Genomic DNA, 115,343 nt, shown 5'->3' with positions numbered 1-115,343 from the left:
CCGTATTGATACTGCTGTCTTTTGTTGCCTCAGCCCATAGTGTGACTCACCTTGATGATGGGGCGAAGACGCACTGTACGCTCTGCTTCCATCAACATCAGCTAAATAAAATTCTGTTCACAGCTCCGCAGACGTTAAATTTAGCGATACAGCGATTTGATGTTTGTGAGTTTGTCTTACCCGTTACCTTCTTCAAACACGTCAGTGTTTACCTAAGCCGTGCGCCGCCTGTTCTCCATTAAATCAACTTTAATATTTTAACTTATTGTATTTCTTGATGACTTAACTTAGTCATCGAGTGCTAGTTGTATTTTGGAGATATCATGACTGTTTTTAACAACCGAATTTCTTTGGTGGCCTTGGCGTGCGCATTTGCTTCGCCGACGTTATTTGCCGCTGACTCAAGTTTAACCAATCCAGCGATCAGTGCGGTGCTGAATGGCTATTATCAAACGGCTGAACGCCCATTGGCAGAAACCGCCGAAGGATTTGGTTTAGGTGAAACTGAGTTGGCGATGAGTGCCAATATTGACGACATGTTCTACGGCAAAGTGACCGCCGTCGTTGAGATGCATGATGGTGAAACCGAGCTTAATCTTGAAGAAGCCTTTATCCAAACCATGGCAATGCCTGCGGGTTTTTCCATCCGTGGCGGACGTTTCCTGTCGGATATCGGTTATCTAAATAACCAGCATTTACATACCGATTCATTCACCGACCGCCCGATTGCTTACCGTGCATTTTTCGGCGGCCACTACTTCGATGATGGCGTGCGCTTAAACTTTGTTGCTCCAACTGATTTGTATTGGACCATTGGCGCTGAAGCGTTCAAGGGCGAGAGCATGCGCGCCGCCGATGAACATGGCGAACGTGAGTTTAAAAATGTCGGTGTGTACACCTTATATTCAAAAATCGGTGGCGATATAGGGGATAACAGTTCATGGCAGGCGGGATTGAGTTACTTACGTAACGAAAACGGTCAAGTCACAGCCCATGAAGAAGGCGATGAGCACGAAGACGAAACTGCCGAGGAAGGCCATGACCACAGCCATGCGGCATCTTACACAGGTAAAAACACCTATGGTGCTGATTTTGTGTATAAATGGGCGCCAAATGGTAACTATAAATACCAAAACCTGACCCTGAGCGGCGAGTATTATCGTGTGACTGACTTTGTGCCGAGCGACCTTCATCCCGAGGATGCGCCGAGCAAGGATTATCATCAAGGTTGGTATCTGAGCAGCGTATATCAATTCACGCCTAGCTGGTCTGCGGGTGTGCGTTACGGCGAGGTGGATACCCAAGAGCTCCATGGCGATCATTTCCATGGACAGAAGTTAAAGGAATCTGAGGTGAGTCTGGCGTGGCATTCGAGCCATTTCTCGACGGTACGTTTCCAGTACACCAATCAGAAGGGAACTAACTTCGATGGAATCGAAGACGACAATGTTTTCACTGTTCAATACATTATGTCTCTGGGGGCTCACGGTGCGCATCAATTCTAATTTTGTTAAAGCGGCCGCAGCGGCCCTGTCTTTCGCCTGTTCAGGCTTTGCCCATGCAGAGCTGAATGTGTTTGCCTGTGAACCCGAATATGCCGCATTGGCAAAAGAGTTGGCTCCAAACGCCAGCATTTATTCGGCAACCACGGCCTTACAGGATCCGCATCAAGTGCAGGCGCGTCCGAGTTTGATCGCCAAAATGCGCCAAGCGGATCTGGTGGTCTGTGCGGGCGCCGATTTAGAAATCGGTTGGCTGCCAATGCTGCAAATGAAGTCGGCTAACGCTAAGGTTCGCTCTACCGATCAGGGGTTGTTTTTCGCCGCCGATCAAATCGATACCTTAGATAAGTTAGCGAGTGTGGACCGCAGCATGGGTGATGTGCATGCTCAGGGAAATCCGCATATTCACTTCGATCCGACTCGTTTGCTAAGCGTCGCGAATGCGCTCAGCGCTAAGATGAGTCAACTCGACCCGAGCGAGGCGGCGAATTACCAAAAGGCATTAGCGGATTTTAGCACTCGTTGGCAGGCGGCGATCCCTCGTTGGGAAGAACAAGCCAAACCGTTAAAAGGCAAAAAGGTCATCGCCTATCACACCAGCTTTAGATATCTGTTCAACTGGTTGGGGATTGAACAAGCTGCTGATCTTGAGCCTAAACCCGGTCTGGCGCCGACTAGCGGCCATTTAGCGAGTTTGCTGAGCCGTGCTGAGCAGGGCGATATTCTGGCTGTAGTTGTGGCGTCCTATCAGGATGAGCGTGGTGCTAAGTGGTTGGGTGAAAAGGCTAATCTACCTGTGCTTATGTTGCCAATGTCGGTAGGTGGCAACGATGCGAGTCAAGATCTCTTCAGCCTCTACGACAGCGCGATAGCCCTCTTAAACGGGGTGAAATAAGCCTATGTTGGATCTGGAACTGATGTCGATCCTGCTGCCAGCGCTGGCGGCGGGGATCTTAGTGCTCTCAACGCATATTGTACTTGGCAAACAAGTGCTTAAGCGTGGGATCATCTTTATCGATTTAGCCATTGCGCAAGTCGCCGCGTTGGGGGCGATTGTGGCGCACATGGACCACAGGTTAGAAGAGATGCCATTTTCTAATGCGTGGATGCCGGCCTTATTCGCCCTTGCGGGGGCGGGGTTTATCGCTTGGTTATCTAAGCGAATGGCGGGTGAGTTAGAAGCCATGATCGGTTGTTTTTATGTGCTATCGGCCGTGGCCGCTATGCTATTGCTGGCGAACGATCCCCATGGTGCAGAGCTGCTAAAACAATTGATGTCGGGCCAGATCCTTTGGGTGAGTTGGTCGCAATTAGTGTTACCGACAGTGGTTTATGCTGGGGTGTTGGCGTTGATTTTTTGGCGGCCACAAATATTAAATGGTGCCGGATTCTATCTCCTGTTTGCCCTAGTTATTACGTTGTCGGTTGAGCTGGTGGGCGTCTATTTAGTATTTAGTACCTTGATTTTACCTGCACTTGCTCTGAATAAATACCAAGGTAAAAACGGCTTGTTTTACGCCTATCTGGTCGGCCTTATGGGTTACTTACTTGGTCTGGTATTATCGGCAACCATGGATTTACCGAGTGGGGCGGCGATTGTCGCAACCTTGGCAGTCAGTGCACTGGTATTTCGTGTAGGCTTAAGCAAAATGGCTACAGTGAGTCAGATCTAACGCTAGGTTTTATGCTGAGTGTTAGGCGTTGATATTGATTTAAAAGCCCATCGATACGCTTATTGCGTGAGTAACGATGGGCTTTTGTTTGATTGTTAGCAACTCAGCTAACAGATGTAAACATTATATTGAGTCCCTAGGGCTGGGTGGCTATACTGTCGCCACTTTCACCCTTGGAGTATGTCGTGCTATTAATTGTCAGATCTGTGTTGTTGGCGGTGTCATTGTTACTTGCATTTATTTTTGGTGGTTTGGTTTGCCTATTACGACCTCGTCACCGTGACAATGTACATATGTTCGCCAAGATCTTTTCATCCGCAGCGCCGATTTTAGGGCTTAAAGTCATAGTACGTCGGCCTAAGGAAGTGCAGGATGGCCCCTATATATTTCTTGGAAATCATCAAAATAACTTCGATTTATTCACACATACTAAAGCGGTACCTAAAGGCACTGTGAGCTTAGGGAAAAAGAGCTTAGTGTGGATCCCCTTGTTTGGCCAGATCTATTGGCTTTCAGGTAATATTCTGATCGATAGAAAAAATCGCAATAGTGCTTTTGATACCATGGCGAAAACGGCGGAAAAAATTAAGCAGAATCGTCTTTCCGTGTGGATTTTCCCTGAGGGTACGCGCTCACGGGGGCGCGGACTGTTGCCCTTCAAAGCGGGAGCTTTCCACACTGCGATTGCGGCTGGTGTGCCAGTCGTACCCGTGTTGACGTCATGCCAAAGTCATATTGATTTGAACCGTTGGGATAATGGTGTGGTGATTATTGAGATGATGGCGCCAATCCCGACTGAAGGTTTGGATAAAGCTGACGCGAAAGCCTTTTCGGCACAGGTGCACGAGATTATGTCGGCAAAATTTAACGAGATAAATCGCGAAGCGGCAACATTAATGGGTAAAACTATCCCGGCTGATGACGTATAATAACGCCAATTTGAGCCAGTTTTATCTTAACGGAGACAAGTCCATGTCTATTGAAAGTCAGTTAAAAGCCCAATTCGCCGAGAATCGTGACATAGTGCAAGCCTTGCTCGACGATGGCTCAGAGCCAGATGCTGAATACACCATTGAGCACCATTTTTCATCGAGCAATTTTGAGCGCTTAGAAAAGGCTGCGGTTGATGCATTCAAACTTGGATTTGAAGTCAATGATGCTGAAGAAATGGAATTGGAAGATGGTTCGGTGATTTTCTGTTTTGACGCTGTTGCTTATCACAAGTTAGAAATTCCATTATTAGACAAAGCGACTGAACAGTTATTGCAACTCGCAGCCAAGCAAAAAGTGGATTATGACGGTTGGGGTACTTACTTTGTTGGCGATGAAGAAGATGAAGACGAAGAAGATGACGAACAGGACGATGGTTTTCCACATTAATACGTTGTCATAATTCTTATAAAGTAAAAGCCCATCAATGATGGGCTTTTACTTTATTAAGCCTAATTAAGTGGAAATTGCTGCTGCATGTAGGACGCTACAATTTCGGCCTTTCTGTTTGGCCTCGTAAAGCGCTTTGTCTGAGCAGGAAATCCAACTTGAACTGCTCGTAATATGTTTGCCTATTTCACATACGCCAAGGCTGACAGTCACTTTAATCTTCAGCCCCTCATACACTACGGTGGATTCAGCGATCTTTTCCCTCAAACGCTCGGTAAAGTTGAGGGCATCGGTGCCACTGGTATTGGGCATGACTACCGCAAACTCTTCGCCGCCATAGCGACCGACACAGTCGGTTTCCCGCAATGAATGACTCAGAAGATGGGCGATATGTTGAATAACCTTGTCACCTGCAAGGTGGCCGTAGGTGTCATTGATATTTTTGAAATGATCAATATCAATCATCACCAAGCTTGCTACACCGGAATAACGGGCATAGAGATCGTACTCGTGTTCCAAGCATAGTTGCCAATGGCGGCGATTATGCAGTTGCGTTAATCCATCGGTTTGACTAAGACGCTCTAACTGTTCGTTGGCGGCCTTGATCTGCAACTTATTCACGGCGATATCGGTGACATCATAAATAATCACACTGATATGGGTAATTTTGCCTGTTAATGAAGCGAGAGGCAGCAAAGTTACGTTCTGGTACATAAAATCGGCGCGCCCAGTAATTGGACGATAGTTTTTAAACTGAAACACGTAAGGTCTTTGTTCCCAACTAATAAATGCTCGATTTTTGAGCATAAAAACCGATTCCATTTTTTGCTTTAGCCAAGTAGCTGGCAAATCTGGGAAGCGGCTAAACAGGTTTTGACCTTTAATAGAATTGGGTGAAACGCCACTATGGTTTTCCATAAAGCCGTTCCACAGTTGGATATTATAATCGCGATCTAATACCACGAGACCCACTTCTATGGTTTGTACCATATCGATTAGCCAATGGAGTTCGTTCATTGCGCTTTGATCGTTTGACATAAGGTAAAGTCCAACTGATTAATCGAGTAAATAACCGAGTTTGTAGCTCAGTGTCGGAATAGAGTCTTCGGTAAAGAGCAACAGTAAGTCGCATTGAATATTATGATTTTCAATACGATAGTTGATTTCCATCGCTAATGTTCTGTGCCATTTTTCCGAATTATCATGGATAAGATCATTCACTGTACAGTGACGGCCCAACACCACAGGATGGGCTTGGCTGAATTTCATATCGAGTTGTTCTGAGATCCCATTCAGGAATGCACCAATCAATACGTTCCCCGTGTCGATCAGTACTTCAATCTCGGTATTCTTATCCTCAGGATTTGCAACCCCCATGAGCTTGGCCATATCTTTAAAGCTTGAATCATGGAATAACAACAGTGCTTCACCCGCAACGCCTGCACCAATAAATCCTTGGCAAAGTGCTGAAACAGTTGAGCTTTCTTCTGTTGCTTTCAGAGCCATGGTCAGTTCGCTGACTTCGAGCACGTTCACATTGGGGATAGGTAATAGGACAAATACGTCGAGTAATTTGGCGAGCAAATCGGCTGCACGGCCCATGGCAACGTTAGCGATCTCTTGGCAGGCATCACGCATATCGACTTTGATCATCGGCGTGTCTTCCACCTGATCTTTCTGCGTTAGGGTAAGAATGCCGTACTCTTGGAGGATATTACTGATGGCATCAGCACTGACGGGTTTTTGGATAAAGTCCAATGCACCTAGAGCTTTAACACGTTCATGAGCTTTGATTTGTATATCACCCGAGACCACAATGATAAGGGCGGGGAGATCGTTTTGTTGAACGGTTTGTAGTACTTCATAACCATCCATTACGGGCATATTGAGATCGAGGAAGACCACTTCGCCTTTACCTGCGCGAATGGCATCTAACCCTTCGGCACCATTGGTCGCGTAGGTAATCTCGACATCCCACTCTTTGGGAAGGGTGCGAGCCATTTGTTTACGCGCCATAGCGGAATCGTCACAGATGAGTACAGAGATTGTCATGCTGACTACAGATCCTTATTTGCCCATTTATTGAAGATAACACTAATTCTTCATGTTTGAGTGACGAATTATGTGCTTCGGGCAAGTTTGATTTACATCATCTATATATAACTTATAGATTTAATTAGCTAATTTTATTTATCTTGCCATTAAATTCTAAAGGCATAGTGCGATTAAAATTGTGGTTAGCTAAGTTAACTTCGTTATTTATCGCAAAAAATACCTCGATTTTGCGACCATCTATATGCTTAATCCATCAACAGATGTCTACAGTATCGATCCTCTATCTGCACAGGTATACATGCTGTAGGTAAGCGGAGTTGCTAGAGATGCATTTTGTTCAAATTAGACGCTGGCATGGGCTGAACAGCATCGTAAATTTATTCTAACAGCTTCATAAATCAGAATTTGTTAGGTTTTAGATTGCAGCCTAACATAATCGCACACTAATACTTAACGGTGACTGACAATATTTTGACTAAAGTCAAAATTCGGCCTTATGTTACATGTTTTGGTTAATCATGCCAAACATGTTAACATTTGGTCTGGACTGACCAGTAGCAGGATATTTCATGGGTGAGCGTTGTGTGCAAGTTACGGTTGAGAATGGCATCGCAAATGTTGTGCTTAATCGTCCAGAAAAGTTCAATGCAATTAATTATTTGATGTTTAGCGAACTCGATAAAACCATCAAAAGGATTAAATCAGATCCGCGTATTCGGCTAGTAATTTTATCTGGCGCTGGAGGTCATTTTAGTTCTGGCTTGGATGTCAAAAGCGTGATGTCGGCGCCGATGCAAGCAGTTAAATTGCTGTTTAAAGGGTTGCCAGGCAATGCCAACCTAGCCCAAAGAGTATCCCTTGGCTGGCAGCGTTTACCTGTACCCGTTATCGCGGTATTGGAAGGCTGCTGTTATGGTGGAGGAATGCAAATCGCTTTAGGTGCGGATTTTAGGATAGCAAGCCCTGACAGTAAGTTATCCATTATGGAGGCCAAATGGGGGCTGGTGCCCGATATGGCAGGCCTAGTGGCATTGCGGCAAATTATGCCAAAGGATCAAGCGATGTTACTCAGTCTCACGGCAAAAGTGCTCTCTGGCGAAGAGGCTAACACCTTAGGTTTAGTGACTCAGTTAAGTGATAACCCAATGTTAAGCGCGCAACAATTGGCGGAAGAACTCCTCAATACCTCCCCCGATGCGGCTGCGGCAATTAAGCTGAGTATTAACCGCAGCTGGACTGCTTCGGTCCGTGCGTTGCTATGCCGCGAGTCATGGAGTCAAGTGAGATTACTGCTTGGCAAAAATCGTACTATCGCTGCGGTTCGTCAGTTAAAAGATCCCACTAAACCCTACAAGGATCGCCAGTCTGGCTGGTAACTTGGTTGATGCCATTAGCGAGAAAGCCATGTTAAAGACTTCCTCAATGCTGAGGCTGCGTTGCTGTGTCGAGCTTTATTTTGTTCTAGCAAGCCGTGCTCGTAAAATCAGGGGGATTAAAATTTCAATAGGCGCCGCTCATTCGGGCGGCGAATCCTCTAATGGCCGATAAACAATTCTGCCAAGCGCTTTCATTATCCAGATTCAATGCCAGCGTTGTCTGCCGATAATTGGGTGCCTCTAAGGTCACTGCCAGCGTTTTACGTTGTTCAGCCGTTTCTAATGAGGCGGGGTGACCATCGGGTGATTGAATGTCGAGTATCGGCATCGTGAGTTTAGCGAGCTTCTCGGCTATGGCTTGGTTGCGCGTTTCGTCTGCACTGTAGGGATTGATGACAATCAATACATCGGGATCGGCAATTTTCTTTTGGCTTAATAGGCTTATCAATAATCCAGCACTTTGATCGGCGGTGATCAGTACTCGTTTGCCAGGATAATCGCTACCAACGCTGTCGAGCTGTGACATGCTTTTAACGAGAAAGTCTTCTTGCTCAAGGAGATGCTTATTACTGTCTTCAGGCTTTACCTTTTGACTTGGTTTATTGGAAGGCGTGGTTAATTGCGCTGACCCCGCAGTCGCGACTTCAGTTGCTGGGGTGGCAAAATTGGGCGCTGGTGGTTCTGTTGGCGGCGTGAGGCTTAAGCTCGCCCAGCCGGCAGCATTGATATTACGTCGGACAAAGGCCATTAATCCGGGCGCATCGGCGGTGCCATTAGTGGCGGGTAAAATAATGGCTGCACCGAGTTTTTTTCGGCCTTCCCACGAGCGGACTAAGAGTTCAAGTGGTTGGTCATCAATGGTGATTTGTTTGATCTCATTGGCGGGTAAATAGCTGCTCGCTCTTTTAACGGGCGTCGGTTTGTTAGGATTAGACTGAGCTACTTCGGCGCTAGGCTCGGGAGTTTGGCTACTGGGATCGGCGGCGAGTAAGCTCGCACTGGCGAGAGCTAAGGTGAGGCTCAATACCGAGGGAATGATACGCGCCATAGAATTGATAACCACCTGTGTAGTCTTATAAATTCAATTAGCTAGAGTATAACCTTAAGCAGCGTAGCAGAAGCAATTTTTGCTTAAGGTCGTGACGGCGACCGCGCACTGCGGCGCCTAGACAGACTTATGCGAAAAAAATGTTTATACAACAGAGAAAATAAAAACGCCCAGCGATTGGCTGGGCGTTTGTGTTTTAGCTTAAGCGAGCCGGATAAGGCTCGGTTTAATGCCAATCAAGATTAAACATGGCTAACTAGCACCATACGAATCGCATCAAGCTGCAACTGACTCGCATCGAGGTAAGTGGTCAGCTCCCGTATTTGGTTGCGTAGGTATTCTAATTCTTCCTCACGGATATTGGGGTTGACCGCTTTGAGGGACTCTAAACGTTCGAGTTCGCCTGTAAGCTGGCTGGTCATCTTCTCGCGCGCTTGAGCCACTAATTCATTGACGGCCACTTGGGCATACTCTTCGCCTTTAGCAAATAACGGATGCAGAATTGGCTGTGAGGCCGTGACTAACTTGCTACCAATATGACGGTTTACCGCGCTTAACTGTTTGTCAAAACTGGTGTAATCGACCTTGGCTGACAGATCGTTGCCATTTTTATCCAGCAGAATACGGATTGGCGTAGGCGGTAGATAACGATAGAGCTGGCTCGATTTAGGCGCCGAGGCATCTGCCATATAAATCAGTTCTAAAAACAGGGTGCCCGCAGGCAATGCCTTGTTTTTTAATATCGCAACACTTGTGGTACCGGTATCCGAGCTAGTGATCAAGTCGAGGCCGGTTTGCACCAGTGGATGCTCTTGGGTGATCAAGGCAATATCATCACGGGAGAGTGCGGTATCACGGTCGAAGGTGACGGTAACGCCATCCTCATGCAGGCCGGGATAAGTCGGGAACATCATATGCTCGCTTGGACGCAGGATGATCGAGTTTTCGCCTTTATCTTCCTGGTCGACACCGATAATGTCCCACAAGCGGATCACCGAACCAATCAGCTTAGTATCTTGATCGCTTTGGGCTAAACGCTCGACAATCGCTTTGGCTTTATCGCCGCCATGGGAGTTGATTTCCAGCAGTTTATCACGGCCTTGCTCCATGGCGTGTTTCAGTTCTTTGTAACGGCTTTGGGTGTGGTTGAGCAGATTGGTTAGCTCATCTTCATCACCGCCGACAAGGACATTTAACAGATCTTCGGCAAATTCACTGAAAAGTATATGGCCGCCAGGGCAGGTAAGCTCGAAGGCATTTAGACCTTGGTGATACCATTGGAGTAAACGCTCCTGTGCCGTATCTTGCAGATAAGGCAAGTGAATTTGGATATCGTTCTTTTGACCAATACGGTCCAAACGGCCGATACGCTGCTCCAATAAATCTGGGTTTAATGGCAGATCGAACAACACTAAGTGGCTGGCAAACTGGAAGTTACGACCTTCAGAACCAATTTCTGAACAGATTAACGCCTGAGCGCCGCCGTCTTCTTGGGCAAAGTAAGCACCCGCTTTATCGCGCTCGATGATCGACATGCCTTCGTGGAATACGGTCGCTTGAATGCCTTCACGGGTACGCAGGGCTTCTTCTAAGCTCAGGGCGGTATCGGCGCCACTGGCGATAATCAGCACTTTCTTGCTGCGGTGCGACTTTAAAAACTCGATTAACCAATCCACGCGAGGATCGAATTTCCACCAACTGGCGCTGTTGTCTTCAAATTCTTGATAGAGTTTTTCAGGGCTTAAGGCTTGTGCCGCTTTCGCTTCTAAGGTTTTACGACCGCCCATCATCTCATTCACGCGTGCAGCGGTAAGATACTGCTCAGGCATCGCATGGGGATAGGCGTTGAAAATACGTTTCGGAAAACCTTTTACCGAGGCGCGGCTGTTGCGGTAAAGCACGCGGCCAGTGCCGTGGCGATCAAGCAGTTCTTGCAGTAATTCGCTGCGCGCCGCTTGTTGCAATTCGCTGTCGATGCCTTCGGCTTGAATTAACCGAATGCTCGGCGCTATGTCTTTTTCGCTGAGTAATTCGGTTAAGCTGTTGATAGCGGTATCGGATAATTTGCTTTCGCCCGCTAAAGCTTCGGCGGCGATGGCGACATCTTTGTAGCTGTTTTCTTCAGCAAGGAAGGCGTCGTAGTCATAGAAACGATCTGGGTCGAGTAGGCGCAAGCGCGCAAAATGGCTCTCGTGACCGAGTTGATCCGGTGTTGCGGTCAGTAATAATACGCCCGGTACGACTTCGCTTAAGGCTTCAACCACTTGGTAGGCGCGGCTTGGGGCGTCTTCGGTCCACTCTAAATGGTGCGCTTCATCAACCACTAACAGATCCCAATCGGCATCGAGTGCTTGGTCGAGACGTTTCTTTTTGCGCAGTAATTCGAGTGAACAAATCACTAACTGTTCGGTATAGAAAGGGTTGTCATGGTCGGCAAAGGCTTCAACGCAACGGTCTTCATCAAACACGGAGAAGCGCAAGTTAAAGCGGCGCAGCATTTCCACTAACCACTGATGGCGCAGGGTATCCGGCACAATAATCAATACTCGTTCGGCACGGCCTGTCAGCAGTTGTTGGTGGATAATTAGCCCTGCTTCGATGGTTTTACCCAAACCCACTTCGTCGGCCAGCAACACCCGCGGCGCATAACGGCGACCCACTTCATGGGCAATCCACATTTGATGGGGGATAAGACCAACGCGTGGCCCTTGTAAGCCGAGTAAATCAGAGGTCGCCAGTTGATTGCGCAGTAACTGGCATTGGTAACGAATGCCGAAACGATCGAGGCGGTCAATCTGACCCGCAAACAGGCGATCCTGCGGTTTGTTAAAACGAATGTTGTGGTTTAACAGGGTCTCACGCAGGCTGGTTTTCTCACCTGTTTCGCTGTGGATTCCGTGGTAGACGACGAGACCGTCTTTTTCGGTGAGTTCTTCGACCGAGAGACTCCAGCCTTCATGGCTTTCAACCGTATCGCCAGGGTTGTATATGACGCGGGTCAGCGGGGCTTCGTTACGCGAGAACATACGGTTCTCACCAGTCGCAGGGAATAACACTGTGACCATGCGGCCTTCAACTTGTACGACTGTTCCTAAACCAAGCTCTGACTCGGTATCACTTATCCAACGTTGTCCTAAGGCAAACGGCATCTTAAATTCTCATCTCTGGGCGGACTCTAACAAAGGGCGCGTATGTTATATCAATACTAGGGATATTTGAATCGCCCTCTCAACCGTTAGAGACTAATTCTCCACACAGCAGATTACAAATTGAACAGTGAAGAAAATTCTCTGTTGCAGCTCGAGGTTTTGTCATGCTTCTGTCATATCGAGGGACCTACACTGCTTTCGAGTCTCTGATGATTTGGTTGGCATTCATTGAGAATGGTGCCAATATTAGTGTAAGCCGCTAGCTATCTTTATTCGGTAGAGGCTTGAACTTAAAGATCATTCTTAACCTAACGCCAATCAGCAAAGGAGCCATATCCACTCACTGGGAACGAGATATAACATAAAAACAATCGAGCACTCTGGAGGCGCCATGGAACAAGACGACAGAAAGTTGTTTGTACTGGATACCAATGTGTTACTACATGAACCTTTGGCGATCTATTCGTTTAAAGAGCACGATGTAGTCATTCCGATGACTGTGCTAGAAGAGCTAGACCAGATTAAAGATCGAAAGAGTGATGTGAGTCGCGATGCGAGAGTTGCCATTCGGGCATTGGAAGATACCCTCGGCGGCGATACAACACCGGAACAAATTATTAATGGCGTCCCTTTGCCAAGTCGAGAAGGGCATGCCGATGCAATAGGCTCACTTTCTATTTTCCCTGACCATCTTGTCGATTTTACCTTAGGTGCCCTGCCGGGGGATGGCAACGATAACCGCATTATCAATACCGCACTACATCTACAAAATCTTCACCATCCACGCACTGTGGTACTCGTCACTAAAGATATCAATATGCGTCTTAAGGCCAAGGGCGCGGGTATTCAATTGGTTGAGGATTATCGAACCGACCAGCTGATCGACGATATTCGTTTCCTCAGCAAGGGCTTTTATCAGTTCGAAGGTAATTTTTGGGAGCATTTAAACAAAGTGTCCACCGAGCGCCACGGTCGGCATACGATTCATGAAGTCCCACTGAAAGATTTAGACAACGAACCCTTTTACATTAACCAGTATCTGATTGACACCGAATCTGATTTTTGTGGGCGCGTCACCGAGCGTAGCGATACTCATCTGCATATTTTGGATTTGGGCCGCGAGCGCTTAAAAAACCTCGAGGCGTGGGGCGTTAAACCTAAGAATGTTTACCAAGGCATGGCGCTGCAAGCCTTGCTCGATCCCGATATCGATCTGGTGATCTTAACGGGGCCAGCGGGTTGCGGTAAAACCTTACTGGCAATGGCGGCTGCGCTTGAGTTGGTAGTGGAGCGTAATCGCTACGATAAGGTGATTGTGACTCGTAATACGCCAGAAATTGCCGAATCGATAGGTTTTTTACCCGGCACCGAAGAAGAAAAGATGATGCCATGGCTCGCGGCCATTACCGATACCTTAGAAGTGCTGCATAAGAATGATGTCAATCCGACCGGCAGTTTGAACTACATCATGGAGAAGGCGAATATCCAATTTAAGTCGATCAACTTTATGCGCGGCCGCTCGATCCAAAACTCCATTGTGCTTTTGGATGAATGTCAAAACCTGACGGCGTCGCAGATCAAAACCATGATCACTCGGATGGGGGAAGGCACAAAATTGATTTGTTGCGGTAACTTAGCGCAGATCGATTCCAATTATCTCACCGCAGTGACCTCGGGTTTAACCTACATTGTTGAGCGTTTTAAAGACTTTGAAGGCAGTGCAAACTTGTACCTGAATGGCGTGGTGCGTTCACGCTTAGCTGAATACGCTGAAGAACATCTCTAACCATTAACTAAATTGTTACAAAAGGTCTCACTTGTGGGGCCTTTATTTTTAGCCATTTCTATGATTTTTCAGTTAGCTAACCATAGACTTTGCTAGTCTGAGAGCGGCAATTATTTGATGTGACTCGGGGTTTCTTCCTGCTAATATAAGGACCCATAAATGAACTCCGTAACTTTTGCCACCGATGGCTAAATCAAGTGCTGCAATCAAGGGTAGTGGATGAAATCGAGTGAGCCGGATCTCCAGCTAAAATCGCCGATCCAAAAGAATTATAACCGTGCCGTTTTTTATACTTATATCGGTGTAATTGTCCTGTCGTTGCTGACGGCGTGGATGTTTTTCGATCGCCAGAAAAGCCAGCAGATGGATCAGCGTGAAGAGCAGGTTGAACGCCATGTATTGCAAATTGACTTACTACTGGAGTCGAGCATTCGTGCGGTGAAGAGCTTGCGGGATGTGGCAGTGGATCATCTACGTTTAGGTGAGTTAGTGCGTAAGGATCGCTTACCGCAGTACGGCAAATTTAACGAAAGTGGTCAGTATTTTACCTTAGAGCCTAATTACGCCAAAGGTGGCAAGCCATTCACTAATATGGGGCGGATCACGGGCGCGGGTTCCCTCGATGGTCGCAGTGATAAGTTCTACCAAGAGCTGGAAATGCTGTTCGAGTTATCGCTGTCTTTCCCTGTGGCCAAAGAAGCCGCACCCAAAGCCTCGGCAATTTATTATCTATCGCGCCAGCGGATGATGTCCTACTTCCCTTGGACCAATGATGATCAACGTTTTAGAGACGAGTTGCTCAATAAAAAACAATTCCAATACGCGACGCCAGCGATGAACCCGCAACGCAGCGTGTTTTGGAGTGAGGCCTACGTCGACTCCACAGGTAAAGGCTTATTGACCACCTTAGGTGTGCCCGTTTACCTCGACGATGAGTTTATGGGCTCGATAAACCTCGATATGACCTTAGCCTCATTGGCGCGGCAAATTCGGGTGTACTTCAAAATGCCGGGGACGGTCATCCTGCTCGATCAGCAGAATAATATTTTATCCCACAGTGATTTTGATGGCTCTGATATCAATCGGGTGTATCACATAAGCCAGCGCATTCCTTCTGAGCTGCATTCGTTGCCTGAGTCTGAATTATTCGACGCCCACGAAGGCATTATTCGTAACGGTTACTATATCCACTCGGTTGCGCTGCATAATGCGCCTTGGCGCTTGTTGTATCTGCAAAATGAAGACGATCTGTTCCAAGATTCGGTCGAAAAACTGCAACTGACCTTTATCCTTGTGGTCATCGCTCTGTCGGTGCTGGTGACCATAGTACACTGGCAAACGCGCCGCTCTTTTGTGAGCCCTGCATCGCGGCTGTTATCCCACTTAGAGGGCTGCTCCCAAGAACCGCGTAAACCGCCGGAAAAAATCACCCCTGGTTGGGAGCCTTGGTTCCTATTGGTCAGCCGCATTTTTGAGGAAAACAAGCAATACACTCACCATCTGGCCGAGCAAAATAAACGACTCGATAAACTGGTCGCGCGTCGTACTGAGCGGTTAAAAGATGCTACCGAGCGCCTCGAACGTGAATATGCGCTATTGCGGTCCTTACTCGACTCTATCCCAGAAGCCATTGTCTTTAAAGATAAAGAGGGCAATTACCTCGGCTGTAACAAGGCCGCCGAGCGGATGTTGGGTTACACCGAAAGCGAGATGATCGGTCTGTCGTCGGAGGATTTAACCTCGCCAGAGATGGGCATTCGTATTCGTGCCGAGGATGAGCAGATCCTAAAAGATCGCACGCCGCTGCGTTATCAAGAGAAGGTCGAGTTAGCGGGCAAACCTGTGTTGCTCGACACCCTGAAACTGCCTTTCTATAACCGTCGTGGTGAGCTGCAAGGCTTAATTGCCGTGTGGCGCGATGTCACGCGTGAGTACGAGTCCGCCGAACAGTTACGTCTGTCGGAAGAGCGTTACCACTTAGCGATGGATGCGGTAGAGGACGGTCTATGGGACTGGTATTTGGATTCGGAGCATATTATTTGCAACCCATCCTATTATTCGATGCTGGGGTATAAACCCAATGAATTCCCTGCGTTATTGTCGGCGATTGATCAACTGACGCATCCCGACGATAGAATTCGCGTCGAAGAATATCGTAATCAGTATCTGCAAAACCCGGTCGATGCTTATGAAATCGAGTTTCGGATTTTAGGTAAAAATGGCAGTTATCACTGGGTGCTTTCCCGTGGACGGGTAGTGGAATTTACCGCCGATGGTCAGCCTAAGCGTATGGTCGGTACCCATAAGGACATCACGCGCCATAAGAGTAACGAAGTGGCGCTGTTGGAGGCGAAGCAGGACGCGGAATTGGCCAACCTGTACAAGAGTGAATTTTTGGCGAATATGAGCCATGAAATCCGCACGCCAATGAACGCTATTATCGGTATGTTGCAGTTGGCGCAGCGCACCTCGCTGACGGCGCAGCAGAAGGATTACCTCGAAAAAGCCGGTTTCTCGGCGCAGTCGTTACTGCGGATTATTAACGATATTCTCGACTTCTCTAAGATTGAGGCGGGTAAGTTAGAGTTGGAGCGGGTGCCGTTTCCGCTGGATAAAGTGCTCGATCATGCCCTCGATCTCAACGCGCTTAAGGCGCAGGAACAAGGCGTTGAATTATTGCTGTATGCGCCAGTGACGGCAGGGCTCATTCTTAAGGGCGATCCACTGCGTCTAGGCCAAGTGCTGATCAATTTGTTGTCTAACGCGGTGAAGTTTACCCAATCCGGCGAGATTGAACTGGGATGTGAAGATGTCGGCGAGCGCGATCACCGGATTACCTTAAAATTCTGGGTGCGGGATACCGGTATTGGGATCAGTAAAGATCAGCAGGAAAAGTTATTCGATGCCTTTGCCCAAGCCGATGGTTCGACGACCCGTAAATACGGCGGCACAGGCTTAGGTTTATCGATCAGTAAGCATTTGGTCTCCATGATGGGTGGCAAGATGCAAGTACAGAGTGAGTTAGGCGTCGGCAGTACCTTTAGTTTTACCATCAGCTTTGAGATTGCTGAAGAGGCCAAGGTTGAGCCCTTAGTTGTGCCTGAAAAACTCAATAATTTACGCACACTTGTGGTGGATGATAACCCAACGGCGCTGCAAATTTACTCAGCGTTGATGCGCGATTTCCACTTTGAGGTGGATACTGCCGCGAGCGGCGCCGAGGCGCTGTATAAGTTGTCGCGAGATCCTATCGATTTATTGTTGCTCGACTGGATGATGCCAGAAATGGATGGCAGTGATGTGATTAGCGCCATCGATACCATGGTGGCCGAAGGTCGGATCGCGAAACGGCCAATCATTATTATGATGACGGCCTATGCGGCTGAACCTTTGCAACTTGAAGTCGATAGTGCCAATGTGTTTGCTGTGTTGCAAAAGCCCTTTAAGGCCTCGAGCCTGTTCGATGAGATTATTGCCGCCTTTGCCGACGAGCCAAGGCTCAATGTCGCACAGCCTATTGCTGAAGTGGCTGTCGAAGAAGGTGAGCACACAGGTTTAGTGCTCTTGGTTGAAGATAACTTTATCAACCAACAGGTTGCGACAGAGCTGTTAAAGAGTGCGGGTTACGAAGTCGTCGTTGCAGGAAATGGCCAAATTGCGTTGGATATTATCGACTCGCGCCCCTTCGATGCGGTATTAATGGATATTCAAATGCCAGTAATGGATGGTTTAACGGCGGCGCGGGCACTGCGTGAACGTTACAGCGCTGATGCCTTACCGATTATCGCCATGACAGCCCATGCGATGTCTGGTGATCGGGAAAAGAGTCTCGCCGCAGGGATGAATGCCCATATTACTAAGCCTATCGTGCTATCCGAATTATTTGAAACCTTAACCCATTGGATTAAGCACAAACATAATCACCATTAATTGTTCGCCCGGGGCCAGTGATGGCCCCGCGTGGTTAGTTTCATAGCGTGACCACGTAGACAGCCAGTTCAGGAGGAAAGATGAAACCCCATAGCCTAGCCCTCGCCATCCTGCTCTTAGGTTTGCCAGCCCTTAGCGTTGCCGCTACTCTGCCGAGCACTAAAATTGTTAAACAAAGCCAAGTAGCCAAGGGATTTCTCAATTTTTACTATGAACCGAGCGAAGGGGAGTTATACCTTGAGGTGAGTCGCCTCAATCAGCCCTTTCTCTTGGTGACTAGCTTACCTGAAGGGGTTGGCTCTAACGATATCGGCTTAGATCGTGGCCAGTTAGGTCAAACCCGCATGGTGCAGTTTGAACGTCAAGGTCCCTACATCCAGCTTAAGCAACTGAACACCCAGTATCGCGCCAATACCCAAGATGCCGCCGAAAAACGAGCAGTAGAGGAAGCCTTTGCCGATTCGGTATTGTGGCAGGGAAAATTGCTCGAAGGTAAGCCGGATATGGTGGCGATCAGTGAGCTAGTGCTTAATGATCTGCACGGTGTCTCACATGTGCTGCAACAGACGGGACAGGGCAATTATCATCTCGATTTAACCCGCTCGGCGATTTTGCCCGCAGGAGTTAAATCCTTTGAAAACAATAGCGATGTAGATGTGCAATTGACCTTTAAGGGCGATGTTGCTGGCGAGCAAGTCGCTAAGGTCACGCCCGATGGCACCTTTATGTCAGTACGGATGCGTTATTCTTTTGTTGAATTGCCAGGCGAAGGCTATCAAGTTCGCGCCTATCATCCGATGAGCGGCTATCTATCCGATGAGTACCGTGACTATGCGACGGATTTTTCTGAGCCTCTGGTGCAGCGGTTTATTTTGCGCCACCGCCTGCAGAAGGTGAACCCAGGCCCAGCGCCGAGCCAAGTGGTAAAGCCCATCACCTATTACCTCGACCCTGGCGTGCCTGAGCCTATTCGCTCGGCACTGCTCGATGGCGCACGCTGGTGGGAAACGGCCTTCACCCAAGCGGGATTTATCAACGGTTTTAAAGTTGAATTATTGCCGCCCGATGCCGATCCGCAGGATATCCGTTACAACATGATCCAGTGGGTCCACCGTGCGACGCGGGGCTGGTCTTATGGTGCAGCGCTCACCGATCCGCGTACTGGCGAAATCATCAAAGGCCAAGTGACCTTAGGGAGCTTGCGGGTACGCCAAGATTATTTGATTGCCAAAGGATTAACCGCAGGGTGGCAGGATAGAGCGGCGGCAGAGAAGGCCGCTAATGAGCTGGCTTTAGCGCGTATTCGGCAACTTGCTGCCCATGAGGTCGGTCATACCTTAGGGTTAGATCATAACTTTGCCGCCTCAACCAATCAGGATGCCTCTGTGATGGATTACCCCCATCCCAAGCTCCAGCTGAAAGGCAATGATATTGATATTTCAGCACCTTATGGCGTTGGTGTCGGGCCGTGGGATAACTTTGCCATCGCCTACGGTTATAGCGATGAAGGCGATGTGACTGCCCAGTTGACGCTGCAGAATCAGTTGTTGGCCGAGGTCGCGCGTAAGGGACTGCGTTACATCGGTGAAGCCGACTCACGCCAAAAGGATGCCAGTCACGCCTATGCAAGTTTGTGGGACAGTGGTGATGATCCAATCGCTCAACTATTGGAGCTAAATCGCATTCGTGCCAAGGCGATTGAAGGTTTCAGTCGAGCGGCCTTATTGCCTGGCGAGCCGCTTGGTGAATTGGTCGATGCTTTTGTACCTATCTATTTACTCAATCGTTACCAAATCGAGGCTGTCGCAAAATTTATTGGCGGCACCGACTATCACTATTTGTCTATCGGTGAGGGCGGTCGCTGGAGCTATATTGCACCGCCATTACAATTGTCGGGTCTCGATGCGTTGTTAAGCACCTTAGATGCAGCCAGTCTAACGGTCCCACAAACATTGTTAGACACTTTAGTCCCTAAAGCGGGTAATTATCAGCCAACGCGGGAGTCGTTTGAATCGGGGCTTGGGGTGGCGAGCGATCCCCTTGGCATGGCAGAAGTGTCTGCTCGCCACACTGTAAGCTTACTGCTCATGCCAAAACGCTTAAATCGTGTGAGCCAAGCGGCGATGGCCGATAATGAGCAACTCTCGGTTGAGACCCTACTGAATAAGTTGTTTGCCGCCACGTTATATCAGGAAGATAAGCTTGGCTTAGTTGAAGGTGTGTGGATGCGCGTTAATGCGGTGGTGATCGATGAACTCTTGTCGACCTACCATGATCCGCAAACTGCGCCAGAGGTTAAGGCTGCGCTCTTTGAACGTGCTCAATTTGTGATAAAGCAGCTCAAAGCCAAAGCTAACCGAGCCAATGCTAAAGTGGCTGCCCACTATAACGGTTTGGAGCAGGGCCTTAGTGCGGGGCTCTTGGATGCTAATAAAAAGCTTATCCCTAAGCCCTTAACTTTACCGCCAGGCTCGCCTATCTAGTCTTGGTTTGGCTATCAGCATAATAGGCGCTAGCGAATAGAATCGTTAAGCGCCTATTTCTTTTGGATTTTTAGGATAAAAATACTCGGGCTTACGTTCAATATGGGTAAAGCGACGGGTATTTTTATAGGGCAGTTTCATAAAGCCGGAAACGCCATGACCTTGAATTTTACCGACATAATGCAAAATGCGGTCGAGGCTGGCGCGAAACGCCGCCTGTTTACGCGGGTTGAGCAACTTTAAGTAGCTGTGGATCTTTAAGTGGTTCGGTAGGGCTTCAAAAATAATGCAACCCGTATGGTGGATTTGGTTGATGCGTGCCAATTCCTCCATAATTTCGTTCGGTAGTTCAAGGTTTTCATCCGGATCCTTACCATCTTCAAAGTAAGAATGCAGCCGCGATTTATCCTCGAGGGTTGGCACATCGCCCACTTCAAAGGGCAGTTGTAAATCGGCACTGGCGACAAAAGGTTCGTGAATGTTTTCACGCTCGATATGCAGCGTATCCCTGGCGTTAAAAAAGCAGGCCTTAAAGACGCCGATCCGTTTAATTCCCCGTGCGAGGGTCACCATATTATTAACGGCGATGATGAGCGCGCTTTTTTGTTTGGCATCGTAAATGGCAAGATTAGAATCAATAAACACGCCGGTTTCTTGCCAATGAATCGCTAGTCCGCCCACGATCGGATATTGGCCTAGACGACCCACGGCGGCGATAAAGCCTTTTTCGGTGTCGCCCATGCCAGCTAAGAAGTTGCGATAGTATTTTTCGAGTTGAATATCGTCCATCTTGGCGATGGGATCGTAAGCATTATGTTCTTTTAAGAATGATTTACGCGAACTGTAACTGACGGTTTCGACATCTTTTTCACGGGATTGGACCCAGACGGGGATGTCCCCCATCAGCTCAGCTTTTGGCAATTCAGGTAAGTGCAATCTATGGCTGTGGCGCATGCTTTTGAGAAAATAATCTCCCGCTAGATTGCGCTGCACGGCATCACTACTGAGCATGCCTTCCAAGGTGCGTGCTAATTCCATCGGTAAGCCAATGCTGGTGGGCGGGATAACCTGCGCACCGAACCGACTGGCTTGTCCTGAGGCTAAAGCATATAACGTTGCTGCGACGCCTTGCTCGTCAAAGCGTGGGCTGGAGAGTGCGCCGTTTAGCTGTTCTTCGCCAATAAAATACACATCTCCCATGCGGGCATTAGTGTGTTGCTGATCGCTCGACATCAGTGTCATCACATTGTCTTCGACGGCCTTGTTATGTTCATCCCGTTGCGCAAACACGGCGGAGCCCCAGTCGATTAAGGATAAGTGTTGGCTTTCAATATCATAGACAAGGTTTGAAGGCTTAATATCGCCATGTACTAAGGGTTTGCCAGTGCGCAGATAGTAGAGAATATCGGCGAGTTGGCGGGCGATACTCATTACCATTGCGGGAGGCAGAGCGCCTAAGCGGCGGCAAAGTTGCTCCAAATCTTCACCTTTAGCCCGCTCCATCACTAAAATCCCTTGTTTGCCGACCCGCTCAAATTTGATCGTCCCCGGAATGTTGGGGTGTTTGAGCAAGGACAGCATAAAGGCTTCTTCCTCTAAGCGGTCTTGAATATGCTGCGGCAGATTAATTCTTGAGAATTTAAATACATGGGCTTCGTCGGCCTGATTAATTCCCGCAAACACAAAGCCATAAGCCCCCTTACCGATAAACTCAATGTCTCGATAACCCAACTTACTTAACTGTTGTTTACATAAACGGATCCATGCCTTGTGCTTGCGGGCATCGTTAGCCTTGAGCAAATAAATCGATTGCTCTTCGGAAATGTAAAAATGTTGTAGTTGGGGTGTTTGCAATGCGAGGCTCCTTGTTTGGGTTATTTAAACAGCAAGCGGGTATGTTAAGCAAATAGGAGCGGAGATTTATTTTAAGAGGATAAAATGCGCACTGTTTGCGGCTCACCTATCCCATCATTTCGTCGCTGACTTTGATTTATATCAAGTTAAATCGTATAGAGTCTAGGTAATCTTAAGCACATTGGATTGGGATATATTTTTGTTAAATTTCCCGTGGACAAAGTGGATTTAAGGAGGGCATATGCCCGCCCCAGATAAGGCTTTATTGATCGAGTTATTAGAGTTTCCGCGTAAGCGAATTTTACAGTCAATGGAAGTGACTCATTGTCCACATGCGGTATTTTTTAATGATAGCGATGAGCAGTGTCTAACATGCCACCAAGGCATGGAGTGTATCTGGATGAACCAGAATGATGAGCTGGTGGCCGTCGAACAAAAATCCATCTCCGAGCTTAAGCAACAATTGCTTATTGCCGTCGACTTTATTGATTCTTCACTCAGCCCACACCATCTTTCCCGTCGCCAATGCCAATGTGATAACTGTGCTTGGTTACGCCGGGTGCAAGAAGCATTGTCTTAATCATTAACTATTTCCATCGCTATGATTAACTTGCCGTATTTGAGATTTTGCATCCACTCGTAAATGCCATTAGAGTAAGGATAACTTTAGCCTTTTGAGATATACCTATGGAACCTGGTTTTTGGCACGAGAAGTGGCAGCAACAACAGATTGGTTTTCATCAACAAGACGTTAATCCTTTCCTCGTCACGTATTGGCATCAATTGGCGCTTCCCGCCGATGCCAAGGTTTTTGTTCCCCTGTGTGGTAAGTCTTTGGATATGTGTTTTTTAGCCGAGCAGGGGCATCAAGTGATTGGTTGTGAGTTGAATGAACTCGCTGTGCAACAGTTTTTTAGCGATAACCAATTGCCAATGCAGCAAAGTGCAGAAGGCGAACATCAGCATTACCAAACCGAACAGATAAGTTTGTATCAAGGCGATATCTTCACCTTACATCAGTCTATTACGGCGCAAGTGAGTGGTTTTTATGATCGCGCGGCCTTGATTGCCTGGCCTGAGAGTATGCGGGCGCAATATGCCAAGCAATTAGCGCAGTTATTGCCTTCGGGCAGTGTTGGTTTATTGGTGACCTTAGACTACCCGCAGGACGCTTTAAGTGGGCCACCTTTTGCGGTGTCGCCAACTTGGGTAGAAACACATTTAAGTGACGATTTTGAAATCCAGCTCTTGGATTGTCAGGACGTGCTTGCGGACAACCCGAGGTTTGTTAAGAAAGAAGTCCCTTGGTTGAATGAAGCTGCGTATTTATTAAAACGCCGATAAACAGAGTGCATCCCATTGAGCGACAAGCATTTGTGCTGTTGACTGAGTGGGATGTCCCATTAAGGGGATGTGCGGCAATATCTGTTTTTAAGCTTGATATTGTGCAATATCTCAAAACGATGTGGATGTTAGCGATTAGGAATAGCAGTGAGCACAAAAATGATGTTTTGCTTAAAGGGGTTGAAGATTCTAAGTTAAGCGACTTCGTAGTAATTAGGTTCGATTTCGAGTTGGTTTTGGATGATTTGTACGGCCATTCTTGCGCATTTGCCGCATTGATCGGCAACGCCTAAACGCTTTTTAACGTCAGCAAGACTTGTATCGCCTTGGCTTACTGCGTTTTTGATCTGAGTATCTGTGATGGCGTGACAAAGACAAACGTACATTTTTGGAACTCCAACATAAGTTGGGCTAATTCTAAATGAAAACGCTTATCAAATGCAATATTGTTGGTGGTCTTGTTTTCTCAATTTTCTATTTTGTTACCTTTAGCACATTTTTTGAGCTAATCTCAAAGAGCGTGAATCAAGGCTGAGTGTTTAGATCAAAATGGATGATTGAATTGGTATCAGGGAAGGATAGCTCATGGATGACTGAATAATAAATTCATAATAGATCCAAGGGTTATCATGAGAAAAAATTTGCCTGTAACACAACGTGAATATGACTATCCAGCGGATTGGATTTTACTGTCAACCACAGACACTCAGAGTCATATAACCTACGCCAATCAATCCTTTTGCACTGTAGCGGGATATACCCTCAATGAGATGTTGGGGCAACCCCACAATATGGTGCGTCACCCCGATATGCCCCCTCAAGCGTTTGAAGACCTCTGGAAAACCATTCGTAAAGGTGAGCCTTGGAAAGGCATTGTTAAAAACCGCTGCGCCAATGGTGACCATTATTGGGTTGATGCTTATGTATCTCCCATTGTTATTAATGGCCAGGTGGCGGAGTTTCAGTCGGTACGGACTAAACCCAGCCGCGAACAGATCAACAGAGCAGAGGCGGCCTACGCCGAGTTAAATAAAAGCGGCCATGTTAACGCGTTAAAACGAATCTTGGATATGCCAACTAAGTTGGCGCTTTTAGTGTTTGCGGCTTTGTTGCCCATGCTGTATTTGGCGCTGCAAGTGGGAGTGGTGGGATTTATGGCGCTAGCCATCAGTGCCTTAGTGCTGTTTATTGGCGGTAATTTGATTTTAGGTCGGTATCGGACTTTGGTCGCTAAGGCGAAGAAAATCTACGATAACCCTTTAATGGCATATATCTACACTGGACAATCCGATGATGTTGGCGCGATAGAGCTTGCACTGCAAATGCAAAACTCTGAGTTAAAATCTGTGCTAGGTCGTGCCCGTGATTCCTGCGATAAGGTGACTCAAGAAGCCAAAGTATCAGCGGCAAAAGGCGAAGAAATTCAAAATACAAGCCAGTCACAGCTTTCTGAGATCGAGCAAGTAGCAACTGCAATGCAGCAAATGACAGCGACCCTTGGTGATATGTCTTCTAACTGTGCCGATGCGGCGAGCGCTTCACAGATGGCATCAGAGCAAACAATCAACGGCGATAAAACTGTGCTGAGTACGATTCAATCTATTCAGGCCATGGCGCAACAGTTGCACGAAACCTCGAAAGTTATCAGCGAATTAGAAGGGCATAGTAAAGATATTGGTAGGGTGCTGGATGTCATTCAAAGCATTGCAGAGCAAACAAACCTATTGGCATTAAATGCCGCCATTGAAGCTGCGCGGGCAGGGGAGCAAGGACGTGGTTTTGCGGTTGTTGCCGATGAGGTGCGGGCGTTAGCGAAACGTACCCATGATGCAACAAAGGAAATCCACAGTATGATTAATCTGTTGCAGCAGGGGACAAATAAAGCTGTGCAAAGTATGCATGAAGGGGTTGAAGCTGCCTCCGAATGTATTACCACAGCGGATTTAGCGGGTGCGGCGCTGCGTACCATACGTGAGGCCATAGTGACCATTACCGATATGAATCACCATATTGCTAGTGCGGTGGAAGAGCAATCGAGTGTGGCAAATGAGATGAACCGAAGCGTGGTTAATGTGTCACAGTTTACCCATTCCAGCCACCAACTCGGCTGTGAAATGGTTGACCTCAATGATGAAGTGATTAGCGAAATGGATTCCCATACCGTGTTGGTTGGGCAGTTTTTAAAACGCAGTTTTAAAGTTTAGTCCCGTCGCTATCCAAGCGTTTGTATCAAAAGGCAATCAATCTTTGATTGCCTTTTCTTTTCTGCCATAGGGATTGAGCCTCGATTAATAGCCCTGAGTAAAATTGACCTGATTTTGCAGAGGCTCTGCTGCTATATAGCGGCGATAGTTATCGCTAAAAATACCGACGATTTGCTCAGGTTGACTCGGCGCTGAGATATGGGGCGTGATAATGACGTTTGCCCTCTCCCAAATCGGATGCGTTGCAGGGAGTGGCTCCTGCATGAACACATCGAGAATGGCTTGCTGCGCAGGTTGGGCAATCAGCTGGGCATTGAGGGCATCGAGATCGAGTACATCACCGCGGCCAACATTTACCAAAATAGCATCGGCTTTGAGCTTAGCAATCATTGACTCATTCAGAAGCTGGCGCGTTTCTGGTGTACTTGGCAGTAAGTTAGTGACCACATCGCTGTGGCTTAAGCATTGTGCGAGCTGTGAGAGCGGCAAAATTACATCAAAGCCTTCGACCTCACGGCCGCTGCGGTTTATCCCAGTAACATGCATGCCGAACTGTTTAGCCGTCTTGGCAACATGCTGGGCGATGGAACCTGTGCCTAAGAGTAATAATCGCATCCCTTGTAAACTGGTGCGCGTAGCACTTTGTACTTGCCAAATTTTTTGCCGCTGTTGCGCTTGGTAGAAATGGTGTCCTCGCACGTGGGCGAGCAGATAACCGAATAGATATTCGCTCATTAAGGGGCCGAAAATCCCTTTGATGTTGGTGAGTTGATAATCCTTTCTTGCCCTTGGCCCCATCAGGGCATCAATGCCCGCAAAACTGGATTGCAACCATTTTAGCTCTTTGGCATGGGGCACTAGCGGTGCGGCAAGCTTAGGTTCGGCAAGCCAGATATCGGCCTGTGCAATATTCGCAGGATTATCATCAAGCAACTCAAGGTCGGGCAACTGCTGCGCCTCAATGAGCTGGCGATATTGTTCATTCGCCTTAGTGAGTAAGAGTAACTTGTGCCCCATGTCGTCTCCCTTTATGCTTGGTTGTCTTTATTTTTCAATATGCTGCTGTCTTGTTTTAATTTTTGCAGCGCTATTTAGGTTGAGTCTTATGTTTGATCAGTTAGTCGCCATTATTGGCCATTTAGGAAATATGTTGCGTCCTTGGTCCTTCGATATCGCCACGGCCATGGTGGTGTGTTTGATTTTAGTGTTTTCAGCCGATATGAATCGCATCATCAGACGGCATTTAGTTGGTCACTCTTTTATCCTGCGAACCTTGGTTTTTATCATTGTGAATGCCTTTGGTTATGGCCTATTGATCGTTAAAGCTACGCCTTGGGTGGCAAGGCAAATCGTTGCCATGCCATCCCATTGGATGTTTTTGCTGATCGTCGCCATGTTTATTTTTATCGGCTATTGGGCACAGCGAAATAGCCAAGCTTAAGGCGTTAAGTCCGTGAAATGCGGTTATTCGAAATAACCGCGATAGTCTGTATTGGTCGGGTGTGCTAGCGCCTGCATCGCACGATCGGGGTAATTGCTGAAGATGCCATCGACACCAAGTTGCTTAAGTGCATGAATATCATCGCTGTGATCGACGGTGTAAACATAAATCTTAGCACCTCTTTGGTGGGCGTCATCCACTAGAGCTTGGCTGATAAAACTCACATCTAAATGCAAAGAATATGCGTTTAGCTCGCTTACGACCGCTGCGCCATCGAGGGGAATACTGGCGAGCAAGGGCGCCACTAATGCCTGTGGCAGAGCCTGTTTAACTTGCTGTAAATAAGGATGATTAAAGGAGGAAATCAGTAATTGCTCGGTACTGAACCCTAGCTCGGTGATGGCTTTTGGATAAAGTTCGAGGAGTGGCGTTACTGTATTTACGCCTTTAAGTTCAATGTTTACTGTGGCGCGACCTGCGACCAGTTCGAGCACTTGCCAAAGTGTGGGAATGGGTTCGCCTTTAACTGTGACTTGCTCTAGGTAGTCCCTACTTACTAAATGGATAATGCCTTGGCCTGAGCTTTTATTGTCGAGCCTGCGGTCATGAAATACGACTAACTCACCTTCGACATTGTGCACATCCAACTCAATGGCTTTGGTGCCTAATTCAATCGCTTTGGCCATGGCGGCTAAGGTATTTTCCGCCACATAACCGCTGGCACCACGGTGAGCAAAAATAAGCATGTGATTTTTCCTATTAACTGCGGATTATGCCGACCTGATCGCGAGTTTGGCCATTTTTAATATGGATTTCCATTTGCGGATAGGCGAGTTCCAAGTTGTTTTCTTTAAGCTTACGGGTAATACGTTTGTGCAGATCGTGGCGTAGTGGCCAGCGTGCCGACATATCTTTTGCATAGGCTCGTACTTCATAGTCTTGAGTATGTTTACCAAAGCCAGCAAACCACACTTCTGGCTCTGGATTCGGCAACGCATCTTCGCATTCCTGAACAGCTTGATAAAGCGTGGCTTCCACTTTTGCTGGATCCGAATCGCGGGCAACCGACACATAAACAATGACACGGGTAATAGGATCCGACAGCGACCAGTTAATCAATTGCTCGGTAATAAAAGCCTTGTTAGGAATGATAATTTCCTTTCTGTCCCAATCGATAATGGTGGTGGCACGGATCTGGATTTTACTCACAGTCCCGGTGAGATCGCGGATTGTCACCGTATCGCCAATACGCACTGGCTTTTCGAACAGAATAATCAGGCCCGAGATAAAGTTGGCAAAAATCTCCTGCAAACCAAAACCTAGACCCAGTGACAAGGCGGCAATCAACCATTGCAGTTTTGACCATTCCATCCCGAGATTCGAAAAACCAATCAACAGGCCTAAAAACACCACTAAGTAACGACTTACTGTGGTGATGGCAAAGCCAGTACCGGGTGTTAAATCGAGCCGCTGTAGGATCATCAGCTCAAGCAAACCGGGTAAATTGGTCGCAATCATCAGCGAGAAGCCAACGATGATTAAGCCGAATAACAGCGATTTCATGGTGATGGGGAGCTGCTGCTCGACACCATTGACGCTGGTATTGGTGGTCCAGAGGGTGATGCCATCCAAGAAGGAAAACAGCGCCGTATGGGTTTGCGTCCACAGGCCAATCAAGCTGGCTAAAAACGCCAGTAGCAATAAGGAACGCACCAATCCAAGGGACTGACTCGAAATGGTTTCGAGGTCGACTACGGGTTCTTCGTAGGTATCTAAGCCATCATTGGAGCTATGGTGTGTTTCGCCCTTTTCCCGTTGGGCTAAACGCTCAGCCCGTTTCGCTTTCGCGCGGTCGAAGGCAATGCGGCGGCGCTCAATCAACATCCAACGTTTAATTAATTGATAGAGCAGTAAAAAGCTTAATCCCAATATGATCGATAGCTGTAATTGCAACAGCATTTGGAATGCGGTGAAGTAGTAGCCCCTAAAGGCGAGCCCAGCGCTCAGCAGGGGAACAGCGATCAACAATGCCCAGAGCAATTTTTGGATCAGCCGTTTGTTCTTCCCCTCTTTTTGAGCAACGCTATTTTGCCGGCTTAATAGCAAAATATCCTTGTATAACAAGAATAACACCACACAAAAACAGATAAATGCGCCGCGGCCAATGCTGTTGCGGATAAGCGAGGCATCGAGTATTTCGGTAAAGCCCATAATGCCAAGCAAGGGACTGGCGACAAATACAAAGTGTTTGAGCCTGAGCTGGCCTGCCTGAATCAGTTTTGAGGGGCGTTTGAAGTGGCCTACCAATACGCCTTTATCTAGAGCAAGAATAAAAATCAATCGATACAATAGGTAAACCAATCCTATTGCTAAAATCCCCATGCCGACCGCTTGCACAAAGTTACGGTCTGATTGATAGAAAATCCATCCTGCTGCCACTATGGGTAGCGGTTTGATGAGGGCATAACCTAGGCTAAGGACTAAGGATTTGAAGGTATAAATAAATTTATCCTGAGTCACATTACCTACATAGGTTGCATAGTTGCCGAGTAATCGATTGAATTTAGGTTTTATTAAATCTTGAACCACTAAACAGAGCACTAGCAGAATGATCCACCATGACCAATAGTCGTTTTGCTCCTGCCAAGCTTTGCTCAGTTGTCCCCATTGTGCCTGTTGGATTAGCCATAGGGCGCTACGTTGAATATCGGTGAGCCAGAGCTTGTTAATGCTCGCGGCATTAGGTACCCAAAATAGATGTTCGTTTAGGGTGTTTTTTAGCGTCAGGTGCTGTTGGCTAAGCTGCTGATAATTCACTTTAAGCTTGCCTAGTTCACTCAAATACTGGTCATAACTCTGCATTAGCTGAGTCAGCAATGCTTGTTGTGAGCGCAGCAGCTTAATCTGCCCCTCATTATAGAGATTGGCTTGTTCGAGTTCTTGTTCGTTGAGCGCCTGCTGTTGCTCTAGGTGATATCTGTCGAGACGCGCATCGGCGATAAGAGTTTGTAGTTTTTCATGGTTTGGCGGCTTAGGCAGCGATTGCAACATCTGCAAAAAGCGTTCGCCAAAGGCGGAGTTCATTTTGACCCAAGTAATTTGCTCTTGGATATTAGCAAGTTGCTTGGCTTGAGATTGATATTGGAGCTCAGCCTGTTCTTGCTGCTCTACCACGTTATTGATTTGCAAGGTTAAGGTTTGCAGTTTTTGGCCGTAGATCTGATTGGTATCGGCGATATTGCGTGTAATCGGATCGATGACTTTAGTGGTATCAACTAAATTCTTGGCCAGCGTGGCATCGGTTTGTTGTTGGCGCTGCTTGTTGATCGCCTTATTGATAGTTTCGATAAAGGCTTCTTGCTGGCTCAATTGCTGGCGAACTAACTGTAACTGTAGCTGGGTAAGTTCGATACGCTTTTGGCTACTGGCAAGCTCGGCCTCATGGGTGGCAAGGCTCTGTTCGAAGAAAATCCGCTGTATTTGTTGTAATTCACCCGCTGGCGTATCGATAGGCGCCAATTCCGTTTTTTTATTTTGCAGCACATTTTGTCTTGCATTGGCAATGACGGAAGGCAGTAGATTATGGCGCTGTAGTAGTTCGTTGACTTGATTGCCGAGAGCCGCCTCGCTCTCTTTTAACTCAGATAGGCGCAAATAAGCCATCGAGGCTTGCTGGTTAAGATCTGTTCCTTTATCCAGCTTTAATGGCTTAGTGGCCTCTTTTAAGCCCTGATCGATGACCTTTTTATTTTTTTCAAAATCCAGCTGCGCCTGCTGAAAACTGCTCGCATTGGCCGCCAGTCTGTCAATGTTGTTTTTAAGCTCAACAATTTGATCGTCAATGCTAATATTTTGTTGCTGATTTTGGTTGTTTAGGCCAAGACGCTTGTCCAATTGCAAGGGCGAATTAGCATGGAGAGAAAAAGACAAAAAAGCAATAACGAACAATAAAATACGTGGCATATAGGCAAAAGCAATTAGAGGCGAAAGACGCACTCATCTTAGCCAACTTGGGCCAAGATTGGTATGTTTCAAATGTTCTTTTTTCGCCGTTGTGACTGGTGGGATTGATGGGTTTCAAAGATGGCGGTGGCGACTATGATGGTTCCGCCTATCAAAGTATTTACATTCAGTGCTTCACCTAAAATCAGCAAAGCCAACATGGCCCCATAAAAGGGTTGAAGGCAGGAGACTAGCCCTACTGTTTTAGCACTTAATTGGCGCAATGCCGAGGTGAACAGCGCATGGGGCGCGGCAGTAAACACGACCCCGAGCAGCACAATCAAACCCCAGGTCTCGAGGGAGATAGTCTGTAACTCAGTTTGATGCCAAGGCATAAGAAACACCGCCGCCACTAAGGTTTGATAAAACATGGCGTGGGGGCCACTATACTGGGAAAAATAGCGTTTTTGCAGTAGGTTACGGGCGGTAAATAACATTGCCGACAGAATACCGATTGCAATTCCTAGAGTCGTGTCGTTGCCAAGATTGGCTTCGGGGATCAGCAGTACAACACCTATCAGCACGAAAATGCCGCTGATAATATCCATCAGCTTGATTTTATTGCCCGTTAATAATGGCTCGGCAATCACCGTCATCACTGGATAGGTGAAGAAGGCGATCATGCCGATGGCGACCGATGAGAGTTGCATCGCGGCAAAGTAGGTGACCCAGTGTAAGCTGACTATCACTCCTAAGCCGATAGCAACCAGATAATCCTGTTTGCTGGCAAGGCTTAAGTATTTACCGCGGAATTTGATGAGCAATGCCAACACTAACGCCGCGACTACACATCTTAGGAAGGTAATATCGAGTGCGCTTAAGGGGATTAACTTTGAAAACAACGCTGTGCCGCCAAACATCAGCACAGCTAAGTGTAATTCGATTAATCCCGAAGGTTTACTGGTCTGGCTCAATTGGGTCGCCGTAGTTAGTCGGCTGACGCCTGATTTTTCAGATTAGCAAAGGCTTGACCCATACGCGTCACGGCTTCTGGCTCAACGCCTTCGGCGAAGGTATCGATAGCATCTTTGGCAAACAGCATGACGACGGTACTGCCAAGCTTGAAGCGACCCATTTCTTCGCCTTTCTCTAAGGTAATCGCGTCAGGGCCTACCGTTGGATATTCCCAAGTGAATACTTGCTTACCGGTTGGCGGCGTAATAGTGCCTGCCCAAACGGTTTCGATGCTCGCCACAATAGTTGCACCTACTAATACCATAGCCAGTGGGCCAAGCTCGGTTTCAAAAATTGCCACTACACGTTCGTTGCGAGCAAATAGGCCCGGCACATGGCGCGCCGTCAGCGGGTTAACGGAAAACAGCTCACCTGGCACATAGGTCATCTTCGACAGCGTGCCTTTAATCGGCATATGGATGCGGTGATAATCCTTAGGAGCCAGATAAATTGTCGCAAAATCACCACCTTCGAAGCGTTTGGCATCTTCGGCTTGGTCGCCAAGCAAAGTGAGTGAAGAATAGTGATGGCCTTTAGCTTGGAAAATACGCCCATCCTTGATGGGACCAAGTTGGCTGACGGCGCCATCAACGGGGTGCACCATGATGTTGGCCGCAGTATTAATTGGGCGAATACCAGGCTTAAGTGCACGGGTAAAAAAGTCGTTGAAGCTTTTATAAGCCTCAGGTTCGCTCTGAGCCGCTTCGCTCATATCGATTTTATATTGCTTGATAAACCATTTAATCGCGGCAGTCGTTAATGCGCCAGCTTCGGAAGCGGCAAGTTTACCGACTAAGCGAGATAACAGGTGCTTTGGCAGCATGTACTGCAGCGCAATTTTAACTTTATCCAATTTGTGTTCCTTTCCTTTATGTTGCTCAACTTAGGTTGAGACTTGTTTTGCGTTAATTCTATTCGTTGTGATGGCTTTGTTGTACTCGTTATTCATCGCTTTGGGCGCGAAATTGCCGAGCGTGACGCTGCTCATCAAGGCTTGCGATAATACGATGGTAGTTATTAAAGCGATCTTCACTAATCTTACCCGCTTCGACTGCGGCTTTTAAGGCGCAGCCTGGGTCATCGCCGTGTTTACAATCGCGGAATTTACAGCCACCTAAAAAGTCACGAAATTCGATAAAGCACCAACCGACACGTTGGGCGGGTAAGTGCCAGAGGGCAAATTCGCGCACGCCGGGGGAGTCGATTAAATCACCACCACTCGGTAAATGTAGCAACTTAGCTGTGGTCGTGGTGTGTTGTCCAAGCCCAGAGTTGTCGGAGACATCGCCTACCAGTAGCTCGGCTTCGGGCAGTAAGGCGTTGACCAGAGAGGATTTACCCACACCAGACTGGCCAGCAAATACGCTCACTTTATCTTTCAGCAGGGCTTTAATGGTATCTAAGCCTTCGCCTAACTTACTGCTGACCTTATATACTGGATATCCAATGGCTTCGTAGCGCTTTAAGGCAGCTTCGATGGCGGGTGCTTCTTCCGGCGTTAACAGATCAATTTTGTTCAAAATGATGATCGGCGGAATATCCGTGTCTTCGGCTGCCACTAAATAGCGGTCAATAATCTGGGTGGTAAAGCTAGGTAATACGGAAGACACAATCAAAATTTGGTCGATATTCGAGGCGATAATTTTCACGCCATCGTATAAATCGGGGCGCGAGAGGGAAGAGCGTCTTGGATGCACTGCTTCCACAATGCCAGCTATACCACTATTTGCTTGGCTTTCAATAGCTAAGCGTACAATCACTTTATCGCCAGTCACTAAACTGCTAATGGTGCGGCGAATGTTGCAGCGCACAATCAGGCCATCTTCGGTTTCAATATCGGCATGTTGACCAAAGCGGGAGATCACGGTTCCGCTCTGTTCTGGGCCGAGTGAGCTATCCTGTAACTCAGGCGCATTTTTATCACCATTGTCACGATTGAGGCGTTTCTCGTGATTGGCGCGCATACGGCGTAATTGGCCTTGGCTTAGGGGTTTCTTTTTACTCACTGGTTTGTCTTCGTCAATTAGGTGATATTTTGTGTTTGAAAAAAGCAGTATGATACACGCTCTTGAATAAAAAAGCCTGAATTTAGGCTAACTGACATGATAAGGCGCAATTATGGCGGCAGACGCAAATAATCTCATTTGGATCGATCTCGAAATGACTGGGTTAGAACCCGATGTCGATAGGGTCATTGAAATTGCTACCTTAGTAACAGACCAAGAACTCAATATTATCGGTCAGGGGCCAGTGATTGCTATTCATCAATCGGATGAAGTACTGGCGGCCATGGATGATTGGAACCAAAAACATCACGGTGAATCGGGCCTCATCGATAGAGTGCGTGCCAGCCAAGTGAACGAAGCGCAGGCTGTTGCACAAACCATCGCATTTTTAGAGCAATACGTGCCTAAGGGTGTCTCGCCTATGTGTGGTAACAGCGTGGGTCAGGACCGTCGCTTCTTAAATCGTTATATGCGTGAATTGGAGGACTACTTCCATTATCGCAATCTAGACGTAAGCACGGTTAAGGAGCTAGTGAAGCGTTGGAGCCCTGAAACTATGGCAGGTTTCAAAAAGCAAAACACTCATCAAGCGCTGCAAGATATCCAAGAGTCGATCGCTGAATTACAGTATTACCGCAGCAAAGTATTTAAAATTTGACCGATCAGCAGATAAATCTGCAAGAAGGGGTTGCAGCCGCATAAATTTTTCATATAATGCGGCCTCAACTTTTTGATGCGGGCATGATTGTCTCGTCAAATAAGTAAAGGCGACATTAGCTCAGTTGATAAAGGTTAGGAGACGATACCTTTGTGAATGTTGAAGGCAAATGTGGCAGCGATACAAAATGCGACATTAGCTCAGTTGGTAGAGCGATACCTTGCCAAGGTATAGGTCATCGGTTCGAACCCGATATGTCGCTCCAAATTACAAATTTAGTGATTTACCAAGTCATTAAATGCAGGATATGCGACATTAGCTCAGTTGGTAGAGCGATACCTTGCCAAGGTATAGGTCATCGGTTCGAACCCGATATGTCGCTCCAAATACAAATTTAGTGATTCACCAAGTCATTAAATACAAAATTATGCGACATTAGCTCAGTTGATAAAGGTTGATAGACGATACCTTTGTCGATGTTGAAGGCGAATGTGAAGCACTAATTATGCGACATTAGCTCAGTTGGTAGAGCGATACCTTGCCAAGGTATAGGTCATCGGTTCGAACCCGATATGTCGCTCCAATTTCAGACGGTTACAGTCTTAAAATGTAAATGCGACATTAGCTCAGTTGGTAGAGCGATACCTTGCCAAGGTATAGGTCATCGGTTCGAACCCGATATGTCGCTCCAATTTTCTAAATCTCCCCATAATCAAGTACTCAATTAGCATTAGCTCAGTTGTGCTTTTGATATTGCGATACCTTTCTTTTTCAAGGTATAGGTCATCGGTTCGAACCTGATATGTCGTTCCAATTTTTCTCGTTAGTCTCCCCATAAAATCTTCATCATTTCAAACTAAGTTATCGCAACTGACATAGCGCTATTTTACTTTTCTGTACACTTAACATGTCTGTTCCGTTGTTGATTATTCCAAGCATTTTTGAGCACGTTCATCGCTGCAATTTATTAACCTTTGTTTTCGTGGTTATTTTTAATACTAATGTGGTTAAGTGTTGCAGGATTTACCTGCCCTGCGGCTGTTGTCGATGATGTTTTCTATTTTGTAAAAAACCTCAGATCTGGTTAAGCCAGCACTAAATTAGAGCTATCTAACAGTTCAAGCTCCTGAGCTGTTAGATTTAACGATGGCTTTTCTTCTTTTAAACAATATGCAATCAATCCACCAAGTAGATTGAGCATGAACCCATGCTCGCTGCGGTGTCTTGAGTGTTCAATATAGGAAATGTTCTTCAATTGGTCATTCACTGTTTCAATGATGAATCGCTTTTTTAAGATTGCTCTATCCCATAGAGAAATAAACTTTTTCTTCATGTTCTTACGAACTGTGGTGATTAACTCAACGCCCTTTTCCAAAAGCTCACCTGTTAGGGCTTGGCTAATATAGCCTTTATCACCATAAAGCTTACCAAAAAGAGACTCAGCCATTTCACTGACAGGTTGCCTGTCATCGACATTACCTTTCGTCAGTTTTAACGCTACAATTTCACCCAAGTGATTGATAATAAGATGCAGTTTAAATCCAAACGACCAGCCCATAGTTCCCTTTCCATGTTCGGCAATGCCTTCAAAAACCTTATTTCGCTTCGCTCGAATAATATGACAGACTTCAATTTTAGTGGAGTCGACAAACTGAATTCCCGTTGGCTTTCCAAGCTTTGAAGTCAGATAGCTACACATAGGGACAACGACGCTAGGCATTAATGCAAGGAAACGAGTGTAGCTCAACAACTCTGGAAAATAGGGTTTTAGCTGGCGACAAACATAGTGCAGATAATAATTTTTGAAATCTCGGTAATGTGATTGATGGAAATGAATGATAATGGTCATCACTTCTGCGGGAGAAAGGCGACAAGGTCTATTACGCTTCATTTCACCATTATCAAGCAATAAGCGTTGCCAATGTGGGATAAATAACTGACAGAAATCATCGACATCACAGTAAGTTTCAACTAGTTTGTTCATGCTCGTTCCTTTTTCTAATCACTCTTGGTCGAATGATCGGATCAGGGAACGAGCATTTAGTTCCTTTTGGGAGCTAAATTCTTATCCGAAGCTCAGGTTAAAAAATAAAACAGCAAGGTTAATGCGTGATCTGCACCTTGTTTCTTCAAGATTTCCTAAATTAGATGGCGTTGCGAAAGTTAAATTATGACCTTGTTCAAATATTCGTAACGCTTTTACTTACATAATGAATCCAGACAAAGTTAATAGCGCCAAGTAGTTGGCTTAACACTGGAGTGCATTATATGCGTATTCAACAATTACGTGATTTACTTGAGTATGTGGCGAACTGCCGCTTAGATATGGCGCAACTCTATGGCCGACTGAACAATCATGCTGACTCCGCTCGAGTAAAGATGATGCTGGAGTATTTTGAATCTCATCAAAAGCATGTCGCTGAAAAATTGCGTGATTATATGGATGAGGCGCCAGCGAGGGTTCTCGATACTTGGTATAAAGACTTTGTGTTTGAAGATTTTACTAAGCGTTGCCAAGATACCATGTTACCCGCCAATATGAACGAAGATGATGTGTTGAATTTACATCTCGACTTGGAAAATCGTCTGATTGGCTTATTGGAAAAAACCGTCAACTCAACCACTGCTGAAGATGCGCGTGCGGCATTAGAAGGCTTAATTCGAGTTGAGAAAACTCAACAGCAACGATTAGTTCACAGCACTATCCGGATGGACGATATTTAACCTATCGATACCTCATCTGTGTTCGTGTAAACACCGAAAGCCAGCTAAATGCTGGCTTTGTTGTTTTTGGATGATAAGTGTTGTCCATATTCACTGCTTTTTGCATGGCATCTGATTTACGTCATAACTTTTCTCGAAGCTTTTTGCTACTTTCTTGATCTCATTAGTTGATTTGACCATTAACTGTTTAGTGTTCATCCATAGCGATGGTCGATTAGATGAGTCACCCTTTTGTTATTTTGTCGCGCAGGAGATCCTCTATGGCACAAGATTTATCGAGTTTACCCACAGCGCTTTATACGCAAGAGCAGGTGCGAGCGGCGGAACTGCTCGCAGTTTCAGAAGGGGAAGCTACGTTGTATCAATTAGTTGAACGTGCTGGATGCGCAGCGTTTAACTATTTAACAGAGCAGATAGCATGCCAGCCTAAGCTTGGGGCTATGCCATTATTGGTACTCGCAGGTAATGGTAATAACGGTGCCGATGCCCTCGTTTGTGCTCGTCTAGCTCTAGAGGCAGGACATAAGGTTCACGTTTTTTTACTAAAGACCAAGGGTACGCCAGAATTTGAACAAGCGCTTTCTGCTTACCTTAATCAAGGTGGGATAGTCGATTCTCCTAATATTGATGCGATCTTACAGGCGTCAATCCTTATCGACGGATTGCTGGGGACTGGCGTTCAGGGCGCGGTGCGAGAACAGGTTGCTGCGCTTATCCATGCCATTAATCAGAGTAATGCTTGGGTGCTTAGTTTGGATCTCCCCTCGGGGATCTTGGCCGATACCGGTGTTGTCGCTCAAGTCGCAGTGATGGCGGATGCGACTTTATGCTTTGGCGGTTTAAAACAAGGCCTACTCACCAGTAAGGCAAGACATCACTGCGGTCATCTTGCTTTTGCCGATCTGGGATTAACTCCCTTTTTTAATGGTGAAAGCGCGACTCGAGTGGGTGGTGAAATCCTAAAAAGCTATTTTGCCGCCAGAGCAAGGGATAGCCACAAAGGTCAATCGGGTAAAGTGACCCTGATTGGTGGTGACTTTGGCATGGCTGGGGCGATTCGGCTTGCCAGTGAAGCTTGTTTGCGTGCGGGGGCTGGATTAGTCACAGTGATCAGTCGGCCTGAGCACCAACTTACGGTAAATGTATCTCGACCTGAGTTAATGTTTTGGGGTTGTGAGCTAGTCGATATGGAGGTGTATCTGCGCCTTGGTTGGGCACAGGTGGTTGTGCTTGGCCCGGGGTTAGGTAAACACGATTGGGGTTATAACTTGTTTAAAGCCGCGGGGTTAAGCGATAAACCCTGTGTACTCGATGCCGACGCCCTGAATCTGCTCAGTCAAGAACCGCGCAGGCAAACTAACTGGGTACTCACGCCCCATCCGGGAGAGGCCGCACGACTGTTGGGATGCAGTGTCGCTGATATTGAGCATGATCGATTCGCAGCCGTGCGTGCTTTGCAGCAAAAATACGGTGGAGTAGTCCTGCTTAAAGGGGCTGGAACCATTATTTTTGATGGAAAACAGATGGTCGTGGCGCCAGTTGGTAATCCTGGTCTTGCGAGTGGTGGGTGCGGTGATGTGTTATCTGGTATTATAGGCGCCCTTATGGCTCAAGGTATGGATAACATGCAGGCGACAGTCGTTGGCGTTGTCGTTCATGGTTGTGCGGCGGACCTTGCTGCGGTTCAAGGTGAACGGGGCATGTTAGCCAGCGATTTGATGCCTTTTATTCGCCAATTAGTAAATAGTGATTTACTCTAGGCGCTGTAAAATTTAAGCGCGGGTGGACTGCCGCGCTTAAATTGCCTCCTTAATCGATAACGGCAGTGATATAAGCGGACATGACAGAGACAGAGTTAACCTTTCAATTACATAATGAAGACGAGACTATTGCGGTTGGGCAAAAATTGGCTCGCCATATTCAAGCGCCTTTGACTCTGTATTTAACGGGGGATTTGGGGGCGGGTAAAACCACTCTGAGCCGCGGTTTGATTCAAGGATTAGGACATAAAGGTGCAGTCAAAAGCCCAACTTACACTTTAGTTGAACCTTATGAGCTCGACGGTGTCGAAGTTTATCATTTTGATTTGTATCGTTTAAACGATCCCGAAGAGTTAGAGTTTATGGGGATCCGTGATTACTTTACCCAGAGCAGCCTCTGTATCGTAGAATGGCCTGACAAAGGTGAAGGGTTGTTACCCGATGCTGATATCCACCTACATTTAAAATATTTTAACCAAGGACGTGAAATCCATATTCGAGCCTTAACCGAATCAGGTAAAACGCTATTAGCCGCGATAAAATAAAAAACAAAGATGACTAAAAATAAGTATTACTTTCAAAGAATTATTCTTTTTTTATGCGCGTTTTTTGCTGTTGCAGCCCACGCGGCCAACCAGCTCGAAGGTGTGCGTATTTGGGCCGCACCCGAGTCGACACGAATTGTGTTCGATTTGAGTGAGGTGCCCAATTACAGTTATTTTTCCCTCGATGGTCCTCATCGTTTAGTGGTCGATCTAAAAAAGGCATCAACTAAACTGAGCCTGAAAAATATCGATAACAACAGTAAGTTAGTCAAAGGCATACGAGTCAGCAAATCTCCGACGAAAGGCGATTTACGTCTGGTTATTGATTTGGTTAAACCCTTAAATGCGAACTTATTTTCGTTACCCGTGACGGCCCCTTATGGTAATCGGCTTGTGGTTGACCTAGAGGATAAAACTGTGACGGCTTCGCCGTCAGTCACGAGTTCAACTTCAGTTAAAAAATCCGTTAATCAAAGTGTGCCATCTTCCCGCGATATTGTTATCGCGATTGATGCTGGGCATGGTGGTGATGATCCCGGCTCGATTGGACCATCCGGTCTCTATGAGAAAAAAGTCGTGTTCGAAATTGCAAAACGGTTATCGAGCAAAATTAACGACACACCTGGAATGCGTGCAGTGATGATCCGCACTGGTGATTACTTTGTGAATTTGAATAAACGCTCTGAACTTGCTCGTAACAGTAAGGCAGATTTGCTGATCTCTATTCATGCGGATGCTTTTACATCACCCAATCCACGAGGTGCATCTGTGTGGGTATTGTCGATGCGCCGTGCAAACAGTGAAATTGGTCGTTGGTTAGAACAAAAAGAGAAACACTCAGAGTTGCTGGGAGGCGCAGGGGAAATTATTCAAAATACTGATAATGAACAGTATCTTGCTATGACCTTACTCGACATGTCTATGAACAGCTCTATGGCCATTGGTCACTCGGTTGCTGGGGATATTTTAAAAGATTTAGGTGCAGTGACGGAGCTGCATAAGAATCGTCCTGAATCAGCCAGTTTTGCAGTGTTAAAGTCTCCTGATATTCCGTCAATCTTGGTGGAAACGGGCTTTATCTCGAATCCGAAAGAAGAGCGTTTGCTGAGCAGCAACCGTCATCAAGAGAGTATTGCCACTGCGATTTACAAGGGCGTTAATCGTTATTTCCAAAACAACCCACCGGCTGATACCTTATTGGCCAAGCGCAATCATGGAAGTTCAACGGCGCCATCAAGTACTCAATCTGCGGGAAATATTAAGCATAAGGTGAGTCGGGGGGAGTCGCTTTCTGCTATTGCCCAGCGCTATAAAGTCCCGATGGCTAGCATTATACGTGCTAATGGCATGAAGACTGATGTGGTACAGCTTGGGCAGACACTCGTGATTCCTGAGAGCTAAATAGGATGAAGTCTATGGGGATCCAGATCCTTCCACCGCAATTGGCGAACCAAATCGCCGCTGGCGAAGTTGTCGAAAGACCTGCCTCAGTGGTGAAAGAACTCGTTGAGAACAGCTTAGATGCTGGCGCAACCCGTATCGATATCGAAATCGATAAGGGCGGCAGTAAGCTGATTAAGATCCGTGACAATGGTTCGGGGATCCCAAAGGATGAATTAGCCTTGGCGTTGTCGCGCCATGCCACCTCGAAACTGCATTCCCTTGACGATCTTGAAGCTATCCTCAGCTTTGGCTTTCGCGGTGAGGCTTTAGCAAGTATCAGCTCCGTCTCCCGTTTAACCTTAACGTCGCGCACTGCTGAGCAAACCGAAGCGTGGCGAGCTTACGCTGAAGGCGTCGATATGGCTGTTAAAGTCATGCCTGCGGCGCATCCGGTGGGTTCAACCATTGAAGTCGTTGATCTATTTTTTAATACTCCGGCGCGTCGACGCTTTTTAAAAAGTGACAAAACCGAATTTACTCATATTGATGAATGGTTAAAGCGAATTGCTTTGGTGCGGGGGGATATCCATTTTACCCTGATACACAATGGTAAAACCGTGCGCAACTATCGCCCTGCGATGAATGAGTCACAATATTTACAACGACTGACCCAGGTTGCGGGCCGGCCGTTTGCCGAACAAGCACTTCGAATCGAATGTCAACACGATGATTTACGTTTAAGTGGTTATCTGCAATCGCCTTGGTCAACCGTGCAGACCGATACTCATTACTTTTATGTGAATGGCCGTCTAGTGCGCGATCGTTTAGTCAATCATGCGGTACGTCAAGCATTTGCACAAAAGGCCGAAGTAGAACAACCCGGCTATGTGCTGATGCTGGATATCGATCCTCATCAGGTGGATGTGAACGTGCATCCAGCAAAACATGAAGTGCGATTCCATCAAAGCCGTTATGTGCATGATTATATTTTGCAGGCACTGCAATCGGCCTTAGAAGAAGCGGGAGAGCTTAGTTTTGAACATCCTGTCGAGCTTGGTTCGCCCCAAGTGGAGGATGATGTTTCAGAACCCAAGTCTGAACATACTGCCTTCGAGCTGCAATCTCCGAAAGCTAACTTAGCTTGGACTAATACTCCTCAACCTGAAAATTATCTAGGGAGTCAAGTCGATACGGCTATTGGTGAGTCTCGTGCTCGAGATATTGCCACCGTACGGGCGGGGACTATGGTACAGAGCAATGCCTATGGAAGCATGGCGGTACCTAGGGAGTCACGCAGTAGTTCGGCTGGAGAAAGCCGTGCAAGAGCTGAGCTGCCTTCTAAGACAGCGATTGCCAGTTATGGTGCATTACTGGAGACCCCATCTTACAGCGTACAGGACAAGGCTTATCAAGCTGTTTTACCTATGCCATCGATACTCGATGGACAATTTTGGGTATTTAGTGATGGGCCAAAATTAAGTTTATTACGTATTGAGTCTGCAGCATTAGCAGTCCGTAGCCATGAGATTGAAATAAAACTGGCGACAGGGTTGATTGGGCAGCCTTTATTGATGCCAGTATCGGTCGCCGCTGATCCTGATTGGGCAGCGTTACTCGAAGAGCATGCAACACTTATCCGTCAACTTGGTTTAGAGCTAACAATTCGTTACCAGCAGTTGATTATTAAAAAAGTGCCCCCATATCTGAGGGACTGTCAGTTAGCGAAGATCATTCCTGAGTGGTTACAATCGCTACGTTTTGAAGCGCCAGCACCCAATGCATTAGCGTTATGGCTGGCAGAGCAGAGCCTAACTGGATTTATCTCGGCACCCGATATTTGGGCCGCTTATTGCCAGTTAACGGAAGATAAAAGACAGCAAATTGCCAGTAAAGCAGTATCCTTACCTTGGCAATCGTGGCTAGAAGAGCAAGCAATTGAATAAAGAATTACAGCCTAAAGTGGTTTTTTTGATGGGGCCAACGGCGTCAGGAAAAACGGCTTTAGCTCTTGAATTAGCCGAAAAGCATAATTGCGAAATTATCTCGGTTGATTCAGCATTAATCTATCGCGGCATGGATATCGGCAGTGCTAAGCCCTCTGCCGAGGAATTAGCGCGAGGTCCGCATCGTTTGATTGATATTCGCGATCCGAGTGAAAGTTATTCGGCTGCCGATTTTAGAGCCGATGCGCTGCGCGAGATTGAACAGATTATCAGCATGGGCAAGACCCCTTTATTAGTGGGCGGAACCATGATGTATTTTAAGGCTCTATTAGAGGGATTATCGCCGCTACCCAGTGCTGATGAGGCTATTCGCGCCGATATTCAAGCCGAGGCGGATACAAACGGATGGGAAGCGCTGCACGAGCAATTGAGGGAGATAGATCCCGTCTCTGCAGAAAGAATTCATCCTAATGATCCACAAAGGCTTTCAAGAGCGTTAGAAGTCTATAGAATAAGCGGTAAGAGTTTGACTGAGTTAACAATGACCAAGTCGACTCCTTTACCCTATGATGTGGTGCAATTTGCCATTGCACCGCGAGAGCGTAAAGTGTTGCATGCGTTAATCGGGCAGCGTTTTCGCATAATGTTAGAGCAAGGCTTTATTGATGAAGTCGTCCAGCTTAAAGCGAGAGGTGACTTGCATTTAGATTTACCCTCAATGCGTTGCGTGGGATATCGACAATGTTGGCAATATCTCGATGGTGAATTTGACTATGATACTATGGTCGAAAAAGCCGTTGCCGCTACTAGGCAATTAGCTAAGCGTCAATTAACATGGTTGCGTAGTTGGCCAGAGTTGAATTGGCTGGAAAGTGGTGCTGAGGGGAATTTAGTTACACTTATGCGTCAATGCCGCTAGCTTATTAGCCCTTGCTGTATAATACTAAAACTAAACAAAAAACTTCACTGATATCGATTTATTTTTATATAAATTAAAAAGGAAATAATAAAATGGCTAAGGGGCAATCTTTACAAGACCCATTTTTGAACGCACTACGCCGCGAGCGCGTTCCTGTATCTATTTACTTGGTAAACGGCATTAAACTCCAAGGACAGGTAGAGTCGTTTGATCAGTTTGTCATTCTGTTGAAAAACACAGTGAGCCAAATGGTTTACAAACACGCTATTTCTACTGTGGTTCCTGCTCGTCCATTTAACGTTGCTGGCCATCAAAATGCCCAGGGCGGTTATGGCGCGCAAGACGATATGCCAAGTGGCGAATAAAGTTTAGTTAAGGAGTTTGCTTCTTGTTTGATCGTTATGAGGCGGGAGAAACAGCGGTTCTTGTCCATATCGACTTTTCCGATGAGGAACGCCGAGAAGACTTAGTGGAGTTACAGCTATTAGTCGAATCAGCTGGAGCACGCTCAGTCGGGGTCATTACTGGAAGTCGACGCTCACCAGACCGTAAGTTTTTTATTGGTTCTGGTAAAGCCGAGGAGTTAGCCGCCTTAGTGGCAGCCACCGAGGCTAATGTGGTTATTTTCAATCACGCCTTGAGTCCAGCTCAGGAGCGAAATCTTGAACAGGTATGTCAGTGCCGAGTATTGGACAGGACATCACTGATCTTAGATATTTTCGCCCAAAGAGCTCGGACTCATGAAGGTAAGCTGCAAGTGGAGCTAGCGCAATTGCGCCACATGTCGACTCGCCTAGTGCGTGGTTGGACTCACCTTGAGCGCCAAAAGGGTGGTATTGGTTTACGTGGCCCAGGGGAAACCCAACTCGAAACAGATAGGCGCTTGCTTCGGGGGCGCATTAAAAATATCAACAAACGCTTAGAGCGTGTTGATAAACAACGTGAGCAGAGTCGCCGCGCCCGTAAGCGTAGTGACATGCCAACCGTCTCATTAGTGGGTTATACCAACGCGGGCAAGTCGACGCTGTTTAATGCCTTAACCTCATCTGATGTTTATGCAGCTGACCAGCTATTTGCGACTCTTGACCCTACATTGAGAAAGTTAGATCTACCCGACGGTGCCGTAATTTTAGCGGACACTGTAGGTTTTATTCGTCATTTGCCACATGATCTCGTTGCTGCATTTAAAGCAACATTACAAGAGACGCGTCAAGCAGATTTGTTACTGCATATTGTTGATTGTGCAGATGAAAATATGGCGGATAATTTTGAGCAAGTGCAATCAGTGCTTAAAGATATCGATGCTGATAAAGTGATGCAATTGATTGTTTGCAATAAAATTGACTTGCTTGAAGATGTTACGCCGCGTATCGAATATGATGAACGCGGTAAGCCTGTACGAGTCTGGGTTTCGGCACAAAAGCGTTTGGGGTTTGATCTGCTCTTGAAGGCGATCACTGAGTTAATTGGTGAAGTTATTCATGAGTTTACACTTAAGATTCCGGCAACTGCTGGACATTATCTTGGCCAGTTTTATCGACTGGATGCGATACAGCAGAAAGAGTACGACGATCTGGGGAACTGTATTTTGTCTGTTCGTTTATCGGATGCCGATTGGCGCCGATTAGCTAAACAGAGTCAGGGTGAGTTAGAAACCTTTATCTACGATGCGTCGATAGAAAAGGCTGTTTGTTAATAATCTAATTTATTTCATCCACTTATGGAGTGCTAAATGGCTTGGAACGAGCCCGGTAACAAGGGTAATGATCCTTGGGGAAATAAAGGTGGTAACGACAAAGGACCACCGGACCTTGATGAGGTTTTTCGTAATCTTTCAAAACGCTTTGGCGGCAAAGGTAATGGCTCTTCTGGCCAAAACTTTAGTTCCTTTAGCTTAATCATCATTCTTGCCATCGCTTTTGTTGTTTGGGGACTTTCGGGTTTGTACACCATTAAAGAAGCCGAGCGGGGCGTAGCGTTGCGTTTTGGTCAACATAATGGTGAGGTGGGACCGGGTCTTCACTGGAAACCAACGTTTATCGATGAAATTTATCCTGTTGACGTGCAATCAGTTCGCTCTGTGCCATCATCTGGCAGCATGCTAACTTCTGATGAAAACGTCGTGAAGGTTGAGCTAGACGTGCAATATCGTATTTCTGATGCGTATGCCTATCTTTTTAGTGCGGTAGACGCCAATGCCAGTTTACGTGAAGCCACTGACAGTGCGCTGCGCTATGTCATTGGTCACAACAAGATGGACGATATTCTGACCACAGGCCGTGATGCTATTCGTCGCGATACTTGGAAAGAATTAGAACGCATTCTTGAGCCGTACAAGTTGGGCTTGGCTATTGTTGACGTTAACTTCTTGCCAGCGCGTCCGCCTGAAGAAGTGAAAGATGCATTCGACGATGCCATTTCAGCGCAAGAAGACGAACAACGCTTTATTCGTGAGGCTGAAGCCTATGCCCGTGAGATTGAACCGAAAGCACGTGGTGAAGTCGAGCGCATGGCGCAACAAGCTAATGCTTATAAAGAACGTGAAATTTTAGAGGCGCGCGGTAAAGTGGCTCGTTTCGAGTTGCTCTTACCTGAATACCAAGCTGCGCCTGAAGTGACCCGTAAGCGTTTGTATCTCGATGCAATGCAACAGGTGATGACTGACACTAACAAAGTCATTATCGATGCTAAAAACAACGGCAATTTAATGTATCTGCCACTAGACAAGTTAATGAAAGAGAAGCCTGCGACTATGCCAGACGTTGAGCCTAAACCTCAACAGAATGTCAATTCTTCATCTATTTCAACGACACGCATTGGTGAGCCTTTGAGTGAACGCCCATCTCGCGAGGAACGTGCTCGCCAGGGGAGGGAGTAATTCATGGGTAGATTAAGTATTGTTCTGATCGCCGTTATATTAGGCATTGGTTTGTCATCTGTGATGGTGGTTAACGAAGGCGAACGTGCGATTGTGGCGCGCTTTGGCGAAATCGTTAAAGATAAAGTTGATGGCAAACAAGTAACACGTGTTTTCGGCCCAGGTTTACACTTTAAAGTGCCTGTGATCGATAAAGTGAAGTTGCTTGATGCGCGTATCCAAACCTTAGATGGTGCTGCAGATCGTTTCGTCACCTCTGAGAAAAAAGACTTAATGGTCGACTCCTATGTGAAGTGGCGTATTTTTGATTTCGAAAAATACTACCTCTCTACTAATGGGGGGATTAAATCGAATGCTGAGACCTTACTGCAACGTAAGATCAACAACGATTTACGTACCGAGTTTGGTCGTCGTACGATCAAAGAGATCGTTTCTGGGCAGCGTGATGAGTTACAAAATAACGCGTTAGCGAATGCTGCTGAGAGTGCTAAAGATTTAGGTATTGAGGTTGTTGACGTGCGTGTTAAGCAGATCAACCTACCCGCAAACGTGAGTAACAGTATTTACCAACGTATGCGCGCTGAGCGTCAAGCTGTGGCTAAAGAGCACCGTGCTCAAGGTAAAGAGCAATCTGAAATTATTCGCGCTACGATTGATGCCAATGTTACTGTTAAAATTGCGGAAGCAGAGCGTAAAGCCTTAACCATTCGTGGTGAAGGTGATGCATTAGCTGCAAAAATTTATTCGGATGCTTATAACAAAGATCCTGAATTTTTTAGCTTTTTGCGTAGTTTAGATGCTTATCGTGCGAGCTTCTCCGGAAGTTCAGACGTTATGGTGTTAGAGCCAGATAGCGAATTCTTCAAATACATGAAGAGTAGTGCTACTAAGAAATAAGCGATGCTAAATCGTTCAGAATGGGCCCCAATCACTGGGGCCCATTTTTTTATCCTAAATGAAAACAGTAAGTGACAAAGTGAGCGCTAAAATTACATTAGCAATGCATTGTTTATGCCTATCACACAGTCAATATGCTCAAAAAACAGTTCAAAACGATTAAAATTGCTTAACAGCTGTACTTTTTTTGCCCTTTTTTTAAAAAACTCGCAATCTCCCTAACTTACTTGCGTGTTTTCACTATGATCTGCTTCTAATTTTTAGCTATAATGAGCCCCGCTTCAAACTTCGATTTTTGCCCATGGTGATAACTAAGAGGCAAAAAGTCTTTGAAATATAAAAATTCCAACACCCTCTGGGAGATAAGTGGATGAGCAATGCGCCAGTCGATACCGGACGTCGCAGATTCCTGACAGCCGCAACCGCCGTAGTAGGTGGTGCTGGTGCCGTCGCTGTAGCGGTTCCTTTCATCAAGTCATGGAATCCGAGTGCCAAAGCGAAAGCTGCAGGTGCACCGGTCGAAGTAAATATCAGTAAAGTAGAGCCAGGTCAGCTGATCCGTGTTGAATGGCGAGGAAAACCTGTATGGGTTGTTCGTCGCACTGAAGCTGTGATCAATGAACTGCCAACACACGACGATAAGTTAAGAGATCCAGCGTCTGCTGAAATGCAGCAGCCTGAATATGCAACAAATCCTCTGCGCTCAATCAAGCCAGAGTATTTTATTGCTGTCGGTATTTGTACCCACCTAGGATGTTCACCCACTTATTTGCCAGATTCATTTGCTGAGCAAGTTCAAGGTGTGACTTCTGGTTTCTTCTGCCCATGTCATGGTTCTAAGTTCGATATGGCGGGCCGCGTGTTCCAAGGCGTTCCAGCTCCATTGAACCTAGTTATCCCTCCACATCAATATGTTGATGATGGCACTGTTATCATCGGTGTAGATAAAGGAGTGGCGTAATGGTTAAGAATTTAATTAATTGGATTGATGCTCGGATCCCAATGACGGCGACGTATAATCGCCATGTGGGTCAGTATGCTACGCCAACTAACTTTAACTTTTGGTACTTTTTTGGTTCGCTAGCGATGTTGGTATTGGTTAACCAATTACTGACGGGTATCTGGTTAACGATGAACTATGTACCCACAGCAGAAGGTGCTTTCGCCTCTGTTGAATACATCATGCGTGACGTAGAGTACGGCTGGTTATTGCGTTATATGCACTCAACGGGTGCGTCTGCGTTCTTTGTGGTGATCTACTTACATATGTTCCGTGGTCTGATTTACGGTTCATATCAAAAGCCTAGAGAACTGCTGTGGCTATTCGGTATGTTGATTTTCCTCGTGCTGATGGCTGAAGCCTTTATGGGTTACTTGTTGCCATGGGGACAAATGTCTTACTGGGGTGCGCAGGTAATTATTTCTCTGTTCGGTGCTATCCCTGTTATCGGTGATGACTTAACTCTATGGATCCGTGGTGACTACGTGATCTCTGGCGCCACACTGAACCGTTTCTTTGCTCTGCACGTTATCGCACTGCCATTAGTGTTAGTGGTTTTAGTGTTCTTACACTTAATCGCTCTGCACGAAGTGGGTTCAAACAACCCAGACGGTATCGAAATCAAGAAGAACAAAGACGAGAATGGCTGGCCAGTTGATGGCATTCCATTCCACCCATACTACACAGTTAAAGATATTATGGGCGTTGCAGGCTTCCTGATCGTGTTCTGTTACGTACTGTTCTTCATCCCTGAAGGCGGTGGTTACTTCCTTGAGAAGCCAAACTTTGAAGCGGCTAACCCAATGAAGACACCGGAGCACATTGCACCAGTATGGTACTTTACACCTTTCTACGCCATCTTACGTGCTGTTCCCGATAAATTGGGCGGTGTGGTAATGATGGGGCTGTCGATTGCAGTACTGTTCGTATTGCCTTGGTTAGACCGTTGTAAAGTGAAGTCAATTCGCTACCGCAGCACGCTGCACAAGTTGAACATCGCTCAGTTCGCTGTATCGTTCATCGTCTTAGGTTATTTAGGCGCTGTACCTGCAACACCAGAGCTGACTATTGTTGCACGTATCTTCACTGTGACGTATTTCGGCTACTTCTTATTACTGTGGTTATACAGCAAAAATGAGAAAACTAAGCCTGTTCCAGCGAGGTTGACACACTAATGAAAAAATTACTGATTGCATTAGTTACATTGATCCCGACGCTGGCGATGGCCGCGAGTGGACACAATGTACATTTAGAAAAAGCCAATGTTGATCTGCATGATAAAGCTTCTTTAGAGCGTGGTCTGGACATGTTCCAACACTATTGCTCTGGTTGTCACAGCACTCAGTATCAACGCTATGAGCGTGTGGCGAATGATCTCGGTATTTCTGCCGATGATATGCGTAGCAAGTACATGTTTACCGATGCCAAAATCGGTGAGCTGATGCAAAACGCAATTCCACATAAAGATGCGGCTAAGTGGTTCGGTGCAACACCACCAGACTTAACCTTAGTCGCACGTGTTCGTGGCGAAGATTGGGTGTTTTCATACCTCAAAGGCTTCTACAAAGATCCAAGCCGCCCATTTGGCGTAAACAACACTGTATTCCCTTCTGTGGGTATGCCACATGTTCTTGAAGAACTGCAAGGCACGCCTGTTAAGCAAGAAGATGGTACAATTGTGGTTTCTGGTGGTAAGTTAAATGCTGAAGAGTATGACCAAGCGGTACGTGATATCACTGGTTTCTTAGTTTATTCAGCTGAACCTGTTAAGTTAGAGCGTCAAGCTTTAGGTTGGTGGGTGCTCGGATTCCTGTTTATATTCTTTATTGTGGCCTACCTCTTGAAGAAAGAGTATTGGAAAGATGTACACTAGGCACCAATAACGGGTAAAATATAGTATCCGCATAGTGTAAACGGGGGGCTTTGCCCCTCGTTTACTTTTGTTTTATTTCGACTCTGGAGGGTATCAATGGCTGTTGCTGCCAACAAACGCTCTGTCATGACACTGTTTTCAGGTGCTGATGATCTTTATAGCCATCAAGTCCGTATCGTGTTAGCTGAGAAAGGGGTTACTGTTGATGTTTTACAGGTCGACCCTAATGAAATGCCAGAGGATTTACTCGAAGTAAATCCTTATAACTCAGTACCTACTTTATTAGACCGTGAGCTCGTACTCTATGAGTCACGTATCATTATGGAATACTTGGATGAGCGTTTCCCTCATCCACCTTTGATGCCTGTTTACCCTGTATCTCGTGGTCAAAGCCGCTTGATGATGCATCGTATCGATACTGATTGGTACTCACTCGTCGCACGTATTCGTAAAGGTGACCGCGCAGAGGCTGCTCGTAAAGAGCTGACTGAAAGTTTACTGTCAATCGCGCCAGTATTTGCTGAAATGCCTTACTTTATGAGTGAAGAATTTGGTTTAGCGGATTGTTACCTCGGCCCATTATTATGGCGTTTGCCTGTATTGGGTATTGAGTTAGACAGCCGCGTAGCAAAAGACATCAAAGCTTACATGACACGTATTTTTGAGCGTGAATCTTTTAAAGCTTCGTTGACTGAAGCTGAACGCGAAATGCGCATGGGTATGTAATGAAAGCGTTGACTCCAAATCGTCCTTATTTACTCAGGGCTTACTACGATTGGTTGATGGATAACCAATTAACACCTCACGTTGTGGTTGATGCCTTTGTCAAGGGCACTCAAGTACCGCAGCAATATGTGAAGGATGGCCAGATTGTATTAAATATCGCGGCTGGTGCAGTGGGCAATTTGCAAATTGGTAATGAATTTGTGGAGTTCAATGCGCGTTTTGGTGGTGTACCTCAGCAGGTATTATTGCCAATGGCTTCGATTGTGGCCATTTACGCTCGTGAAAATGGCGCTGGGACTGTCTTCGATATTGAAGATGCGTACTTAGTCGAAGAGGAAGCCGAATCGGCCTTGTCTATCATTGAGACAAAAGACAAGCCAACCGAACCAACGGATGAACCGCCTAAGCGTCGTAGCCATTTAACCTTAGTCAAATAAGTTACTTGTGCTCTGATCTATACTATGGAAAGCCAGTCAATTGACTGGCTTTTTGTTTTTTTAATGCTTAATCCCAAGCTGGTGCTGTGGTAGCATTTGCGCCGCATTTCAGCCGTGGAGTGCATCGACTTCCCATTTGAGCCAATGGATTTTGTATGTTGCTAATGATCGACAATTACGACTCTTTTACCTTTAACTTAGTGCAGTATTTTCAGCAGTTAGGGCAAGAGATCGTGGTTAAACGCAATGATGAAATCAGCTTAGCGGAAATCGAGGTGTTATCGCCGAGTCATTTAGTCATCTCTCCTGGCCCTTGCTCACCCAACGAAGCGGGGATTTCCTTGGCAGCAATTGAGCATTTTGCTACTCGTTTACCGATCCTTGGCGTGTGCTTAGGACATCAAGCCATGGCGCAGGTGTTTGGGGCCAAAGTTGTGCGAGCACAGCGGGTGATGCACGGTAAAGTTAGCGAGATTACCCATACTGGTGAGCGCCTGTTTAAAGGGTTAAACCAACCATTAACGGTAACTCGCTACCATTCATTACTGGTTGATACCATACCTGACGGTTTTGTGCTGGATGCTTGGTTTGATGACCCGAGCCATGGACGCGAAATTATGGCGATGAGTCATAAAGAGTTGCCGCTCTTTGGTGTGCAATTTCACCCCGAGTCGATTCTGACCGAACAAGGGCATGAATTGTTGGCAAATTTCTTATCTCAATCGGCTTAGGTTGAATCCAAAAAATCGATTTTGCTCTACTCTTTGTTACAAGATTTCTCCTTCATTTAAGCAAATATGTCGCTCAAGTGTGATATAACTGCCGCAAAACGATGCCTGCTCACGTACTCATGGAGTTAGCTCCAAAGTGTAACTAGGGCTGCGATAACAATAAAAGGAAGGACAAATGAACAGCGTAATGCGAAATTTGGGTTTAAGTGCGTTAGCCGTTGCGGTATTGACGAGTTGCGCCGCCACCTCAACCGAAACGGCAACTCCCGCGACCACACCACAGGCTTATCAAGTCCCTTTAGCTCAGCCTCCCCAAGTTTCACAACCGCTTACGCTGAATCAAATTATGGCGAACCCCGATTGGATGGGGATTTTCGCTAAGGAAGCCTACTGGAGCGATGACAGTCAGAGCGTTTTCTTTGCGCGCCAACCCAGTGCATCGCCATTACGGAATTATTATCAGCAGGGCATTAATGACAGCCGCGCCGTTGAACTGGCCATCGATAAGCTACATGCGGCTGATCAACAGTTTGGTGTGTTCGATAGCACTAAAGCTAACAAGGCGTATCTCTACCAAGGCAATATTTTTGTTAAGCATTTAAGCTCTGGCAAAATCACCCAGCTTACCCGCCAGCGCACTGCCATCAGTGGCCTGCGTTACCTTAACAATGGCGATATCGCCTATTGGCAAGGGGATAATGTTTTCCAAATCCATCAAGACAGTGGATTAGTGGAGCAGTTGGCTGAAATCAAAATGGCGAAAGCGCCTGAAGGTGTGAAAGAACCCAGCAGCTACTTAGCCAAGCAGCAGCACAGACTCATTCAATATGTGGCGTTGCAGCAGGAAAATGCCAAAGCCAAAGAACAGTTTAAGAACGAGCTGCAAAAGAGCGATCCGACCCTCGCCGCTAACACTTGGTATCTAGGTGATGCCGAGGTGGTGTCTGAGCTAAGTCTGTCGCCAGACGGTCGCTATCTGTTTGTAGCCCTAACCGATAAAAATTACACCGGCAGCAGTGAACACGACATCATGCCAAACTACCTCGGTAGCGAAGGCTATATCGACCCTGTGCCCGTGCGTGCCCGTGTCGCGGAAGATAATCCACCAGGACAGCGCTTTTTGGTGTTAGACCTCAATGAGCATAAACAGATCGATGTGACTATCGAAGGCTTAACTGGCTTCGATGAAGACGTTTTAGCTCAGGTTAAGAGTGAAAACGCTAAAGCAAAAGGTGAGTCATATCAAAGTACTAAGGCTCCACGTAAAATCCAGCTGATGCAGGATTGGGGCTGGACTCAAAGCGCGATTCAATGGCATGAGTCTGAGAACAAATTGGCGGTGATGGTCGAAGCGACCGATAACAAAGATCGTTGGATTGCCAGTGTCGATCTGGCAAAGGGCAAGTTTATCACCGAGCATCGCCTGCATGATGATGCTTGGGTGAACTACGACTATAACCAATTTGGCTGGTTACCCGGTACTGACAGTCTGTACTATCTCTCTGAAGAAACAGGTTATTCCCAGCTTTATATCAAGGCTCGTGGCGAAAAGCCCCGCGCTTTGACTCAAGGTAAGTTTGTGGTGAGTGATATTACCCTATCGCCCGATGCAAACTACATCTACTACAAGGCTAACCAAAGCCACCCTGGTATTTACAATGTTCACCGTGTGAATATCGCCTCGGGCAAAAACGAGCAATTAACTCAGTGGGACGGTAACTTAGATTACAGCTTAAGCCCCGATGGCACTAAGTTGCTGCTGAATGCCTCTCGCCGTACAGAGCCGAATGAGCTGTATGTTCAACCGATTGGCGGTGAGTTAAAACAGCTCACGTCATACACCAGCGATGCCTTTAAGCAATATCCATGGCAAGCGCCCGAAGTGGTAGCCGTACCTTCTAATCATGGCGCTGGCCAAGTGTATGCGCGGGTTTATTTGCCGCAGGGATACGACAAATCCCGCGCCGAAAAATATCCTGCCGTTATCTTTAACCATGGCGCAGGTTACTTACAAAATGCCGATTATGGTTTCAGTGGTTACTTCCGTGAGTTTATGTTCCACAACCTACTGACCCAACAAGGCTATGTGGTGATGGACATGGATTATCGTGGTTCTAAAGGCTATGGTCGCGATTGGCGCACGGCGATTTATCGCAATATGGGGCATCCTGAAGTCGAAGATTTAAAAGATGGCGTGACTTGGATGGGCCAAAATGCCAACGTGGATATTAAGCGCGTCGGTACCTATGGCGGTTCTTACGGCGGTTTCTTAACCTTTATGTCCTTGTTTACTGAGCCGGAATTATTCCAAGCAGGCGCTGCACTGCGCCCTGTGGCGGATTGGGCACATTACAACGCGCCATACACCTCCAATATTTTAAACACGCCGGATGTTGACCCTATCGCCTATGAGCGTAGCTCGCCTATTGAACATGCCCAAGGCTTGACTAAGCCATTACTGATCATGAGTGGCGTGATGGATGATAACGTGTTTTTCCAAGATAGCGTGCGCATGGTGCAGCATCTTATCGAGCTGGAAAAACCGATGTTCGAAACGGCGATTTATCCGGTTGAGCCCCACGGCTTCCGTCAGCCATCGAGCTGGTTAGACGAATATCGCCGTATTTACAAACTCTTTGAACAAGAGCTTAAGTAAATCTCGCGAAAGTATTAAGGCCTCAATATGAGGCCTTTTTGTTGCGTGGATTTCGGCGCGAGTGAATCTAATCAGGATTGTAAAATAGTCACTTGTTTGCTTATTGCCAAGAGGTAACCTATATGCTGAAATTGCAATGTTTTTAACGATTTTAGCGTATGCGCGCCACTTAGCACGGGCGAGATAGGAAAGGTAAACTGTGGCGATATCGGTAGCGGGCGGCGTCAGACCTGGCAAAATTTTAGAGATAGAACATAGGCTCTATCAGCAACTTATTCTCGGTAAACAAAAAGCCAGTCCTACTCTATTGGATGATTTAGACCAAGAGCTTGAGGCTGATGCTAATAAACTCGATGTAGAGCGAGAGGCGATACTGTCACGGCTACTTAAACAAATTCAAGCTCGAGAAGTATTTGAGGCCATTTCAAAGCAACTTATTGACACAGTGAATAATGCTATTGAGCATCAATTAGCTTCCCCTGAGTTAGTGCTAGCCAAGTCGGATATTAACGAATCGCAACTCCTGTTACTTGAATTACTGCTGGCTAAAAATCTTGATGCCACAAGATTAAGACCTTTAATCAGCAATTTAAGCTGGTTATGCCGCGATTTAACCAATATGGTTAATAGTCCTGCATTTCGGGCGCGCCGCCCGCAGAGTTCCGATGTACGCGTCACCGATATCAAATTAGTGATGAATTACATTGGCATCGAAAACCTGCGCACTATTATTCCTTATTTTTGCCTGCGTAATTGGCTGCCCAGTGGCAACGCTAAGTTACTCTGGACCACCCGCAAGTTGTGGCGCTATAGCATTGTCAGCGGAATAGCAGCGAATGCGTTAGCGCAGCTTCATAATACTGACTCAGCACTCGTCTATAGTGGTGCATTAATGAATCAGTTGGGCACTTCAGTCGTGCTGAGTCTTAGTGCGCGTTTATTTGATAAAACTTGGGGCAATTGGATCCGTGAGGCAAGCTCGAGTCGAGATAAAGAAGTGTACGATGCTGTAATTGCCACCGAATTCCCTGCTAAAGTGGTTTTTGAGCAAGTGTTAGCCCATGGACATAAGCTTAATTGGCAACTATTAGAGTTACTTAAGTTTGAACAGAGTCCATTAACTCAATTGCTTAAAGAGTTGGACCAAACCTTAACTTACCGCGAACTCTCGATGCCGGCCGCATTAGTGGCACGGGCGAATTGTTATGCTAAGGTGCTGTTGCTTGAAGAGATGCGCCAAATCGAGCCGCAGGAAAAACGCTTAATGTTCGATTATTACGAGCTCAGCGAGCAGGAAGTGCTGCGCCTAAAAGCACAAAATTATCGGAAGTTGGATCTGCTGTAATCTGCACGCCGTTCCCATCGGTGTCCAATTGCGGCACTGATGTGGAGGACGGAAAATGCCAAGCTGGCAAGCTTCTGTATTAAATACTATTTTATCCTATGTGGCACGGCCATCGATCAGCCGAGGTAAAGCCAAACTTCCCCTAAGCCAAGTACGGCAACGTTTATTAGAGCTGGATAAGCGCTGGTTGCCATGGCCTGAAAAGCTCGTTACTGCCTCAATTCCCTTACAACATTCCACACTACTGCATTACGTGCTGCTCGATGACACGCCGCGTTTGGGCAATCTATTTTACATTCGTGGCGGCGGATTCTGTTTTAAAACTCCCCATGCCCACGCAAGACTGGTGGCCGATATCAGCGAACGTTGTCGCCTTGATACGTTTATCCCTGATTATCGTTTAGCGCCGGAGCATCCGTATCCCGCGCCCTGTGACGATGTACTCGAGGCATACCTGCACTTAATTGAGTTGAAAGGGAGCGATAACCTAGTGCTGATGGGCGATTCTGCCGGCGGTAATTTAGCCTTAAGTCTGTTGCTCGAACTTAAAAAGCGCCATCTGCCCATGCCTAAAGCCTGTGTGTTGTTGTCACCCGCGCTGGATTTAGCGATTACCGGCGATACCGAGCTGATTTTAGGCGCGGATGATCCGTTCTTTACCATTGAGTCGCTATTGCGGCTGCGCGGGGCGTATCTTGCTGGGGCGAATCCTATGTCAGAACGGGTTTCACCTTTACAGGGGAACTTGGCAGACTTGCCACCACTCTTAGTGATTGCCGGTACGCGTGAGTTGCTTTTACAGGACTCAGAACGACTGGTTATGCAAGTTAAGGCCAGTGGTGGCGCGGTAGAATCGCGTTTTTATCACAACATGCCCCATGTTTTTCCCCTGTTCCATCTGTTGCCCGAAGCGCTTGAGGCGAGGGAACAAATTGCGGATTTTGTGCTTTCACAGCTGATTCGTTAAAATTGTGTAGTTATTCATATTCGGTGAATAGCTAGCAAAAATAGAGGTAAATAACTTTTTTTCTGACTAAATATGCTAAATGCCTCTGGCGTAAACGCTTGTATAGTTCTTAAACTGCAATCTTTATGCACTTTGGCCTTAAGCATGGTGAATGTTGTTTGTGAAAAACTGGTATTTTGATCACAATTTCGCTAATAATGGCTATTAATAGACACAAGCATACCCTGTATCACTAACTCAAGATAAAGATACGTTGGGGACTCAGACGGCTCCCGATGCCGTTACATTTAAACAAAGGATGAAGAAGAATGAGCGTTGATATGAAGTTGAATCGTGCCCAGTTTGATGCGGTTATGGTGCCTAACTATGCGCCTGCTGCCGTGATCCCAGTACGTGGCGAAGGCAGCCGTGTATGGGATCAAGAGGGTAACGAATTTATCGATTTTGCTGGCGGTATCGCGGTAAATTGCTTAGGTCACTGTCATCCTGCCTTAGTGAATGCCTTAAAAAACCAAGGCGAAAAATTATGGCATCTGTCTAACGTCATGACCAACGAGCCTGCACTCGAGCTGGCCACTAAGTTAGTCAATAGCACATTTGCTGAGCGTGTCTATTTTGCCAACTCTGGCGCCGAAGCCAACGAAGCGGCACTGAAATTAGCCCGTCGTTATGCTTTAGAAAAATACGGCGTAGAGAAAGATGAAATCATCGCCTTCGATAAAGCCTTCCACGGCCGTACTTTCTTCACCGTGAGCGTTGGTGGTCAAGCGGCCTATTCCGATGGTTTTGGTCCAAAACCGCAAAGCATTACCCACTTACCTTATAACGATGTTGCGGCATTAGAAGCGGCCGTATCGGATAAAACCTGCGCCATCATGCTTGAGCCGCTGCAAGGTGAGGGCGGTATTATTAATGCTGATCCTGCGTTCCTCAAAGCGGTGCGTGAACTGGCTAATAAACACAATGCACTGGTGATTTTCGACGAAGTACAAACTGGTGTTGGCCGTACGGGTGAACTTTATGCTTACATGGGCACCGACATAGTGCCGGATATTCTTACCACGGCTAAAGCACTTGGCGGTGGTTTCCCTATTGCAGCTATGCTGACTACTGCGGAAATTGCTGAGCACCTAAAAGTGGGGACTCACGGTTCAACCTATGGTGGTAATCCATTAGCTTGTGCTATCGGCAACGCGGTATTAGATGTGGTTAACACGCCAGAAGTCTTGAATGGTGTGAAACATCGCGAGCAATTATTACGCGATGGCTTGAACAAAATTAATGAAAAATATCACGTTTTCTCTGAAGTTCGCGGTAAAGGCTTACTGTTAGGGGCGGTTCTTAATGAACAATATCAAGGTCGTTCACGTGACTTTTTAGTGGCATCTGTTGCTGAAGGCTTAATGAGCCTGATGGCGGGGGCCAACGTAGTTCGTTTTGCACCTTCACTGGTGATCCCTGAGGCAGATATTGCAGAAGGTCTGGCACGTTTTGAACGTGCCGTGGCGAGCATCGCCGCTGCCTAAGGACCAAAGGAGTGCTGAATTTTATTCGCACTCCTTTTTTGTCAGGGAATTCTTGCAGATATCATTCCTGTCTTTTGAAGATAGGCGCATTGGTGCACTGCAAGCTTAAGTGAGGAGACACTAAGATGTTAATCATACGTCCTATTCGGGCTGGCGACTTTGAATCTCTATACCAAATTGCCGAAGAGTCTGGTCATGGTTTTACCTCATTGCCAGTCAATGCCGATTTGCTTCGGCATAAAATTGCCCGTGCTGAAGCCTCTTTTGCCAAAGTTGTCGATAAGCCCTTTGATGAAGGTTACTTAATGGTGCTCGAGGATACCGCGACCCGTGAAGTGGTCGGCACCTGCGCGATTGAAGCCGCAGTCGGTATGGAAGATGCCTTCTACCATTATCGCCTCGGAACTGAGGTGTACCATTCTGAGCAAATTGAAGTTCGCAACGAGGTGGAAACCTTAACCCTTTGTCACGATTACACCGGCGCCGCTGAGCTTTGTACCCTGTTTTTACGGGAGCCTTATCGTAAGGGGAATAATGGCCGCATGTTATCCCGCAGCCGTTTTCTGTTTTTGGCGCAGCATGCCAAACGCTTTGGCGAAACTGTGATTGCTGAAATGCGTGGTGTGAGTGATGCAGATGGTCATTCTCCCTTCTATGGTTGGTTGCAAAAAAACTTTTTAGGCATTGATTTTATTCAAGCTGACTACCTGTCTGGCTTAGGTAAAAAAGCCTTTATGGCGGAGATGATGCCCCGTAACCCTGTGTATGTTTGCCTGCTGCCAGAAGAAGCGCAAAAAGTGATCGGCGAAGTACACACTAATACGCGTCCGGCCCTAAGCTTGCTGCAGGCCGAAGGTTTTAGATGCCGCGGTTATGTGGATATTTTCGATGGTGGCCCAACGGTCGAGTGCCGTTTAACCGATATTCGTGCTGTGCGTGAAAGCCGTCTACTGACGGTCGAAATTGGTGATATGCCAGAATCCGATAAGCAATTTATTATCTCTAACACTCAATTAGCCAATTACAGAGCGACCGCAGCTTATCTCTGCGTTGATGATAAAGCTGAGCAGGTGGTAATTAGCCCAGAACTCGCCGAAGGTTTGTTACTCGCAAAAGGCGATCAAATCCGTATTTTGGCAATGTAGGAATAGCAAATGACACATTTTATTAAAGGCCAGTGGCACGCTGGCAAGGGTCATGATGTGACCTCTAGCAACCCAGCAAATGGCGAAATTATTTGGCGCGGCCAAACGGCGACAGCCGATCAAGTCAACGCTGCCGTCGATGCCGCCCGTGAAGCTCAGTTCGATTGGTTTATGTTAGGTTTTGATGCGCGTCTAAAGATAGTTGAAGCTTATCGTAGCCAACTCGAAGCGAACAAAGCCGAATTAGCCGAAACGATCGCTCAGGAAACCGGTAAACCCCAGTGGGAAACGGCGACAGAAGTTGCTGCCATGATTGGTAAGATTGGCCTGTCGGCAACGGCTTATAACAAGCGCACCGGCACTGAAGCCAATGACACGCCAGCAGGGCGCGCCGTGCTACGCCATAAGCCTCACGGTGTGGTTGCTGTGTTTGGGCCCTATAACTTCCCTGGGCATTTACCCAATGGTCATATAGTGCCAGCATTGCTTGCGGGCAATACCGTGGTGTTTAAGCCCTCTGAATTGACGCCTAAAGTGGCCGAGTTAATGGTCTCTCTCTGGGAAAAAGCGGGTCTGCCCGCGGGTGTAATCAACTTAGTCCAAGGTGAAGTCGATACGGGTAAAGCGCTGGCGTCGCACCCACAACTCGACGGCCTATTCTTTACTGGTAGCTCTCGCACTGGTCACCTGTTGCACCAGCAATATGCGGGTCATCCGGGTAAGATCCTCGCCTTAGAAATGGGCGGTAATAACCCGCTGATTATTAAAGGCGTCGCCGATATTAAAGCGGCGGTGCACGATATTCTGCAATCGGCCTATATTTCATCAGGCCAGCGTTGTACCTGTGCCCGCAGGCTCTATGTTGAGCAAGGCGAGCAGGGCGATGCCTTGGTCGCCAAGCTGGTTGAAGCGGTGAAGCAGATTAAAGTCGGTCCTTGGAACGCGCAGCCACAACCATTTATGGGCTCAATGATTTCCGAAGGCGCAGCGAAAGGTATGGTGGCGGCGCAGGCTAACTTGCAGAACTTAGGCGGCGTGTCACTGGTTGAACTCACTCACCTGCAAGCTGGAACAGGCTTAGTCTCACCCGGGCTTATCGATGTCACTGCGGTGAGCGAGTTACCCGATGAGGAATACTTTGGACCACTGCTGCAATTAGTGCGCTACAGCGATTTTGACCAAGCGATTAAGCTGGCTAACCAAACCCGTTATGGCTTATCTGCGGGTATCTTGGCCGATAGCCGTGATGATTATGAGTATTTCCTTGCCCGCATTCGTGCGGGGATTGTGAACTGGAACAAGCAGATCACTGGTGCCTCGGGTGCTGCGCCCTTTGGTGGCGTAGGTGCTTCGGGTAACCACAGGGCGAGTGCATTTTATGCCGCCGACTACTGTGCTTATCCCGTTGCCTCCGTTGAGGCGGATGCGGTGAGCTTACCCGCAAGTTTAAGCCCAGGGTTAAGTTTAGAGTGACATCATTGAGGAAGAACCTAGGTTCTTCCTTTTTCATCACAAGCAGTAACGTTACTTGGGCTGCTACTGAGCGCCGTTGTGCAGCAAGTGGCTAGGGTCGTTACATTGAGTGCGAGCGGCAAAACAATACTCACTATAGTCGCAGCACAATAAAAGGAGTTTTTATGCACACAGATATCAATGCGTTATTTGCCGCCCTCTGGCAAGACTATATTCAAATGACCCCATCTGCGGCCAAGGTGCACGAGCTACTTGGACACGGCAAGCCGATTATCAACGACCATATCGCTCTGCGTACTTTTAACATCGCTAAGGTGAATTTAGCCGTATTAGCAGAGCACTTTACTTCTTTAGGTTATGTGGCCTGCGGTGACTATAAGTTTGAACAGAAAAAACTGGTAGCAAAGCATTTTGAACATCCAGATGCGACTCAGCCTAAGGTGTTTATTTCTGAGCTATTGGTCGAAGAGTTTAGCCCAGCACTGCAAAGCACTATCCAAAGCTTAATTGCCCAAGTGGATGAGCAAGCGACGAAAGCGGATAACTTTATCTATTCGGGTCGTCATTGGACGCTGGATGCTAAAACCTACGAGACGCTGCTCGAAGAGAGTGAATATGCGGCTTGGGTCGCAGCCTTTGGCTACCGCGCCAATCATTTTACAGTCTCTATCAACCACCTTGAGGGCTTCGAGACATTAGAATCTGTGAATGAGGCGCTTAAGCAAGCGGGCTTTGTGCTCAATAGCTCAGGTGGCGAAATCAAAGGTTCACCAGAGGTGTTACTGGAGCAATCATCGACTATGGCCGATAAAATCGCTGTGGCATTTAGCGATGCAACGGTTGAGATCCCAAGCTGCTTTTATGAGTTTGCCCTGCGTTATCCAAAGGCGAATGGTGAGCTGTATACGGGATTCGTGGCCGCATCAGCCGATAAGATTTTTGAGAGCACCAACGCGAAAAAAGCCTAATGAATTAGGTTGTTGCTGACTTAATCTCAAACAAAAACGCCATCAATTGATGGCGTTTTTTATGGGTGGCACTTAGAGCAAATAGCTAGGACAACAATAGTTAGCTCAACACATGTTCGCTAAGCACGCTTAGCTAAGCACTCGTTAGCCAAAGACTAGTTCAATACTGAGGCCAGATAAGTGGCTGCTGTGTTTAAACTTAAGTTCAATGCCATATTGCTCGGCAATTTCTTTCACTATCGATAACCCTAGGCCATGACCCATGACGGATTCATCAAGGCGCGTGCCCCTTTGGGTGAGTTTATCGAGTTCGTCGTCAGCAACACCTGGGCCATCATCATCGATGCTAAGGCAGAGTTTGTTTTGCGCCTTCCACAGTTTTACCGTGACTTGGCTACCCGCCCATTTAAAGGCGTTATCGAGCAGATTCCCTAAGAGCTCCATACCATCTTCCCTATGAATAGGCAGGCGTTGGATACTAGGATCGAGCTCAAAGTCGCAGTTGATGTTTTTGCTTCTGTGCACTTTGTTAAGGGTATTGGCGAGGCTGTGAAGATCCCTCGGCACCACTAACTGGGCGGCAGGTAACATATCACCGGTGATCCGCGCCGCCGCAAGCTTACGCTCGACCATTTTATGGATAGCGTCGAGTTGCTGTTGCAACGCCATGGCTGTATCGGGATCTTTTAGCCCCAAGGCTTCTACCTGTTGCTGCATCACTGCCAGTGGGGTTTTGAGCCCATGGCTTAAGTTGCCTAAGTTATTGCGGCTACGTTCTATTTGCTTGGCGGTGTATTCCAATAACTCGTTGTAGGTCTTCGCCAGCGGTTGCACTTCGGGCGGAATGTTATTCAGCTCTAAGGCGTTAATCTCGCCTTCTTGTAGGCGTGACAGTGCATGTTGGATCTGTTTAACGGGTTTAAAGGATTGGCGCAGGATCAGGAATATACCCGCGATCATGGCCACTAACATGGCGAGGTTAACCCCAAGCTTAGTGCCGTAGACTTCACTAAATACCCGCCGACCAATACTCAAATCTTGTGCGACAGTAAGCGTAGCGGTCACATTGGCACTGCTGGAATTTAATCCAAGAGATAACAACTGCATATCATTATTTTTAGGTCCCTTTGCCTGCCAGACACGGGTCTGGTTTGGCGCTAAAGGTTCGATATCGAGCTGCATATCCCACAGGGAGCGGGAGCGGATCACTTCATTGGGCAGGTTTAGCTGGAAATAACGCCCCGAATAGGCGGGGCGGTAGAAGCTCGACAGTTGGCTCTGATCGATGTGGATTTCCCCATTATTGAAATGGGTTGCCAGCATAATGTGTTCTAAATCTTCTTCTAAGCGATTGATAATCGAGTCGTGAAACGCTTGGCGCAGCATGGACTCAAATAATACGAGTCCAACCACTGTGCCTAATACCAATAAGCCCGTTAACCATAAACTGAGCTTAGTGCGAATCGAGATCATGCAGTCACGCCGTGGAAGATATAACCTTGGCCGCGGCGGGTTTCTATCGCAGTTTTACCGAGTTTTTTGCGCAGATGAGTCACGTAAACTTCAACCACATTACTCTCTTTCTCGTCGTCAAACTGATAGAGCTTGTCCGTCAGTTGAGCCTTAGATAACAGCTTCTTAGGTGACATGAGGAAGATTTTTAACAGCCTGAATTCCATGGCAGTCAATTCATATAAATGCTCGCCAACGCTGACGGTTTGTTCGGCTTCATCTAAGGTGACGCCGCCATAGCTAAGTTGCTTGCTGGAATTATTTAAACGGCCATGGGCGCGATGAATAAGCGCTTGGATACGCGCTAATAACTCCTGTGCGTGGAAGGGTTTTCCTAAATAATCATCGGCACCGGCATTGAAACCTTCGACCTTTTCATGCCATTGGCTGCGGGCGGTTAACATAATAACAGGAGTGCTAATGCCTTGATTACGCCAGCCTTCGAGTAATTCCAGCCCATTGCCATCGGGGAGACCAATATCTAAGATCACGCAATCGTATTGGGTTTCTTTAACGAGGTAATCGGCTTCAACCGCTTTGTCAGTAATATCGGTAACGTAGCCAGCCTGTTTGAGTTGTTTCTCCAGTTCGGAGACCAACATCGGATTATCTTCAACGAGTAGCAGTTTCATGTTTTCGACATTCGCTCGGTAGTGCGGTGGAGTGTTCAAGTTGACCGTTGGTGGCATCAATACTCAGATTCACTATTTGGCCGCGTTGCACTTTGATTTGCAAATCATAGCGCCATTTATGATCTTCTTGATAGAGATGTGCGTCAATTAGTTCACCTTGGCAGAATTGATTGACCACGGCTAGGGTGCCATTGAGTGATAGAATTTGCCCAGAGTTGACTAAAGCCTTGGCTTGATAATGTTCTAATTCAATCGGTTCGGCGTTAATTATTGTTGGATGCACCAGCGTAAACAGACTGAAAAAACAGATAAATAACAGCCGTTTCATTTATGCTCCCCAATAAAAAATGGCCTAGATTTTATGCTAGGCCACTTTAATGAAACAGGCTTAAATCAAGCTGAAGTCTAACTTAACGGGTGCCATATACCACAATGGTTTTACCGTGTGCTTGAATGAGATTTTGTTCTTCAAGCATCTTTAAGATACGACCCACAGTTTCGCGGGAACAACCAACGATCTGACCAATTTCTTGGCGAGTGATCTTAATTTGCATGCCGTCTGGGTGAGTCATGGCATCAGGTTGTTTTGCTAAATGCAACAATGTTTGGGCAATACGGCCTGCCACATCGAGGAATGCTAAATTACCGACTTTCTGGCTAGTGCTCTGTAGGCGGTATGCCATTTGAGCCGAAAGCTTCATCAGAATTTCGGGGTTAACTTGGATTAATTGCTTGAACTTCTTGTAAGAGATTTCAGCAATTTCACATGCTTGTTTTGCACGAACCCAAGCAGTACGTTCAGCTTGTTCTTCGAACAATCCTAACTCACCGATAAAGTCGCCTTGATTAAGATAAGATAGGATCATTTCCTTACCTTCTTCATCTTTAATCAATACCGCAACAGAACCTTTTACGATGTAATAAAGGGTATCTGAGTCTTCACCAGCATGGATCAAGGTGCTTTTAGCGGGATACTTATGAATGTGACAGTGTGATAAAAACCATTCCAAAGTTGGGTCCGGTTTTGGCTTACCAATCAGAGCCATGTCGATGTTCCTCGATTGATTAAAACGAAAGTAAGAATATTCTAAATAAGCATTTTACGTCAATTACACCCATAAAAACTTGATGGACATCTTAGTTTAGAATGAGTGAATAAATGCAATTAACCAACTAAAATTAGAGCTTATTTTGCTACTTTAGTGATATTAGTCAACTAAATCGGTGTCAAACTCACTGGATTCACTTAACTCTGTAGAGTTAATCACATCTTATAAAGGCTTTTAAGGGTTTTTTGTGAGTAAAATAATCGTAAACCTTAGTGGCCTGACATGGTGAGTCGAGCAATTTAAAAATCAGCGGTGATTTTTCCCTTTATTTAAGGTCAATTGAACCTATTTAGACTCGACTTATAGGGTTAATTCTGGCTAACTTGGGGACGCGGTTGTTTTTCGAAGAGGTTACCACGTGAAATACAGACAATGGGTTTTCGGTGCAGGATTGACTTTATCCGTTGGATTAAGTTCTGCTGCATACGCATTTTCTATCCCGCAGCCCGCAAATGAAATTGCGGCGAGTAAATTTGTGCATATTCAAGTTCAGGCGGAACAAGGTGATGCCGATGCGCAATTTTTACTGGGACTGATGTTTCTCTCTGGACGTTATGTGCAGCAAGAAGTGCCATCAGGACTGCACTGGATAACTCTCGCCGCCGAGCAACAACACGAAAAGGCGCAGCAAACTTTGGCGGATCTCTCTTTTGAAGGCCAATTGATTAAACGAGACTTAGCTGTGGCCGAGCGTTGGTATAAGGATATGGGCGAGCGAGGTAACCGTTGGGCACAGTTCCGTTTAGGCTTTATTTACGCTTCGGGTGGTGATGGCGTTAAGCGCAATTGCGGCAAAGCGGTAGAGCAATTTTCCCGTGTTGGCGATGATATTGCCCTTGGCAATGTGGCTTGGATTCTCGCAACTTGCCCAGAGGCCGAATACCGTGATGGCAATAAAGCGCTTCAGTTATCTCTACAGCTCCTTAAGGTCAACGAAAATGATCCCACTAATCTCGATAACTTGGCCGCGGCCTATGCGGAAGTGGGCGATTTTGGCGCAGCCGTTTCGACGCAACAAAAAGCGATTGCAGCTTTGAAGATGACGGCTGAAGCGACTAAAACCGATGAATTTAAGCAGCGTTTACATAGCTATGAGCAGAAACGCGCCTACCGTGAGACACTGCGTTTGCTCGATTAAACCCGTTAGTGTTTTATTATCTTTATCAGCCCGGGCTATGCTCGGGCTGATTGTTTCTGGCGTTTTATTTATTGGGCGGATTCAGGCTGTTCGAGCGGCCAAGAATGTAAGATGTGATATTCCACCCCACGATTACCGCTTGACGAAAGGTACAAATGAAGCTGCTCGGGAGCGAGCGTGAATGCAGTTATCGGTGTATTCGCTAGATCCTTGAGGGGAAGCTCGTTATCAAAGGTGCTCAATGACTTGGCTTTTCTAAACAAGCTGACATGCGGTCGAAATGGATGTTCGCTCTGATGCAATTGCAACTGCTGCGCTAAATCTTGCGCCTGCGATGCCAATAACGCCAACGCAGGGCTAACCCTATCTCCCTTTAAACAACATACCTGTGCCTTGGGCCAAACGGCGAGCTTATCCAGTTGTACAGTAAATCGTGGCCGATGCAGTTTATCAACGGCTTCGAGCAGTTGCGTCTTTTGAGACTGATGGGCTAAGCCTAAAAAAGCGAGGGTGAGATGAAAATTCGCTTTGCTTACGGGTTTTGCATGGGGCGTTAACTGTTGTGCTAAGCATTGCTGCAATTGCAGCAGTTGCATGCGTTGAGTCTCATTAAGGGCGAATCCAAGAAATAGTCGTTGTAACACTCTTTATCTCCGCTACCTGCTCAAATGCCAAACATAAGCTATGCTTTTGTTTGGTAATACAGAAAGGCCCGTGGTCATTATTCATCATCGGCTTTCGATGACTTGAATTTGTTTCTGGGAAGTGTAGCAATAATACCTTAAATGGAATTGTAGGTAAGGAAATCCCTTTTCATGTCAGATGGTTTAGCAAATTCACTCCAACAGGCATTAGTGACGATTTTTAGCGAAACGCCGCTAGAAACCCTAGAGCAAAATGTTGATAGAGCATTAGAGGCGATTACACTTCAGTTGCACTGTGATGGGGTGTTTGTGCTAACGGGGAGTTTATCCCTCGACCATTTACGCACCCGTAATTTGTATTTAAAACCGCAATTTAGCCAGGGCCAGCAGACTCGCGTTTGGCCACTCGCGCGTATGCCTTTTTTTCGCTCCCTTGTGAGAAACCCCAAGCTGCTGAATCTACCCGATGTGAATACATTACCGCCAGAAGCTCAGGCGGAGCGGGCATTGTTACGGGATTGGGATGTCAAAAGTCTACTGGTGTTACCCCCCGTCGTATTTGGCGAAACCCGTATTGCCCTTGGGGCGGTAAATTGCTCCGAATGCTGTGAGTGGACCGAGGAGTTTATTCAGGAGTTTCAACATGCTGCGGTGATGATTGGTTCGGCGATGGAGCTGACCCGTATCGCCCATGATATGTTAGCGAGTGAAAACAAATATCGCGAAGTCTTTAACCAATTACCCTTGGCTTGTGCTTTGCTCGATAAACAAAATCAACTGACGATGCTGAACAAAGTGGCGCTGCAAACCTTGCCAGTGCAGCATGGATACGATTTATTCAGCATGGTGCGCGATGAAGAGCACGCGATGCTCTCCGATACGTTGCATATGGTGCGTGAAGGCGTATTAGGACAAGCTTGGTGCGAATTGCCGCTTAAATCGCTGCATCAATTAGAGTGGTTAAGGCTCAGTTTTAGTCAGATCCACGGTGATAAGGACACCCTGGTTATGATTGCCGAAGATGTGAGTGAAAAGTATCGGCTGGCCGATGAGCTCTCTTTTCATGCTAACTATGATGCTCTTACCGGATTGCCCAATCGGCTGCACTTTGAGGCATTACTCGATAATTTGCTGCATAGCAAAGATGATATGCCAACCTGTGTTGCCTTTATCGATGTCGATCAATTTCAAGTGATCAACAATGTTAGCGGTCATCAAGCGGGGGATAAGTTACTGTGCCAGTTGACATTGCGGCTTAAACAACTGGTGCGTAAGGGCGATATTGTTGCTCGGCTTGGTGGTGATGAGTTCGGTATTTTAATGCATTACTGCAATGTGGATTCGGCGCAGCATATTGCTAAGCGGATTTGTACTCAGTTAGCAACCCACGAATTTATCTGGGAAAACCGCTGCCACAATGTTAGCGTCAGTATGGGGATAGCTAAGTTCGACAGGTCGGCCTCTGATATTTATACCGTGATGAGTCATGCTGATGCGGCCTGTCGACTCGCCAAAGATAAGGGGCGAAATGGCTGGCATTTATACAGTGCTAAAGATCCTAAAATGACCCGTCTTTACACTGAAATGATGGCCTCGGTAGATATTGTTAGTGCCCTCGCGTTAAATCAATTTGAGCTTTATTTTCAAAGTATTGCACCACTAAATTGCGAAGAGCCAGGATTACATTTAGAAGTGCTGCTCCGTATGGTGCAGCCAAATGGCAACATTGTTTCGCCAGCAATTTTCCTACCTGCCGCTGAGCGTTATAACTTGGCCGCCAAAGTAGACTTGTGGGTCATTGATAATCTGCTGAAGTGGGGGAGTAGCCATTTAGCGATTTGGCAGCAATTGGGGCTGGTATCCGTCAACCTTTCGGCGACGTCTTTGGGTGATAGCGAGTTTATGAATTGGCTTGAAATGCGGCTAATGACTGAACCTGAGTTGGTGGATAAACTCTGCATTGAGATCACCGAAACCGCCGCCGTAAGCCAATTAGATCAAGCAACTAAATTGATTGAAGTGCTTAGGCCATTAAATTGCCAGCTCGCACTGGATGACTTTGGTGCGGGATTTTCAAGTTTCGCTTATCTAAAACGTTTAAATGTGGATTACGTCAAAATCGATGGTCAGTTTGTTATCAACCTGTGTGACGATGATGCGGATCAAGCAATCATCAAAGCCATCTGTCAGCTCGGACAAGATATGGGATTTGATGTGGTAGCCGAGTTTGTTGAATCGACAGAAATTGGTTTAAAATTAAAGAGCTTAGGAGTGGATTATGCTCAAGGTTATGCGATTAATAAACCCGCGCCATTGCTAACATTAACCTCTGGATTGGCCGAGCCTTGGCTGCTGTAACGGCGGTTATCCTTCAAGTGAGTTTTTATACTTCTGCAATTCTTAATTTGTAAGTGACTCATTTATCACTATTTACCTTAATGTGAGCCCATGCAACTTAGGCTGCGACAGATTGTCGCGCCAAGCCGAGTTTTGATTGCACTTATATCACCAGCCATAACAATACCCCCACAAAAATCATTAAAAACAATATGTAGGGGAAATTTGTGCCATATCAACCGATCAAATTAGCGCTAATTTTAGCGAGTATTTTAGGCTCCACTTTGCCTCAGTTGGGCTGGTCTACAGAGGCGACCGACTGTGGTGATGACCAAAAATGTAAAGATTATCTGCTGGTTACCGCTGATGTGATGCGTCAGCCAGTACACTTAGTGAGTGATCCCAAACAAAATCGATTGCCATTACCCGCCTATGATGGCTCAGGGTTTTTACGCACGATTCCGGGATTTAATATCACCCGTAAAGGCGGCTCTGGCGGCGATCCGATGTTTCGTGGGTTGGGTGGTTCGCGCTTAAACATCGTTGACGATGGCCAGCATGTGTATGGTGCCTGTGGTGGACGTATGGATCCGCCAACCAATTATATATATCCCGAAACTTACGATCAGATAACGGTTATTAAAGGCCCGCAGACGGTGAAATATGGCCCTGTCGGCACCGCGGGCACAATTCTGTTTGAGAAAAATCGTCATCGCTTTAATCAAGCGGATCTTGAAGGGCGTGCCAGTGCGACGGGTGGCAGTTTCGATAGACGAGATGCCATGGTGGAGTTGAGTGCAGGGGATAAAAATTACTACCTTGATTTTGATATTAATCAATCGAGTAGTGATCATTATCAGGACGGCAATGGCAATAAGGTCCAATCCAGTTATGACCGCCAAAACGCCAATCTTGCCCTCGGTTGGACACCTACTGAGCGCACCGTTGTGGAGTTAGCTTACGGTGAGTCGAGCGGTGAGGCTGAGTATGCCGACAGATTAAATAAGGCTCGCCAAATTGATAACCGTGATGCGGCGGTGCTCATACAACATGAGTTTGAGTCGACCTGGCTGGCCGCAGTCGAGTTACAAGCCTTTAGCAATAAGAACGACCATATTATGGACCGATTTGATGAAGGGGTGAATTCTGGCTCGAATGTGCGCCGAATGACCGACGGTGGTCATCTTTGGTTTGATTTAACCCCGCTCGATGGCCTCGAATTAACATTGGGGCTGGATTATATGTCTAGCGCGCATGATGGCCGCAGCATGGCAACGGGGGATGTTGGTTTAGACGACTTACTCAATAAGCCGTTTAAGGAAGATATGCGCTATAAAAACTATGGCCTGTTTGCCGAATCCCGTTATGGCTTTGATAACCAAGGTTCAGGTAACAGTAGTTTGCACGCTGGACTGAGAGTTGATCGCTGGGATAGCGAATTGTTAATCGCCCAGCAGGGTGAGCGGGAGGATACCCTCTACAGCGGTTATGTGCGTTATGAATATCAACTCGATGCTCATCAATACTATGCTGGATTTGGCTCGGCGCAACGCGTGCCAGACTATTGGGAGATCATGAAGGCTAGCGCCGATAATCCCGCACAGAAAGCCTTTGATCTTAAGGCAGAAACGACCAATCAATTTGATATAGGCTGGATTTACCAAGGTCCGGTTGAAGCGTCAGTGTCACTCTTTTACGGTGAGATTAATGACTATATTTTGATTGATTCGACCAGCAACACCACGGTAGCCCGTAATATTGATGCCAGCTTATTCGGTGGCGAAGCAAGCCTAGACTATGCGTTTAATGATCAATGGTCGACTCAACTTACCTTAAGTTATACCCAAGGTGAAAACGATACCGACAAGGTCGCACTTGGGCAAATATCGCCGTTAGAGGCAAGATTAATTGTTAATTATCAATGGCAAGCTTGGACAATGGCGGCGCAGTGGCGGCTAGTTGCATCGCAGGATCGTTATACCTTAGGTCAAGGCAATATTGTGGGCCAAGACTTAGGCCCAAGTAGTGGCTTTGGTACCTTGGCACTCAATGCTTCTTGGTCATACAGCAAGGATTTATCCTTTATCTTCGGTGTCGAAAACCTGTTTGATGCAACCTACGCAGAGCATGTGAGTAAGGCCGGTACGGGTAATGATCTGCCTGGCAGTGAGGCCATGTTCAGGGTCAACGAGCCGGGGCGTAATCTCTGGGCTAAGCTGACCTATCAGTTCTAACTCGGCTTATTTGTGCTATTAGCGCCCCGAGAGCCTTGCTGTCGGGGCGATGCTATTTTTAGCAGGCCAATGCCAAACTGCGACGTATCAAAGCCGAGGCTGCGGGAGGGACACTGCCAAAGGCCTATGTTAAACTGCCACATCATTTTTCCCTGTTGATACTGTTGCATTGAACAATCTACCTATTCATTCCTTACTGCCATCTCTGCGTGATGCCTTTGCAACGCATGCCCAAGTGATCCTCGAGGCACCCACAGGCGCGGGTAAATCCACCGCCTTGCCTTTAGCTATCTTGGATTGGGCTGAGGTTTCTGGGCGGATTTTAATGCTGGAACCTCGACGTGTGGCCGCCCGCAGTGTGGCGCAATTTATTGCCAGTTGTCGGCAACAGGCGGTAGGGCAAGAGGTCGGTTTTAGGGTGCGCGGTGAGTCAAAGGTCAGTGGTGAGACTCGGCTTGAGATTGTTACCGAAGGGATATTAACCCGAATGATCCAGCAAGATCCTGAATTGACCGGGATCGATATGATCATTTTCGATGAGATCCACGAGCGGCATTTGACCACAGATCTTGGTTTAGCCCTCGCTCTTGAAGTGCAAAGCTCACTGCGGGATGACTTAAAAATCCTCGCCATGTCGGCAACCTTATCTGGCATTGCGCTCAGTGAGTTAATGCCAAACGCAGCTCTGCTCAAGAGTGAAGGGCGCAGTTTTCCGGTTGAAATCATCTACCGTGCTGTCGCGGGACAGCAGCATTGGCTCGATCATTTGAGTCGCACCGTGCTCGATAGTGCTACCTCAATAACGGATAGTGCGGCCTCAATAACGGATAGTGGCCCGCAGGATATACTGGTGTTTTTACCCGGTAAGGCGGAAATCCTCAGGGTGGCGCAGTATTTGGCGGAGCGCCTCGATAGCAACCGTCTGGCAATTTGTCCGCTTTATGGCGAGTTGTCTGCGCAGGAACAGGATTGGGCGATTAAGGCAGACGCAAGTGGCAGGCGTAAAATAGTGCTCTCCACCAACGTTGCCGAGTCGAGTCTCACCATTGAAGGCATTGGGCTGGTTATCGATAGTGGCTATAAACGCCAAGCGAGTTTTAACCCTAAAACGGGGGTTACGCGCTTAAGCCTTAAACGTATTAGCCAAGCTTCGGCAACCCAACGTGCTGGCCGCGCTGGCCGTTTAGCGGCGGGCGTGTGTATTCGATTGTGGGGCCAAGAAGAGCATCAACGTCTGCTCAAAGCCGATGAGCCCGAAATCAGCCAAGCCGATTTAGTCTCAATGGCCCATGACTGTGCCTATTGGGGCGCAAAATCCTTCAGCGATTTGCTGTTATTGACAGCGCCGCCGAGCGTGAACGAAGCGCTGGCGTGGCAACTGCTGCAGCACTTAGGCGTGGTCGATGGGCAAAACAAACTTACTCAGCACGGCAAGGCGGCCTATGAGCTGGGCTGTCATCCGCGCCTCGCGCACATGTTATTAGCTGCTAAATCCCATTCTACAGAACTTGCGGCCTTGGCCTGCTTGCTTGCGGGTATTTTAGAGGCGCGGGGATTACCGCGCAAAGGCGCCGATATCATGAATTACTTGCATTTTGCCACCCAAGGCAGTGCGGGGCAGCAGGCAAAACAATGGCTGAGAAAGCTGGCGCTAGATAAGCAATTCACTCAGGCCGATTTAGTGGCCATCGCCTCCCATGCGCATCATCAGGATGTCGGTTTACTGTTGGCACTGGCTTATCCCGATCGCATCGCCAAATCCCGCGGTGTCGAGGGTTACCAATTAGCCAATGGCACGGGCGTAGTGCTCAGCGCTGAAGATGCCTTAGCGCAAACGCCTTGGCTGGTGGTGGCTGATTTTCAAGAAACTGAAGGTAAAAATGCCGGGCGGGTCTATTTAGCTTGCCCGTTACAACCGAGCCTATTTGATCATGAGTTGGCCGACTTAGTTGATACTCATGAGCAATGCGGTTGGGATGAAACCAAAGGTCGCGCTGTTGCTGAGCGGCAAGCAAAAGTCGGGCAGATTTTATTGAAATCAGAGGCTATCCCTAATCCGAATCGCGGCCAAATTGTGGCGGCATTGCTGAGTTATATTCGCCAGCAAGGGTTACAAATTCTTAATTGGAACGCTAACTTAGAGCAGTTTCAAGCGCGATTGCATTTAGCGCGAAGCTTAGATCCGACTGCTGATTGGCCGGATATGAGCGATGCCGTCCTGCTGGCCGATCTTGAAACTTGGCTGGCGCCTTACCTTGAAAATGTGAATAATCTGCCGCAATTACAAAAACTCGATTGCTTTAGCTTAGTGATGAATCAATTGAGTTGGTCGCAGCAGCAGGCGCTTGATGCACTGTTGCCGACCTCATGGCCGTTAGCCACGGGCACTTTCGCGCCCATAGTGTACGAGACCTCGGGTCGCGCCTTACTGCGGGTTCGCTTGCAGGAAACCTTTGGTATGGCTGACAGCCCGCTACTAGCCCAAGGTAAGCTGAAGGTGACGATGGAGCTGCTGTCTCCGGCGCAGCGCCCTTTGGCACTGACGGCGGATCTCGCCAGTTTTTGGCAAGGGCCCTATGTTGAAGTGAAAAAAGAAATGCGTGGGCGTTACCCTAAACACCTGTGGCCGGACGACCCTGCCAATACGCTACCGACAAAATATACCAAGAAAAAAACCTTAGGTTTATCTCAGTCATAGCCTTTAGACTGCCTTGATTTACAACCTTGTGTTGTGCCTATGACTGATGCCGTTAACGCATAAATGATGAAGTAGATATGACAACTCATACGACAAAAAAAGCGCCAGCCCAACGTAAAGCGAAGCGAAGCCGTGGCCTATTTGGGCAAATTTGGTCGCTCACCTGGAAGCTCGCCTTAATCGGCCTCGCCGTTGTGACCTTCTACGGTATTTACCTCGACCAAATTATCGCCCGTAAGTTTGAAGGGCAAAAATGGCATTTACCTGCACAAGTTTTTAGCCGCTCCATGGCCTTATATCCAGGAGCTGCGGTGAGTCATCCACAGTTGATGGCCGAGTTAAAACTACTTGGCTATCGCAAAGTGGCGAACCCCCGCGAGGTTGGCGAGTTTTCGGCATCGAGCACAAAAATCGAATTATGGCGTCGACCCTTTTTACATCCCGAAGGCGATCAGCCAGAACAGCGAGTGATGATCACCTTCGATAGTGAAGGCGTCAGCGCTATTGCCCGAATGGAGGATAAGCGCCAGTTAGCGGTATTCCATTTAGAACCCGTTTTACTTGACCGCATGATCACTGGTGACGGTGAAGACAGGCTCTTTGTCTCTACCGAAGATATGCCCAAACATATTGTGCAGGCGCTATTGCTGGTGGAAGACCGCAGTTTTTACGAGCATCACGGGGTAAACCCCTTCGCGATTCTGCGTGCTGCTTTTGTGAACATCAGTGCGGGGCGTACCGTGCAGGGCGGTTCGACACTGACCCAGCAGTTGGCAAAAAACTTCTTTCTGTCGAGCGAGCGCTCGTTGCTGCGTAAGGTTCGCGAAGCCTTAATGGCGGTAATTATTGATTTTCGTTACAGCAAGGAAGAAATTCTCGAGGCTTATCTCAACGAAGTGTATATGGGGCAAGATAAATCCCGTGCCGTGCATGGTATGGGGCTGGCTTCGCAATTCTATTTTGGTCGTCCCATCGGTGAGTTAACCACGGCGCAGCAAGCCTTTTTAGTGGCGGCGATTAAGGGGCCATCTTACTACAACCCATGGCGTTACCCTGAGCGCAGCTTAGAGCGCCGCGATTTAGTACTGCGGTTATTGATGGAGTCGGGCGAGCTGACGACCGCGCAATATAAGGTGGCTGTGGAGTCGCCCTTAGGTTTGCGTAATGCCAATAAGCCTGTGCATCAAAAATTACCTGCGTTTTATGCCTTGGTTAAACAAGAGGTTAATGAGCGCTACGGCGATGCGTTATTAAAACAATCTGGGGTGAAGATTTATACCACTCTTGATCCTATGGCGCAGGAAGCCGCCGAAATCGCTGTGACTCAAACCTTTAAGAGCTTAGATAAGGGCAATAAGTCGTTGCAGATTGGTATGGTGGTCACCGACAAATACACTGGCGGTATCGCGGCTATGGTGGGTGATAAAACGCCGGGCTTTGACGGTTATAACCGCGCAGTGGAGATCCGCAGACCGATTGGCTCGCTTATCAAGCCATTTGTGTACGCCACCGCTTTGGCACCAAATAGTAAATTTACTTTGGCATCGCCACTTAAAGATCAGCCGATTACCCTAAAGAATGAGCAAGGCAAAACCTGGTCACCGCAGAACTTTGATAAGACCTTTAGCGGCCAAGTTTCCTTGTTAACAGCGCTGAAAAAATCGATGAACGTGCCGACGGTAAACCTTGGGATTGCCGTTGGGGTCGATGCCGTGGCAACCACCTTGGCTAAGTCGGGCTGGTCGGAGCCGCTTAACGAATATCCATCGATGCTACTGGGCGCGGTGAATGGCTCGCCCTTAATGGTGGCGCAGGTTTATCAAACCCTCGCCGATAGCGGCGCTTACCGTAAACTCACCACAGTCACCGCAGTGCTCGATAGTGATAATCAGCCTTTACCCGTAACGCGTTCAGCCAAAGAGCAAGCGATTACGCCAGATACCGACTTTTTGGTGCAATATGCCATGCAGCAAGTCGTGCGCTCCGGTACGGCAACGCGCTTAGGCAATGCCTTCCCCGGTGTGGCACTGGCGGGTAAAACTGGTACCAGTAACGATAGCCGTGATTCTTGGTTCGCCGGTTTTGATGAGCGTAACGTGGCTGCGATTTGGGTCGGTCGCGACGATAACGGTAAAACCACTCTTTATGGTAGCAGCGGTGCGATGGCGGTATACCAAGCCTTCTTGAAGGAGCGTCCACCCATTGGGCTGCGTTCGATTCCGCCATCGGGTGTGATCCAAGGCTATTTTGACCGAGATACGGGTGAAGCCAAGGAAGCAGGATGCAGCAATACTGAGGCATTACCCGCTCTGAGAGGCACTTATAATCCAGCTAAAAACTGCGGTGAGCCGTTGCAGTGGTGGCAGAAGATTTTAGGTCAGTAATACTTATTCTTGATAGGTAAAGCGATAACCGCGGTGCAGCAAAATGGCACCGCTGTCTTTTAAAAAGAGAGTACCAGATGTATAAAACCGCAGCCGCAGTGCATATCCTTGTTAAACACAAAGAGCAGGCGGAAGATATTATTAAGCAATTGAATAACGGTGCTAATTTTGGCGCCTTAGCGAAACGCTATTCCTCATGCCCGTCGGCGAAAAAGGGCGGCGATCTCGGTGAGTTTAAGCGTGGGCAAATGGTACCGCAGTTCGATAAAGTCGCTTTTTCCGGTGAGCTACTGGTGCCACATCTCGTTAAAACTAAGTTTGGTTGGCATGTGGTTAAGGTGCTGTATCGCACTTAACTACTTAGCTCGCAAGTCTTTAGTTACTGTATTTTTTGTATGTTTCGTCTTATTTTTCTATCGCCCGTTAATAAAGTCAGTTTTATATCATGAGCAAAAATAGTCATAACAAGCTGCGTCATTTGCAGTCTTCGGCTGCGTCGATGCTCACAAGTTCGCGCGCTTACGCGGGTTGTTATATTTCTGGAGAGTCATGGCTACTTGGCAATTTTTAGTCGTATTAATCCCAGCCACTTGGGCTGAGGAAAATAGCTATAGCTCATCTTCACTTTACGATGAAGAAGGCTACGATACCGAGATTGCTTGGAGAGACTGGAAGCTTGACTCAGCGTTTCAAGATGTACTTGGAGACATTCTACCTCCATCAAAGTCATGGCATAAGAAGCTGCTGACCTGGGGAGGTGAAAAATATAGCGACATTCAGGTATGGTTAAAGGACGATGCAATCGATGGTATCCATATACGGCTGGATCTGAATCAGGAGCTAAACGAAATTATTATCAAGGTGGTTAAAGCGGCCAATTCTCTCAATTGTGCGTTATTCTTCCCAGAGCTTAAGTCAGTGGTTGAGGCCAACGAGTTCGAGTTAAAAAATGCCATTAAAAAGTCCAATGCAGCTAAGTTCGTCCATAATCCGCAAGAGTTTCTAAATGAAATTAGCAAGAAAACATAACAAATAAGGATAGGCCGCGCGTAGCCGCGATCTTATCCCAAGTGTTGAGCAGGCAAAACAGGCAAAGGCAAAACTGGACACCCAGCCTTAATCGCGCGGTAGTTAACCTTCGACTATGCTTTGGTTAAGCATTGAACAAGGAGGTTTGTATGCCGCGCCCTCGTAGAACTCAGATAAGTCTTGAACTCTCACCTTAACATCAGTCCCTATTACCATTGCTGTAGCCGCGTTGTTCGGCGGGCTTTTTTATGTGGCGATGATAGTTACTCGGGTAAAAACTATGACCATCGCCGCGCTTGGGTAGAATCGCTACTGCTTGAACTTGAAACTGTTTTTGCTATTGATATCGCGGCCTTTACGGTGATGTCCAATCATCTGCATGTGGTGCTGCGGATGGACATCGAGACGGCAAATCGTTGGACTGACCGCGAAGTACTTGAGCAGTGGCATAAGTTGTTTAAAGGCGATGAGTTAACGCAAAAATTCGCTAAAGGTGAGTTAGTTGAAGCCCATGAGGTCAACCGATTAAAGCATTCAATTGCCATTTATCGCAGTCGTTTGTGTGACAGAGCAAATCTGGACACCCATCCTTAATCGTGCTGCTGAGACTATTCATCATTCTGTGTCAGATTCCCCCCTACTTTTAATCGCGGTTAACAATGGCTGTTTTTCCAAGCAATTGACCACATAGTGCGTGAGTTTGAGGTAAGGCTAAAGCTGTTTTAGTGTGCTAACCGATTGAAATAATGAAAATCCCTGCCGAGCAGGGATTTTTGCTTTTAGCTTATACCGCTACAGTGCGGCTGATTAGCGTAAATCTACCTGAAGGGCTACACCTGCACTTTGGCCTTCACTTTGGAGCGTAATGTAATACCAGCCAGCACTGGGATTATTGACCTTGATTTGCTCCGTAGTGCTGCCAGCGTTTGTTGAGGCGGCTTCATATTGCTGGGCATTGGCCCAGCTGCGACCTGAGTAAAGACTGACATCTCCAGTTCCGTGGGCCGAGCGTACTTCTAGTTGGCTTGTCCCTTCGGGAATCCAAAGGTAATAGTCGTTACGGCCATTGGCGCTACAGACGGCATCACCCGGCGTGAGTTGGGTATAGCTCACGGGTGATTTAGTCGCGCAAGCATTAGCAATTTGATTAGGAGCGCTACTGCCACCACCGGTTTTAAGGTTGAAGGTCACGCCACTAAATTCACTCGTGGTATCAACTGTGATATATCGCCAGCCACGGTTTGCCGTAAAGCTAAAGGACTCTTTGTTGCCTTGATTTACACTGCTGGCTTGGGCATTGCTCGCGCTTGCCCAAGTATTGGCATTAAAGTAAATATTGGCATCGCCTGTTCCCCCGGTTGTGCTGACACTAAATTGGCTGTTGTCAGCATCGACCCAGAAATAAAAGCTATTACGGCCACCGCTAAGGCATTCATCTTTTCCGAGGGTTAGCTTGCCGTAATTGATGGTTGCGGCACCGCAATTGCTGGGCACTTCACCACCAGTATCGCCGCCATCACCTAAATCGGGATCGGTATCGGCAACTAACTCAGTGGTACTCACTAGCATATCAACACCACCAAAATCGCCTTCGAGGGTGATATAGTGCCAAAGTTCATTGGGGTTTAGGCTCACTTTGATCACTTGGTAATTACCGTTGCCGATGCCATAGCCCTGATTTTTTTCAGCACTTGCCCATCCCCTTGAATCGTAATAAATATCGGCATCACCCCAACCACCGCCAATTTTGATCCAAATATCCTGAGCCGAGCGATCACTATTGGCAAAGCTAAAGCTGGCTCGGCCTTGTTTGGCGTCAATGCACTCCATAGGTACCTCAAGACTGAGGCTGGCTGACTCGCTATAGCGGTATGCTTCGTTACTGACTTGGCAGGGCGAGTAATCTTTGCTGATGGTGCCCGCGGGGCCTGCCCAGTTACCTTCGCGACCACTGGCATTAGCCTGTTCATCACTTGGGCCTTTATCGACAATACCATTGTTAGTGGTGCTTAAACCGCTGGTGAGCCAGCCGCGCCATTCGTTGTCATAGCGGGTGCCAATGGAATCCATAAATGCTTGATATTCAGCATATTGGTTATTACGCAGGAAGATTAGGATCTGGCGAACATCATCGCGGTGGTTTTCAAACATAAAGCGTACGGCGAGGTAACCCCAACGGTAGATGCGGTCTTGGCCAGAGTCATAGGTGTTTTTAAAGATGGTTGAGAGCATATACTCGCCCGTTTCCCCCATGGCGATAGCAGCGGGGTTGGCATCTCGGTATGAAATATATTCCGCTAATCCTTCAATCCACCAAATTGTGTTGGCGGATACGCTGCGGCCGAAATCGCCAAACAAGTTATAGCGGCCATCGAGGTAATGCACGTATTCATGCTGTAAGTTCCACACATGAAAATCAGGTTGTCGCCACTCGGCCTCATAGGCAATAAAGCGCGCTTGGTTTTTAAGTCCTGCGGGAGAGCCTTCTAAATACATGCCGCCATTGTTGGTATTGATCCCAAAAATGCTGTTGGCAAGGGATTGATATTCTGACGAGCTGCCAAAAATCACCAGTTCTAAATCATCATTGTTATCCTGTGCGACCGCCTGCATTCCGGTTTCGAGTATCGTGTGGAAATGGCTTTCTTGCTGGCTCAATACTCCACATGCCCATTTGGCTTGATCTTGGTAAAGATCTTGGGCGCGGATCTTGAGGCTGTCGGAGCATTTCCAATTAAACGGTAAGCTATCGGCGGCCAATTGCGCCTTGAAACCGCAGATCTGGTAAGCATTGCAGTTGCTGCGATCGTAGTAATCTGCCATCTCGGCGGCAGCAAACCACAGTATTTTACTGGGATCATTTTTGCTGGTGCTATTTAAGATATTTTTGACCAATTGGGTGACTTTGGGGCGCATGGCATCAATGTAGTAGAGTCTAGATAACTCTCTGACAGCATTGACTAAAACATATTCAGCATTGGTGCCGAGTAAGTCCCTATGGTTAAGTTGGAACTGGTTGAGCGCATCTAAAATAGCATGATCTCGGGCAAACAGCGCCTGCATATCAGTATTCCACTGGGCGCGGAATAAGGTGGTAAACACGGTATTGGCGGCCGCATTCATCGCAAAGCTGGCTTGCCATGTGCTGTTGTAGTCATTGAGCACTTTCAGGGTGACAAAGTTAAAATCAGCCCCCAGTTCAGCCGAATCAATCAGGATCAGTGCTTCTTTGAGCACGCTGGCATTGGCATCGGAGAGTGTCCAAATGGCGTTATTGGTAAAGAGAGCATTAAGCGCTGATTTTAAATTGTTTTTCACCGCACTGCTGTAGGCGGGTACGTCGCTTTGGTTGTAAAACTGCACATAAAGCGCGGCGCGCACAAAGTAAATATGTGACTCAATGCCTTGGTTATCCACGCCAGTGTATTGGGGCGCCATGGCCGCAATCGCATTAGCAACTGTGGATACATTCGCCTCACTAAATACGCTGCTTGCGTCACTTCCCTTGAGATTAAATAGCTTACCGACACACTGCGGCGAGGACTGCGTTAGCTCATCTAACAGGGCTTGGCCCGATTTACCAACAAAGTTACTACAGTCGGCATTGGCGGCAAAGCGGCTGGCTTTTGATCTCGGAGAGTTCTCGAGCAATGCTTGCTGTTGTGAAGAATGTGCATCGAGGTACTCAGAGTGTGTCGGCTCGTTAGGGGAGGCTATCAAGCTGTTACTGGGTAATAACGGCCGATGGCTGGCATCAAAATTGAGTGGCGCTGACGGCGAAGCTATTGGTGCTAACGTACTGGGGATAGCAGCGTGTTGGTCTGATACTAAATGGTTATGGGCGAACGAAGGTGTTGCAATGGCTAAGCTAATAGCCGCGAAAAGTAGCGTCTGTTTCATGGTGTTTCCATCGTTATTTTATCTGCAAAGCAGATCTTCCTTGGGCGTTATCCGATGTATTACAGCAATTAACCTCGGACCTCATTGGTCTAACTGAATTTAACGCTTATCTAATTCAGTTAGCGCCGAAATATCATGGTGTAAATTGCATAAAATATCCAATATAAATCGATAAAAATTTACAAATATTTTACATTAAGCGCATCAATCTGTTTTTATTGTGTTTTTTAAGTTGAATGGTCATGTGACCAATAAAGATTGGTAATCTAGAGCGCAATTGTTTTAATGTTGCTTCGCTTGAACTTGGTTGCAGGCTTCCCTTTGTTGACTCGTTAACTGTCAGCAAGAGCATTTAGCTGTTAATAGGTTTGAACCTGCGTAGTGCCGATATGAGCCTGAAATCCAAAAGTTGTACAAGGAGTTAGCTATGTCAGATTTACCAAAAGATTATGCCCATATACATATTGAACAACCCGGTGCGCCAGAGGTGATGCAACTTTCTCGATCTCCCTTACCGGTTGTTGGGGACGGACAAGTTCTTATTCGAGTAAGTGCGGCTGGGGTGAATGGGCCGGATCTTAAGCAAAGGGCGGGAGCCTATCCGCCACCACCTGGAGCATCGTTAATTTTAGGGCTTGAAGTGGCTGGTGAAATTTGCGCCATAGGTGAAGGCGTGACTCAATGGCAACTGGGGGATAAGGTTTGTGCTTTAGTCCCAGGTGGCGGTTATGGCGAATACACCTTGACCTATGCAGCTCATTGTTTGCCGATTCCAAAGGGATTTTCGATGGTGCAAGCTGCCGCGTTACCTGAAACCTTTTTTACCGTTTGGGGTAACTTATTTATGCGCGCCGGACTCAAGGCTGGCGAAACCGTTTTGATACACGGTGGCTCAGGTGGCATTGGCAGTACGGCGATTGCGCTGGCGAATCGTCTTGGTGCGCAAGTGATTGCGACTACAGGGCAGGATGAAAAGCGCGACTATTGCTCAGGATTAGGTGCCCATCTTGTCGTCAATTACAACACTCAGAATTTTGTCGAAGAAGTCATGAGCTTTACGCAGGGTAAAGGCGTTAATGTGGTATTTGATATCGCGGGTGGCGATTTTATTAACCTCAATTTGCAAGCGCTTGCGTTGGATGGGCGTATGGTGTCGGTCTCAACTCAACGTAGTCCTAAAGCTGAGGTTAATATTCTCCAGCTGATGGCTAAGCGAATTGTCTGGACAGGTTCAACCCTAAGACCACAAACGGTTGAAGCCAAAGCTGAAATCGCAAGGCAATTACACGAACGTGTTTGGCCATTACTTGATAGCCAGCAAATCGTGCCGCATATTTTTGCAACGTACCCATTGAACGATGCGCCTAAGGCCCATAGATTAATGCAGTCGGGCGAACATAGGGGCAAAGTGGTATTAACATTTTGAATTAACTCAGCTACAAGCTGTAACCTCTTATCGCTTCAATAATTTAATGGTTATAGGTGCATAATTAAAACTTGATGTGATGTTTTTTTAGACTAAAGTCGTTAGTGACAAATTTTTTTAGAGACTTTGGCCGAAATTAATGCGTAATAAGTGAAAATTTCATGGTTTGAGGCATTGATTATCGAAAATATTCTGTAAAAATACCCAGTTGAAAACGTCAGAGACTTTCCGGCGCTATTCGTGGATCAAAGCAAGCGTCGCTTCGCTTATTCAGACTAAAAAACTCATAGTGTATGTGTTGATTTAAGGGTATTGGCATATATGTATAACACAGCAAAGAAACAGGTTTGGTATGGTGAGCTGAGAACATCGAAGGGCAATGCGATTGTCGTCCACGACAACCAGCTGCCAGAGGCTTCCCCTGGACGAATTTACCTCTACAATACCGACCGTGATGCCATTGTTGAGTATGTAGAAGACATAGTAAAAGTGAACCTATACGACTTAGATGAGGCCGCATTAAAAGCTGCTGAGGCTAAGTTTAGCGGTGCATGGAAAGCGGCTCGCGCTCAATTTATGAGCAAGCATCAAGCTCGTATTGATCTGAACAACGTTAAGGATTCTGGCCCAGTACGTAAGGCTAAACCTGAGGTTGAGCCTGAAATCGAAACCGATGCAATTGGTGCTGATTTCGATGAAGATTGGGGCGATGATTTCGACGATTAATATCCAATTTGCTTCGGCAACATTGGATAAAGGTAAGGAATGAAACGACTTTATTCCTTACCAGCCTTTCTTTTTAATTCCTACAGATGCTCATTTCAACTTTAGTCAACAATATCAAATTGATATCGACTAATATGATGATAGATTTTCCCTGGTACTAACCAGGCATCATCACCCAATTGCGGTTGATTGGGCGAGTCAGGCAGCTTTTGAGGTTCAATACACACGCCCTGATGTTGGTGCAAACTTTGTTGGTTTCGTCCCACGGTTCCCGCTAAAAAGTTAGCGCAGTAGAGTTGTACGCCAGGCTGATTGGTAAATACCGTCATGGCGCGGCCGCTGACAGGACTGCTTAAACAACCAAAGCGGCGTAGTGAACCATCGGGGTTATCCATCAAATAGCAATGATCATAACCTTGGGTGCTTGTTAGTTCGGGAGCGTGAAGTTTTTCGCCAAGGGAAACACTTTGAGTTAAATCGAAAATACTATCTTTAACCTCAGCAATTCCTGTTGGGATGCCGACTTCATTCATCGTCAAATAGCGTATCGCATCGATTTGCATCTGGTGCTGATAATTATTGCTCGTACCATCCAGATTAAAATAGCTGTGCTGCGTCAGGCTCACCGGACAAGGTTTATCTACGGAGGCCAGCATTTCTACATAGAGATTATTGGCGGCAAGGCGATAGTCTAATTGCACCGTGCAATTACCGGGGAAGCCCATATCGCCATCTGGACTCACTAAGGTTAATCTTACCCCATCGGGAAGCGGGCCTAAGTGCCAGTTCTTTCTGTTAAAACCTTCGCGGCCACCATGTAAGCAGTTGCTAGCCTGATTGATATCCAGCTGATAGGTTTGCCCCTGATATTGCAGCTTGCCAAGGGCGATACGATTGGCAAAGCGGCCTGCAATGGCGCCAAGGTGGGCATTTTGAGTCAGGTAATCTTCGGCACTGTCGCAGCCTAGAACGATATTGGCGCGCTCACCCTGTTTATCGGGCGTCCAAAGCGCGCGAATAATGCCGCCTAAACTGAGCACTTCCAAGGCGATGATGCCATTGTCTATCCGCACGCGTTCAATTTCGCTGCCGCGGGGATCGATCCAAGGATCTAATACACTGAAACGCACCATTTAGTTTCCCTCATGTGTCATTTAACCGTTTGATTTTGCCTCTTAAAAATGACAAATACCACACAATTCATGGTTGAATTCGTATGGTATTAGTGGCGGAGTTAGCTGGTGCGATTAAGTGTTTAGCTGTCGATACGGCCCGCGCCAGCACTCGCTGAACAGAGATAAACGGTTGCGTCTATCCCTGTTTGCTCGAAAAATGTCTGTTCGACCGCAGAAACTACCGCATCGGTAAGCTCATGGTCGACGAGCGCGACCACGCAGCCATCGGTCATGCGTATGCCACCGCGTTCGCCAATCACTTGGCTAACAATATCCACCAAAGTGTCAAATTCAGGCAGTGTTACCTCAAAATCATCTCGCAGTGATTGATGAGACTGAGCCATTAATAGGCTGAATTTAGAAATATTATTTTGCTCTAGTGCCCGAGCAGCACTCTGAGTGCGTTTATTCTCGGTGACTACGTGTTTGGCGCGGCGATAAAGGGTTTCATCCAATTTATCCTTGGCACTTTCAAGCTGACGCAGTTCAAGATGGCGCAGAGCGTCTAAACCAAAAAATTCGGCAGCTTGAGCGCATTCCTCACGTCGCTGCTGGCTAATCGCCGCTAATCGTTGTTTCTCAATATGCGCATCAATGATGATCAGGCTGAGATTCTCAGGGATTGCAATCGCTTCGCTATCAAGGTCAAGGCAGTCGATGAGCAGGGCATGATCCGGCTCGCCCATCGCGCAAACCATGTGATCCATAATGCTGCAAGCCGATGCGACGTACCGATATTCGCCACGTTGCGCTAATTGTGCTACTGCCATCGGTGAGAGATGCAATTGGCTGCTGTCACTAATAGCTGTACCAAAGGCGACGACCAAGGCGCCAGAGGAAGATAATCCTGCTGCGAGCGGTACATCGCCTACCACGGCTAAATCTAAGCCCTTGGCAATGAGCCCAGTGTTGGCCATCGCCGCTGTGAACCCTTTTAAATAATTTACCCAACCGTCCTCGGGATGGATTTCGGTTTCTTTGCCAAAGGTCCATTCTTTAATTTGCCCGGGAAAGGCATCAGCAACGGCGCGAAACTTGTTGTCTTCACGGCGTTTAACGGCAATCACCGTATGAAAATTAATGGCGGCAGGCAAAACAAAGCCGTCGTTGTAATCCGTGTATTCACCGATCAGATTTACTCGACCTGGGGCTTGATATAAATCATCGGCTTTAGTGCCAAAGGTTTGGACAAATAACTTGGTGGCGCGCTGCGCAGGGTTCGACATGCTGAGAAGACTTCCAAAAAAGCTGGGCTAATTTCGTTCTTGTCTTCGATTTATATCACGACTAAGTCGGCGATGTAACTGAGATTTTCTATGGCATTGACGATAAGCTTGTCAGAGAAAACCGATAGTCAAAAACGCCGCAATGTTTGAGCGTGTCTAAGTGCGTTAAGGTGATTGATTTTTAGTGGTTTTGATAGGTTTTATCGGGTGAGGTAATGACTCAGGTTAATCCCTTTCCTGAGTCATTTTTAACCTAAATAGGATGAGTTTTATTCATGATAACAAACGTAAACACGCCTTAAACCGCGGCAGAATGTTGTTTGTTGTCATCGTCTAGGTCGGCAACTGCCTTCGTTTCAGAGTCTGGTAGTAACTCATGAACCACATGGTCGACAAAACCCGCACCCGCCGCTTCGTATAGATTGTAAACGCTGTGCACGCCAGAACTTCTGAGTGATGCGGCATCCTCACCATATTGTACGATTGCACTTAGTTTACCTTGATAATTCAGCTTCTTAAGTTGCTCAACGGCGAAGAGATTCCCCGCATGATGCGGCATTGCTAGCAGCACTAATTCAAGATTGGGCGCTTTATCAAGCTTCTCCCAAAAGTCGGTATCGGAAGCGTCCCCTTGCACAACATTACGGCCTTTAGCGCGGTGTAAATCGACCAGTTCTTGCTTATGCTCAATCCCGAGGATCTCACCGTCGAACCGGGCACGCAGTTCATCGTAGGCTCCACTACCGATACGCCCCATCCCTAGGATTAAAAAGCGTGGATTACCAATGGCAATGGGTCGATCTTCTGGGTGCAATGGGCGTTTTTCTAACCTAACGAGTCGCTGTTGGAAGCGTTGGTAAATATTTCCGACCGTAGCATTGAGCGGCGCTGCTAATAAAAAGCTAAAGCTTAAGGCCACGGCAATAATCACCAACCATTGTGACGGTAGCCAGCCTTTGCTGGTGGCAACCGCAGCGACGATCAGACCAAACTCGGAGAAGTTACCTAGGTTAAAGGAACCTAACATCGAGGTGCGCGAACGTAATTTAAAGCGAGTAAGAATATAGACAAACAATAGGATTTTTAGCGGTACTAACAGTACTAATAATGTAGCCAGCACGATATCCGAAATCGTGGGTAAGCCATTGAGACCAATGGTTAAGAAGAAGGCGACAAGAAAGAGTTCTTTAAAATAGAACAATGATTTAGCTAGCTCAGAGGCTTTTTTATGTCCTGCGAGCAAAATACCAATAACTAATGCGCCGAGATCCGGTTTTAAGCCAACGGATTCAAATAACCAAGCGCCGACAACCAGTGCCATTACTAATCCAAATAGCACTAATAATTCACCGTGGCCAACACGGTCAAAAGCTTTATAAATCAGTGGTTTTGCCAGAGGTAATAACAATAACGCAAATGCCCACACCGAAGGCACATCGCCCTTAGAAATGGTTAAAAAGAGTACGGCAAAAATATCCTGCATAATCAGGATACCAATAGCAACACGGCCATACAGGGATTGCATATCCCCTTTATCTTCTAAGACCTTTACCGCAAAAACGGTACTGGAGAAGCTTAACGCAAATGCCAGTAAGGTTAACTGCTCAATCCCTAAACTGGTAAGTTGAGATAATCCTAATAACCCTAATATTTTGAGAATAGGGACGAATACTAGGATCGATAGCATCAAATGCACACTCGACCCCGCCCACACTTCAGCCTTAAATAGACTGCGAATATCGAGTTTTAAACCAATCGCAAACAGCAGTAGCGTAACCCCTAAATTGGCGAGTTCTTGCAGCAGTGGCAGGCTTTCTTTTTCAATACCTAATACAAAGAGTACAAAGCCCGCCACTAAGTAGCCGATGAGTGGGGGCAGTCCTATACGGCTAACGAGCATGCCGCAAATAAGGGTGATAATGAGGATAGCTGGTTCCATAATGCTCCAATCTAAAAAGTCCACGATAAACAAGGATTGTATAAGAAATCGATGACAGCGCGATAAAAAAGCGGACTTTTAATGAAAAAAGTCCGCTTTTTGTTGATTTTACGCTAAAACGCCGCAGAGGAGTGTTAGCGTTTAGTCGAGATTATTTCACCAAGTGATCTAAATGAGCTGCAAACTCCTTGGGACCCATAAAGCCGGTTACCCTTAAATCTTCTCGCTGTTCACCTTGCTCGTTAAACATCAATAATGTCGGTAAACCGAGGACATTGTATTTTTCAAGCAGAGCGACATCCACAGCATCACTCTTAGTGACATCCGCTTGCAGCAGCACGATTTTGTTCATTCGCGCTAATACTTCGGCGTCTTTAAAGGTAATGGCTTCAAACTCTTTACAAGCCACACACCAGTCAGCGTAGAGATCCAGCATTACTGGTTTGCTTGCAGCCTTGGCCGCGGCAAGTCCGCGGTCTAAATCTTCAATCGATTTAATGCGCTTAAAGCCATGTTCTGCTTCAGCTGTGGCAGTATTTCCAACTGGCGAATGGCTAAAGCCAAAGTGACCCATCACGGCTTGGAAGCCATAGGAGAAACTGGCCAGCAGGGTTAAGGTGAGTAGCACTGAGCGTACGGTTTGTTTCCAGTTGAAGGCGCTGAGTTTATTTTGATGCATCAGGTAACCGGTGAAACTAATGCCCCAGAGCGACCAAAGCACATCGGAAACTACGCCCGTCCAAATACGGCCAAGCATCACAATCGATACCGCAATCAGCAGGAAGCCAAACACGGTTTTAATGATATTCATCCAAGCGCCAGCGCGAGGCAGTAACTTACCACCCGAGGTGCCAATGATAAGTAGTGGTACGCCCATGCCCATACTCAGCACATACAGGGCGAGGAAGCCTTGTAATAAATCCCCGGTTTGCGCCACATAGACTAAGGCGCCAGAAAGTGGAGCCGTGGTGCAAGGCGAGGCGACCAATCCTGAGATTACCCCCATCAAAAATACGCCAATCAGATTGCCGCCTTTTTGATTGTTGGAAATCGAGTTCATCTTCTCCTGCCAGCTTGAAGGCAGTTTGAGATCGTACAAGCCAAACATGGATAAACTGAGTACAAAGAACAGGATGGCTAATACCACGAGCACAGCAGGATGTTGCAGCGCCGCTTGGTATTTCATCCCCGCCGACGCGACGACTAAACCTAAAATCGAGTAGGTGATTGCCATACCTTGCACATAGGCCATCGACAGGGTGAAGGCTTTGGCGGTCGACAGTTTTTGCCCTTGACCAACAATAATGCCCGATAAAATCGGATACATGGGGAATACGCAAGGGGTGAGCGCTAAGCCAATCCCTAAGCCGAAGAAGATCACTAAGGTCCAGAGTAAACTGTCGTTAGACAACATCTGGCTTAGGCTATCCTGCTGAGTAATCGGCTTAGCAGGGGCGATGTCGGCTTGTTTAGCGCTCGCATTTGCGGCGACAGACTCTGTATTAGCGTTGTCTGCGCTAGAGGCGATTTGCCCATCATTAGCTGCTACCGCTTTTAAGCTGACATCACGCTTGGTTGGTGGATAACAGAGTTTACCCTCGGCGCAGCCCATAAAGGTGACGCTTAAGGTGCTGTTTTCATCCGCTTGCTTTAGGCCAACGGGAATGTCGATATAGGTGTAGTAAACCTCTTGTTCACCAAAATACTCATCGTTATGAGGTTTGCCCTTTGGTAGGTCAATAGTGCCCAATTCAGCGCCATTGACACTAAATTTGAGTTTATCGCGGTACATGTAGTAGCCGTCGGCAATCACCCAATTAAGGGTAACCTTATTGCCTTCCTGCTTAAAATCAAAGGCAAAGGCTTGATCAACGGGCATTAACTCAGGTTCGCTTTTTAGAAAACCAAAGTTATTCGCAAAAGCATTGCCACTTAGAGTGAGAGGCGCGAGAAGCAATAATGCAGTAAAGGTAAGGCTAAGTAGTTTTTTCATGGCTGAGTGTTATCTTTTATCCAATCTAAGTAGGCTGGTAGCCCGTGAGTGACGGGTACGGCAATAATTTCAGGCACTTGATAAGGGTGAAGTTTAAGCACAAGCTGTTCTAACTCTGGATAGCGAGTTTGTAAACATTTAATGTGTAAGCTAATTTCTTGCTCTTCACAGATTTTTCCTTCCCACGTATAGACCGAGCGGATGGGTGCTGAAATATGCACACAAGCCGCGATACGCGCTTCCACTAACGCATGGGCGATGCGATTGGCATGAACGTCGTCTGGACAGCTAGTGCTGACCATTAAATACTGAGGTTGCATAGTGTGGGTATCGTCCCCTAACAATCTTAAACTTCGCTTAAGCCTATTAGGCTAAGCTACTTTACGTGTTTTTATGGTCTCATACATTAACGGCTTAACGAAAGAGTGAGCTAACTATCAGAAGTTTCACCGCTTTAGCGCAGTCTGCGCCTTAATGACTTGAATTAAGACCGGATTGCCCCCATTTAGTTTTCAAACGAGCAAGATAAATCTGAGGTCGGTATGTTTTTAATCCTATTTTTATTATTTGTGCTGATCCCAGTTGTTGAGCTGTCAGTGTTAATCCGCGTGGGTGAAGTGCTGGGTACTTGGACCACTATTGGCCTTGTATTATTTACTGCTGTATTGGGCGTGTCTTTAGTACGCAGTCAAGGATTAAGTACTCTAATGCAAGTGCAGCAAAAGCTCGCGCGAGGTGAGGCGCCAGGGCAAGAAATTGTCGAAGGTATGATGCTAGCCATGGCGGGGGTGTTGCTGGTTATCCCTGGATTTGTGACTGATTTTATTGGTTTATTGTTGCTCACTCCTTTAACCCGTCGTCCGATAGCAGCCTTAGTGTTTAAACGTATGCAACTGCGAGTGGTGTCGGGCTTACAAGGCGGTATGCACGGCGGTTTTGGTGCGGGTCCCTTTGGCTCTCATTCTGGCTCACAAACAAATCCTTTCGAGCAACCTCCCTTTGAGCAAAATAAACATGCCGATGGCAATGTGTACGAAGGCGACTTTGAACATAAGGCCGACCCTAGCGATAAACGTCCTGAAAGCCACCAATTGGTGGATAAAGACGAACATCCTAAAGATCCAAAGGCGTAATCCGCTTTTCAGCTCGACTTTCTTTCCTCTGTGTAAAGCCTCAAGTTATCGGGGTTAGCCGCTATTCTTCGACATCCCAATATGAAAAGGCCAATCGATGCTAATAAGCAGCATCGATCGGCCACGCCGGGAAGCGTTTAGGGGGAGTGGCGGGCTAGTGTTTCTCGCTCGCCACCGCATTCGGTTTGATGTTAAAGGCCAAGCTGTACATCACTGGCAGCACGATAAGGGTCAGCAGCGACGCAAAACCTAAACCAAAGATGATAGTGATCGCCATGGAGCCGAAAAAGGCGTCGGGGATCAGAGGTATCATCCCGAGCATGGTCGTGATCGCCGCCATCATCACAGGGCGAACGCGGCTGACACAGGAATCGATTAAAGCTAAATAGGCGGCTTTGCCTTCACTGAGTTCGAGGTTGATCTGGTCAACCAATACAATACCGTTTTTAATCACCATGCCCGATAGACTCAGTAGTCCCAGCAGCGCCATAAAGCTAAAGGGCGCGTCGAAAATCAATAATCCCGCCGATACCCCAATCAAGGCCAATGGCACGGTAAACCAAATCACTAACGGCTGGCGTACCGAGTTAAACAGGAACACTGTGATTAAAAACATCGCTAAGTAACCCAGTGGAATTGAACTAAATACCGCAGTTTGGGCTTCGCCCGCCGTTTCATACTCGCCACCCCATTCTAAGTGGTAACCCGCAGGCAAGCTGATGGCTTCGACCTTAGCTTTGACTTTACGTAATACTGAGTCGGCGGTTTCATCGCTACCCAGTTTAGGGTCGGCTAAAACGGCTAACATCCGCATCCGATCGCGACGTTTTACTAAGGGGTTTTCCCATTGAGTATCGAAGCTGCTTACAACTTGCGTTGCTGGTACAAAGGTGCTGTGCTCGCTACTCCAGATTTGCAGTTTCCACAGGCTGTCCGCCTGTAAACGTTCCTCGGCGGGTGCGCGGGCAACGATGGGGAGTAAATGGCTGGTTTCACGGTACAGGCCAATCTGTTTGCCGCTAAAGTTAACTAACAGTGCGTTATCCAGATCCTGTTTACTGATCCCCGTTTCCCTTGCTTGAGCATTTTCTAATTGCGGACGAATTAAAGTCACTTGGTTGCGCCAGTCATGGCGAATACCGTCCATACTCGGCTCCGCATGGAAGATGGCTTCGGCTTGAGCGCCTAGAGTACGCAGTACTTCGGGATCATCACCGTAGAAGCGAGCCTCAATCTTCGCGGCGGGAGAAGGGCCGTTTTCCATATTCTTTAATCTGAACTGTGCCTGCGGGAATCTCTGATTTAAAAAGGTTTCTAGCTCTGGCATATAGACTTTTAAGGAGGCTAAATCTGCCATTTCAATAATGAGCTGCGCATAGGCGGGATAGCCCTTTTCGGGTTGATAGGGCAACACAAACCGCTGCGCACCTTGGCCAATGACCGTTGTTAAGTGTTTTAAGCCACTATGTTGTTCCTCGGCTTGCTTGAGTAACTGCTGCTCAATATCGGCGGTAAAGCGTTCAGTGCCTTTAATATCTGTACCTTCTGGCATCCAAATATCGACAAAGAAGATGGGCGTATTAGATGCGGGGAAGAACACATTCTTGATATGACCAAAGCCAATCACTGCGCTAACGAGCATGGCACCGACTAATAAAATGCTGGCGATTCTAAAACGTAGGGCAAAGGTTAAGCTCGCGCGGTATATGCTAAAGAACCAGCCCTTGTATGGGTCCTGCTCTTCCTCATCTGCGGGGGCATCTTTAAACAGCAAATGGCAGAAGAAAGGCGTCAGGGTGATCGCGGTAATCCAACTGATAAATAAGGAAATCATCAACACTTGGAACAGTGAGCGACAAAACTCCCCCGCGGCATTTTGCGATAAGCCAATCGGTGCAAACGCGATAATCGCAATAACGGTGGCGCCAAGCAGTGGCCACTGAGTTTGCGACACAATTTGTTTGGCGGCTTCGAGGCGAGTCTTGCCACGACGCAGACCAATTAGAATACCTTCGGTAACGACAATGGCGTTATCGACCAACATACCCAAAGCAATAATCAGCGCGCCGAGGGAGATCAGTTGCAGTTCAATACCTAGCACTTTCATCACGATAAAAGTACCGAGAATGGTCAATAGTAAGATGACCCCCATCAATAAGCCTGAGCGTAAACCCATAAATAGCAAGAGTACGGCAATAACGATGGCAATCGATTCTAATAGATTGATCAAAAAGCCATTTACTGTGTCATCCACCGCCAAACTTTGGTTATAAACCGTGTCTAAGCTCATCCCTATTGGGCGCTGTGACTCCAGTTCGGCAAGGCGCTCGCTAACGCTTTTACCCACTTCGACCACGTTAACGCCACTTGAAAAGGAAATCCCAAGGGAGAGGGCGGCTTCGCCACGGTTGTGATAGAGCACGTCAGGGGTTTCATCATAATCTTTCTCTATATGGGCAATATCACCAAGATAGATAAGCTCAGTGCTGCCGGGCGGGCTGACGATCAGACGCGCGAGATCCTGCACACTGCTAAATTCTCCGGTGGGATGGATGCGAATACGATTATCGCCCACCACTAAACTGCCCGCGTTGGAGACCACGTTTTGATTGTTAATCAGGCCGTGGATATAGCTTTGATCTAACCCCAGTGCCGAGAGTTTTTGTTGTGATATTTCAATCACAACCTGCTCGGTTACGCTGCCCGCAACTGAAACCTTTTTGACCCCAGGCACCAGTACCAGTTCGCGGCGCAAATAATCGGCATAATTGCTTAATTCGCGGTTACTATAGTCAGGCCCTGAGAGATTAAACAAAATGCCGTACACATCGCCAAAGTCGTCATAGACTTTGGGCGTGCTAGTGCCGGGAGGCAGTTGTCCTGCGGTGTCGTTGACCTTACGACGTACTTCATCCCACACCTGCGGCAGGCTCGTTTTGTCATAGGTTTCTTTGACCTCAATTTGGATCTGCGACAAACCCGCACTGTTAATGGAGGTTACGTGCTTAACCGCATCGAGTTGCTGTAAGGCATCTTCGAGGGGAAGGGTGACTTCTTCTTCCACTTGCTCTGGCGATGCACCCGGATAGGCGGTGATCACTAGGGCTTCTTTAATGGTAAATTCGGGAAACTCTAACTGCCCAAGACCGGTAAAGCTCACACTACCGCCCACGAGTAGCAGTAATACAAACATCCAACTGATGACTTTGTGGCGGATTGAATACTCAGCAATATTCATGGATTAAACTCCGCGCTGCCAGCGTAGTGGTTTGACTTTCATCCCGTCGGATAATTGGGATACACCTGCACTGACAATTAAATCGCCATTATTAATACCGCCAAGCACTTCAACCCCTTCACTGGTGACTCGGCCTAAGGTGACAGCAGCGGGTTTCACTTCGCCCGATTGCGTTTGATAGACCCACACTTGGACGCGGCCATCCTGATCGCGTTTATCGATAGCGGTGACTGGCACTATGGCCGATGCTGCTTGGTCTGGGCTTTTCATTAAGGCCAGGGTTAATTCAGCGCTCATCCCTGGAAGTAATTGAATATCCTTGGGTTGTGGTAGCGAAAACACCACTTCATAGGCCTGAGTGCCGGGTGTAACTTGGGTGGAGTACTCCTTGAATTTCGCATCAAACTCCATGCCTGCTAATGCACTAAAACGCACTTTAGCGACAAACTTTTGCTGCTGGATATAAGTGTTTAAACCAGCGGCCATCGACTCGGGTACTTGGATACTTACATCGAGCAAATGGTTGTTTTGTAGGGTTAATATTCCTTGATTAGCCTGCACAATTTGGTGGTTATCCACTAAACGTTTGGCCACTGTGCCACTAAAAGGGGCGATAAGCTTGGTATAACTTAACTGGTCACGGGCGGCGGCTAAGGCGGCTTTGGCCGATTTAAGCTGTGCTTGGGCGCTATCAAACTCGGCTTGGGAGATTAATTTACGCTTTAGGAGTTCGGTTTTACGCTGAAAATCCGCTGCTAACAGTTCATGGTCTGCTTCGCGGGTCATTAAATTGTTATAGGCATCCCTGTCGTCCAGTTTAGCCAATAGGCTACCTTGGTTAACACTTTGCCCTTCTACCAGCGCCAACTCTGTAAGTTGCCCAGAAATGCGAAATGACAATTCTGCGCGACTATTGGCGCTCACCCGCGCGGGGAAGGTTCTAAAATCTCCGCCCTCGAGTTTGGCAACCTCAAACAGTTTTACGGGTCTGATGACACTCGCCTGTACCGAGCTTTCCGCTGGCGTGCAGGCTGTAAGCAGGGCTGGCAATAACGCCGCCAAGGGAATAAGTCGATAAGCTTTCATGGTGGAGAGTCCTCAATAACAATTTATCAGCATTTCAGGGGCGCGAAGATATCAGCTAAAGTTGTTGCAATAAACGGGATACTTTGGGATTATCAATCCCACATAATGAGATTGATATTAAGTTAAAAATGAAGACAGAGGACCTCGCGTTATTTCACCGAATCGCTGAAACCGGCAGTTTGATTGAAGCGGCGGATTTGCTTAACTTACCAAAATCGACCGTGAGTCGGCGTTTACAGGCATTGGAAGATGAGCTGAATATCAAGCTATTCCACCGACAGAGCCGCTCGATGACGCTGACCTCGGCGGGAAGCCATTTTTACCAACGTTCACAGAATATCTTGGCGCAGCTCGATGAAACTCTGTTTGAGATGACTAACGAAGATGCTGAGATCAGTGGCCATCTCCGCATTCAAATGTTTCCTATCCACAGTATGAATGTGTTGATGCAAGCCATTTTTCGTTTTATGGATCTGCATCCTAAGCTCACGGTTGAAGTGATTAGTAGCGCAGAATCTGTTGATATGGTGAAGAATAATCTCGATGTAGCCTTTGTGGTCGAACCCGCATTAGATACCTTAGATTTAGTGGTGCGGCCGATATTCACCACGCATTTGCGTTTTTATGCCAGTCCCCAATACCTAGTGCAACATGGTATGCCGCAGACTCCACAGGAGATTGAGTCCCATAATGTGGCCTTATTTAGGCTCTCAAATGGCAAGATCTTTAATGAGTTATGGATTGGTGCAGAACAGGAAGTTCGGGTTCGGGGAAATTTCTGCTCCAACAGTGTCGAGGTCGCGGTAGAGTTTGCCCTGCAAGGGCGCGGCATTGTGTATGCGCCTGCGGAAGTGGTGGCTGATTTTGTGGCTTCAGGGCAGCTAATTACCCTGTTGCCCGAGATAGAGTCCCATCCCGGCGAATGCTATTTGGCTTATCCATCAAGACGTTATGTGAGCTTAGCCAGCAGACGCTTTATCGACTTTATTATTCAAGAGCTGGCGCCGAACGGTGTACCAACTAATCTCAGCACGCAAAGTGTGCGCCGAGTTTGTAAGGCATCGGAGGAGCCCTTCCCACCCAATGATGTGCGTTTTAGCCTAAAAAGCACAGCCTAAATCGCGTCGGCGGTCGTGACCTTGGTCGGCTCGCAAATCCGCTGCGCTAAGTAATAACAGGCAATCCCCATCAAGAGGTTGGTGATGGGGAGCGCGAGTAATAAGCCTTTTACGCCATCAATATAAGATCCCAGCGCCGCCAGTGGCAGCATCAATAGCACTAAGCGGCACAGGTTAATCACTAACGAACTCATCGGCCTATGGTACGCATTAAGCGCCGTGGCAAAGATAATCACAATTCCCAGCGGGCCATAGGCGCAGGGCAGCACCAGAATATAAAAACTTAACCACTCTAGCACCTGCGGATCGGTACTAAATAAATTCGCGAGTGGCTGGGCCAAAAACGCCAATGGAATATAGAGTAAGGTTTGGAATACAAAGATAAATTTAAGCGATAGCAGCAAAGCCTGCTTCGCCCTTTGGGGTTGGCCAGCACCGAGATTTTGCGCGATAAACGGCATCAGGCTCGATGATAATGCCATCACCACAATCAACAGCACCGATTCTAAGCGTGTGCCTGCACCAAACGCTGCTACGGCGCTGTGATCGATATGGGCCAGCATCGCCATAATCACCGCATTGGCGAGCGGATTGATTAAATTCATCAATGCCGCAGGCTGGGCAATATGGGCAAGTTTACTCCAGTTGGCACGCATTCTATCGATATCAAATACCGCCCGCTCAAGCATCCGCCGCTTAATAATCAGCAAATACCCCGAGAGCGACAATGCGACAAGCCATGAGAACAGGGTGGCAATCGCTGCGCCTTGGATCTCTAAACGCGGAAAAGGCCCAATACCGAAGATAAGCAAAGGATCGAGGATTAAGTTAATCAGCGCCGCCAGCATCATTATCATCGCTGGTGAGCGAGTGTCGCCCGTGGAGCGTAAGCCTTGGTTGCCCACCATCAATAACACCAACAGTGGCGCGCCCACATACCAATACATCATATAGTCATGAATGAGTGGCAAGCTGGTTTCATTGGCGCCAAGTAAACTAAACAGTGGCTCGATAAAAATACTGCCAAGGGCGGATAAACTGGCGATAAGGATAAAGGTCAGCAGCAGCGCATCGTGCAAAAACACTTTGGCACGTGGCGCATTACCCGAGCCAATCAGCCTGCCAAGGTTAGTAGAAACGCCTGCACCCACACCAATGGCAATGCTGGAAATAATTAACGTTACCGGAAAGGTAAAACTGATTGCAGCTAAAGGCTCTGTCCCTAATTGGCTGATAAAAAAAGTGTCAGCGAGGCTAAAACCTAGAATGGTCATAATGCCAATCAAGTTAGGGAGGCTCATGTTGAGCAGTACACGACCAATTGGCGCGCTAAGCAGCCCGTGTCTGTCTTTCATGGGGAAAATAGTGCCTTGTTTGCGAGCGGAGGCCGAATTCTAGCAGGATTGTGCCCGCTTGAAAAAACCGACATCAAAAATTTGAATTTTTTTTTGTAAAGGCACTTGGATCTGGCTGGGGTTAACCCCATATCACACACATCAAAGGGGAAGGCGGAAATGCCTCCTCTTTTTCATCACAAAATCGCCTCGATTGTTGGGCATTAAATCATTAGGAGAGTTCATAGATGAATATTCGTCCATTACATGACCGCGTAATCGTTAAGCGTTTAGAAGTTGAATCAACTTCTGCGGGTGGCATTGTATTAACAGGCAGCGCCGCCGAAAAATCGACTCGCGGGGAAGTCCTTGCAGTAGGTAATGGCCGTATTTTAGAAAACGGCACTGTAAGACCTCTGGATGTGAAAGTGGGTGATGTAGTGATCTTCAATGAAGGTTACGGTGTTAAGAAAGAAAAAATCGACGGTCAAGAAGTCTTGATCCTGTCGGAAGCTGACCTGATGGCCATCGTAGGTTAATCCACGACATCAATTCGACATTCCAATTAATCATTAAAAATGTAAAGGATATTCAATTATGGCAGCTAAAGAAGTTGTATTTGGTAACGACGCACGCGTAAAAATGCTGGCTGGTGTAAACATTCTGGCTAACGCAGTTAAAGTGACCTTAGGCCCTAAAGGCCGTAACGTAGTATTAGACAAGAGCTTTGGCTCACCACTGATCACTAAAGACGGTGTGTCTGTTGCAAAAGAAATCGAATTAGAAGACAAATTCGAAAACATGGGCGCGCAAATGGTGAAAGAAGTTGCTTCTAAAGCCAACGACGCCGCCGGTGACGGTACCACTACTGCAACTGTTCTGGCACAAGCCATTGTCACTGAAGGCTTAAAAGCCGTTGCAGCGGGTATGAACCCAATGGACTTAAAGCGCGGTATCGATAAAGCCGTGATTGCCGCCGTTGCTGAACTGAAAAACCTTTCTCAAGATTGCGCCGACTCAAAAGCTATCGCTCAAGTAGGTACTATCTCTGCTAACTCTGACGAGTCAATCGGCCAAATCATTGCTACTGCAATGGAAAAAGTCGGTAAAGAAGGCGTGATCACCGTTGAAGAAGGTCAAGCACTGGAAAACGAACTGGACGTAGTAGAAGGTATGCAGTTCGACCGTGGCTACCTGTCTCCATACTTCATCAACAAGCCAGAAACCGGCAGCGTTGAATTAGATCACCCATTCGTACTGTTAGTAGACAAGAAAATCTCTAACATTCGCGAACTGTTACCAATCCTTGAAGGTCTGGCAAAAACCGGTAAGCCATTACTGATCGTTGCCGAAGACGTTGAAGGCGAAGCCTTAGCAACCTTAGTTGTGAACAACATGCGCGGTATCGTGAAAGTGGCTGCGGTTAAAGCACCAGGCTTTGGTGACCGTCGCAAGGCAATGCTGCAAGACGTAGCGATTTTAACTGGCGGTACTGTAATCGCTGAAGAAATCGGCTTAGAGCTTGAAAAAGCAACCTTAGAAGACTTAGGTACTGCTAAGCGTGTTGTGATCACTAAAGACAACACCACCATCATCGATGGTAACGGTGAACAAGCGCAAATCGAAGCGCGCGTAAGCCAAATCAAGCAACAAATCGAAGAATCAACTTCAGACTACGACAAAGAAAAACTGCAAGAGCGTATGGCTAAATTAGCTGGCGGTGTTGCGGTAATTAAAGTCGGTGCAGCGACCGAAGTTGAAATGAAAGAGAAAAAAGCTCGCGTAGAAGACGCACTGCACGCAACCCGTGCTGCGGTTGAAGAAGGTGTGGTACCTGGCGGCGGTGTAGCGCTGGTACGTGTAGCTTCTAAGATTGCTGACGTTGAAGTGGCTAACGAAGACCAAAAACACGGTGTGGTTATTGCCCTACGTGCAATGGAAGCGCCACTGCGTCAAATCGCAACCAACGCAGGCGAAGAAGCCTCTGTTGTGGCTAACAACGTGAAAAACGGCAGCGGTAACTACGGTTACAACGCGGGCAACGACACCTACGGTGACATGTTAGAAATGGGTATCCTTGACCCAACTAAAGTAACCCGTAGCGCACTGCAATTCGCAGCGTCTATCGCAGGCCTAATGATCACCACCGAAGCAATGGTAGCTGAACTGCCAAAGGCTGATGCGCCAGATATGGGCGGAATGGGTGGTATGGGCGGAATGGGCGGCATGATGTGATCCTAGCTGGTTAAAATCGTTTATAGCTGCGTTACTTTGTTACTCGTGTAGAAAAACACTACACGTCGCAACAAAAAGCCTTGCTCTAAAACGATTTTTCCTGCGCTAGATTAGCAAAAACATCTGTGGTCTTTAGCTTAATCGCTTAAAACCCAAGTAGTTATAAAAGAAAATGAAAACCCCGATACTGGCAACAGTATCGGGGTTTTGTTTTTGGCGCTGGCAATTTGGGGAAGTGGCGTTTTTCAAGCTAGGTGTACTTAGCTACACTTTTTGGGGTTTAAGCACTAAAAATTGCTTTGAAAGTGTAACATTGTACACTTTTAGTCGGCTTGTCATTATCAACAATCAAAAAGTGTACTTATATACACTTTTTGATTGAATGAGACTGTTATTAAGGCTAAGGTGTATGAAGTTACACTTTTGGAGACGATAATGGCATCACCGCTAAATCAGCAATCCCTCGGCTTGTTAATTAAAGAACGCAGGAAAAGTGCTGCTCTTACCCAAGACGTGGCGGCCATGCTGTGCGGCGTAACCAAAAAAACGCTGATCCGAGTTGAAAAGGGTGAGGATGTTTATATCTCAACCGTATTCAAAATCCTTGATGGTCTTGGGATTGATATCGTTTCGGCTCAAACCAGCAATACCGAAACTAACGGCTGGTATTAACCTATGAGTACAGCTAAAACGCTTACGCTAGAGATGCACCTCGGTGATTTAATGATCGGGGAATTATCCTTTGATGCCACGACCGACACCTTTGCGGTGTATTACACCAAAGATTGGCAGCAAAGTGGATTTCCACTTTCACCAACTAGTGTGATCGCTAGCAAAACTTGCTAGACATTGCGGCCTAACGGCCGAGGTGAATCAAAGTCGTGGGGCTTCACCCCCTGATTTTTTAATAAAGAGTCGACCAAGGAGGACTGCTCGTCCTATCCTCCTTGCCTATTGTTTTCACATCAGCCAAGACGCCCCTAGCGAAGTTGCATGCATTAGTTAGTGGCTTCGTGCTTATTCGAAAATCGCTAACGCTTCCGATGGGGCGTCCCTTCCCCCCGAAAGCTACGCAGACGTCCTGTCTGCGTCACGCGCTATCCTTTTAATAAAGAGTCTTCAACGCCCTTCAGCAACTTCGCAGGGGAGGTGAACTTCTGTGATCTCGGTGTTTGCTGTTAATCCCCAAGAATTGTGTGTCCTATCTTTTGATCTTTCTGATCTTTCAGTTCCTCTATAGTGCACTTAATTTATAGGTGCTAACTTATTGTTAACATTGTTGTTGCATGTGTGCGTTACTACATGTCTAATAATGCTGGGAACTCATGTGTACTAATAAATTGTTAGTCAATGATTAAAATTAAAGGAGAAATGAATGAGACAATATTTCATGGCGTTAACCCTAATATACCTTTGCGGTTGTGCAAACAATCCAGTTTCAAATAGTCAATTGCTTGCTAAGACTTCGCTTTATGATCCTCTCTTTCTGGTATCAACAGTAGGTATTCCTGACAAAGTTGAATTTAAGTCTCTTGCTATAATGTATCAAAATAAAATTCCAGCCTTTTACACACCAATGGAGCATATTGTTATAACTGAAAAAGGGGTTTTCTTTTCTGAATGGCAGTCATCTACTTATGAGTTTAAGCACAAACTTATGCTTTCTTTTGCTGAAATCGATTCAGTTTCAAATACTGTAATAGAAAAGGATTTACTACCAAATGCTGAGTATTTGGAAATCAAAACAAAGTCCGGAAGTATTCATAAGTTCTGGCTTCTAGACAAAGGTTCTAATTTTGCAAAGTCTTTAATTTTGCGGAGGCTTACAAATAGCTAATTATTGTTTAATGGGATTTAAGTTCAGGTAATGCGCTGTTTGTCTGTGTGAAGATTTAACCTTGGGTTGAGGGTGTGGCAACTTTCTTTATTTCCATCAGTCTTCTTTAGCTTATTTAGACTGTTGATGGTTTTTTAATAAAGTCAAAGTCGTGGGGCTTCATTTCACACTTGTTTATGTAGATGTATCGTCATTGCGGCCTAACGGCCGAGGTGAATCAAGGTCGTGGGGCTTCACCCACACCCGACCAAAAGGGGAAAAACGCCTGTTCCCCTTTTGGAAATCCCCCGGCGTCCCTAGCGAAGTTACATGCATTGATGAGTGGCTTCGTGCTTATTCGAAAATCGCTAACGCTTCCGATGGTACATCCTGTACCCCGAAAGCTAGCGAGGCATCCATGCCTCGCTCACGCGCTTTTCTTCAACGCTCTTCAGCAACTTCGCAGGGGATGGTGAACTTCTGTTGCCTTGGTGTTAGCTGTTAATCCCAAAAGATTCATGGATGTCCATCTTTGCTCTCGGTAAATAAAGTCTCGATTTTTCTGGATGAAAAATGTTGAAAGCCTATTGATACTGATGCTAACTTATTGTCATGATTAAGTTATTTACTTGCCAACTTCCTATATCTAACTCTATTCGGGTTGGGGTTTATTAGAAGAGCAGGTAATACACTGTTATGCCGCCAAGGACGAACTCAATGCAGTTATCTAAAGAAGCAATTAGAGCATTATGTGATGCCATCTTTGCATCAGAGAATCCTGTAGTAGTTGAAGCATATTCGGATTTTGACAAAGAGCCTTTGTCATTTAATCAGCCGGAAGAACTCGAAGTTTATATCTCGAGTAAAATAGAAATCCCAAAAGGTATGGCCTCCATTTTTGTGATTTACCCGGAGATGGAAGGACAGGCCCGACTGCGGAAAATAGAACTTGATCCAAAGAAGGTACCTAATCATAAGTTTCGCTATACATGGGACGGATGGGGATTAATTTCTATTCAAATCACTGCACCAGACCTTGGTATTCAATCTAACATCAATGCCAATTCCGAAACCGGAGCGAAGAAATGGGAAAGCACACATCCCGAATTCGAACCAACGTCAGTATGGAATTGGAACGTTGTTAACAAACATAAAAATCGGTTGAGGCGAGTTTTAAACAAATATGCATAACAAGGCCCGGCAACACGCAGCCTTCGGCTGCTGGACTCGCTACGCTCGCCGCTGCGGGAATCGTTAACATTCAAGGAGTGACTGTGTCTCTATACAAGTATTTGACACCTGAGAATACGTTGAGGGTTTTGGAAGGGAGTGTCAGATTTACTCAACCTGGGGCTTTCAATGACCCGTTTGAAATGGTTCCAGAATTACATGTTCCGGAAGATTTCGAACCCAAAGATATCTCTATCAGCTTTGATGTCATAGCACCGAGAAGGCTGCCAAGTGTTGGAGAATTGCCAATTGACTTTGAGTCTGACCATTGCAATGACATCAACTCTAGAAAGATTTTAAGCTCGCTGAATCAGTCCGTTGGTGTTCTATGCTTATCTAAAAATGAATCATCTCTACTAATGTGGGCACACTATGCTGATGAGTATTCAGGAGCTGTTATTGAGTTTGACGAAGAACATGAATTCTTCACGGGCCTATTTGATATAGAGTATCGAGAGCAAAGACCTAAAAAGGACATTAGTTCTTATTTAAGTGGTGAATCTCCAATTCCTATAGCGGAGCTTTGTGTAAAACCCAAAGATTGGGAATATGAGCAAGAATATAGAATTGTTAGAAAGCTATCGGATTGCAAAAAGGTTGGTGATTACAACGGCTTTCCAGTTTATGTAATGGATATCCCAATGGATGCGATAAAGTCAATCACTCTTGGCGAAAGAATGCCTCTAGAGCACCAAAGAGAGATTTGGAACAAAATTAAGAATACAAAGATTGCATTAAATTTGGCTGCTATCGCCAACTGGGGCTACGAGTTTAGAAAAGAACCAATTAAGTATAATCTTCCTGCCTCTGAAATGAACCCTTTAATAAGTCCGAGAACAGCCCATATATTTTCTGAACTCGAAAATGAGTTCGGTGAAATAGCTCGATGGATGATAAAAAATCACCAGTTGAGCGAAATTGCTAATGACACGTTGTAAAGTGTTAACAAGTAAAGGCAGCGAACCGCTAGAGCTGCCGCTGCTTTAGGCGTTAGAGCATTCCTCTAAATAAATACTTTATCTATTCAACCTTAGGATTAAATTAAATCGCACTCATCATGTATTAATCCGTGAATACATTTTTCATAACGCAGGAATGCGGCTTACTGAGCTAAATGAATTCACCAAATATGATTTTAGTTAGACACCACTTGATGAGTACGGTCAATTAAAGGGCAATAAAAACCTAGGTGTTTATTTGTACGTTTAATCGATATGAGTGCCTTGATGATGGAATGATTATTCCAACGTTAATGAAAAAACCATTATTATTTCTGCGTTATAACTCCCCTTGTGAAAGCTCGGACGGACACAACTCTTTTCTGATATACAGCCAACACAGTAGTTACAGGAGTTCACCATCCCCTCGGAGTTGCCGCAGGGCGTTGGAATAAATTGCGTGAGTCTGGACATGGTCGCTCTCGTGCATCTGATCCATAGGGAAATGGAAAATGTCAGTATGATGTATGGAACATCATTGACCATGCACTTCACGACATTCAGGCCTCCTTCCTATCAGATGTCCGGCTAGCTTTCGCAGGTGCAGGGGCGAATGAAAATCGGTGATTTTCGCGCTTATGAGCGAGAGGCTGGGACTGCCGAACGGGAGGGCTTTACATGGATATAAAGTGGAGCCTTCGGAAGCGATAGCTATTTATCCATAAGACCAAGGCTGATTTATAAATAAAGCGTTAATGCATGTAACTTCGCTAGGAGCGCCGAGGCTTCGCTTTATGAATCATTCAAAAGGGGAACAGGCGCTTTTCCCCTTTTGGTCGACTCTTTATTAAAAAATCAGGGGGTGAAGCCCCACGATCTTGATTCACCTTGGCCGTAAGGCACAATAACTGTGCAACTACATAAACAAGTGTGGAGTGAAACCCCACGACGTTAATCCAAACAAAGTTTGGATAATCCACCTTGACTCCCCTTGGCCATAAGGCCACAAACTATCTCCCTTTTCTAATCAATGGCTTGCCATTTTACTACTTACTAATACAAGTCACTTCTCTTGAGCTTTTGACTCAATTGTATTGAATGTAAACCTCGATAAGCATTGATGTAACTTAATGTTATCTGAATGGCTACGTTCAATGACAGTCGTCGTGATGAACACTAACTGAAGAGAATAACGGATGTTGCTGCGAGTGATTTATTCGGCGGGTGTGCTGATGCTTTTGTTGCCGGTGGTCACCCACGCCGATGAGAGCAATAAATTATTGAATATGTGCAAGGCCTGCCATGGCGAGTCTGGCATGAGTCGTTTTGAACATATTCCGAATATTGGATGGCAAAACTCGGATTATCTATTGAAGCAGCTTCGAGCCTTTAAGGCTGGCACGCGTCAAGACCCCACTATGACTAAAGTCGCTCAGTTATTGAGTGAGGCGGATATGCAGCAAATGGCGGAATACTTTTACCTCGGAAAGGACAAATAACATGGATCTTAATCGTCGAGTTTTTATAAAAGGTGCGGTAGCGACGTCGGTGTTATCCGCGCTGCCGGTTAAGTGGGTATTTGCTGATAAGCTTCCTGCTGGGGTGAGTGCTTTGGATATTTCGGCATTAACCTGGACTAAGGCTGAGGACTTACCGAGTTATTTCAAAGTATTAAACACTAATCCGCTGAATGCCTATCCGCCAGAGCATATGCTTGCGCCTGCGGTGACGCCTGCCGATGTTTCGTTTATCCGCTGGAATGGCATAGTGCCTGACTTTAAAACGCTGGATGCTAAAACTTGGACTTTTACAGTGGATGGTGAGTCGGTTATCACCCCTAAAACCTACACCATTGATGAGTTAAAACGCCGCTTTAAACATCATACCTTACAGCTATTGATTGAATGTGGCGGCAATAGTCGCGCGGGCTTTTTCCCGAGCACTAAGGGCAATCAGTGGAATAACTCGGCGGTATTTTGTTCCGAGTGGACAGGGGTGTTGGTGAGCAATGTGCTTAAGGATTGTGGTGTTAAAGCCGATGCGGTTTACACCGGCCACCACGGGGCTGATGTGCATTTGAGCGGAAAAGGTGAGGCCATTTCCCGCGGTGTTCCTATCAAGGCGGCGCTCGAAGAGCTTGGGCTAATCGCATGGTCGATGAATGGTGAGGATATTCCTTACCTGCATGGTTATCCCCTACGTATCGTATTTGGTGGCTGGCCAGGCTCGGTTTCGCAAAAAGCGGCAACGGGGATCAGTGTGCGTAATAAAGTCCACGACGGGCATAAAATGGAAGCGCCAGCGTATCAAGTGCCTAAATATCCGATTGCACCAGGCGAGATGGTTGCTGAAAAAGACTATCGAATTATTGAAGAAATGATCGTGAAGTCTTTGATCACTCAACCGCAATCTGGCACTGAACTGGCTCAAGGGCAAAAACTGACGGTTGCGGGCCATGCGTGGGCGGGCGTGCGCGAAGTGGTGAAGGTGGAAGTGAGTTACGATTATGGCACCCGTTGGTTTGTCGCGGAGCTACAAAAACCGAAAAACGCCACCGCATGGCAGCAATGGAGCATTGAGTTGCAGTTGCCAACACAGGGCTATTACGAAATCTGGGCCAAAGCAACCGATAGCGAAGGTGATAGCCAACCGGTTGTACAGCCACAATGGAACCCTAAGGGATATATGTTTAATGGTTGCCACCGTATTGCCGTTAGGGTGGTGTGATGAGAGCGCATGTCAATAAGCTGATCATGTGTGGGCTGCTTTTCACTGGGGCGTCGTTCGCCGCCGAGTACCCCGTGGACCCTCAATCGGGCCTTATTATGGCGCCCGGTTGGGAGTTGGTGAATTATCAATGCAATGCCTGTCACACCAGTATGATTGTTACCCAAAATCGCGGTGATAAAGCCTTTTGGAAAGAAACCTTGCAGTGGATGGTGGATACCCAAGGCTTATGGGATTTGTCGGATACGTGGGAGCCGACGTTGAGCTACCTCAGTAGCTATTATGGTCAAGCTGAAATGGATATGACCCTCTTTAGGCGTTTGCCCCTTGACGCAAGCCAGTTACCACCGCCAGCTAAACCTGCCGCTAAGGGATCTCAATGAAAACGTTTATCGTCAGTTTGCTTGTCCTGTGCGGCTTATCCACAGCGGTTTATGCCGAAGGTTATCAAGCCGATATCGAGCGGGGTAAGGCACTGGCCACGGCTCAATGTGAGTCATGCCATGGGCTGGCGATGATCGCCATGGCTAAGCAATTCCCCAATTTAAGGGGGCAAAAACCGGCTTACCTTAATAAGCAGTTAGTCGATTTCAAAGCGGGCTTACGCCTCGATCCGTTAATGCAATCACAGGTCAGTGCGTTGACTGCCGAGCAATTACAGGATGTGGCGCTGTTTTATAGTCAGCAAGAGATCCCCAACCTCAGTGCAAAATAGTGCGGCTAGCCGTTTGCTTGCTGACAAGAGTAAGTTAAGCGGTTAGCATCATTGCCATCGGCTTATGGCGACGACACGGCTGGAAATGGCGTTGATAGGAATGGCATTGATAAATCGCAGAAAATTAGCATCTCTTATTGGCGTGCTGGTGTTATTGCCAGCATGGGGATATGCCCAGCAAGCGGAGGTGAGCGAAGCTAATCACTGCCAGCCTGTCAGCGGCTCTGAACAACACTCAGGTCAGTGTGAGCACAGCGCGGATAATACCGCCTACGATAAATTTGATGGCGTGGTATACCGTGGCGTCATCAATACTAAGCCCGTCACGCTGGAAATTATTGGTCAAGGCAACCAATATCGAATGACCGTTGATGGCTTGGCAACATTTGGGGAGTTGAATACCGAGCGCGGCTTTGAGCAGGATGAAAACGCTTCGCTCTTTATCCTTAACTGGCAACAGCCTGAAGCAGAACAGATAAAGTTTGTGAAATTATCCAAAGACCATTCAGTACTGGTGCGGGTTGATGCCAATGGCCAGCTCGATAACACCGCAACCCTGCATACGCGATAAAATGAGTCATTGTTGTTGCGAGCGCTTGATTACAAATCAGGGGATGAAGCTGCGATTTTGATTGAGTGTATGGCTCAGAGAGATTGCTAAACATTCCCCGATATACACCGGGGAATGCTTAGCAAGTACAACAGCTTAAATTAAAACTGATAATTCACACTCAGGTTGAAATAACGCCCAGGTTGGGTGAAATCATCCTTTTGCAAGTTCATGGTGCTATTGAGCAAGAACACGGATTGGCCAGCCACATCGGCGTAGTCAACATATTCCTTATCAAACAGGTTATACACCCCAGCACGCAGATGCAGATTGTCGGTAACGTGCAGGCCCATGGTTAAGTCAAACACGGCGTAACCGGCGGTGTTGTAGACTTCGTTAAAGCTTTCTTTAGGAATACATTGGCCCATTACGCAAATATCATCGATGGTCAGGTTGATATCGTGGGTGCGGTCCATCTTATCGGCCCAGCGTACTACTGCGCCAATATCGGTTTCCATTCCACCAATATTGCTATACCAATTCACCCCTAGGTTACCTTTTAGCGGGCTAACGCTGTTAAGGTATTGACCGTTTTCATCGGTTCCATGGGTATAGGAGATATTGCCCCATAGCTCTATGGTATCTGTCAGCCAATGGTTGGCTTGGGCCTCTGCGCCATAGAGGGTCACTTGATCGCGGTTGAAGTACTGGTATTTGAACTCCATGGGCTGCATCACCGGACCAAACACTGGCGGTTTAAAGCTGACATATTGCCAGTCAATAAAGTCGACCGCGTGGGTGTAGAAGGTGGTGAGCTCATATTGAGTATCTGCATGATTGCCACGGATACCCAGTTCCCAGGTGTGGGATTGCTCAGACTTTAAGTCATAGTTGGCTTGAATGATCACATCAGTCATCGAGCCGCCATCGACCTCTAACTCACCCCATTTTTGATCGGGCGTAGGCATTTTATAGCCATAGGCATATTGAGCGTAGGCGCTAACTGTGTCGGTAAGTTTATAAACGAGCCCCACTTTGGGTGACCAAAAGGTGTCGCTCATTACCGCAAAGTCGGCGGGATCTTTACCTGCTTCCATCGCTTGTTGTTGGTCGGGGCTGTTACGGAAATAGTCATAACGTAGGCCGCCAATCAGGTTTAAATCACCATTTAACAGGGTAATATCGTCCTGCAAAAATAGCCCTAAACGGTTGCTATCGGTATCGGCAAAGGTAAAGGGGGTTTCGGTTTGCCAATCACCGCCGCTGCTAGCGATATTGTTGTTGCGATGGCGCATCATTTTGGACCATTCATAGTCCATACCGTAGGTGAGCTGATGGCCATATCCCTCAGCGCCTAGATATTTGCTAAAGGTGCTGGTTAATCCAAGCCGTTGATCTTTAAATTTATAGTCGCGATATTCGGTAAGTGGGCGATCTAGTTTGAGTAAATCAAAGTAATCGCGATGTTCGAGTTGCTCCGTTTGGCCAAAATAGGCGGTAACGGTCAAATCATCGTGTAAATACGTGGCTTTATCGGAGCGCAATTGCAGGGCGCCGTTGATCACTTGGGTATCGCGATCGGTATCAATCCGCTCCTGCGGTACTTGGGCACGATTGAGCTTATCTTCCCAGCGTTCTAGCGTTTGCTCTAGGTAGTCGAGGGTGAGCTGCACTGTGGTGTGCTCATTAAAACGGTATTTGCTCTTGAATAGCAGGCTGTCTTGTAACAGATCGCTTTCAGGCTGAGTATCAAAGTAGTTCGGTAACTCTTCGCCTTTGCGGTGCTGATAGGTGAGCAAATTCTCAAAATCGCTATAGGCCGCGGCGCTGGTAAAGCCGCCGGAGTATTCGTTATTGATGCCTGTGTAACCCGCATTGAGCGACACATAATAATCTTCGCCTCGCAGGTAGTCGCTGGCATCTTTGGTACGCATCACGACTACGCCACCGAGGGCGTCTGAGCCGTACATAGTGGATGCAGCGGCTTTAACTACTTCAATTTGCTTAAGACTTTGCACTTCGGTTAAACCGCGGCCTGTGCCTTCAGCACCAGGGCCTAACGGCGAAGCATACTGGTTATTTACCCGTACACCATCTTTTACCATCATGACTCGGTTGCCGCCGATACCGCGAATGGTCACTGAGGTCGGTTTACCTGCACCACCCTTGATATCGACAGCCGATTCGTTACGGAACAGGCTACCAAAATCATTGCTCATATTACGTTCGATGGCTTGTTCATCTATCACCAAAATAGAGCCTGCCACCTGTTCAATGTTTTGTTCCATACGGGAACCTGAGACCACAATCACTTCTTGAATAAGTGGTTTAGATTGTTCGTCTGCCCAAGCGGGCAATGCACTTGCGACGGCAAGGGCACATAGACTGAGCGGCAATGGTTTCATCAATCACCTTTTTATAAATGAGAATTGTTCTTACCTTGAATATGCGCGATAGCTTATATGGAATTTACCTTGAGGTCAGGTTTTAATTGCCATTATGTGATCAAGGCAAAGCCTGTGAGTGATGTTTTAAAAGGGAATTATTGATTGATGCTTTATCACGGCTGAATGATGATAAAGCTGACACAATAATACCTATTCGAATGAGTCGGCAGAAAGCGATGACTCGCGCAGAGTTTTTTACTGCACATGCATAATTCGCCTTGTCCTTGGGTCGCACATGGGCTTGATGGATCATAGAGTCCTCAATGCGGGCAACCAGTTCAAGGGCGTTTTGCTGATATGAGTTTGGTCATTTATCTAACAACTCATATCAGGTAGGATAACTTTGCTATATTCTCAATCAATAACTTAGCTAGGCTGAGCCATCATATGAAAAAAGTGATTAGAGTTGCTATTGCGTGCAGTCTATTTTGCGGCGCCTTGAGTTGTATGGCTGCGGATAGTTTTTCCGAATTGCAGTCGGAAGAGCTGTCATCGATATTTGACCAAGCAATTGAGTCAGCCTATGACGCTCAATCTGTCATTTTGGAACAAGATCTCCCCACCTTAACTACCGATATTCAGAGTAGGAACAAACGTTACACGGGCTTTGATATCAACGAGTTTTGTTGCGGTGACGATATTGTCGGGTACAATGCTAAGGCATACCGAATTGCTTATACCTTATATTTTCAAACTGCCAGAGAAGTATGGGTTCCCCTAAATGGCAAAACTATAAATCAGTCATTTTGGCAGGTTGTGCATCCCAAACAGGAAACGTATGTGTGGACCTTTTACCAGAATGAGCATTAGTCGATACGGCTCTCCGAAGTAAAAATATCCCTGCAAAAATGCTTCCCCTTGAAAGTTATCTATCACTTAGGCCTATGTGTTGGTATCAGTCAGTTAGCTTTACTTTTCATATCAACCACATAGATGCTGAGGTGAATGATGAGCGATACGCAAAGAGGCTTGAGATGTCGCTATAGCCGCGGATCGGCCGATTGGCTCTCGACTTGGCCGATGACAGTGATATCACTCAAGTTTGATAGTTTGCCCCACTGCTGAATAGTCATCATGCCGGTGATTTCCTGGGCGCTGAAACTTAAGCGAATACCATCTTTGCGGTATTCCTGCGGTAGATTTTTAGGCAATATTTTTTGGCCGTTATCGGCAATAATTCCCCAAAAACCCCCTTCTAAATTGAGATATCTTACAGTGCCTTGCAGCATCATACCTTCTCCTTTAGGTGAAATACTTGGCTTGTTAACAACTTTGTCGTCAGTCGCCTGAAGTCGCTTATCCTCGCGCTTATCTATATCGACCGGATTAACCTCTGCTGTACTTGCTTGAGCCGTGCTTGTTTGTGAGGGGCTTTGCGTGGCGGGTTTGTCCATATCCTGCGCATGTTGCGCTTGAGTTTGCTTTTGACAACCCAACAACAGTACGGGCAGAAGTAGTGCAAATAGGCGAATAGGTTGGCGCATCTTGATTCCTTTCAATCACTTTGAGCTATTGATGGCGTGTTACCACACTCTAGCAAATATTGTCCGCGAGGGGCGATAAGGTTTTTATATCTTTGTGTAGCAGTGTGAAAGGGTAGAGATAACAATTTGAATATAAAGGCAAAGCCAATGCTGCTTTGCCTTTATAAGCCGATTGGCTGGGATAAATTACTTTTGTAGCTGCGCTTTAGCGGCTTCAACCTTGGCGAAATCTAAACCCAGCTCGAGTACCGCTTCTTTAATCACGGCGGGATTTTGCATTACCAGAGCCATCAGTTGTTGCAGTTTTTCAGGTGGAATACCGAGCTGGCCAATAATGCCCATCGCCATCAGGGGATTATCGGTTAATGCTTGAAAAAGCTCGTTAATTTTTGCATCAGTGACATTGTGTTCTTTTAAGATGGCAATAATCGGATTCATTGCAATACCTTATCAACGTTAACGGAAAACGGCCGCTATGCTATCACAGATAGCTAAACCTTTTGGATGAACAATTTTATACCATAGTCATTCCCTATAAGTTGACTACTAATACAGTATGGATTTCGGTAAGTGGCAACTTTCTTAATGCTTTCATAAATTAACCATCGTTAATCTATTTTCGCGATTCCAATCATCGGTATTAATCGTTTCAATTACTTAGAAGCCTGTCATTAGACTGCAATCTCGGTTGTGTTAACGGCATATGACAATTTTGCCTTGGAGTAACACAACGATAAGGATTGCTGTATGCCGTCAAACAGCAAGCGGATGGCTCATTGTTAATACAAATCAATGGGCCGAACAGGACGAAACTAGGTAACTATCATGAAAATAAACACCCTTCCTACGCTATCGGCGTTAACTTTGGCTATGTCTCTCGCATTGGGGGCGGGAACGGCCACAGCGCAAGAGCAAGTCACAGGTAATCAATTTTGGTGGCCTGAAAAATTAAATCTCAGTCCATTACGTCAAAATGCGATTGAATCCAATCCCTATGGCAGTGATTATCACTATGCCGAAGCCTTTAAAACCTTAGATCTCGATGCGGTAAAAAAAGATATCAAAGCCTTGATGACAGAGTCTCAGGACTGGTGGCCCGCCGATTATGGTCACTATGGGCCTTTCTTTATCCGTATGGCGTGGCATAGCGCGGGCGTATACCGGATTTTTGATGGCCGCGGTGGTGCTGCGGGTGGCCAACAACGTTTTGAGCCCTTAAATAGCTGGCCGGATAACGTGAGTTTAGATAAGGCTCGCCGTCTGTTGTGGCCTATCAAGCAAAAATACGGCAGCAAGCTTTCTTGGGGCGACTTGATGGTGCTAACGGGTAACGTGGCATTAGAGTCGATGGGCTTTAAAACCTTTGGTTTTGCGGGTGGTCGTGAAGACGACTGGGAAGCCGAAATGGTCAATTGGGGCTCAGAAAAAGCGTGGCTCGATAGTAAAAGACGCAACGAAAAGGGCGAATTGGCTAAACCTATGGGCGCGACCCAAATGGGCTTAATTTACGTTAACCCAGAAGGCCCGAACGGGGTGCCCGATCCTTTAGCATCGGCAAAGGAAATCCGCGATACCTTTGGCCGTATGGCGATGAATGACGAAGAAACCGTTGCCTTAATCGCCGGTGGTCACACCTTTGGTAAGGCGCACGGCGCGCACGATCCCGCAAAATGCGTGGGTGCCGATCCGGCCGCAGCAGGCATTGAAGAGCAAGGTCTAGGCTGGAAAAACAAATGTGGTAAAGGCCACTCTGAAGACACTGTTACCAGTGGTCTGGAAGGGGCTTGGTCATCCAACCCAACCAAATGGACCATGGAATATTTAACTTGGCTGTATACCTTTGACTGGGTACAAACCAAGAGTCCTGCTGGCCATATCCAATGGACGCCAGCCGATGATAAGGCGGCAAATCTGGTACCCGATGCTCACTTACCGGATAAGCGCCATGCGCCGATTATGTTCACCAGCGATATCGCGTTGAAGGAAGATCCTATTTATCGCGAAATCACCACGCGTTTCCTGAAAAATCCTAAGGAGTTTGAGCTAGCCTTCGCTAAGGCGTGGTTTAAGTTAACTCACCGCGATATGGGGCCAAAAGCGAGATATTTAGGTGCCGATGTGCCAGCAGAAACGCTGATTTGGCAAGATCCTATTCCTGCCCTTGACCATCCGCTTATCGATAACGCCGATATTAAAGCCTTAGGCAATAAGATCTTAGCATCTGGGTTAACAGTGCCTGAGTTGGTGAGAACCGCATGGGCGTCGGCAAGTAGCTTCCGTGATACCGATATGCGTGGCGGGGCAAATGGCGCGCGCATTCGTTTAGAGCCTATGATGAACTGGCAGGCCAACAATCCAAAAGAGTTAGCTAAGGTGTTGGCTAAGCTTGAGAAAGTCCAAAAAGACTTTAACGGTTCGCTCAAGGGCGGCAAAAAAGTCTCTTTGGCTG

At 46.9% G+C, this 115,343-nt stretch carries 92 protein-coding genes, 4 tRNA genes and 2 pseudogenes (2 of these 98 only partly in view); 68 read left to right on the top strand and 30 right to left on the bottom strand.

All coding sequences use genetic code 11. The features are described 5' to 3' along the window. The 6 genes from FJD32_RS19925 to rraB form a co-directional block, all read left to right on the top strand. Positions 1–242, top strand: partial view of a hypothetical protein gene (locus tag FJD32_RS19925; protein WP_037430153.1) — the 3' portion only. Its footprint begins 49 nt before the window's first position; only the last 242 of its 291 coding nucleotides appear in the window; its start codon lies off the left edge, out of view; the stop codon is at positions 240–242. An 81-nt stretch (positions 243–323) separates the two neighbouring features. Beyond that, the gene (locus FJD32_RS19920; protein ID WP_037430151.1) at positions 324–1,505 is read left to right on the top strand and encodes a membrane protein; all 1,182 of its coding nucleotides are present in this window, start codon (positions 324–326) and stop codon (positions 1,503–1,505) included. Next, complete coding sequence (locus tag FJD32_RS19915; RefSeq protein ID WP_037430150.1) at positions 1,489–2,397, top strand: zinc ABC transporter substrate-binding protein; 909 nt, start codon at positions 1,489–1,491, stop codon at positions 2,395–2,397. Before FJD32_RS19920 ends, FJD32_RS19915 begins: the two co-directional genes overlap by 17 nt. A 4-nt stretch (positions 2,398–2,401) precedes the next feature. Next, positions 2,402–3,175, top strand: coding sequence for a metal ABC transporter permease (locus tag FJD32_RS19910; protein ID WP_037430149.1), 774 nt, complete (start codon positions 2,402–2,404; stop codon positions 3,173–3,175). A gap of 185 nt (positions 3,176–3,360) precedes the next feature. Further along, positions 3,361–4,104, top strand: coding sequence for a 1-acylglycerol-3-phosphate O-acyltransferase (locus tag FJD32_RS19905; protein WP_037414070.1), 744 nt, complete (start codon positions 3,361–3,363; stop codon positions 4,102–4,104). Positions 4,105–4,147: 43 nt separating this feature from the next. After that, the gene (rraB, locus tag FJD32_RS19900) at positions 4,148–4,555 is read left to right on the top strand and encodes a ribonuclease E inhibitor RraB (RefSeq protein WP_037414069.1); all 408 of its coding nucleotides are present in this window, start codon (positions 4,148–4,150) and stop codon (positions 4,553–4,555) included. A gap of 66 nt (positions 4,556–4,621) precedes the next feature. Here rraB and FJD32_RS19895 read toward each other — a convergent pair whose 3' ends face one another. Both FJD32_RS19895 and FJD32_RS19890 read right to left on the bottom strand, forming a co-directional pair. After that, a complete protein-coding gene (locus FJD32_RS19895) occupies positions 4,622–5,593 on the bottom strand; it encodes a sensor domain-containing diguanylate cyclase (protein ID WP_037430146.1) in 972 nt (323 codons plus the stop codon). Between the two features lie 18 nt (positions 5,594–5,611). Further along, positions 5,612–6,607, bottom strand: a complete 996-nt coding sequence (locus tag FJD32_RS19890; protein WP_037414066.1) for a response regulator — start codon at positions 6,605–6,607, stop codon at positions 5,612–5,614. Positions 6,608–7,179: 572 nt separating this feature from the next. On the opposite strand from FJD32_RS19890, the gene FJD32_RS19885 reads away from it, so the two are divergent. Next, positions 7,180–7,986, top strand: coding sequence for a crotonase/enoyl-CoA hydratase family protein (locus FJD32_RS19885; RefSeq protein WP_088586182.1), 807 nt, complete (start codon positions 7,180–7,182; stop codon positions 7,984–7,986). 124 nt (positions 7,987–8,110) lie between these two features. Here the strand turns inward: FJD32_RS19885 and FJD32_RS19880 are convergent, their stop codons facing one another. Together FJD32_RS19880 and rapA are read right to left on the bottom strand one after the other, a co-directional pair. Next, positions 8,111–9,034: a DUF3530 family protein gene (locus FJD32_RS19880; protein ID WP_088586181.1), complete on the bottom strand. Its 924-nt coding sequence runs from the start codon at positions 9,032–9,034 to the stop codon at positions 8,111–8,113. A 242-nt stretch (positions 9,035–9,276) separates the two neighbouring features. After that, the gene (gene rapA / locus FJD32_RS19875) at positions 9,277–12,183 is read right to left on the bottom strand and encodes an RNA polymerase-associated protein RapA (RefSeq protein ID WP_088586180.1); all 2,907 of its coding nucleotides are present in this window, start codon (positions 12,181–12,183) and stop codon (positions 9,277–9,279) included. A 391-nt stretch (positions 12,184–12,574) separates the two neighbouring features. Between rapA and FJD32_RS19870 the strand changes: the two genes are divergently transcribed. The 3 genes from FJD32_RS19870 to FJD32_RS19860 all read left to right on the top strand — a co-directional run bounded on the left by FJD32_RS19870 (position 12,575) and on the right by FJD32_RS19860 (position 20,382). Then, positions 12,575–13,969, top strand: a complete 1,395-nt coding sequence (locus tag FJD32_RS19870) for a PhoH family protein (RefSeq protein WP_037426948.1) — start codon at positions 12,575–12,577, stop codon at positions 13,967–13,969. A 219-nt stretch (positions 13,970–14,188) separates the two neighbouring features. Further along, complete coding sequence (locus FJD32_RS19865; protein ID WP_205403014.1) at positions 14,189–17,899, top strand: response regulator; 3,711 nt, start codon at positions 14,189–14,191, stop codon at positions 17,897–17,899. Between the two features lie 80 nt (positions 17,900–17,979). After that, positions 17,980–20,382: a zinc-dependent metalloprotease gene (locus FJD32_RS19860; protein WP_037426950.1), complete on the top strand. Its 2,403-nt coding sequence runs from the start codon at positions 17,980–17,982 to the stop codon at positions 20,380–20,382. Positions 20,383–20,427: 45 nt separating this feature from the next. Here the strand turns inward: FJD32_RS19860 and FJD32_RS19855 are convergent, their stop codons facing one another. Beyond that, positions 20,428–22,236, bottom strand: coding sequence for a protein kinase (locus FJD32_RS19855; RefSeq protein ID WP_037426953.1), 1,809 nt, complete (start codon positions 22,234–22,236; stop codon positions 20,428–20,430). Positions 22,237–22,477: 241 nt separating this feature from the next. On the opposite strand from FJD32_RS19855, the gene FJD32_RS19850 reads away from it, so the two are divergent. Both FJD32_RS19850 and FJD32_RS19845 read left to right on the top strand, forming a co-directional pair. After that, positions 22,478–22,816, top strand: coding sequence for a hypothetical protein (locus FJD32_RS19850; protein WP_037414054.1), 339 nt, complete (start codon positions 22,478–22,480; stop codon positions 22,814–22,816). 107 nt (positions 22,817–22,923) lie between these two features. Further along, complete coding sequence (locus FJD32_RS19845) at positions 22,924–23,580, top strand: thiopurine S-methyltransferase (RefSeq protein WP_055646846.1); 657 nt, start codon at positions 22,924–22,926, stop codon at positions 23,578–23,580. A 194-nt stretch (positions 23,581–23,774) separates the two neighbouring features. On the opposite strand, the gene FJD32_RS19840 is transcribed toward FJD32_RS19845, so the two are convergent. Then, positions 23,775–23,966, bottom strand: a complete 192-nt coding sequence (locus FJD32_RS19840; RefSeq protein WP_037414050.1) for a bacterioferritin-associated ferredoxin — start codon at positions 23,964–23,966, stop codon at positions 23,775–23,777. A gap of 243 nt (positions 23,967–24,209) precedes the next feature. Here FJD32_RS19840 and FJD32_RS19835 point away from each other — a divergent pair, with 243 nt between their 5' ends. Next, positions 24,210–25,784, top strand: a complete 1,575-nt coding sequence (locus FJD32_RS19835; RefSeq protein ID WP_037426956.1) for a PAS domain-containing methyl-accepting chemotaxis protein — start codon at positions 24,210–24,212, stop codon at positions 25,782–25,784. An 84-nt stretch (positions 25,785–25,868) separates the two neighbouring features. Here the strand turns inward: FJD32_RS19835 and FJD32_RS19830 are convergent, their stop codons facing one another. Continuing rightward, complete coding sequence (locus FJD32_RS19830) at positions 25,869–26,801, bottom strand: D-2-hydroxyacid dehydrogenase (protein ID WP_088586179.1); 933 nt, start codon at positions 26,799–26,801, stop codon at positions 25,869–25,871. Between the two features lie 88 nt (positions 26,802–26,889). Here FJD32_RS19830 and FJD32_RS19825 point away from each other — a divergent pair, with 88 nt between their 5' ends. Beyond that, complete coding sequence (locus tag FJD32_RS19825) at positions 26,890–27,225, top strand: DUF3392 domain-containing protein (RefSeq protein WP_037414115.1); 336 nt, start codon at positions 26,890–26,892, stop codon at positions 27,223–27,225. A gap of 23 nt (positions 27,226–27,248) precedes the next feature. Here the strand turns inward: FJD32_RS19825 and FJD32_RS19820 are convergent, their stop codons facing one another. From FJD32_RS19820 to rsgA, 5 genes are all read right to left on the bottom strand, one after another. Further along, positions 27,249–27,971, bottom strand: a complete 723-nt coding sequence (locus tag FJD32_RS19820; protein WP_037426961.1) for a glycerophosphodiester phosphodiesterase — start codon at positions 27,969–27,971, stop codon at positions 27,249–27,251. Between the two features lie 13 nt (positions 27,972–27,984). Then, positions 27,985–31,188, bottom strand: a complete 3,204-nt coding sequence (locus FJD32_RS19815) for a mechanosensitive ion channel domain-containing protein (protein ID WP_088586993.1) — start codon at positions 31,186–31,188, stop codon at positions 27,985–27,987. A 68-nt stretch (positions 31,189–31,256) separates the two neighbouring features. Next, a complete protein-coding gene (locus tag FJD32_RS19810) occupies positions 31,257–32,141 on the bottom strand; it encodes a DMT family transporter (protein ID WP_088586178.1) in 885 nt (294 codons plus the stop codon). Between the two features lie 14 nt (positions 32,142–32,155). Further along, positions 32,156–33,034: an archaetidylserine decarboxylase gene (gene asd, locus FJD32_RS19805; protein WP_055646843.1), complete on the bottom strand. Its 879-nt coding sequence runs from the start codon at positions 33,032–33,034 to the stop codon at positions 32,156–32,158. Between the two features lie 88 nt (positions 33,035–33,122). Next, positions 33,123–34,187 carry a small ribosomal subunit biogenesis GTPase RsgA gene (rsgA, locus tag FJD32_RS19800; RefSeq protein ID WP_037426969.1) on the bottom strand — a complete coding sequence of 355 codons (1,065 nt, stop codon included), beginning with the start codon at positions 34,185–34,187 and terminating at the stop codon, positions 33,123–33,125. 112 nt (positions 34,188–34,299) lie between these two features. Here rsgA and orn point away from each other — a divergent pair, with 112 nt between their 5' ends. The 5 genes from orn (at position 34,300) to FJD32_RS19775 (ending at position 35,536) form a co-directional block, all read left to right on the top strand. Then, on the top strand, positions 34,300–34,845 hold the full coding sequence (orn, locus tag FJD32_RS19795) for an oligoribonuclease (protein ID WP_037426972.1): 546 nt from the start codon (positions 34,300–34,302) through the stop codon (positions 34,843–34,845). Positions 34,846–35,034: 189 nt separating this feature from the next. Further along, a tRNA-Gly gene (locus FJD32_RS19790) sits at positions 35,035–35,110 on the top strand. Positions 35,111–35,154: 44 nt separating this feature from the next. Further along, a tRNA-Gly gene (locus FJD32_RS19785) sits at positions 35,155–35,230 on the top strand. 122 nt (positions 35,231–35,352) lie between these two features. After that, a tRNA-Gly gene (locus tag FJD32_RS19780) sits at positions 35,353–35,428 on the top strand. 32 nt (positions 35,429–35,460) lie between these two features. After that, a tRNA-Gly gene (locus FJD32_RS19775) sits at positions 35,461–35,536 on the top strand. Between the two features lie 393 nt (positions 35,537–35,929). Here FJD32_RS19775 and FJD32_RS19770 read toward each other — a convergent pair. Continuing rightward, entirely contained in the window at positions 35,930–36,829 is a 900-nt protein-coding gene (locus tag FJD32_RS19770) for an IS982 family transposase (RefSeq protein WP_088585327.1), read from the bottom strand. A gap of 284 nt (positions 36,830–37,113) precedes the next feature. Between FJD32_RS19770 and FJD32_RS19765 the strand changes: the two genes are divergently transcribed. The 23 genes from FJD32_RS19765 (at position 37,114) to FJD32_RS19655 (ending at position 62,741) form a co-directional block, all read left to right on the top strand. Beyond that, positions 37,114–37,569, top strand: coding sequence for a hypothetical protein (locus tag FJD32_RS19765; RefSeq protein WP_037426974.1), 456 nt, complete (start codon positions 37,114–37,116; stop codon positions 37,567–37,569). A 260-nt stretch (positions 37,570–37,829) separates the two neighbouring features. Further along, positions 37,830–39,329 carry an NAD(P)H-hydrate dehydratase gene (locus FJD32_RS19760; protein ID WP_088586177.1) on the top strand — a complete coding sequence of 500 codons (1,500 nt, stop codon included), beginning with the start codon at positions 37,830–37,832 and terminating at the stop codon, positions 39,327–39,329. 80 nt (positions 39,330–39,409) lie between these two features. Further along, complete coding sequence (gene tsaE, locus FJD32_RS19755) at positions 39,410–39,874, top strand: tRNA (adenosine(37)-N6)-threonylcarbamoyltransferase complex ATPase subunit type 1 TsaE (protein WP_037414194.1); 465 nt, start codon at positions 39,410–39,412, stop codon at positions 39,872–39,874. Positions 39,875–39,883: 9 nt separating this feature from the next. Beyond that, the gene (locus tag FJD32_RS19750) at positions 39,884–41,275 is read left to right on the top strand and encodes an N-acetylmuramoyl-L-alanine amidase (RefSeq protein WP_069453623.1); all 1,392 of its coding nucleotides are present in this window, start codon (positions 39,884–39,886) and stop codon (positions 41,273–41,275) included. Positions 41,276–41,289: 14 nt separating this feature from the next. After that, positions 41,290–43,200 carry a DNA mismatch repair endonuclease MutL gene (gene mutL, locus FJD32_RS19745; protein ID WP_088586176.1) on the top strand — a complete coding sequence of 637 codons (1,911 nt, stop codon included), beginning with the start codon at positions 41,290–41,292 and terminating at the stop codon, positions 43,198–43,200. Continuing rightward, positions 43,193–44,119, top strand: coding sequence for a tRNA (adenosine(37)-N6)-dimethylallyltransferase MiaA (gene miaA / locus FJD32_RS19740; RefSeq protein ID WP_082389612.1), 927 nt, complete (start codon positions 43,193–43,195; stop codon positions 44,117–44,119). The genes mutL and miaA overlap by 8 nt, the downstream gene beginning before the upstream one ends. A 92-nt stretch (positions 44,120–44,211) precedes the next feature. Next, the gene (gene hfq, locus FJD32_RS19735; RefSeq protein WP_011070934.1) at positions 44,212–44,484 is read left to right on the top strand and encodes an RNA chaperone Hfq; all 273 of its coding nucleotides are present in this window, start codon (positions 44,212–44,214) and stop codon (positions 44,482–44,484) included. A gap of 23 nt (positions 44,485–44,507) precedes the next feature. Continuing rightward, the gene (hflX, locus tag FJD32_RS19730) at positions 44,508–45,815 is read left to right on the top strand and encodes a ribosome rescue GTPase HflX (RefSeq protein ID WP_047539763.1); all 1,308 of its coding nucleotides are present in this window, start codon (positions 44,508–44,510) and stop codon (positions 45,813–45,815) included. Positions 45,816–45,851: 36 nt separating this feature from the next. Beyond that, positions 45,852–46,997 carry an FtsH protease activity modulator HflK gene (gene hflK / locus FJD32_RS19725; protein WP_037414184.1) on the top strand — a complete coding sequence of 382 codons (1,146 nt, stop codon included), beginning with the start codon at positions 45,852–45,854 and terminating at the stop codon, positions 46,995–46,997. Between the two features lie 3 nt (positions 46,998–47,000). Next, on the top strand, positions 47,001–47,894 hold the full coding sequence (hflC, locus tag FJD32_RS19720) for a protease modulator HflC (protein WP_037414182.1): 894 nt from the start codon (positions 47,001–47,003) through the stop codon (positions 47,892–47,894). Positions 47,895–48,264: 370 nt separating this feature from the next. Beyond that, positions 48,265–48,855, top strand: a complete 591-nt coding sequence (gene petA / locus FJD32_RS19715) for a ubiquinol-cytochrome c reductase iron-sulfur subunit (protein WP_037414180.1) — start codon at positions 48,265–48,267, stop codon at positions 48,853–48,855. Further along, a complete protein-coding gene (locus FJD32_RS19710; protein WP_011715793.1) occupies positions 48,855–50,069 on the top strand; it encodes a cytochrome bc complex cytochrome b subunit in 1,215 nt (404 codons plus the stop codon). The genes petA and FJD32_RS19710 overlap by 1 nt, the downstream gene beginning before the upstream one ends. Next, positions 50,069–50,767, top strand: a complete 699-nt coding sequence (locus FJD32_RS19705; RefSeq protein WP_069453621.1) for a cytochrome c1 — start codon at positions 50,069–50,071, stop codon at positions 50,765–50,767. Before FJD32_RS19710 ends, FJD32_RS19705 begins: the two co-directional genes overlap by 1 nt. A gap of 96 nt (positions 50,768–50,863) precedes the next feature. Beyond that, positions 50,864–51,493 carry a stringent starvation protein SspA gene (gene sspA, locus FJD32_RS19700; protein ID WP_037414175.1) on the top strand — a complete coding sequence of 210 codons (630 nt, stop codon included), beginning with the start codon at positions 50,864–50,866 and terminating at the stop codon, positions 51,491–51,493. After that, a complete protein-coding gene (locus FJD32_RS19695) occupies positions 51,493–51,930 on the top strand; it encodes a ClpXP protease specificity-enhancing factor (RefSeq protein WP_037414173.1) in 438 nt (145 codons plus the stop codon). Before sspA ends, FJD32_RS19695 begins: the two co-directional genes overlap by 1 nt. A gap of 155 nt (positions 51,931–52,085) precedes the next feature. Then, on the top strand, positions 52,086–52,661 hold the full coding sequence (locus FJD32_RS19690; RefSeq protein WP_069453620.1) for an aminodeoxychorismate/anthranilate synthase component II: 576 nt from the start codon (positions 52,086–52,088) through the stop codon (positions 52,659–52,661). A gap of 175 nt (positions 52,662–52,836) precedes the next feature. Then, complete coding sequence (locus FJD32_RS19685) at positions 52,837–55,317, top strand: prolyl oligopeptidase family serine peptidase (protein WP_088586174.1); 2,481 nt, start codon at positions 52,837–52,839, stop codon at positions 55,315–55,317. Between the two features lie 199 nt (positions 55,318–55,516). Next, positions 55,517–56,662: an HDOD domain-containing protein gene (locus tag FJD32_RS19680; protein WP_037414167.1), complete on the top strand. Its 1,146-nt coding sequence runs from the start codon at positions 55,517–55,519 to the stop codon at positions 56,660–56,662. 55 nt (positions 56,663–56,717) lie between these two features. Next, a complete protein-coding gene (locus FJD32_RS19675) occupies positions 56,718–57,629 on the top strand; it encodes an alpha/beta hydrolase (RefSeq protein ID WP_037427002.1) in 912 nt (303 codons plus the stop codon). Positions 57,630–57,937: 308 nt separating this feature from the next. Continuing rightward, complete coding sequence (locus tag FJD32_RS19670; RefSeq protein ID WP_088586173.1) at positions 57,938–59,155, top strand: aspartate aminotransferase family protein; 1,218 nt, start codon at positions 57,938–57,940, stop codon at positions 59,153–59,155. 125 nt (positions 59,156–59,280) lie between these two features. Further along, positions 59,281–60,300, top strand: coding sequence for an arginine N-succinyltransferase (gene astA / locus FJD32_RS19665; protein ID WP_037414161.1), 1,020 nt, complete (start codon positions 59,281–59,283; stop codon positions 60,298–60,300). 9 nt (positions 60,301–60,309) lie between these two features. Then, the gene (astD, locus tag FJD32_RS19660) at positions 60,310–61,773 is read left to right on the top strand and encodes a succinylglutamate-semialdehyde dehydrogenase (RefSeq protein ID WP_088586172.1); all 1,464 of its coding nucleotides are present in this window, start codon (positions 60,310–60,312) and stop codon (positions 61,771–61,773) included. Positions 61,774–61,937: 164 nt separating this feature from the next. Then, on the top strand, positions 61,938–62,741 hold the full coding sequence (locus FJD32_RS19655) for a DUF1338 domain-containing protein (RefSeq protein ID WP_088586171.1): 804 nt from the start codon (positions 61,938–61,940) through the stop codon (positions 62,739–62,741). 144 nt (positions 62,742–62,885) lie between these two features. Here FJD32_RS19655 and FJD32_RS19650 read toward each other — a convergent pair whose 3' ends face one another. From FJD32_RS19650 to crp, 4 genes are all read right to left on the bottom strand, one after another. Next, complete coding sequence (locus FJD32_RS19650; RefSeq protein ID WP_037427010.1) at positions 62,886–64,214, bottom strand: ATP-binding protein; 1,329 nt, start codon at positions 64,212–64,214, stop codon at positions 62,886–62,888. Beyond that, on the bottom strand, positions 64,211–64,885 hold the full coding sequence (locus FJD32_RS19645) for a response regulator transcription factor (RefSeq protein ID WP_037414152.1): 675 nt from the start codon (positions 64,883–64,885) through the stop codon (positions 64,211–64,213). Before FJD32_RS19645 ends, FJD32_RS19650 begins: the two co-directional genes overlap by 4 nt. Then, positions 64,866–65,213 (bottom strand): hypothetical protein, encoded by a 348-nt coding sequence (locus FJD32_RS19640; RefSeq protein WP_037414150.1) that lies wholly within the window; start codon positions 65,211–65,213, stop codon positions 64,866–64,868. Before FJD32_RS19640 ends, FJD32_RS19645 begins: the two co-directional genes overlap by 20 nt. 82 nt (positions 65,214–65,295) lie before the next feature. After that, complete coding sequence (gene crp, locus FJD32_RS19635) at positions 65,296–65,931, bottom strand: cAMP-activated global transcriptional regulator CRP (protein ID WP_011070954.1); 636 nt, start codon at positions 65,929–65,931, stop codon at positions 65,296–65,298. A 421-nt stretch (positions 65,932–66,352) separates the two neighbouring features. Here crp and FJD32_RS19630 point away from each other — a divergent pair, with 421 nt between their 5' ends. Next, the gene (locus FJD32_RS19630; protein ID WP_037414147.1) at positions 66,353–67,132 is read left to right on the top strand and encodes a tetratricopeptide repeat protein; all 780 of its coding nucleotides are present in this window, start codon (positions 66,353–66,355) and stop codon (positions 67,130–67,132) included. 68 nt (positions 67,133–67,200) lie between these two features. On the opposite strand, the gene thpR is transcribed toward FJD32_RS19630, so the two are convergent. Beyond that, positions 67,201–67,776 carry an RNA 2',3'-cyclic phosphodiesterase gene (thpR, locus tag FJD32_RS19625; RefSeq protein WP_088586170.1) on the bottom strand — a complete coding sequence of 192 codons (576 nt, stop codon included), beginning with the start codon at positions 67,774–67,776 and terminating at the stop codon, positions 67,201–67,203. A gap of 171 nt (positions 67,777–67,947) precedes the next feature. On the opposite strand from thpR, the gene FJD32_RS19620 reads away from it, so the two are divergent. The 7 genes and pseudogenes from FJD32_RS19620 to FJD32_RS19590 form a co-directional block, all read left to right on the top strand. Then, on the top strand, positions 67,948–70,134 hold the full coding sequence (locus tag FJD32_RS19620; protein WP_055648512.1) for an EAL domain-containing protein: 2,187 nt from the start codon (positions 67,948–67,950) through the stop codon (positions 70,132–70,134). A 206-nt stretch (positions 70,135–70,340) separates the two neighbouring features. After that, positions 70,341–72,347 carry a TonB-dependent copper receptor gene (locus tag FJD32_RS19615; RefSeq protein WP_140907383.1) on the top strand — a complete coding sequence of 669 codons (2,007 nt, stop codon included), beginning with the start codon at positions 70,341–70,343 and terminating at the stop codon, positions 72,345–72,347. Positions 72,348–72,516: 169 nt separating this feature from the next. Beyond that, a complete protein-coding gene (gene hrpB, locus FJD32_RS19610) occupies positions 72,517–75,045 on the top strand; it encodes an ATP-dependent helicase HrpB (RefSeq protein WP_140907382.1) in 2,529 nt (842 codons plus the stop codon). 77 nt (positions 75,046–75,122) lie between these two features. Continuing rightward, complete coding sequence (gene mrcB, locus FJD32_RS19605; protein WP_140907381.1) at positions 75,123–77,429, top strand: penicillin-binding protein 1B; 2,307 nt, start codon at positions 75,123–75,125, stop codon at positions 77,427–77,429. Positions 77,430–77,506: 77 nt separating this feature from the next. Next, the gene (locus FJD32_RS19600; RefSeq protein ID WP_140907380.1) at positions 77,507–77,785 is read left to right on the top strand and encodes a peptidylprolyl isomerase; all 279 of its coding nucleotides are present in this window, start codon (positions 77,507–77,509) and stop codon (positions 77,783–77,785) included. A gap of 193 nt (positions 77,786–77,978) precedes the next feature. Beyond that, the gene (locus FJD32_RS19595; RefSeq protein ID WP_088586166.1) at positions 77,979–78,458 is read left to right on the top strand and encodes a hypothetical protein; all 480 of its coding nucleotides are present in this window, start codon (positions 77,979–77,981) and stop codon (positions 78,456–78,458) included. A 149-nt stretch (positions 78,459–78,607) separates the two neighbouring features. Continuing rightward, a pseudogene (locus FJD32_RS19590) lies at positions 78,608–79,025 on the top strand (transposase); the annotation flags it as partial. A 240-nt stretch (positions 79,026–79,265) separates the two neighbouring features. On the opposite strand, the gene FJD32_RS19585 reads toward FJD32_RS19590, so the two are convergent. After that, positions 79,266–82,358: a M9 family metallopeptidase gene (locus tag FJD32_RS19585; protein WP_140907379.1), complete on the bottom strand. Its 3,093-nt coding sequence runs from the start codon at positions 82,356–82,358 to the stop codon at positions 79,266–79,268. A gap of 427 nt (positions 82,359–82,785) precedes the next feature. Between FJD32_RS19585 and FJD32_RS19580 the strand changes: the two genes are divergently transcribed. Then, positions 82,786–83,784 carry an NAD(P)H-quinone oxidoreductase gene (locus tag FJD32_RS19580; protein ID WP_140907378.1) on the top strand — a complete coding sequence of 333 codons (999 nt, stop codon included), beginning with the start codon at positions 82,786–82,788 and terminating at the stop codon, positions 83,782–83,784. A gap of 321 nt (positions 83,785–84,105) precedes the next feature. Then, a complete protein-coding gene (locus FJD32_RS19575; protein WP_037414254.1) occupies positions 84,106–84,510 on the top strand; it encodes a hypothetical protein in 405 nt (134 codons plus the stop codon). A 101-nt stretch (positions 84,511–84,611) separates the two neighbouring features. Here the strand turns inward: FJD32_RS19575 and FJD32_RS19570 are convergent, their stop codons facing one another. The 5 genes from FJD32_RS19570 to cutA form a co-directional block, all read right to left on the bottom strand. Continuing rightward, positions 84,612–85,643 carry an aldose epimerase family protein gene (locus tag FJD32_RS19570; protein WP_140907377.1) on the bottom strand — a complete coding sequence of 344 codons (1,032 nt, stop codon included), beginning with the start codon at positions 85,641–85,643 and terminating at the stop codon, positions 84,612–84,614. 122 nt (positions 85,644–85,765) lie between these two features. Then, positions 85,766–86,911 (bottom strand): galactokinase, encoded by a 1,146-nt coding sequence (gene galK / locus FJD32_RS19565; protein WP_055647537.1) that lies wholly within the window; start codon positions 86,909–86,911, stop codon positions 85,766–85,768. Between the two features lie 298 nt (positions 86,912–87,209). After that, entirely contained in the window at positions 87,210–88,850 is a 1,641-nt protein-coding gene (locus FJD32_RS19560; protein ID WP_140907376.1) for a cation:proton antiporter family protein, read from the bottom strand. A 151-nt stretch (positions 88,851–89,001) separates the two neighbouring features. Next, a complete protein-coding gene (locus FJD32_RS19555; RefSeq protein WP_140907375.1) occupies positions 89,002–90,843 on the bottom strand; it encodes a protein-disulfide reductase DsbD in 1,842 nt (613 codons plus the stop codon). Beyond that, complete coding sequence (cutA, locus tag FJD32_RS19550; RefSeq protein WP_037414243.1) at positions 90,840–91,163, bottom strand: divalent-cation tolerance protein CutA; 324 nt, start codon at positions 91,161–91,163, stop codon at positions 90,840–90,842. Before cutA ends, FJD32_RS19555 begins: the two co-directional genes overlap by 4 nt. 222 nt (positions 91,164–91,385) lie before the next feature. On the opposite strand from cutA, the gene FJD32_RS19545 reads away from it, so the two are divergent. Continuing rightward, positions 91,386–91,976, top strand: coding sequence for an FxsA family protein (locus FJD32_RS19545; protein ID WP_088586157.1), 591 nt, complete (start codon positions 91,386–91,388; stop codon positions 91,974–91,976). A 154-nt stretch (positions 91,977–92,130) separates the two neighbouring features. Here the strand turns inward: FJD32_RS19545 and FJD32_RS19540 are convergent, their stop codons facing one another. Together FJD32_RS19540 and FJD32_RS19535 are read right to left on the bottom strand one after the other, a co-directional pair. Next, a complete protein-coding gene (locus FJD32_RS19540; protein WP_088586156.1) occupies positions 92,131–95,214 on the bottom strand; it encodes an efflux RND transporter permease subunit in 3,084 nt (1,027 codons plus the stop codon). Between the two features lie 3 nt (positions 95,215–95,217). Then, positions 95,218–96,300 carry an efflux RND transporter periplasmic adaptor subunit gene (locus FJD32_RS19535; RefSeq protein WP_088586155.1) on the bottom strand — a complete coding sequence of 361 codons (1,083 nt, stop codon included), beginning with the start codon at positions 96,298–96,300 and terminating at the stop codon, positions 95,218–95,220. A 128-nt stretch (positions 96,301–96,428) separates the two neighbouring features. Here FJD32_RS19535 and FJD32_RS19530 point away from each other — a divergent pair, with 128 nt between their 5' ends. Further along, on the top strand, positions 96,429–97,418 hold the full coding sequence (locus FJD32_RS19530; RefSeq protein WP_140907374.1) for a LysR family transcriptional regulator: 990 nt from the start codon (positions 96,429–96,431) through the stop codon (positions 97,416–97,418). Here the strand turns inward: FJD32_RS19530 and FJD32_RS19525 are convergent. After that, complete coding sequence (locus FJD32_RS19525; protein ID WP_140907373.1) at positions 97,415–98,773, bottom strand: MATE family efflux transporter; 1,359 nt, start codon at positions 98,771–98,773, stop codon at positions 97,415–97,417. The genes FJD32_RS19530 and FJD32_RS19525 overlap by 4 nt on opposite strands. 227 nt (positions 98,774–99,000) lie before the next feature. Between FJD32_RS19525 and FJD32_RS19520 the strand changes: the two genes are divergently transcribed. The 12 genes and pseudogenes from FJD32_RS19520 to FJD32_RS19465 all read left to right on the top strand — a co-directional run bounded on the left by FJD32_RS19520 (position 99,001) and on the right by FJD32_RS19465 (position 108,984). Continuing rightward, complete coding sequence (locus FJD32_RS19520; RefSeq protein ID WP_011071021.1) at positions 99,001–99,291, top strand: co-chaperone GroES; 291 nt, start codon at positions 99,001–99,003, stop codon at positions 99,289–99,291. Positions 99,292–99,349: 58 nt separating this feature from the next. Continuing rightward, positions 99,350–100,987, top strand: coding sequence for a chaperonin GroEL (groL, locus tag FJD32_RS19515; protein WP_037414230.1), 1,638 nt, complete (start codon positions 99,350–99,352; stop codon positions 100,985–100,987). 435 nt (positions 100,988–101,422) lie between these two features. Further along, a complete protein-coding gene (gene hipB, locus FJD32_RS19510) occupies positions 101,423–101,659 on the top strand; it encodes a type II toxin-antitoxin system antitoxin HipB (protein WP_047539109.1) in 237 nt (78 codons plus the stop codon). 3 nt (positions 101,660–101,662) lie between these two features. Continuing rightward, positions 101,663–101,806: pseudogene (locus FJD32_RS19505) on the top strand (type II toxin-antitoxin system HipA family toxin); the annotation flags it as partial. Positions 101,807–102,362: 556 nt separating this feature from the next. Continuing rightward, positions 102,363–102,824, top strand: coding sequence for a hypothetical protein (locus FJD32_RS19500; RefSeq protein WP_088586153.1), 462 nt, complete (start codon positions 102,363–102,365; stop codon positions 102,822–102,824). A gap of 696 nt (positions 102,825–103,520) precedes the next feature. After that, entirely contained in the window at positions 103,521–103,994 is a 474-nt protein-coding gene (locus FJD32_RS19495; protein ID WP_088586152.1) for a hypothetical protein, read from the top strand. Positions 103,995–104,077: 83 nt separating this feature from the next. Continuing rightward, positions 104,078–104,971 carry a DUF2971 domain-containing protein gene (locus FJD32_RS19490; protein WP_088586151.1) on the top strand — a complete coding sequence of 298 codons (894 nt, stop codon included), beginning with the start codon at positions 104,078–104,080 and terminating at the stop codon, positions 104,969–104,971. A 1,196-nt stretch (positions 104,972–106,167) separates the two neighbouring features. Then, positions 106,168–106,470, top strand: a complete 303-nt coding sequence (locus FJD32_RS19485) for a cytochrome C (protein ID WP_140907371.1) — start codon at positions 106,168–106,170, stop codon at positions 106,468–106,470. 1 nt (position 106,471) lies between these two features. Continuing rightward, positions 106,472–107,698, top strand: coding sequence for a sulfite oxidase (locus FJD32_RS19480; RefSeq protein ID WP_140907370.1), 1,227 nt, complete (start codon positions 106,472–106,474; stop codon positions 107,696–107,698). Continuing rightward, positions 107,698–108,081: a cytochrome c gene (locus FJD32_RS19475; protein WP_047539094.1), complete on the top strand. Its 384-nt coding sequence runs from the start codon at positions 107,698–107,700 to the stop codon at positions 108,079–108,081. The genes FJD32_RS19480 and FJD32_RS19475 overlap by 1 nt, the downstream gene beginning before the upstream one ends. Next, a complete protein-coding gene (locus FJD32_RS19470; RefSeq protein ID WP_088586149.1) occupies positions 108,078–108,413 on the top strand; it encodes a c-type cytochrome in 336 nt (111 codons plus the stop codon). The genes FJD32_RS19475 and FJD32_RS19470 overlap by 4 nt, the downstream gene beginning before the upstream one ends. 100 nt (positions 108,414–108,513) lie before the next feature. Beyond that, a complete protein-coding gene (locus FJD32_RS19465; RefSeq protein WP_240199973.1) occupies positions 108,514–108,984 on the top strand; it encodes a hypothetical protein in 471 nt (156 codons plus the stop codon). A 140-nt stretch (positions 108,985–109,124) separates the two neighbouring features. On the opposite strand, the gene FJD32_RS19460 is transcribed toward FJD32_RS19465, so the two are convergent. Next, positions 109,125–111,368, bottom strand: a complete 2,244-nt coding sequence (locus FJD32_RS19460; protein WP_088586148.1) for a TonB-dependent hemoglobin/transferrin/lactoferrin family receptor — start codon at positions 111,366–111,368, stop codon at positions 109,125–109,127. A gap of 429 nt (positions 111,369–111,797) precedes the next feature. Between FJD32_RS19460 and FJD32_RS19455 the strand changes: the two genes are divergently transcribed. Next, positions 111,798–112,220 carry a hypothetical protein gene (locus FJD32_RS19455; RefSeq protein ID WP_088586147.1) on the top strand — a complete coding sequence of 141 codons (423 nt, stop codon included), beginning with the start codon at positions 111,798–111,800 and terminating at the stop codon, positions 112,218–112,220. Between the two features lie 170 nt (positions 112,221–112,390). Here FJD32_RS19455 and FJD32_RS19450 read toward each other — a convergent pair whose 3' ends face one another. Continuing rightward, complete coding sequence (locus FJD32_RS19450) at positions 112,391–112,894, bottom strand: hypothetical protein (protein ID WP_088586146.1); 504 nt, start codon at positions 112,892–112,894, stop codon at positions 112,391–112,393. Positions 112,895–113,080: 186 nt separating this feature from the next. Continuing rightward, complete coding sequence (locus FJD32_RS19445; RefSeq protein ID WP_037414210.1) at positions 113,081–113,332, bottom strand: DUF2999 family protein; 252 nt, start codon at positions 113,330–113,332, stop codon at positions 113,081–113,083. Between the two features lie 387 nt (positions 113,333–113,719). On the opposite strand from FJD32_RS19445, the gene katG reads away from it, so the two are divergent. Continuing rightward, positions 113,720–115,343, top strand: partial view of a catalase/peroxidase HPI gene (gene katG / locus FJD32_RS19440; RefSeq protein WP_037429981.1) — the 5' portion only. It continues 599 nt past the right edge of the window; only the first 1,624 of its 2,223 coding nucleotides appear in the window; its start codon is at positions 113,720–113,722; the stop codon falls past the right edge of the window.

The sequence above is a fragment of the Shewanella sp. LC6 genome, assembly GCF_006385735.2.
Taxonomy (GTDB): domain Bacteria; phylum Pseudomonadota; class Gammaproteobacteria; order Enterobacterales; family Shewanellaceae; genus Shewanella; species Shewanella xiamenensis.
This window is presented reverse-complemented; position numbering and strand designations above follow the sequence as displayed.

Bases quoted from the DNA above. Each gene is read 5' to 3' on its own strand.
- FJD32_RS19455 (WP_088586147.1), top strand. From the start codon at position 111,798: ATGAAAAAAGTGATTAGAGTTGCTATTGCGTGCAGTCTATTTTGCGGC.
- FJD32_RS19465 (WP_240199973.1), top strand. From the start codon at position 108,514: ATGGCATTGATAAATCGCAGAAAATTAGCATCTCTTATTGGCGTGCTG.
- groL (WP_037414230.1), top strand. From the start codon at position 99,350: ATGGCAGCTAAAGAAGTTGTATTTGGTAACGACGCACGCGTAAAAATG.
- sspA (WP_037414175.1), top strand. From the start codon at position 50,864: ATGGCTGTTGCTGCCAACAAACGCTCTGTCATGACACTGTTTTCAGGT.
- FJD32_RS19570 (WP_140907377.1), bottom strand. From the start codon at position 85,643: ATGGTGCGTTTCAGTGTATTAGATCCTTGGATCGATCCCCGCGGCAGC.
- FJD32_RS19770 (WP_088585327.1), bottom strand. From the start codon at position 36,829: ATGAACAAACTAGTTGAAACTTACTGTGATGTCGATGATTTCTGTCAG.
- FJD32_RS19765 (WP_037426974.1), top strand. From the start codon at position 37,114: ATGCGTATTCAACAATTACGTGATTTACTTGAGTATGTGGCGAACTGC.
- FJD32_RS19835 (WP_037426956.1), top strand. From the start codon at position 24,210: ATGAGAAAAAATTTGCCTGTAACACAACGTGAATATGACTATCCAGCG.
- FJD32_RS19840 (WP_037414050.1), bottom strand. From the start codon at position 23,966: ATGTACGTTTGTCTTTGTCACGCCATCACAGATACTCAGATCAAAAAC.
- rraB (WP_037414069.1), top strand. From the start codon at position 4,148: ATGTCTATTGAAAGTCAGTTAAAAGCCCAATTCGCCGAGAATCGTGAC.
- rapA (WP_088586180.1), bottom strand. From the start codon at position 12,183: ATGCCGTTTGCCTTAGGACAACGTTGGATAAGTGATACCGAGTCAGAG.
- FJD32_RS19695 (WP_037414173.1), top strand. From the start codon at position 51,493: ATGAAAGCGTTGACTCCAAATCGTCCTTATTTACTCAGGGCTTACTAC.
- FJD32_RS19815 (WP_088586993.1), bottom strand. From the start codon at position 31,188: ATGCCACGTATTTTATTGTTCGTTATTGCTTTTTTGTCTTTTTCTCTC.
- hflK (WP_037414184.1), top strand. From the start codon at position 45,852: ATGGCTTGGAACGAGCCCGGTAACAAGGGTAATGATCCTTGGGGAAAT.
- FJD32_RS19825 (WP_037414115.1), top strand. From the start codon at position 26,890: ATGTTTGATCAGTTAGTCGCCATTATTGGCCATTTAGGAAATATGTTG.
- FJD32_RS19885 (WP_088586182.1), top strand. From the start codon at position 7,180: ATGGGTGAGCGTTGTGTGCAAGTTACGGTTGAGAATGGCATCGCAAAT.
- mrcB (WP_140907381.1), top strand. From the start codon at position 75,123: ATGACAACTCATACGACAAAAAAAGCGCCAGCCCAACGTAAAGCGAAG.
- FJD32_RS19525 (WP_140907373.1), bottom strand. From the start codon at position 98,773: ATGAAAGACAGACACGGGCTGCTTAGCGCGCCAATTGGTCGTGTACTG.
- FJD32_RS19470 (WP_088586149.1), top strand. From the start codon at position 108,078: ATGAAAACGTTTATCGTCAGTTTGCTTGTCCTGTGCGGCTTATCCACA.
- FJD32_RS19670 (WP_088586173.1), top strand. From the start codon at position 57,938: ATGAGCGTTGATATGAAGTTGAATCGTGCCCAGTTTGATGCGGTTATG.
- FJD32_RS19535 (WP_088586155.1), bottom strand. From the start codon at position 96,300: ATGAAAGCTTATCGACTTATTCCCTTGGCGGCGTTATTGCCAGCCCTG.
- FJD32_RS19480 (WP_140907370.1), top strand. From the start codon at position 106,472: ATGGATCTTAATCGTCGAGTTTTTATAAAAGGTGCGGTAGCGACGTCG.
- FJD32_RS19705 (WP_069453621.1), top strand. From the start codon at position 50,069: ATGAAAAAATTACTGATTGCATTAGTTACATTGATCCCGACGCTGGCG.
- tsaE (WP_037414194.1), top strand. From the start codon at position 39,410: ATGACAGAGACAGAGTTAACCTTTCAATTACATAATGAAGACGAGACT.
- FJD32_RS19650 (WP_037427010.1), bottom strand. From the start codon at position 64,214: ATGATCTCGATTCGCACTAAGCTCAGTTTATGGTTAACGGGCTTATTG.
- FJD32_RS19575 (WP_037414254.1), top strand. From the start codon at position 84,106: ATGTATAACACAGCAAAGAAACAGGTTTGGTATGGTGAGCTGAGAACA.
- petA (WP_037414180.1), top strand. From the start codon at position 48,265: ATGAGCAATGCGCCAGTCGATACCGGACGTCGCAGATTCCTGACAGCC.
- FJD32_RS19500 (WP_088586153.1), top strand. From the start codon at position 102,363: ATGAGACAATATTTCATGGCGTTAACCCTAATATACCTTTGCGGTTGT.
- FJD32_RS19560 (WP_140907376.1), bottom strand. From the start codon at position 88,850: ATGGAACCAGCTATCCTCATTATCACCCTTATTTGCGGCATGCTCGTT.
- FJD32_RS19495 (WP_088586152.1), top strand. From the start codon at position 103,521: ATGCAGTTATCTAAAGAAGCAATTAGAGCATTATGTGATGCCATCTTT.
- FJD32_RS19750 (WP_069453623.1), top strand. From the start codon at position 39,884: ATGACTAAAAATAAGTATTACTTTCAAAGAATTATTCTTTTTTTATGC.
- FJD32_RS19685 (WP_088586174.1), top strand. From the start codon at position 52,837: ATGAACAGCGTAATGCGAAATTTGGGTTTAAGTGCGTTAGCCGTTGCG.
- FJD32_RS19530 (WP_140907374.1), top strand. From the start codon at position 96,429: ATGAAGACAGAGGACCTCGCGTTATTTCACCGAATCGCTGAAACCGGC.
- FJD32_RS19475 (WP_047539094.1), top strand. From the start codon at position 107,698: ATGAGAGCGCATGTCAATAAGCTGATCATGTGTGGGCTGCTTTTCACT.
- FJD32_RS19710 (WP_011715793.1), top strand. From the start codon at position 48,855: ATGGTTAAGAATTTAATTAATTGGATTGATGCTCGGATCCCAATGACG.
- FJD32_RS19595 (WP_088586166.1), top strand. From the start codon at position 77,979: ATGGCTACTTGGCAATTTTTAGTCGTATTAATCCCAGCCACTTGGGCT.
- FJD32_RS19870 (WP_037426948.1), top strand. From the start codon at position 12,575: ATGGAACAAGACGACAGAAAGTTGTTTGTACTGGATACCAATGTGTTA.
- FJD32_RS19865 (WP_205403014.1), top strand. From the start codon at position 14,189: ATGAAATCGAGTGAGCCGGATCTCCAGCTAAAATCGCCGATCCAAAAG.
- mutL (WP_088586176.1), top strand. From the start codon at position 41,290: ATGGGGATCCAGATCCTTCCACCGCAATTGGCGAACCAAATCGCCGCT.
- FJD32_RS19890 (WP_037414066.1), bottom strand. From the start codon at position 6,607: ATGACAATCTCTGTACTCATCTGTGACGATTCCGCTATGGCGCGTAAA.
- FJD32_RS19580 (WP_140907378.1), top strand. From the start codon at position 82,786: ATGTCAGATTTACCAAAAGATTATGCCCATATACATATTGAACAACCC.
- FJD32_RS19520 (WP_011071021.1), top strand. From the start codon at position 99,001: ATGAATATTCGTCCATTACATGACCGCGTAATCGTTAAGCGTTTAGAA.
- FJD32_RS19895 (WP_037430146.1), bottom strand. From the start codon at position 5,593: ATGTCAAACGATCAAAGCGCAATGAACGAACTCCATTGGCTAATCGAT.
- crp (WP_011070954.1), bottom strand. From the start codon at position 65,931: ATGGCTCTGATTGGTAAGCCAAAACCGGACCCAACTTTGGAATGGTTT.
- FJD32_RS19675 (WP_037427002.1), top strand. From the start codon at position 56,718: ATGCCAAGCTGGCAAGCTTCTGTATTAAATACTATTTTATCCTATGTG.
- FJD32_RS19555 (WP_140907375.1), bottom strand. From the start codon at position 90,843: ATGAAAAAACTACTTAGCCTTACCTTTACTGCATTATTGCTTCTCGCG.
- hfq (WP_011070934.1), top strand. From the start codon at position 44,212: ATGGCTAAGGGGCAATCTTTACAAGACCCATTTTTGAACGCACTACGC.
- FJD32_RS19620 (WP_055648512.1), top strand. From the start codon at position 67,948: ATGTCAGATGGTTTAGCAAATTCACTCCAACAGGCATTAGTGACGATT.
- FJD32_RS19485 (WP_140907371.1), top strand. From the start codon at position 106,168: ATGTTGCTGCGAGTGATTTATTCGGCGGGTGTGCTGATGCTTTTGTTG.
- FJD32_RS19545 (WP_088586157.1), top strand. From the start codon at position 91,386: ATGTTTTTAATCCTATTTTTATTATTTGTGCTGATCCCAGTTGTTGAG.
- FJD32_RS19860 (WP_037426950.1), top strand. From the start codon at position 17,980: ATGAAACCCCATAGCCTAGCCCTCGCCATCCTGCTCTTAGGTTTGCCA.
- FJD32_RS19910 (WP_037430149.1), top strand. From the start codon at position 2,402: ATGTTGGATCTGGAACTGATGTCGATCCTGCTGCCAGCGCTGGCGGCG.
- hipB (WP_047539109.1), top strand. From the start codon at position 101,423: ATGGCATCACCGCTAAATCAGCAATCCCTCGGCTTGTTAATTAAAGAA.
- FJD32_RS19540 (WP_088586156.1), bottom strand. From the start codon at position 95,214: ATGAATATTGCTGAGTATTCAATCCGCCACAAAGTCATCAGTTGGATG.
- FJD32_RS19445 (WP_037414210.1), bottom strand. From the start codon at position 113,332: ATGAATCCGATTATTGCCATCTTAAAAGAACACAATGTCACTGATGCA.
- FJD32_RS19845 (WP_055646846.1), top strand. From the start codon at position 22,924: ATGGAACCTGGTTTTTGGCACGAGAAGTGGCAGCAACAACAGATTGGT.
- astA (WP_037414161.1), top strand. From the start codon at position 59,281: ATGTTAATCATACGTCCTATTCGGGCTGGCGACTTTGAATCTCTATAC.
- FJD32_RS19760 (WP_088586177.1), top strand. From the start codon at position 37,830: ATGGCACAAGATTTATCGAGTTTACCCACAGCGCTTTATACGCAAGAG.
- orn (WP_037426972.1), top strand. From the start codon at position 34,300: ATGGCGGCAGACGCAAATAATCTCATTTGGATCGATCTCGAAATGACT.
- FJD32_RS19600 (WP_140907380.1), top strand. From the start codon at position 77,507: ATGTATAAAACCGCAGCCGCAGTGCATATCCTTGTTAAACACAAAGAG.
- FJD32_RS19820 (WP_037426961.1), bottom strand. From the start codon at position 27,971: ATGCTTATTTTTGCTCACCGTGGTGCCAGCGGTTATGTGGCGGAAAAT.
- galK (WP_055647537.1), bottom strand. From the start codon at position 86,911: ATGTCGAACCCTGCGCAGCGCGCCACCAAGTTATTTGTCCAAACCTTT.
- FJD32_RS19655 (WP_088586171.1), top strand. From the start codon at position 61,938: ATGCACACAGATATCAATGCGTTATTTGCCGCCCTCTGGCAAGACTAT.
- FJD32_RS19880 (WP_088586181.1), bottom strand. From the start codon at position 9,034: ATGGCGCGTATCATTCCCTCGGTATTGAGCCTCACCTTAGCTCTCGCC.
- FJD32_RS19830 (WP_088586179.1), bottom strand. From the start codon at position 26,801: ATGGGGCACAAGTTACTCTTACTCACTAAGGCGAATGAACAATATCGC.
- cutA (WP_037414243.1), bottom strand. From the start codon at position 91,163: ATGCAACCTCAGTATTTAATGGTCAGCACTAGCTGTCCAGACGACGTT.
- FJD32_RS19645 (WP_037414152.1), bottom strand. From the start codon at position 64,885: ATGAAACTGCTACTCGTTGAAGATAATCCGATGTTGGTCTCCGAACTG.
- FJD32_RS19460 (WP_088586148.1), bottom strand. From the start codon at position 111,368: ATGAAACCATTGCCGCTCAGTCTATGTGCCCTTGCCGTCGCAAGTGCA.
- FJD32_RS19850 (WP_037414054.1), top strand. From the start codon at position 22,478: ATGCCCGCCCCAGATAAGGCTTTATTGATCGAGTTATTAGAGTTTCCG.
- FJD32_RS19450 (WP_088586146.1), bottom strand. From the start codon at position 112,894: ATGCGCCAACCTATTCGCCTATTTGCACTACTTCTGCCCGTACTGTTG.
- FJD32_RS19640 (WP_037414150.1), bottom strand. From the start codon at position 65,213: ATGAAACGGCTGTTATTTATCTGTTTTTTCAGTCTGTTTACGCTGGTG.
- hflC (WP_037414182.1), top strand. From the start codon at position 47,001: ATGGGTAGATTAAGTATTGTTCTGATCGCCGTTATATTAGGCATTGGT.
- FJD32_RS19585 (WP_140907379.1), bottom strand. From the start codon at position 82,358: ATGAAACAGACGCTACTTTTCGCGGCTATTAGCTTAGCCATTGCAACA.
- FJD32_RS19920 (WP_037430151.1), top strand. From the start codon at position 324: ATGACTGTTTTTAACAACCGAATTTCTTTGGTGGCCTTGGCGTGCGCA.
- astD (WP_088586172.1), top strand. From the start codon at position 60,310: ATGACACATTTTATTAAAGGCCAGTGGCACGCTGGCAAGGGTCATGAT.
- FJD32_RS19690 (WP_069453620.1), top strand. From the start codon at position 52,086: ATGTTGCTAATGATCGACAATTACGACTCTTTTACCTTTAACTTAGTG.